Raw genomic sequence first — 115,343 nt, 5'->3', positions numbered from 1 at the left:
GCGGTCAACAGCGTTGCGGCGGCCAGCGACAACAACAGGCTCCACGTCATCGACTTGCTCATGTCACTGCCCTCCCTGATCGCTGGCTTTTTTAAACGCAATCGCCACATCGCCTTTGCCCGGTTTGAAGGTGAACTGCGTGTCCGGGATGGTCGGCTTGAGGTTCCACTGATACACCGCGCTGTACTCGGGGAAGCTCTTCTCGTCAGTGGTGGTGATCACCAGTTTGCACGGCAAGGGTTTGTCGGAACGGGTCAGCCACAATTGCCAGTCGATGCCTTCCTGGCGAAACGCCAAATGGTCGCAGAGCTGGCCCTTGATGACCGACGGCCCGACATACAGCGCGGCTTTCAAAGCATCGATCTGCGCTTGGTCACTGCCGAACAGAAACAGATCCTCCATCGGTACCTGCACCCCGTAGAAGTTCTCGACCTTGTGCAGGGTTTCCGCGACGGTGGCAGGGGCGTCGACGGTGGTGTAGTACTTCAGGTAGGGCGAATACTGGGTGAGTTTTTTGCCGTTGTAGAAGAACTCGCGGGTGCGCACGTCGCCCTCAGACTTGGCATACAGCCGGTCGTGACCGAGCACTTTCAGGGTATTGGCGGACTCGGTCTTGATCTTCTGCCCGGACTCCAGAACGGTGTCGCGCGAGACTTGGGCATCGACCTGAAATTTCGGCAGGCTGCGCAGGTAATTGCCCATGTCGATGAGCTTGTCGACCACTTGCGGGTTGATCAACGGCGCATCGTCCGTGGCCTCGGCCGTCGCCGTGGCGGGCGGGTCTTCGGCGCGGGCACCCGGCGCGAGCACCAACGTGAACATCAGGCAGACCATACTGGCTGGGGCTTTCATCGGTTGCGCTCCTGTCCCTGGGTGGGCGTTGCGCCCGAAGGGCGACTGATTGACCAGCCTAGACCTCAGTGTCGGGGTACGCCAATGCGTCAGCGAGAGCGGCGAGTGTCACGGCAGATGTTCTTTGCGCTGGCTCTCCAGTAGCTCGGTGACATCGGCCGGTTGATACACCCAACCGATAAACAACTCATAACCGACGGCGAGAATCACCGGCCCGGTGAACAAGCCAATGATGCCGCTGGTGACCATGCCCCCGAGTGCACCAATCAGCACCACCGGCATCGGCACCGCAACGCCGCGACCGAGCAACATCGGTTTGAGCACGTTGTCGGCAAGCCCGGCAATCGCCATCCACACCGCAAAGATAATCGTGCCGGCGCTGACCCCGTCCACGGCAAAGACATAAATCACGATGGGCAGCGTGATCAGCAACACTGGCAATTGGGTGATGCCCAGCAGCAGCACCATCAAGGCGAGAATGCCGGCCGCCGGTACGCCCATGACCACCAGCGCCACGCCGACCAGCAGCATCTGAATAAACGCGATGCCGACCACACCCTGCGCCACGGCGCGGATGGTTGCCGTGCACAGTTCGGCAATCTGCGGGCCGCGCACCGGCCCGGAAATGCGCGTGGTGACTGCCACCGCTGTGCGGTGACCGCGCTCGCCGTGGTGCATGATCAACCCGGCGACGATCAAGGCAATCACAAACACCACGATGCCCGCCCCGACGCCGGCGGCTTGATGCAACACCACTTTGCTCCAGTCCTTGAGGTGCGGCGCCAGTTCCTGGAACGCCCAGCTCAGGTCCTGTGACGCATGCATCCAGATGCCGTAGAGCGGCGCGCCAATCAGCGGCCAGCCTTCGACACTGGCCGGTGGCGGCGGTATCTCGAACTGCCCGGCTTCGAACGTGTGCATGCTGCCCTTGATCGACTCGGCGATCGACGCGCCCAGCAGGCTTAACGGCAGCATCAGAATCACCAGGCCCACCAGCACCAGAATGATTGCCGCCCAGCCGTAGCGATTGCCGAGTTTCGCGCCCAGCAGCTGATTCAGCGGATACAGCGTGACCGCCAGGATCAGCGCCCAGAGCATGACATTGAGAAACGGATGGAAAATGTCGTAGCAGAACAACACCAGAATGGTGATCAGCCCCGCTCGAATGAGCACATCGAGCAAGGCTCTGGAACTCTGAAACGCTATCAGCGGTTTGTCTTCCATTTCGGTCTCTCCTGATGGGGCCACCGTTGAACCGCTGTGAGCCTAGTTCACATCTGGCACATCGTCTCGACGGGTGCCCGCCACGCGTCGCGCGTGATGGCGGCGATCAGCGCTCCAGCATGCCGTGACACAGCAGGTTCAGAACCCCGCGCATGTGCAAGGCATGCGCGGCTCGGTCCGGGACTTCTTGCGTCGCCAGGCGGATAAACGCCATGTTTGCGTATTGGTTGAATAGCGTTGCCACGACATCGAGATCGATCGATTCACGCACTTTTCCCGCCTGCTGGAAATGCAAAAGCAGGGCCTTGGTTTCCTCAATCACCGCCGCATTCCATGGGTTCATCGCTTCAGCGAGGTCGCCCGTCAGCAGAAACGGCGCCAATTCCCGCCACAACGACGCCGGCATCGCGGCTAGCTGGTAATCGGTCATCAGCCCTTCGAACTCGCACAACGCCTCCAGCGGATCGCTGTCTGCGTCCAGATTCGCCCGTGCCTCGCGCATGGCCTGCTCGTCCGGTTGCTTGAGCAAGGCCAGCAGAATTTCCTGTTTGCCGCCGAAGTAATTGACCACCGTCGGCGCGGAAACGCCGGCCTGCACGGCGATCTGCTCCAGCGTGGTTGCCGCGAAGCCATTGCTTTTGAACAGCTCAAGCGCCGCTGCGGCGATGACCTCCCTGCGCTGTTCCTTCTGCCGTTCTCTGAGTCCGCTCATGTTGCCTCTGATGATCCTTGCGTGTCGGGCTCAGCCTACGGCGATATTTTTTCACAGACAAATATTTTCTTTACAAAAATATTTTTAAGTGACAAAACTTTACTCGCACAACGCAGGATTGAACGCACTCACTTATCCCGTTTATCTGGAGATCAGCCATGTCCGCCGAATTCGACCGCACCACCCGCGATTACCAAGCCGCCGACGCTGCGCACCACATCCACGCGTTCGTTGATCAGAAGGTCCTCAACGAGGAAGGCCCGCGAGTGATGGTCAGCGGCGACCGGCTGGCGTTGTGGGACAACGACGGCAATCGCTATCTGGATGGCATGTCGGGTCTGTGGTGCACCAACCTCGGTTACGGGCGCAAGGATCTCGCCGCCGCCGCGACCGCACAGCTGGAACAACTGCCCTACTACAACATGTTCTTCCACACCACCCACCCGGCGGTGATCGAGCTGTCCGAGCTGCTCTTCAGCCTGCTGCCCAAGCACTACAGCCATGCGATCTATACCAACTCCGGCTCCGAAGCCAACGAAGTGCTGATCCGCACCGTGCGCAAGTTCTGGCAGGTCATGGGCAAACCCGAGAAGAAAATCATGATCGGCCGCTGGAACGGCTACCACGGCTCGACCCTCGCTGCGACGGCGCTGGGCGGGATGAAGTTCATGCACGAGATGGGCGGCACCATTCCCGATGTGGCGCACATCGATGAGCCGTACTGGTTCGCCCACGAAGGCAACCTCAGCCCGGAAGAATTTGGCTTGCGCGCGGCGCGACAACTGGAAGACAAGATTCTCGAACTGGGTGCTGACAAGGTCGCGGCGTTCGTCGCCGAACCGTTTCAGGGCGCGGGCGGCATGATCATTCCGCCGGCGACCTACTGGCCGGAGATTCAGCGTATCTGCCGTCAATACGACGTGTTGCTGTGTGCGGACGAGGTGATTGGCGGTTTCGGCCGCACCGGTGAATGGTTTGCGCATCAGACGTTCGGCTTTGAGCCGGACACGCTGTCGATCGCCAAAGGCTTGACCTCCGGTTACATCCCCATGGGCGGCTTGATTCTGTCGCGACGCATGGCTGAAGCATTGGTCGAGAAAGGTGGCGTGTTTGCCCATGGCCTGACCTATTCCGGCCACCCGGTGGCGGCCGCTGTGGCGATTGCCAACCTCAAGGCCTTGCGCGATGAAGGCGTGGTCACCCGGGTGAAAAACGACACCGGCCCGTACCTGCAGAATTGCCTGCGCGAAGTGTTCGGCAATCACCCGCTGGTGGGTGAGATTCAGGGCGTCGGGCTGGTGGCGGCGTTGCAGTTTGCAGAGGACAAAGCGACGCGCAAGCGTTTTGCCAATGAAAACGACATCGCCTGGCGTTGCCGCACGATTGGTTTTGAGGAAGGTTTGATCATTCGTTCGACATTGGGGCGGATGATCATGGCGCCGGCGCTGGTGGCCACACGCACGGAGCTGGACGAGTTGATCGACAAGACGCGGATCGCAGTGGATCGGACGGCGCGGGAGTACGGCGTACTGTGATCGACTGAAGTGATGGGTTGGCCGGGCTGACGCCTTCGCGAGCAAGCTCGCTCCCACATTTGGAATGCATTCCACTTTGGCTGCCTGGTTCCAATTTGAAATGCAGTCCCTGTGGGAGCGAGCTTGCTCGCGAAGGGCTCGCCGAGGATTCATTGTCGAACAAACAGCATTCCCGCCGATTACTCCGCGCCCCGCTTGGTGTTAAATAGGCGCCAGTCTTAACCTTGTCGCGTAAAGCCGTGCAACGAGAACCGCTATGAACACCTCTTCCAAGAAAAACACCCAAATTCAAACGGCGGTGACCGCATGATCGAAGTCACCGAAGTTCCCATTGCCCAACTGCGCGCCGCGCTCGAGTCCGGCCAGACCACTGCGGTCGAACTGGTGCAGGCGTATCTGGCGCGTATCGATGCCTATGACGGTGCCGACACACCGACGGCGCTGAATGCCGTAGTCGTGCGCAACCCTGAAGCGTTGAACGAAGCCCGCGCATCGGATGCCCGCCGCGCGCAAGGCAAAACCCTCGGCCCGCTCGATGGCATCCCCTACACCGCCAAAGACAGCTATCTGGTCAAAGGTCTGACCGCTGCGTCCGGCAGCCCGGCCTTCGCCGATCTGGTCGCCCATCGCGATGCCTTCACCATCGAACGCCTGCGCGCGGCCGGGGCGATTTGCCTGGGCAAGACCAACATGCCACCGATGGCCAATGGCGGCATGCAACGCGGCGTCTATGGTCGCGCCGAAAGCCCTTACAACGCCGATTACCTGACCGCGCCGTTTGCCTCTGGCTCGTCGAACGGTGCCGGTACCGCCACGGCCGCCAGTTTCGCCGCGTTCGGTCTGGCTGAAGAAACCTGGTCGAGCGGGCGTGGCCCGGCGTCGAACAATGGTTTGTGCGCCTACACGCCATCGCGCGGTGTCATCTCGGTGCGCGGCAATTGGCCGTTGACCCCGACCATGGACGTCGTCGTGCCTTACGCGCGGACCATGGCTGACTTGCTCGAAGTCCTCGACATCGTCGTTGCCGAAGACCCGGACACCCGTGGCGACCTCTGGCGTCTGCAACCGTGGGTGCCGATCCCGAGCGTCAACGAGGTGCGCCCCGCCGCTTACGCCGAGCTGGCCGCCGACGCCAAAGCGCTGGCCGGCAAGCGTTTCGCTGTGCCGCGCATGTTCATCAATGCCGACCCTGAAGCCGGCACCAGCGAAGCACCCGGCATCGGTGGACCGACTGGCCAGCGCATCAACACCCGTGAATCGGTGATCGACCTGTGGAAGCAGGCGCGCCAGGCCCTCGAAGCCGCCGGTGCCGAAGTCGTCGAAACCGATTTCCCGCTGGTCTCTAACTGCGAAGGCGATCGTCCGGGAGCGCCAACCGTGTTCACCCGTGGTCTGGTCTCCAAAGAGTTCCTGCACCATGAACTGTGGGACCTGACCGCGTGGGCGTTCGACGACTTCCTGCAAGCCAACGGCGACCCGCAACTCAAGCGTCTGGTCGACGTCGACGGCGCGAAGATCTTCCCGCACGAACCAGGCACCCTGCCTAACCGTGAGGGCGATCTGGTGGCGGGCATGGATGAATACGTGCGCATGGCCGAGCGCGGCATCACGCCTTGGAATGAAATCAGCACCGTGCCCGATGGCCTGCGCGGTCTGGAGCAGACTCGGTGTATCGACCTTGAAGACTGGATGGACAAGCTGGGCCTCGACGCCGTGCTGTTCCCGACGGTCGCTGACGTCGGCCCGGCGGACGCCGATGTCAATCCTGAGTCGGCCGACATCGCCTGGAGCAACGGCATTTGGGTGGCCAATGGCAACCTCGCGATCCGCCACCTCGGCGTACCGACCGTGACCGTGCCGATGGGCGTGATGGCCGACATCGGCATGCCAGTCGGTCTGACCTTCGCCGGCCGCGCCTACGACGACTCGAACTTGCTGCGCTTCGCCGCCGCATTCGAATCCACCGGCAGCAAACGCCAGATCCCGCCGCGCACGCCGCCATTGTCGTAACGCGATCAAAACTGTAGGAGTGAGCCTGCTCGCGATGGCGGTCTGTCAGCCTGAATAAACTTGACTGACACGCCGCCATCGCTGGCAAGCCAGCTCCCACAGATTTCAGCTCCAGTCACAAAATCCTCATTCAACCCAAAACCCTGTGGGAGCGAGCTTGCTCGCGAAAGCGGTATATCAGCCGGCAAAAATGTTGACTGATGTACCGCCTTCGCGAGCAAGCTCGCTCCCACAGTGGTTATGTGATGCCGTTCATTGAGCACATCCGCTCAATCTCTCGCGCTGCAATCCCTCGATCATTCCAGCCACCTTAATTGCCGCTGGCCACCGACCATGATCGACCGCGCCCCTTCGCGTCTCACCCTCCTCGCGCTGCTCTGCGGTCTGAACCCAACCGCCCACGCCAGCGGTTTTTTCGACGACGCCAAAAGCGAAGTGCTCAGCCGCAACTTCTTCCTCAGCAACGACTACCGCTCGCCCTCACCGTCCGGCAAAAACTATAAACAGGAATGGGCTCAAGGCTTTATCGGTACCTTCTCATCTGGTTTCACACCCGGTACAGTCGGTTTCGGCATCGATGCCCACGCCTTCGCCGGGCTGAAACTGGACGGCGGCAAGGGCCATTCCGGGACCGGTCTGCTGCCGGTAACCAGCGACGGTCGCAGCGAAAATGACTATTCCAGCGCGGGCGGCGCGCTCAAGCTGAAAGCCTCGCGCACCACCCTCGCCTTCGGTGAAATGACCGTCGAAACACCGGTGTTCGATACCTCCGACAAACGCCTGCAACCGGAGTACGCCAGCGGGTTTCTGCTTAACAGTGCCGAGCTCGATCACGTCAATCTGGTGGCCGGGCATTTCACCGCGTTCAAGAATCAGGACAGCTCATCCGGCAAAGGCGATTTCTACGGCTATGGCGCCAATACCGAGGCCGGCGGGATCAGTTTCCTCGGCGCCGACCTGTTCGCTGACACCCCGATTGGCGGCGCGTTGTACGCGTCTGAACTCAGCGATACCTGGCACCAGTACTACGGCAATCTGCATTTCAAGCAATCCGGCGTGCTGCTCGACGCCAACCTCTACCACACCCGCGACACCGGCCGAGCGCTGGCCGGTGCCATCGACAACACCGCGTTCAGCCTGTCCGGCAAATACGCCTTCGGCCCGCACGCCGTGATGCTCGGCTGGCAACGGATCAATGGCAACACGCCGTTCGATTTCGTTGGCGGCGACTCGATCTACCTCGCCAACTCAATCAAATACGCCGACTTCAACGGCGCCAACGAGCGCTCGTGGCAAGCGCGCTACGACCTCGACCTCGGCGCCTTCGGCATTCCCGGGCTGAGCTTCATGACCCGCTACGTCAGCGGTAGCGACATCGACGGCACCCATGCGCCCAAGGGCGGCGCCTACAACGCGTTCGATCCTGACAGCGGCAGTTACCAGCCGCAGCAAGGCGATGGCGGTAAGCATTGGGAGCGCGATATCGATTTGAAATACGTCGTGCAATCGGGCGCGGCGAAGGATTTGTCGGTGCAGGTGTCGCATGTTTCGCACCGGGCCAATGAGGCGCAGGCAGGGGATGATATTGACCGGATCTACGTGGTGATCCAGTACCCGTTGGGTTTTTGATGCAACATGATCAACCCTGCCTGAAACGCAATCACCTTGGGATGCCGGTCTGCCAGCGGTTTGGCTGGCACAGGCACCGTTCATTCTCGTTTGCGGTCTGAACCCGCAATCGGTGACGAAGTAAGCCCCCACTTGCCATCGAAACCGCCTGAAACCGGCCATTCATGACGTGCCGTTCGTCGGATTTCAGCCCGCACCTGTCAGATCTGACAGGTGCGCAATCCGGGTTTTAGCCGTTCAATCACTTCGTCACTTTCCAGTTACGGAGTCAAGCCCATGTCCACCAACGCCCCGTCCGACAACGCCCCGCTTCTGCTCAAGGAACTCAAAATCCCCGGCCGTACCGGTCCAGTGTCGTCGACGCCTCCGAGGTGGGGCATCAATCTCGCTGCGGCGCAGCTCAACTTCCCTCGTCAGGGCCTGCTATGCCAGGCCGGGCCTTGGGGGACGATGGGGTTGCGCGACTCGTTGCGGATCTTGCGCGATTCCGATGTGCAGATAGGGTTGGAAACCGTTGGCAAGGATGAGGTCGACACCGAGCTGCAAATGTTCGTGGAGGCCAAACACCTTCCCGAAGGGATGCACACAATTTCCTACACCGTCACCCGTCTCGGCGGTACGGCCGAACTCTCGGAAGTGATGCAGGTGCTGGTCAAACTCACCCTGCCCGGTGGCCCTGACCACAGCGAGGGCCCGGGGCATCCGGGACTGGTGATGAGCATTCCCGAGGATGTTCTGAAGGGCGGTGTCCACCAGGATAACGTCGACGCTGGCGTATCGATCACCTTCGGCATAGGTGATGGCTCGCCGCCTTATCTATACGCCGCCGCTGGCGATACGCTTCAGATTAGCTGGGGCGGAAGGTTCTTTTCCGGCCCTGCGCTGACCCAGGAACAGGCTGAAGGCAAGACGCCGGTTATCGTGACCATTCCGAAGGAAACCATTGTGGCCGCCGGCGACTCTGGGGAGGCCGGGCTGGCCGTCGCCTTCGAAGTTTACGACCTGGTCGACAATCGCTCCGACGGCTGGAGTGTCGCGAAACGGGTCGTCGTGACGCTTGACAAAACCCGGCTGGGCGCGCCGTTGCTCAAGGAGGCACTGAACAACGTGCTGGACGTCGACGAACTGGGCGACGCCGACGGTACGGTACAAGTCGTGGCCGTAAACCCTTCCCCGCCTCCAATCCCTCCACAACCGATAGACTTCGAGGTAGGTGACACCCTTTTTGTCCGAATCAAAGGCACCCCGAAAGAAGGTCCGCCGATCGACATTGAATTACCGGGAAAGGTCTTGATCGGTGTGCCCAGCGTTCCCGAGATCACCGTGTCCAACGCCGTGCTGCGTCAACTGGCACAGGCTGAGATTGCCCTCTCCTTTCGCCTGGAAAAAGCCGACGGCAGCGCACAACGGGATTCCAAAACCCAGTTCATCAGCGCCATCGGCGAGATTCACCGGCTCGCCGCCCCCGTGGCACTGGAGGCCAAACAAGGCGCCATCGATCCGCTGGATCCGGACCTGAAACAGGTCACCATCGAAATCGCCTTCGACCCATCCTTCGCCGCCGGCCAGCCGATCAAGCTGTTCTGGCTCGGCACCCGCCCCGACCTGAGCCCCTACCTGCCGAACCTGAACCTGCGGCTAATTACCCAAGGCGATATGGACGCTAAACTGCCGCTGAAGATCATCGTCGACAAGCAGTACCTGACACCGATCATTGGCGGCAAGCTGGAGCTGTATTACCAGTTGCTGATCGAGGACTCGGTGCTCGCCACCATGAGCACACTCAACCAGACCCACGCCATCCGCGAATCGATCCACGCCGACATCCTGCAGATCGGCGAACCACGCCAGGAATTGCCCGAGCCGAAAGTCGACGGTGTGGTCGACGGCGCCCTGCCGGCCGATACCAACGGCACCACGCTGACCGTGGATTATCTCAAGACGTTCAAGGACGACATCGTCACCCGTTTCTGGGAAGGCTCAATCACCGGCGTAAACAGCGACTGGATCAAACTGAGTTCCTTTACCGCCGGTGAGCCTGTGCCGTTCCCGATCAAGGCCGAACTGATCAAGGGCAATGAAGGCGGGACAGTGAAGGCGTATTACCAGATCGAGCGCGCGGCGGGTGGGACGAGTTATTCGGATACGTTGGAGTTTAGTGTTGGGGTGGCGCTGGATCTGCAAGCGCCGAAGATCAAGGAAGCAGTCAATAATGTCCTTCAGCCCTTCGCCGCCAAAGACACACTGACCGCAATTGTCCGCGCGTTCCCGAACATGGTCGGTACACAAGTGAGCGTGACCTGGGCTGGCACGCCCGGTGAAGGCAGCACAACCGTAGGCCCGATAACCGTGACGGCGCAGCAGGATCTGGAGATTCCGCTACCGAATTCGGTGGTGGCGTTCAACTTGGGCAATAACGATGTGAAGGTCACCTACGTCGTAACTCGTAATGGCACGACCGAGGGTTCGAAAGAGTTGGCGCTGCAAGTGGCGGTGATTGCCGATGGAGATCCCGAGTTGGGTATCCCATTGATCACCGAAGCCGCCAACACCGGCGCTGGCCCTGAGTTAAACATCAACGCACTGACCGCCGACGCAACCCTGCGAGTCAATAACTGGCTGCTGATCTTTCCAGATCAGTATGTGTGGTCGCGATTGAAAGGCACCAAAAAAGATAACACCACATATTCCAAAACCTTTTGGCAACCGCCAGCTTCTAAAACAGATGAAGAGTGGATTAAGAGAGGTTTCAACACACATACCATTCCGCTTAGTGATCTCAGAGATTTGAAAAACGATAGCGAATTGGAACTAGAGGTCAAAACAGCATTTGGGGGAAGTTCCGATGAAAAATACGCGACGACTTTTAAGGAGCGTGTTTATAACGTCAAGACCGCACCCCCTCTCGTCTGGGATGATAATCCGGTAACACTGACAGTCCATACCGCTTCATTTGAAGGAGCCAGTCCAGACTGGGATATTATCGCAGATACTTTTTCACTTCCCTTATACCGAGGAGCCAAAGAAGGAGTTCCTCCTTACACATACAAATCAGAAAATGAAAGCGTCGCCACAGTTGATCAGCTTGGCAATATCAAGGCTGTGGGCAAAGGAAAAACCATTATTATGCTGGAAGACGACGCAGGCGAAACTAAAACTCTTGAAGCTACAGTAATACAAGAACACTACACTCTGTTATATTCCCCCAACCCTGGCACTCAAGAGGAATTTGTTGTGTGGGCAGGGAAAGTTGGCGGGAAATTGCCCCCTCCTTATTTTCTTGATCTTGTTCTCTCCCGCTTGTATCGCCCAAAAAATACCAGTTGGCATCACGTATCATATCGACGCAATACTAGTACTGAAGAGATGATGAATCCATCTCTTTATATCCAGTTCGTACCTTTTCCAAACATCGCACCATTTCTAGTCGTCAAAGAATAACTGATTACCAAACGGAGCCAGACTATGTCGTCTGTATTTTTATAGAAACTTCCCAGCCTATGGTAAATCCCACACTAACAGTGTGTGAGATTTACCATGGGTTTCGATCTTTTGTGTCGGAGACACTCAAAGGGGCCAGACTACGTTTCCTTCATTTTTTGATCAAAATATCGCAGCCATCGGTAACTCACTCTCGAACATTGTATGAACATCTACACGTAGCAATCTTTGGCGTTGTAGAAATCCAGCGGATTGGATTCGTTTGCGCGTCTGATAGCGGCAAGATCAAAAGATCGCAGCCTTCGGCAGCTCCTACACCGACCTCTGCAGGAGCTGCCGAAGGCTGCGATCTTTTGTTTTAGAGGCGTAGGGCAACCAATGCGTTAAAGGCTCCAATGATCGTTGGCGCACCAATCGTATGATCGGTTGCGCTCAGTCGACCATCCGCAGGAGGCCTGATCAATGGGAACCGTACGAAGAACCAACACCGTGACTGACCTGCAGGACCACTGGATCAAAGCCCAGATTGAAGCAGGTCGCTACCATCCGTCGGATTTCGGCCCTCACCTGTCAAATCTGACAGGTGCGCAATCCGGGTTTTAGCCGTTCAATCACTTCGTCACTTTCCAGGTACGGAGTCAACCCCATGTCCACGACCGCCCCGCAAGCGCTCAAACCGCTGTACATCCCCGCCATGACCACGCTCAAACCCACCGAACACTATGCGGGCGGTATCCCCATTCGTGCAGTGGAAAACGGTTTGCAAATCATTGTGCCGGCGTATCTTTCCATGGCCCTCGGCGACAAAATCGAGGTGTTCTGTTTCGGCACGGTGTTGAGCAAAACGCTCGAATTCGCGTCCGAACTCAATCGCGATGTGATCTTCACCCTCGCCAAAGGTTTTGTACTCGACGGTGACGCCGCCGACATCTACTACAAAATCACGATCAAGAACCAGGATCCCGAAGAATCGACACCGCGCTGGACATTGCTCGTCAAGCTCACACGTCCCGGCGACTACGATGACATCGGCGGCGATGACGGCCACTCCGACTTTAACTTCACCCTCGACCGTTACGTCATCGACGACACATTTACGGAAAAAGACGTGGTGAAGATGCGGATCGTGACCTACCGCAACCTGACCAAATACGACCGCATCCACTGTCGTTGGGGCAGCCAGGCGGTGTTTCATGACGTCACGCCAGAACAAGCGCTGGATCCGCTCAACCATCCGATCGACATTGTTTTCGATTACAAACTGATCGATGCCGCGGGTGACGGCCCCAAGGTGGCGGTTGCCTTTCAGGTCGTCGACCGGTGCGGTAACTACCCGGACGAACGCGCCCCGTGGTCAGCCATTACAAACGTGTTGGTGGACATGGCGGGTAATCGCCTGGACGAACCGTTGGTACTGGTCAACGGTCAGCCGACCCTGCGCGTGGACCTCGACCAACTGGGTGGCAACGACGTCAACGTTCGCGTGTACACAACAAGCAAAGACTTTGCCGTGGGCGATGACGTGCTCCTGACCTGGACCGGCACCCCCGCACAAGGACCGCAAATCATCGTTGGCCCGCTCCTGATGACTGTGGAGTTCGTGCCCTTTCAACTCGACTTCACCATCCCTAACGAGGCCGTGCGGGCCATCGCCAAGGGCAGTGCGTCGGTAGGGTTTATACGTCGACGCGGGGATGATGACCGACTCTCGAAAAACGCCAGCGTCAGCGTTGTGGGTGATATCCGCGAGCTTGAGGCTCCCTCCGTCAAGGAAGTCGTCGGTGGCACCTTGCCGCCCGACACCAACAATGCCACGGTCAATATTCCGTGGTATTTCGGCCGCAACAGCAGCGACCTGGTGAACCTGATCTGGGTCGCAGCGAAACCCGGCGGCGGTACTGAGTACTACGAAGACCCGCGCCCGGTCGGCAGCGTTCCGGAAAATGAACCCATCCTGCGCAGCGTCAGCAACGCCAACATCCGGCGTTTCGACGGGCTGAGCGTCAAGGTCTATTACGTGGTGACCAACAGCGAAGCCCAACTGTTGAGCGTGCGCGAGTCGCTGCCGTTCACGATGCTGGTGGGCGTGGCACTCCCGACCTTCGATGCTCCGGAAGTCGAAGAGGCCAGCGCGGATGGAACACTGAACCCGGATAACGTACCGGCAACCGGCGCAACGCCGGTACTGACGGAGCTCAATACCCGGGACAAGGACAGGTTTTACTTCGACTGGATCGGTCTGGCCAACGGCGGTAGCTACAGCGACCATATCGACCTGATTCCCGCCACCGCCGGCAAGCGCGTGCGAGTGACCGTGCCCAAACAGTACGTCACCAACAACCTCAACGGTACGGTGGTGGTGAAGTACCGTCTTCAGCGCAATGGCGAAACGCTGGGGCATTCGCGGGAGTTGACGTTGCGGATCGGGGTAGTGGAATTCAAATTGCCCGTTGCCACGTTCCACGAAGCGACCGGTGCACAAAAGGATCAACTGAACCCCGATGATATCTATCCGAACGGCGCTACAGTGGTCATCGCCGCCACTGCGCTGTTGAAGGAAGATGATGAAATTACCGTCATCGTGGAAGGCAAAACCACCACTACCCACCCGCACAAGGTTTCATCGACAGAAGCGGGTAAGGAGCTGACCTCGATCAAGATCCCGCATGCGCGGATCGAAACGGAGGACGGTGGGGAAATTGTGCTTAGTTACACGGTTGACCGGAAGGCTGGGGGCACTGACGGGCCGTCTGATCCGGCGGTTTATGATGTGCGTAAAGGAGTTGTGGAGGAAAAACTCAGGGTGTTGGGCGCTCGTTGTGACCACCCAAGAATTCGCCCATCAGGCAGCCCTAGACGTATATTAAGTGCCTTCCACGCAGAAACCGGTCAGCCTGTAGAAGCCCAATGGAAGTACGCTTCAGATCTCCAATGGACAATCGCAGAAACCTGGCGCGATGACTTCCCACACGAACCCTTACAAGTGCGCACAGCCGATGCCCAAGTGACAATCAACCCGATCAATATCAATGGCAATGTTGGCTCATTCATAGCTATCCGCGACGAGGGCGACATGGTGGGTTGGGGTGATTCGGAAGACGGCGGCAGCATTCCCGGCGACATTGCCCTCCTGAAAGATATTGTTGCAGTGAGCAGTGCCCTTCGAGCTTATGCGGTTACTCGCGTTCATGGCACAGTCCATGCGTGGGGCGGAGCTGGCGGCGACATGGGCAGTAATGACCCATCAGGTTTCGCTCAAGTTATTGGCAATACTCTCGCATTCGCCGGTATAAAAATCACTGGACGTGTTATCGCTTGGGGAACGGCGAGTAGTGGAGGGGCGCTTCCCGAAGAAATCAGTGACTTAACGGACATTATCCGACTGAGCGGTACTGCCGCGGCATTTGCCGCACAAAGAGCTAAAGGCGAAATAGTGACCTGGGGCTTATCAGAGTTTGGCGGCGAAATTCCTGTCGAGATCGGCAGGTTAACTGATATCAAAACATTGATTGGTAACCACGGAGCTTTCGCCGGGCTTCGAAGCAACGGCCAGATCGTCGCCTGGGGGCGGGCTGATTTCGGCGGTGTATTGCCTGCGAACATTGCCAACCTGACCGATGTGGACGACCTGAGCGCCGCCGCAACTTTTGCATTCGCTGCTAGACGCAGGACTGGCCACGTCGTCGCTTGGGGCATGGGACCTTTCGGAGGAGAAATTGACCCGGTGATTGGCGCGATGACAGATATCAGAGAAGTTATCGCAGGCTATCTCGCATTCGCGGCACGCCGAGCAACCGGCCATGTTGTGGCATGGGGCGATAGCCGTTGTGGAGGCCAAGTGCCATCTGATATCGCCAGGCTGAATGACATTGTTCAGGTCTGCAATACCTCCTATGCATTCGCAGCCTTGCGAAAAAACGGTACAGTCGTTGCTTGGGGTGACCCCGAGTATGGCGCTGATGTTTCCCCCGTCGCGGATCAGCTCACCCAGGTTCAGGCGCTCTATGGCAATTCGAGATGTTTCATCGCATTGACGAAAGACGGCCGCGTGATCACATGGGGTGACCCAGCGTTAGGCGGCGACAGCAGTGCCGTCCAGGACCGTTTGCGAGGTCAGGTGTCCTATCTGGCCAGTCCCGCCTCAAGAGGCTTGGCACTCAAAGCCCGACGTTTGAGAGCGGCGGATTTAAAAAAACCTTCGTTAACGTAAGTAAGCGCCGCCAAGCCCGCAAACAGTGGTGCTCGTTGTCTAGCGCACCGCTGATCAACTGAATAAATTCCAGATCTGGAAGCAAGCTTGCTCGTTTCCAGATCTGGACTTGTCAAGGCTTCGAACCATGCTTGACGTTTGGGATTGCTGCTGTACCACTCTTGAGATCAAAGATCTGTCGTAGCACCGATGCGCCGATTCGAAACGGGAACGGACTGCGATTTTTTGCATTGAAGGCAACGGATGGATTGCCAATGCGAGTAGCTTTTTGCCTACAAGGAATCTCGGCAAACTCCGGTTAAGTGCAGCGGTTGACTGCCCTGCCCTCACTCCCTATCCTCGCGCCTGTCACGACTCATTCGTGATCGGGTTTGACGGCCTGAACAATCCAAGACGCACATTGCTTTCCAACATGCGCGCGCACTCCTGTGCCCGACGCGTTGCTCAATGGTGACTGTGTGCGGGGCATCTTCGGGTGCGCCGGGTGTCTTGGACCGGTCCGTCAACCTGCACACAGTTGCCACCTATTCGTTTGACGGCGATGAAGTGGCAGTTCTCCGACTTCCAAGAGGCTGCACCATGACCGATCCAAACACAAAGTCCATCCCCCGCGACCAGGTCGCTCACCACCCTTTCAACGTCCGACCCGACATCTCGCTCCTCGACGCCCTCGAACACGCGGCCGTCTACCTCAACTGCGCCGAAACCCTCGCCCACCAAGCCCCTAGCGTCGCTCGCCCGGAACACAGCAGCTCGATGCGCTGGGCCAGCCAGCAAATGCTTGCCAATGCCCGAGCACTGATGCTTGCTGCCATCGCTCGTGTGCACGCCGCGCAGGCCCGGGGTGACGTATGAACTCGCATATTTCGATGACGCACAACGAGGACAGTATTCCAGTTCTACTCGTTTCCACTGAGGCGCCGCTGGATGTCTTGCACAGCAGCGCGGCGAGCCGTTTTCTGGCGGTGACGCAGATGATGGAAAGTCTGGCCAGCCTGGATATCTCGTCAGCGAAAGGCGCGGATGTCCAGCAACTGGCACATGCGGCGGCGATGTTGTTGCGCGATGGCTGTGATGTGATGGATGTGTTGGGGCGGCAGATTCGTTTGCGCGTCTGATAGCGGCAAGATCAAAAGATCGCAGCCTTCGGCAGCGCCTACACCGACCTCTGCAGGAGCTGCCGAAGGCTGCGATCTTTTGTTTTTGAAATATCCTCAAATAACAATATTTCTCGTTTGATACTAAATCCCGGCCCCACCTTTCGTCTTTGAACAAACGGATTTTTTCCCTCGAAGACAAGGAGTCGGCTGCGATGTTCGCGCCCATTACCCGTTCCATGAGCCTCACCCTCGGCCTGTGCAGTGCTGCGTTCAGCGCCGATCTGCTGGCTGAAACCGAAGCCGAAAAACCGCCGCAACCCGCTGACACGGCGCTTGAACTGGCCGCGACCAATGTCAGCGCACAAGGCCTGGGCACCACCACCGAGAACACCCAGTCCTACACCACCGGCGCCATGAACACGGCGACGCGGCTGAACCTGTCGATCAAGGAAACCCCGCAATCGGTGTCGGTCATCACCCGTCAGCAGATGGATGATTTCAAGCTTGGTACATTGTCTGAAGCGATGCGCCAGACCACCGGCGTGGTGGTCCAGCATCTGGATTCGGACCGGGTCAGTTACTCGTCGCGCGGCTATGCGATCAACAACTTCCAGATCGACGGGATGCTCAACACCTTCGATCGCATGAAGTCCGACTCCGACACGATCATTTACGACCGTATCGAGGTGGTGCGCGGCGCTACGGGTTTGACCACGGGGGCCGGTGATCCATCGGCGACCATCAACATGGTACGCAAGCGTCCGACCGCGCAATGGCAAGCGCTGGCCGGGGTCAGTGGCGGCAGCTACGACAATTACTACAGCTACGTCGATGTCGGCGGGCCGTTGGCGTTTGACGGTCGCCTGCGCGGACGCACGGTGTTGGCCTATCGCGACAATCAGTCGATCAAGGACAAATACGCGCTGCAACGGGAGGTCGGTTATGGCGTGCTGGAAGCCGATCTGACTGACTCCACCGTGCTGGCGGTCGGTTACGACTACCAGAACAAGCATGTGCAAGGTTCGTCCTGGGGCACCGTGCCCTACTGGAATGCCGATGGCAGCAAGGCCGGTCTGGGGCGTTCGACCAACATGGCGACGTCGTGGAGTTCCTGGCCGTTGCAAGACAAAACCGCGTTCGCCACCCTTGATCAGCAATTGGCCGGCGGCTGGCGTCTGAAAGCGGCGTACACCCACCGTGACAGCAATACCGACGGCAAGGTCTATTACGCGGGCACCGGATATCCCGAGCCCGACCGCAGCGGCATGAGCGCCTACACCTCGCACATGATCGGCACGCAGAAAATGCAGGCGTATGACTTCAACGTCTCCGGCCCCTATTCGCTGCTGGGCCGCGAGCACGAAATGATGTTCGGCTATGGCGAGGCCGAACGACGCTCGAACTCCCCGTACACCATTGCCGGTGCGCGCCCCAAGGGCTACGGGACCATTCGCGACTGGAAATACATGGGCGACATCGCCAAATTCAGCGACACCGTCACCGACCTCACCGGCTCCAGGGACAATACCCGGCAGAAAGCCGGCTACATCGCCACACGCCTGAGCCTGACCGATGAACTGCACGCCGTGTTGGGCAGTCGCTACGGCAGCTGGCAAGCCTCCAACACCACTAACAGCTACAACGCCAATCGACAGTTGACCAAGGTCGATTACACCCGCCAGAAACAGAACGACGTCTGGACGCCTTACGCCGGACTCCTCTATGACCTGACCCCGGAATACACGGCGTACGTGAGTTACACCGACATCTTCAAACCCCAGGGCAACCGCGACAAGAACCGCAAATACATCGACCCGGTGGTCGGCAAAAATTATGAAGTGGGCGTCAAAGGCAGTTTGCTCGAGGAACGCCTGAACCTGTCCACGGCGCTGTTCTGGAGCAAACAGGACAACGTCGCCGAACTCGACAACTCGGTCCCGGCGGACCCGGTTACCCGTGAGCAGTTCTACAAATCCGGCGGCAAGGGCAACAAGGTCAACGGCTTTGAAGCTGAAGTGTCCGGGGAAATTCTGCGTGGCTGGAACATGACTGCCGGTTACACCTATACCCACTCGGTCGACGGTAAAAGCGAGCGAACCAACACCAATCAGCCGATGAACCTGTTGCGCGTCTCTACCGCATATCGTCTGCCGGGCGAATGGCAGGCGCTGACCGTGGGTGGTGCGGTGAATTGGCAAAGCGATATGTATGGCACCGCGCCCCGACCGGTTGGCCTCGACACTGAAGAGACGCGCATCAATCAGAGCGGCTACACCGTGGTCAACCTGATGTCGCGGTATGAATTCGACAGGCACCTGTCAGCATCGCTTAACGTCAACAATCTGTTCGACAAGAAATATTACGACAACGTGGGCTTCTACGACGGTGTGTATTGGGGTGATCCGCGCACGCTAACGGTGAGTCTCGACTGGAAGCTCTGACGTTTGCTTTCTGACGCGGTGCTGTGCGCTGCGTCTGTCCGACATCGCCCCGCAACATACTGCAAAACCTAAACTCAACCGGCGTTAACCCCGTGTTAATTCATGCCTCCCAGACTCTCTTCCGAGATCTGCTTCATGGACGAACGGCTCCCACTTGTTCAGTAGGAGGCACCATGAAAATCACCACCGTAATGCTTGCCGGGCTGTTGGCCCTGGGTTCTGCCAGCGTGTTCGCCGAGGGCGGCGCTGAGCGTATGCGTTATTACTACGACAATTTCCCGGTTCACCAGAGCGCGCAGAAGAGCGACGCCAACGCGAAAGAAATTCGCGTTCCCGCCGATCAGACGGCGCAGGTGACCGAGTCCTACCGCGACTGAGATTGACCGAGCAACCGATGGACCTTCCGTGGCTCCGCTCTGGCCCGGAAGAAGACAGTTTGGCGCCCTGATTGGGGCGCCTTTTTTTATGGGCATTGAGTGGGGTGTTCGACCTTATGCTGTCGCGAGTTCGCAGATTGGGTCGGGTCAGCAAGATCCAACCCCCTCACCCCAGCCCTCTCCCCAAAGGGGCGAGGGGGAAAGGGAGCCGATTTTCATGCTTTTCAAAACCTACGTTCGGCTCGATGTTTCAGGTCGGCGTACCTTGCCCAAGCACCTCGGTCAGTCCCCTCTCCCTCTGGGAGAGGGTTAGGGTGAGGGGCTTTTCAGGCTTTCAGGCTTTCAGGCCTGCAGATCCTTGATCCAGAACAGCATGCGCCCGTGATCCGGGTCGAACATGCCCGGCGCGAAGCCGAACTTGCGGTAGGAACTCTGCGCCACAGCGTTACCTTCCAGCACTTCGAGGGTGATCTTGCAGCAGCCGCGCTGGCGGGAGATTTCCTCGACTTTCTGCAGCATTTTCTGGCTCAGACCGAGGCCACGAAACTTGCCCACCACCGCCACGTCGTGGACATTGACCAACGGTTTGCAGGCAAACGTGGAAAACCCTTCAAAGCAGTTCACCAGCCCCGCCGGTTCACCACCGACAAAGGCCAGCACGCTGAATGCATGCGGGCGTCGGGCCAGTTCTTCGGGCAGTCGACGCAACACGTCAGGGTCAAGCGAATGACCGCCGCCCATGGGGTCTTCTGCGTAATGATTGAGCACGATACCGATGGCCTCGGCGTGCGTTGGATTGCTGTAGCTGGCTTGAAGTACAAGAATCTCTGCGGAATCCATTTCCATCCCCGGACACACTAACGCCCCGGCGCGCAAAGTGCGCACTGAAAGGCTGCCTGACCTTAGCGTGAGTGTGGACCGGCCGACAATCTTTTGTCTCGTCAGTGCCCCCAGATCAATTCTTCAGTCCAGCCCAATTCGGCAAAATCCTCGGCGCGCAGGCCGCTCTCACCGACACAGAAAAACTCATCCAATTGCGGCGGTTTCACCGACGTGTCGCTGAGCATCGCATGCACCTGGCCACGGTGATGAAGCTGATGCTCGAACAGGTGCGACAGCATGCGCAAACGACTGTCGTGCTGCGGTGTATCGCGGGCAATGGTGACGATGCGGGCCAGATCGGCATCGCGCAATTGCTCGCAATAGGCAATCAGCCGTCGATCAACGTGAGCCTGCTCTTTACGCAGCTGCGGGCCGTCGGTAAACGGCTCGTCCACGTTGAAAAACACATAGCAGTCAGGATGCGGCTCGTCCCCGCGCAGCTCGCGCTCCAGTGCATCGACGTAGAACCAGTCGCAGGTGAGGAGGTGATTGAGGGTCAGGCGAATGCTCGGGAAGAAACTCACCCTTGGGGCGGCCAGATCTGCCGCTTCGAGCTGGCTCCAGACCTTGGCCAGACGGTGATTGGCCCAGGCGTTCTGGTAGGCCATGGTCAGCAAATGATGGGAAAGCGGTTGGCTCATGTCGGCACCCTCTTCACTCAAGCTTCGGCAAAGCGCTGCAGCTGCATCTCCTGCAAGCGACTGAGGGTGCGGCGGAACGGGAATTCCAGATAACCCTCGGTGTACAGCGCATCCATCGGCACCTGGGCCTCGATGTACAGCGGCACCTTGCGGTCGTAGCACTCGTCGACCAGCGCGATGAAACGCCGCACGCCGTCGTCATGAACCGACAATTGCGGCAACTCGCGATCACCGGCCACCACCCGTTCGGCGCCATCTTCGGTGCCGCGCGCGATGCGCCCTTCGCGTTTCCGGGCGCTGAGATTCGGCACTTCGCTCAACAGAATAGCTGTGTAGCGATCGCACAGCGCGATGAAATCCATGGCGGCGAACGGTTGCTCGCAGAGATCCGCATAGCGACACCACAATACCGTTTCGCTGGCCCGCACCACGTTTAACTGACGATGACCGACCGACACAACTTCGGCGCTGGCTGGCTGCCCGGCGTTCAACGCCTGAAACACTTCGTCCAGCGCACTGACCGCAGAGGTGGCCACAAAGTAGCGTTGCAACCCCGCCCCCGGATGCAAACGATGATCCTCGGCGCCGTTCACCGCCACCACCTGCATATGCGCCTTGATCGCGGCAATGGCCGGGACAAAACGGTCGCGGTTGAAGCCATCGGCGTACAAATCATCCGGCGGCAGGTTGGACGTGCACACGATCACCACGCCTTCGTCGAACATCACCTGAAACAGCCGACCGAGAATGATCGCGTCGCCGATGTCGTTGACGAACAGCTCATCGAAACACAGCACCCGCACCTCGGATGCCAGCTCCCTGGCCAGCGCGCGCAACGGATCGGCAATCCCGGTCAACTGGAACGAGCGCTGATGCACCCAGCCCATAAAGTGATGAAAGTGTTGGCGTCGCGCCGGCACTCGCAGGCTCTGATAGAACTGATCCATCAGCCAGGTCTTGCCACGCCCGACCGGCCCCCACAGATAAACGCCGGTGACCGAACGGGCACCGGCGTGCAAGGCTTCGTGGCATTTTTGCAGCGCCCAGACCGCGTGTTCCTGAGCTTCATCCTGGATGAAGCCCTTGTGTTGAACGGCGTGTTGCCAGGCGCTGAGCGGAGAGTCGAAAGTCATGCGCGGCAGTATGCCACGACTGCTACTACGAAAAAGATCAGCATCGTCATCCACCTATTCACCCTTGCGCCGGGCCGATCGAATGACCGTTGAGCAACAAGGCGCTTGACGATCAATATTACCGACATCATATTGGCGAAAATATGTTGGCCGTAATTTTTATTCTTGCCACGCTTTCTGTCTGGAGCATCGCCATGCATTACAAGGTTTTCGGCCGCAAAACCGGCCTGCGTGTTTCTGAACTGGCGCTGGGCGCCGGCAATTTCGGCACCGGTTGGGGGCACGGTGCCGAGCGTGATGAAGCCAAGCGCATATTTGATGGTTTTCTCGATGCCGGCGGCAACTTCATCGATACGGCCAATGGTTATCAGGGCGGGCAATCGGAAACGATGCTCAGCGAATTCATTGCCCCGGAGCGTGATCGCCTGGTGATCGCCACCAAATACAGCATGGGCACGACCCCGGCCGACGGCATTTCCCACACCGGCAACAGCCGGAAAAACATGGTTCGCGCGGTTGAGGAAAGCCTCAAACGCTTGAACACCGATCACATTGATCTGTTCTGGGCCCACGTGACCGATGGCGTGACGCCGATGGAAGAAATCCTGCGCGGTTTTGATGACCTGGTGCGGGCGGGCAAAATCCACTATGCCGGGTTGTCGAACTTCCCGGCGTGGCGCGTTTCCCGCGCTGACGTGTTGGCGGAACTGCGCGGCTTTGCGCCGATCGCCGCGATTCAGGTTGAATACAGCCTCGCCGAACGCACCGCCGAGCGCGAATTGCTGCCGATGGCCGAAGCGCTCGGACTCGCGGCGACATTGTGGTCACCACTGGCCGGTGGCTTCCTCACCGGCAAGTATCGCGGTGGCGATGACAACAACCGAGCCAGCAAACTCGGCATGTTGGTCCATGCGGAAAAAAGCGCTCGCGAAACCGCCCTGCTCGATACCTTGCTGGCCGTGGCCGCCGAAATCGACACCAGCCCAACCCACGTTGCCATCGCCTGGTTACGCGAGAAAGCCCGGCGCTCGACCACCGCGTTGATCCCGATCCTCGGCTCGCGCACCCGCGAACAACTCGACAAAACCCTGGGCGCACTTGAAGTGCAACTGAGCGAGCAACACATGGCGCGGCTCGAAGACAGCAGCGTGGTGCCGGCCGGTGTACCGCACGAGACGATTGCCAGTGCCACACCTCGCTTTACCGGCCCGCAAACGCTGGACCTGCCAATCATCCCGGTGGCCTGACCCGGCTGTGAGTGCTTGCTCGCGAAGGCGGCGGGTCAGTCAACAAAGAGGTTGGCTGAGCTGACGCCTTCGCGAGCAGGCTCGCTCCCACAGGGGTTAGGGTGTGCAGATTAATGATCGACTTTGTGGCGGGCGGCGTAGAGGCAAAGCATTTCCATGGCCAGGGTGGCAGCGGCCAATGAGGTGACTTCGGCGTGATCGTACGCCGGGGCAACTTCCACCACGTCCATGCCGACCAGATTGATCCCGCGCAAACCGCCAAGAATCTCCAGCGCTTGCACGGTGCTCAAGCCGCCGCACACCGGCGTTCCGGTGCCGGGAGCGAACGCCGGGTCGAGGCAGTCGATGTCGAACGTCAGGTACACCGGGTTATCGCCCACGCGCGCGCGGATCGCTTCGACAATCGCTTCGCAACCGCGCCGGTGCACCTGTCGGGCATCCAGTACCTGAAAGCCCATGTGATCGTCATTGGTGGTGCGCAAACCGATCTGCACCGAACGCGCCGGATCGACCAGACCTTCGCGCGCCGCGTGCCAGAACATGGTGCCGTGATCGACCCGCTTGCCCTCCTCGTCCGGCCAGGTGTCGCTGTGTGCATCGAAGTGGATCAGCGACAACGTGCCGTGCTTGCGCGCGTGGGCCTTGAGCAGCGGATAGCTGATGAAGTGATCACCGCCAAACGTCAGCATGGCGCTGCCGGCGTTGAGAATCTGTTCGGCGTGAGCTTCGATGCTTTCCGGGACGCTGTGCGGCGAGCCGTAATCGAAGTCGCAGTCGCCATAATCGATGACCGCCAGATGATCGAACGGGTCAAACGTCCACGGCCAGTGGCGTTCCCAGGCAATGCCGGTGGACGCGGCGCGAATCCCCCGGGGCCCGAAACGTGCGCCGGGGCGGTTGCTGGTGGCGGTGTCGAATGGCACGCCACTGACCGCAACATCCACGCCGCGCAGGTCTCGGCTGTAGCGGCGGCGCATGAAACTGGTGATGCCGGCGTAGGTGCTTTCGGCGGCGGTACCGTAGAGGCTGTCACGGGTCATCGCCTGATCGTTTTGCATGGGCACATCCATGGTGGTGCTCCTATTGTTATTGATGGCTACGGAAAGTGGTCCACAGACGCGTGCGTTGACGCATGTCCTTGAGGCTCATGCTGCGGTCGGCGTAGAGCCGCGCGCGCACATCGCTCGGCGGATAGATGTCGGGGTCGTTGCGCACCGCCTCATCCACCAGCGGCGTCGCGGCCTGGTTGGCGGTGGCAAAAAACAGCGTGTTGGTCAGTTCGGCCACCGAGTCGGGGCGCAGCATGAATTCGATAAACGCCCGCGCGGCTTCGGGGTGCGGCGCGTCTTTGGGGATGGCCAAGTTGTCTTGCCACACCAGCGTGCCTTCCGTGGGAATGCGGTAGGCCACTTCGTACGGTTTATTGGCCTTGTGCGCCTGATCAGCGGCCATGCTTGCGTCGCCGTTGTAGGTCAGCGCGAGGCACACGTTGCCACTGGCCAGGTCATTGATCTGCCGACCGGTGGCGACGTAGAGCACCGACGGCTGGAGTTTCTGCAACAACGCTTCGGCGGCGGCCAGATCGTTTTTGTCGGTGCTGTAGGGATCTTTACCCAAGTAATGCAGGGCCAGACCGATGACCTCCTGCGGCGAATCGAGGATGGCGATGCCGCAGTCTTTCAGCTTGCTGGCGTTCTCGGGTTTGAACAGCAGATCGAGGCTGTTCAGCGGCACATCGGGCAAGCGTTGTTTCACCGCCTCGACGTTCATGCCCAGGCCCAGCGTGCCCCAGGTGTACGGCACGCCGTAGCGATTGCCGGGGTCGACGGCGGCCATTTTTTCCAGCAAGTCCGGGTCAAGGTTGGCGTAGCCCTTGAGGCCCTCATGGGGGATTTCCTTCAACGCGCCGGCCGCGAGTCCCCGCGCCAGAACGCTGGACGACGGCACCACCACGTCATAACCGCTGCCTCCGGTGAGCAACTTGGTTTCCAGCACCTCGGAGGTGTCGAAGGTGTCGTAACGCACATGAATGCCGGTTTCCTGCTCGAACCGTTGCAGGGTTTGCGGCGGCACGTAATCGGCCCAGCTGTAGAGATTGAGGGTCTTGTCTTCGGCCTGAGCCTGAAGAGCCAAAGACAACAGCAGCGCGGGGAAACACAGCTTGAACACGGGAGCCATGACGAACACCTGACCGGAGGAAGTGGTTGCAGGATGCGCCGTCGGATACATTAGAAAAATTGCCAAATAATTATCCTGACTTTATCCCGGAGTAATGTGATGTTGGGTCAACTGCACGACGTGGATTTGCAGCTGTTGCGCCTGTTTGTGCGGGTGGTCGAGTGCGGTGGTTTCAGTGCAGCCCAAGGTGATCTGGGCCTGAGCCAGTCGAGCATCAGCCAGCAAATGGCCAAACTGGAAACCCGCCTCGGCTATCGTCTGTGCAGTCGCGGCAAGGGCGGTTTCAGTGTCACGCCCAAGGGCGAGCAATTGCTGATCGCTGCGCGCACGTTGTTTGAATCGATCGAAACCTTCCGCCATCAATCCAACGGCGTCGCCGGCCGCTTGATCGGTGAAGTGCGCCTGGGGATCTCCGAATCGGTCGATCAATCGGTGTTGCAGCGCGTGGCACTGGCGATCCGGCGCTTTCGTGAGCGTGATGAGTCGGTGCGCATCGAGCTGATCAGCGCCATGCCCGGCGAGATGGAACGGCTGCTGTTGCACCAGCGCCTGGATCTGGCGATCGGCTATTTCTCGCAAGTGCAAAGTGCCTTCGACTATCGCCAGTTGTTCAGCGAAACCCAGCATTTGTACTGCGCTGCCGGCCATCCCTTGTTTACCGATGTAGCGCCGAGTGATGCCGCCCTGCAGGCCTGTGACCGGGTCGATCACCCCTATCGTTTTTTACGCAGTGATGAGCCGTTTCAGGGCAAGGTCTGCTCGGCGCGGTCGGAGCAGGTTGAAGGCACGCTGACGTTTATTCTGTCGGGTAAACATGTGGGTTATCTGCCGGATCACTATGCGCGGAGCTGGCAGGAAAACGGCCTGCTGCGGCCAATTCGTGAGGGCGAGTTGAGTTTCGAGGTGGCGTTTCATCTGGCCCGGCATCGGGCGCAGGTGCCGGGGGATGCGCAAAAAGCTTTTGAAGAAGATCTGCTCAGCGCCTTTGCATGAATCGATTTAGCGGGCAACACCCGAAAAACCTGACCTTTCAGGCAGTTATTGCTCGTTGCCCTCGCCGCCCTCTTGCGGCATCCTGCGCCTCCATTTTCTGACCCGGCCCCGCCTCGCGGCGCGCAAAACACCATGACCGCCTCTGAAAAAGCCCCGCGCAACAACGACCTGATTTACGGCCTCAACGATCGTCCGCACCTGACTGCCACGGTGTTTGCCGCGCTGCAACACGTATTGGCGAGCTTCGTCGGCATCATCACCCCGACCCTGATCATGGGTGGCGCCCTCGGTCTGCACAGTGAAATCCCCTACCTGATCAGCATGGCGCTGTTCGTCTCCGGCCTCGGTACGTTCGTCCAGGCCAAGCGCTTCGGCCCGATCGGCTCGGGATTGTTGTGCCTGCAAGGCACCAGTTTTTCCTTTATCAGCGTGATTCTCAGCGCCGGTTTCATGGTCAAGGCGCGCGGTGGCGGCACCGATGAAATCCTCTCGACGATCTTCGGCGTGTGCTTTTTCGCCGCGTTCATCGAAGTGGTGCTGAGCCAATTCATCGGCAAACTGCGCATGCTGATCACCCCGGTGGTCACCGGCACCATCATCACGCTGATGGGCCTGTCGCTGATCAAAGTGGCAATGACCGACATCGCCGGCGGGTTCGGCGCGCCGGATCTGGGTGCGGCCAGCCATGTGTTTCTGGCGGCGCTGGTGATCGGCACCATCGTCGTGCTGAACCGCGTCGACGTGCCGTTCTTGCGCCTCGGCGCGATCGTCATCGGCCTGACGCTCGGCTATGTAGTGGCGTGGCTGATGGGCACGGTGGATTTCGCCTCGATGCCCGACGTGCCGCTGGTCAGCGTGCCGGTGCCGTTCAAGTACGGTTTCAATTTTGACTGGGTGGCGTTCGTGCCGGTGGCGGTGATTTTCCTCGTGTCGCCGCTGGAGGCTGCCGGTGATCTGACCGCCAACTCGATGATCTCGCGGCAACCGGTCAAAGGCCCGCTGTACATTCGCCGGATCAAGTCCGGCCTGCTCGCCGACGGCCTCAACTCGGCCATGGCGGCGGTGTTCAACAGCATGCCGATGGTGACCTTCGCGCAGAACAACGGCGTAATTCAGCTCACTGGCGTGGCCAGCCGTTACGTGGCTTTCTTCATTGCCGGTTTGCTGGTGTTGCTGGGGTTGTTCCCGATGATCGGCGCGGTGCTGCAACTGATGCCGAAACCGGTGCTCGGTGGTGCCGAACTGGTGATGTTCGGCACCGTCGCGGTGGCCGGGATCAAGATCCTCGCCGAAGCCGGCCTGCATCGGCGCAACATGTTGATCGTGGCGATTTCGCTGGGCATGGGCCTGGGCATCGCCGCTGTGCCGGAAGTGTTGCGCGAACTGCCGCAAGCGCTGCGCAACATCTTCGAATCGCCAATCACCGTCGGTGCGTTGTGCGCTATCGTGCTGAACATCTTCCTTCCGGAAGAATTCATTGAGCTGGAAGAAGACGATTTCGACCCGGAAGCTTCTATTCTTCAGGTCATGGAAAACCCGGACATGCCGGCCAAAGGTGAACCTGCCCCGGCGGCGGCTGTCGCACAGTTGAACCGCTAACGTCTGGCCTGACAGAAAGGGCTGAGCCGGTGACGGTTCAGCCCTTTTTTGTTGAGAGACCGTTTATGCGCCGTTTCCAAGCCGTCATGCTGTCACTGCTTCTGCTGTCGCTCAGCGCCTGTGCGCTATTCCCCAACCGTGATCCGGTGAACATCAATGTGGTCGGTCTCGAGCCGTTGCCGAGTCAGGATCTGGAAGTGCGTTTCGCCATCAAGATTCGCGTGCAGAATCCCAATGAGACGGCCATCGACTACAACGGCATCGCCCTGGACCTTGAGGTCAACGGCCATTCACTGGCCTCGGGTGTCAGCGATCAGAGCGGCTCGATCCCACGCTTTTCCGAGACCATTGTCAGCGTACCGGTGAGCATCTCGGCGTTCTCGGTACTGCGCCAGACGTTGGGCCTGAGTCAGACGCAAACCCTCGATAACCTGCCCTATGTGCTGCGCGGCAAGCTTGCCGGTGGTTTGTTTGGCACCATGCGTTTTGTCGACAGCGGCAAGCTCAGCCTGCCCAAGGCCACTGCCGCGACCTGGTAAAAATGCGCTAACCTGCCTCGTTCATTAAAGACATTCAGGGAGGCTGCAGGTTTATGGAAGACATGCCGACGCTGTACACCGAACGACTGATCCTGCGCCCATTGCAACTGGCCGACGCCGAAGCCGTGCAACGCGAATTTCCGCATTGGGACGTGGTGCGTTATCTGAACGCGGCCGTGCCATGGCCGTACCCGGAGGACGGTGCCCTCGCCTACCTGCGCGACATTGCCTTGCCGGCGGTGGCGGCGGGCAAGGAATGGCCGTGGACGATTCGCCTGAAATCGGCACCGGAACTGTTGATCGGCAAGATCAGCCTGATGGATCAGGCCGACAACCATCGCGGTTTCTGGCTGGCGCCGGCGTGGCAAGGTCAGGGCTTGATGACGGAAGCCTGCACGGTGGTGACCGATTACTGGTTCAACGTTCTTCAACGCCCAGTGATGCGCGTGCCGAAAGCGGCGCCGAACATTGGCTCGCGCAAGCTCTCGGAGCGCGCGGGGATGCGCTTGATCCGGACCGATGAAGGCGATTTCGTCGGTGGGCGTTTCCCTCGGGAGCTGTGGGAAATCACCCGGGAAGAATGGCAGCAACGCCACTGATTTCCAGACACACCACCGATCCATGTAGGAGTGAGCCTGCTCGCGATAGCAATCTGTCAGTTAACGATTATGGTGTCTGGCAGACCGCTATCGCGAGCAGGCTCACTCCTACAGGGTTCGGTGTCAGGCAGTACCCTATGTGTTGAAGCGCACGCCCGGTTTGGCCCGCTCATCCACACTTAACTCAAACACATCCGGCCGCGCATAGTGGCCGACCACATCGTAGTCATACCGCGCGCGCACCAGTTCATCGGTGTCGATTTCAGCCGTGAGCAACCCCGCCTCGCCGCGCAACGGCCCCGCCAGCACATCGCCCATTGGCCCGACAATCACGCTGCCACCGGCAATCAGCGGGCGATCCGCCGGCCAATTGGCGATTTCAACGCCTAACGCCTGAGGCGAGGCCTGCACCTGACACGCACTGACCACAAAGCAGCGACCTTCATGGGCGATGTGACGCATGCTGACCTGCCACATTTCACGCTCGTCCACGGTCGGTGCGCACCACACTTCAATGCCTTTGGCATACATCGCCGTGCGCAGCAGCGGCATCATGTTTTCCCAGCACACCACGGCGCCGAGCTTGCCAACCGGGGTGTCGAACACCGGCAAGGTCGAACCATCGCCCTTGCCCCAGATCAGCCGCTCGGTGCCGGTGGGCATCAGTTTGCGGTGTTTACCAACGAGTCCCGCCTGCGGATCGAAATACAGCGCCGTGCAATACAACGTGCTGCCAGCACGTTCAATCACACCGATGACCAGATTGGCCCCGGTTCGCGCCGACAGAGCCGCCAGCGCCTCAGTTTCGGCACCCGGCACGTCGATCGCATTGGCAAAATAACGGGCGTAGGCTTCACGCCCTTCCGGCAGGCGATACCCCAATTGCGTGCCGAATCCCTCACCTTTCGGATACCCGCCCAGCAGCGCTTCGGGCATCACCACCAGCGCCGCGCCGGATTCACTGATCGCGCCTTCCCAACTCAGAATCTGCTCCAGGGTCGCGTCTTTACCTTCGGGCAACGCGCCGATTTGCAGCGCTGCAACAATTGATTTGGCCATCGCGGTGACTCCTTAAAGGTCAGTGGTTGCCGATTCTGCGGCGCCACGCGATCATGAATAAAGCCCCGATCACTGCTGAATGATATGAGCCAAATGAATATCGCCAACGTCGATCTCAATCTGCTGAAAGTCTTTGAAGCCCTGCATGAAGAGTCCAGCGCCAGCCGCGCGGCGTTGCGTCTGGGCGTCACGCAATCGGCGGTCAGTGCGGCGCTGCGCCGATTGCGTGAGGTTTACGGCGATCAATTGTTCGTGCGCACCGGGCGTGGCCTGGCGCCTACTCTCAAAGCCAATCAATTGAAACCGGTGGTCAGCGAAGCGCTGAACAAATGCCGGCAGAGCCTGGCGATGGTCGACCCAACGGCCAATCAATACGATGGCCGCTCAGTCACGGTGGGGCTGTCGGATGACTTCGAGATTGCCTACGGCCGTCGCCTGATCGAGGAAATTGCCCGCAGCGCACCGAAGCTGCGCTTGATCTTCCGGCAGACTCATAGCCAGATCGTCGCCCGCGCGCTGATGGAGCGCAGCATCGACCTGGCAATCACGGCAGGTGGCTTTGCCGAACGCCTGCTCAGCCGTCAGGTGTTGGGCGAAGGTGGATATGCGTGTCTGGTCGATCCGGCAAGCCTTGCGCCCGGCCAGCAGCACATCGATCTTGAGGAATTCGTCGCTCGCGAGCACCTTCTGGTGTCGTCCGGCGGGTTTATCGGGATTACCGATGAGGGCTTGGCGACGCTGGGCCTGGGCCGACGGGTGTGCGCCTCGACCACGCATTTCGCCGCGCTGCCGTACCTGCTCAAGGGCAGTCGGGCGGTGGCGACGATTCCGACGCATGCCGCCGAGAGCATTGCAGCGCTCAGCGGTCTGGCGCTGCTGCCCTGCCCGCTGAGTTTGCCGCGTTATCCGATCGAACTGGGCTGGCGCACCAGCACGCAGATCGATCCGGTGGTGGTCAAAGTGCGTGAAGCGATTGCCGCGACGTTCGGTTGAGACGTTACTTGTTGGCGGCCATCAGGCGATTGACTTCACTGCGCACCATGTTGGCGAACTCCGGCGGCGACATGCCGTCCAGTTCCGCGCGGACCCACTCGGCCCACTTGCCTTTGCGCTTGGCGCGCTCGCCGAACAAACGCGCGGCTTCGCCTTTGGCTTTGCCCAGATTGTTCTGCCAGAGTTCGAACAGACGGGATTTCTCGTCTTCCAGCGCGGCGCGCTCTGCGAGTGATTTGTCGGCCAGATTGAAACTCATGGGGAATTATCCTGCTGCGTAAAATGGCGACATCTTACACGCTCGACGGCAATCTCCCGCGCAGGATTTTCTTTCTGACCTAAATTCAGTGCAACTTTTCAGCAAGCGCCACACTCCATTGATCACTGTCCATTCAACTGCAAGGAGTCACCCAATGGCCCGCAAATCCGCCGTGCAAGCCGCCGAAGATCAAATCAAGGATCAGGCCTTCAGCGAACTTCAGGCTCTGATCGAAGAGTCCGACAAACTGCTCAAGAGCAGCGCCTCACTGGTCGGCGAAGAAGCGGAAACGCTGCGCGGACAAATCGCCTTGAAACTGCAACAGGCGCTGGATTCGGTTTCGAGCGTACGTGATCGCACCAAACCGGCGGTCGATGCCACCGAAAGCTACATCGGCGGCCACCCGTGGCAGACCGTGGCGATCTCGGCCGGTTTCGGTCTGGTGGTCGGTTTGCTGCTCGGCCGTCGCTGAGTCGAACCCACGCAAAAAAGGCGAACCCAAAGGGTTCGCCTTTTTTATGCCTGCCGTTTTTTTGCTATTCAGATTGAATTCAGCTCGGTATCCCACGTCGGCGTACCTCCCCCATTCACCTCGGTCAGTCCCCTCTCCCTCCGGGAGAGGGTTAGGGTGAGGGGCCTTGGCTCTTCGCTCAAACCCCCGCCAACTCACGCAACTGCGCCAACGTCTGCCCATCCAGCACAATCCCCTCCGCCAGCGACTTACTACGCTGCCAATGCCGACGATCCCCCGGCAAACGCTTGAGCCCGACGCCGTGCATCTGCCGCACCAGTTCGCCACTGCGCTCGGCAAAACTCTGCCCGGCGGCCTTGCTCGGATCGATGACGATCAGCAGTTGCCCGGTCCACGGCGTTTTCGCCCCGGGATGATTGGACCAGTCGAACTCAAAGGAAAAATTCCCGCCCGTCAGCGCTGCCGCCAATAGCTCGACCATCATCGACAGCGCCGAACCTTTATGCCCACCGAACGGCAACAGCGCGCCGCCCTCAAGAATCGCCTTGGGGTCCTGAGTCGGCTGGCCAAGGCTGTCCACGCCCATCCCGGCCGCCAGCCGCTCACCCTTACGCGCGGCGATCTGCACGTCGCCATGGGCGATCGCGCTGGTGGCCAGGTCGAAGACGATCGGTGCGGCGCCGGCCCGTGGCGCGGCGAACGCAATCGGGTTGGTGCCGAACAGCGGCCGGTCGGCGCCATGGGGCACCACGCAGGTCATGCTGTTGACCACGCTGAGCGCCACCAGACCTTCATCGGCAAAAGGCTCGACATCCGGCCACAGTGCGGCGAAGTGGTGAGAGTTGCGAATCGCCAGCACGGCAATCCCGGCGTTTCGCGCCTTCTCCACCAACAACGGCCGGGCGGCGGCCAGTGCCGGTTGCGCGAAACCGTTGCCGGCGTCGACACGGACAAATCCCGAGGCGACATCTTCGACCTGCGGCACCGCGTGCCCGTTGACCCAGCCGCTGGCCAAGGTCGAGACATAGCCGGGAATGCGAAACACGCCGTGACTGTGAGCACCATCGCGCTCGGCCCCGGCGCAGTTGGCGGCGAGTACTTGCGCGACGGCAGCGGAGGTGCCGTGGCGCAGAAAAATCGTTTCAAGCAGTTGCGTCAGCGCTTCGAGAGACAACGAGGACGAGACAGCAGAAGACACATGATCGTGTGGCGCAGACATCTGAAGCTCCAGAATGATTATTGGAGGGAACAACAGCGTACGGACGACTTGCTCGTCGATTAACCATGCCCTGACAACCGCCTGTCAACCCTCGGCCGCGAGATCAGCAAATTTCGTTGCGAGTGCGATAACTATCTACCACCCACACATCGCCTGCCCTTCGTAGGATCGGCCTCACTTGCGTGTCGAACACACGCGCCCTACCGAGGCTCGATCATGGCTGAACCGGCGTCCCCCCTGTTTTTCTCCGACATCTTGAATTCACCTGGCTTGTGGCCGTCGCTGCGCAACACCCACGGCCTGGATGACGCCGATTTCAAATGGCTCGGCCACGTCAGACTGGCCAGCCATGCATTGCGCAGCAAGCAGTCCCCGCCGATGCATGCCCAGTGCATTCGCCTCAATGCCGGCAAACTGGCCCCTGTCACGCTGGCGGGCAGTTTCATCCTCAGTGAACAGGCTGAGGACAAACGGGCGATGCTCTACACGCCCTACGAGGGCATCAAACAATACGAAGACCTGAGAACCCTTAAAGCCCTGCTCGAAACACGCGTGAACAAAGCCGATGAAGAGGATGACCTCCTGGCGTTTCTGGCGCTGTCCGAACGCAGAAAAATCGTCGAACAGAGCGGTATTACCCTGAGCTATGAAACCATCGACGGCGATATCTTCGACAGTCAGGACGAGGTCGTTCGCACCGCCCAGCGCCTCAATGCCGAGGCGGTGCTTGGCGAATTGAAGCAATTGCCATCGCTCTCGTCCTTGCTGGAAACAATCCTCGATGATCTGTTGCGTGAGCACTTTCCCAAGGTACGCCAGGCACAGACCCGGGTGAATTTTTATACCGATGCGCCCGCCGAGGACACGAATTCCGCGGCGGCGGACAAGCATTGGCACGCCTCCGTGAGTTTGAGCGAAGCGTTGCTGATGTTCTATCGGCACCCGCAATGGCCAGCCGAGCAGTTACACGAATTCTCCAACCCCGGGCACGCACCGATCGCCGGGGATCAGGCCCTATGGGAGAACGCACTCAAGCAAGCCTCGGAAAAACTCCAGGCACTGCTGTTTGGCGAAATGCAAAAGTACTGGGACACGCCGGCCGTCGCAGGCTCTGCGCGCCGCAGCTTTTTCAGTCAGGTACTGGAGGAACAGGCCCGTGCCGAACTCTTGATCAAGCGTGAAAGCGGGATCATCGACGCCACGCAGTTCGCCATATTGCATCACATGATCAAACCCACCGCCGTGCCGGCACGCCGCCCGACCATCGAAAACGTGCGCCTCTGGGAATACCAGCCCAACTACGTCGAACTCGCGGGATCGTTGATGATCAGTCATACCGACGCGTGTCTCTACACACCGACCATGGGCCTGCAAGTCCTGCATGATTACCTTGATCTGAAAAACACCGTGTTGAGCAAATTCCGCGCCCCCGGTCATGAGGATGAGTTGTACGGGCTGCTGAACCTTGAAGAGCGCAAGCGCTTCGTCGGCTTCGACCACCCGCATGTCACCGGAGAAAGCATCGGCGGTGAGACCTTCAAGGTGTTGTTCGAGGCCATCATCACCAAGCAGCGGCAGAACATCGCCTACGCCATGCAAGTGTTCCGGCAAAGCGAGGGCTCCGTCGACATCCATGCCCTGTTCGACAAGGCCCTGGATATCCGCGCCATGGTTCATGAACGTTTGCTGGAACTGGATGCCGGCGAACGCTGGTCGACCCGGCCGGTGCTGGCCGGCGTCCAGCAGCCGTCCATGGTGCTCGCCCACAAGGCTGAAGAGGTGATTCGGTCCTTTTCGGGAATCGATGCCTTGCTCACCGGCATGTTCAAAGGCCAGCCGTTGGTGACGCCGACTCAACAACGGCGCTTTCTTGAGCACATGAAGGACAAACTCGCCCATTCGCTGTTTGTCGGTGTTACGGGCGAAGCCTCGTTGCGAGTGCTCAGTGGCTCGCTCGACACGGCTGAACAGGCCATCGTCGATACCGTGTTCCATCCTGATCAACCGCGCCGCGACAATCGGCGTTCACTCAATGGCTTTCGCCCTGACGCCTGGTCGCTTACGGTGCAACACCCCAAGACTCTCACCCCCTTGCCCCTGGCCCACTGCGTGTTGCTGACCGAACGCGGTGGCCTCGACGATGTGCATTCAGGCCGAGCGATTGTGTGGACACCCGCTCAGGGGCTGGAGGTTTTTCCAGGCGTTACCCGTGCGCGACGGGCACTGGAGCGGCGCTTGAAAGACAATGTCGGACGCCTGTCGTTGCTGGAAAACCTGGCTCCCGACGATCATCTGTTCCATCAGAACTATGCCTTGGGCGCGTTACGCCTGATCGAAGACAATGTGCTGCACAACCGCGTGCAATCAGGCATCGAACACTTTCTTGCGCGTTGCGATCGGGCGCGCGAACGATTCAAAGACCAGCCCGGACTGACTACGGCACTCAATGGTCTGAAAAAACAGCCGATCGACACCAACCTGCTGCGCGGCATTGACCTGGCCAAGGCGATCAATCAACAGCAGTCACTCCCCGCCTGGCTCGGCATGGCGCGGGTCGAAGAACAACAATTGCACCTCGAACTGCTGGAGCAATGGCGTCACAGCGTCGTCGATCACAAGGACTACCTCAGCGGCCTGACCACCCTGCCCGACTACGTCAACAGAACCCTCAAAACGCTCCTTGAGGCGCGATTTGCCGGGCAGCAGCTCGACCCGCAGGACATCGAGATCATTCCCAACCTGGCCCTGGCGGGGCCCGCCCGGATGCTCAGCGAGTTTGCCCTGAATCACATCAACATCGCCCAAGGCACGGGCTTCTCGGTCATCTCGAAAACCGCCAAAGCGTTGCCGCCCGATCTCGATCAAAACGCGGTACGGCAACTGTTGCTGTCGCTGCACATACCGACGACCTACGCCAACTCTGTGACGGCCGCGTTGTCCGTTGGCCACGCCGAGGCCAACGAACGCAGACAACGTTTCTTTCGCCAGTTGCCCTGGCAATTGCTGCAGCACGCCCATGAAATGAAGCTGCAACAACAGCTGTCGAGTGGTGCGTTCGATCAACTCTGCCAGGTGCTCGACATGCCGGACGGCCTTGCGCGTGCCACGGTTGACGGCGCCCATGCCATCGTCTCACCTCTGTCGCTGATCAAAACCGCCGGCGCCAGCGCGGTGCAAACGCTGGGTTTGTACGTGATCGGCCCCGGCAAGGGACATTCAGGTCCTCTGGTGCTGTACGCGCCGTATGCCGATCAGGTGCTGCGTGAATTCACTGACGAGGCCAGCCTTGTGGCCGCGGTGAACACCCCGGGGAGCTTTCAACATCTGCTGATTCGCCGACTGCCGGCCGCGCAGCAGTCGGTGTTCACCGGGCTGTTGCAATCGACTGTGGGCGAAACCAGTGAGATGACCCTGTCCAGCAACGCAATCACCGGCAATCTCTTGCATCGATTCTATGCTGACAACCTCAAGCTCCTGCCCCAGTTGCTCGCGTGTCAGTTGAAAAGCGACGCACAAGCCGATTGGGAGGCGGCGAAAAAACTCTTCGGCCGAGGCTTCCATCTGACGGCGGCACTGCTGCCGGGCAAAATCTCCTACATAACGTTTCTCTGGCAAGCTTACAAAGCGTTCAAGGATTCAGCGGAAAACCTGCAGGATCATCACTGGTCGCGCGCGCTGAAGTCGTTTATCGAAGGTGCCATCCAGATGATCAGCCTGGGGCGACTGAGCATCAAGTCCGCGGAAGCCGTCGCAGCTGCGTCGCCCGCAGCGAAGGCAGCTACCACGCCTTCGTCTGAGGCGACCGACATGGCCGCCAAACCACCCGCGCCAGTCGCCGCTGCCTGGTCACAACTGAGGATCACTTCGCCCTGGCGCACTGAACTGCAAACCTTTGAAACGCCCGCCGTGGCTCTGGAGGACCTCAAGCGTCACAGCAAAAAAGCCACGTTCGAAGACCCCATCACCAAACGCACGTATACGGCCGCTGATGGCAAGGTTGTGCGCATTGAACAACCCGGCGCCGATTGGCGGATCGTCAACGATACGATGAGCGGCCCGCTATTGACCCAGGCTGGCTCCCGACTGTTGTTGGCGCCCGACCGCCATGCAGTGCAATACGGCGCAGCACTGACGAAGCTAAAGCGCTACGGTGTCAATCAGGATCGCCGCGCGCTGATGAACATCGAAGCGATGGGCATGAATGAAATACGCCGCAACTATCCACACAAAGCCCACGTCATTCAGCACGCCATCGACCTCGCCCGTTTTTATGCCTTTAACTGCCTGCATAACCTCGCCCAATTGAAAGCCAACGTCCCCGGCACCCGACTCGATGGCTTTCTCAAGGTTTTTTTTGGTATTCCCCATGTCGATCTGAACCTGTTGAGCAAACTCAACAAAGCGATCGTGCCCATCTGCAAGGCACTGGTGGATCCTGACGACGATCTGATGAACACCGAACGCTTCGTGGTCGGCTCCAACACCTACTTTTCCTCAATCATTGCGTTCGTATTGAATAACGACGATCTGAAAAAAGTGCATTTCACCGAAAATTTCTTCCACCCGCAGCTTGACGGGTACAAACCGGTGGTGCCCGCCGACTTCAATATTGATGGTCATGCACAGGCCGCAACACTCATCCACGAGTTTGCCCACCAGTTTTCCAAGGCTGAAGATATTGCCACCCTGGAGGCGCGTCGACCGTTTCATGACCTGATCACCACCCTCACTTCGTATGGACGTGCCATTCAGGACGACCTGGTCCGGTTCCAGGCTGATGCCCTGTCCATCACAACGCCCCGCGACGAACTGTTTGCGCGATGGAGCAGGAGCGAGGGTTCGTTCGTCAATCTGGATCAGTTCGTGGGGAGTGAGAAGCTGGGCAAGGAAATCCTGGCATTGACCCAAAGCCCCACTATGGAGAAGGCGCGCGATGCGTTTCTGGATCAGGGGTCAGCCGATATCCGGATCGATGTGATCTTGCGCAATGCCGATTCGATTGCCCGCCTGGTCTGCGAAATGGGCCGGCAACTGGATCCGGTGCCGCTGCCCTGAAATACGTAGAAAAAAGGCGCAGGTCGAAACCTGCGCCTTTGCCGATCAGGGTTAATCAGTCCTTCTGATCCCGCAGCACATTGCCCGACGCACCGTCGATGCGGAACTCGTAGACAACGCCATCGGCCTTACGCCCTTCGCCTTTCCAGTAACCATTGTTGTCCGCTTCGATCTCATAAACCTCGACATAACCGGCCTTGGTCTTGACGATCTCGATGGCTTTTTCGATGGTGATCCAGCCAGCGCCCGGGCGGTCGGCCAACGCTGCGCCTGCGCTGAGCAAACCGGCAGTGGCAATCAACGCTGCGATAGTCTTTTTGATCATTTTTTCACTCCATTTGTGGATAGTCGTCATTGGCGTCCTGTTTTTTGGGTGCCGCCGCGAAAAATAAGTTCCACTTTGATGGGTAAATGCCATGACGAATGTTCTCGGCCACTTCCCGACAAGGTTAGAATGTGCGAAATCAGGACGAGTCAATGACCCAAGACACCCTCTCGGAAGCCGAATACGATGCCATCACCGATGCCGCTGCGCATTGGTGCATGCGTGTGCACGCCGCCGACTGCACGGACGCAGAGCGTCGCGCGTTCAAGCAATGGCACGACGCCCATCCACTGCATGCGTTCGAATATGAAGCCATGCTGGAAATCTGGGACGTGGCCGAACACTTGCCGCGCCCGGAACCGGTCGCCGCAGTCCCGTCGCACCGGCCAGCGCGTCAACCTTCGCGTTCATGGCGTCAATTCGCGGTAGCCGCCGGTGTTTGTGCGCTCGCGCTGCCATTGGCGGCGTACACCGGCTGGAACCTGGGCTGGTTGCCCGACAGCTATCAGCATTTCGCCGCCACCGACAACGTCCGTCAGGTCACCCTGAGTGATGGCAGCCAGCTCGAACTGAACCTCAACACCGACCTGACCTTCAGCAACTACAAGGACGAACGCCGCGTCACCCTGAAAAAAGGTGAGGCGTTTTTTACGGTCAGCCATGACGTCACCCATCCGTTTGTGGTCCGCGCAGGCGAAGGCAGGATTCGGGTCACAGGGACACGCTTCAACGTCTGGATGTATCAGGACCAGGTGCGCGTAAACCTGATCGAAGGTTCCGTGCTGGTCACCAGCAATCGTTCCTTGCCCGGCGATGGTCTGCGCCTTGGCCCGTCGATGCAGGCGCGTTACAAGCAAGGCGATTACATGCCGCAGATCAGCCAGACCTACGCCGGTGACACATCCCTGGCCTGGCGCAACGGCAAACTGGTGCTGGATAACCTGGCGTTGAGCGAAGCACTGCCACTGATCAACCGTTATCTGAGCAATCCACTGGAGCTGGCTGACAACAGCACGGGTTCGATTCGTGTGGGTGGCATCTACAACATCAAAGAGCTGAACAACCTGGCCAACAACCTGCCCAAGGTGCTGCCGGTCTACCTGAGCCGTAACAAGGAAGGTAACCCGGTGATCAACTCGATACCGCAACAACCGCCAAAAAGCTGAAGGCCGCCCCCTTGCAGGATGCGGCCTTCAGGCTCAACGCGATAAACGCCGGGGTTTATTGAGCGGCGACGTTCCCCGCCTTGTCCAGCGTCTCGCGAACAGTCTGCACCTGATACTGCGGATCAGCCTGGATCTGCTGTTCGGTAAACGGCAGCACACCCCACTGCTTCTTCGAGAACGCCTCGGTCTGGTCCCGCGAATACTTCGATGCCGGATCGCTCGACAGCGAGAACGCCAGCAGCCCTTGGGCATGCGGCCCCTTTTCATCGAAGGTCACAACTTGCAGGTAGCTGGTACCGCTGACCACTTCGAGTTTGCCGTCCTCACGAGGCACGCTCTGGATGGCGTTGTAGATCCCCAGAGTCGCCGGCCCGCCGTGAATCGGCGTCTGTTGCCCACCACTGCTGACCACCTGGATATCACCCCAGCGGGTTTGCGGCGTGAGGCCCATTTTTGTAGTCACTTCGACCGACGCCAGCATGGCTTCACGCAGCGCTTTGGCCACTGCCGGCTGCTCGAATGCAAGGCCACGTGGAGTGTGTTGCGCATCCTTGGGATCGAACGCCACGCGCCAGACATCCGGCGAAGCCTGCAACGCCTGCATGATGTTCTGGAAGTGCACCAGGCCCACACCCGAATCGAGATTGGCGCGGCCATCCCAGGCCTTGAGGCTGACGCAAACCGGTTTAAGGGCCTGAGCATCGGCGCCGAGGTCAGCGGCACAGAATTTCACCAGATCCGGCATCACTTGAGTCGCCAGATACACCTGGTCGTCCATCACCATTTGCTGCAGATCCTTCACCGCCAACGGCCCTTTCTTGCTCAGCGTGCTCAAGCGATCCAGCGCGAACCGGGCGCGCAAGCCCAGCGGCTGGCCATCCTGACTGATCAACGGCGAGAAACCGGTGAGCGGCTGCGCCGGGTTGGCCAGCCATGCCGAGTCGTTGGCGTGCTGGACGAAGTCTTTGCGCAGCAGTTGCGGCAATTGGCTGGCGGCATAAATACCCTGCTGCGCCGCTTGTGGATCGATGTCCCAGGCACACGCGCTGTTGGAGCCGTCCAGCACAATCATTTTTGTGCCGATACGTGGATCACTGCATTTGGCCAGTTTCTCGGCGTTGACGTTCGGCACCACCGACAGGTTCATGTACAGCGTCTGGCCCTTGTCATCGACGGCCAGGGTGTTGACCCACGGAATGCCCTGAATCTTGTGCACCGAATCCTGCAGTTGCTGAAGCGTGGACGCCTGATTCATCGCGTACCACTGCGTAAGTACCCGATCATTGTCGAGGTTGGCATCGCGCAGGCTATAGGCGAACTGATTGTCCCAGTCGAGCTTGCCCGGCCATTGCACGATCGGCCCGAACTGCGAGCTGTAGACATCACGCAAGACTGGCACTACCTGCCCATCGGCCTGTTTCACCTGCACGGTGACGGTCTGCTTGTTCAATGGCAGAGATTTGCCATCGAGCAGATAACGGGTGGAATCCTTCGGATCAAGTTGCAGACGATACAGGGTGAAGTGCTTCGAAGAATCGACCGTGTGCGTCCAGGCCAGATGCTGATTGAAACCGATATTGATCATCGGCAGGCCTGGCAGCGCAGCGCCCATGACGTCGAGTTTGCCGGGAATAGTCAGGTGCATTTGATAGAAACGCATGCCGCCGACCCACGGGAAATGCGGGTTGGCCAGCAACATGCCGCGGCCATTGAACGAGCGCTCGCTGCCCACGGCTACGGCGTTACTGCCACGGTCCAGCGCAAAACGCTGCTGACGCGCATCGGCCAGCTGATAGGCCGTGACGTCTTGCTCGATCCGCGCTGTTGCCTGCGGTGGTGTAGCGCCGGCCAAAGCCTCGGCGAACTGGCCGACACCGCCCTCGACCAACAGACGGCGGGTCAGCTTCACCAAATCTTGCGGCTCGATATCCCGTACCCACTCGCCCTGACATTGTTGCGGCAAGCCCTGCGGGCGACGCTCGGCCAGATAACGGTTGTAACCGGCCGCATAGCCCTCGACCAGATCACGCACTTGCACAGGCTGCGCCCGCCAGAACGCCGTGACCGCCTCTGGCGTGTTGAGCCAGGTAAAGAACACGTCACTGACACGGTTTTCGCGTTGCTCGACGGTGAACTGATCCGGGCCGAAATAACGGGAACGCTGGCCATTGACCGTCACGACCTCGTTGGCCAACAGACACAGATTGTCCTGCGCATACGCATAACCGATACCGAACCCAAGCCCACGCTCGTCCTGCGCACGAATATGCGGTACGCCAAAGGCAGTACGACGAATATCAGCGCTGACATCCGTGGCCGGGCTGAACGCATGGGCCGAACCACTCAGGCCCAAAACCACACCGGCCAACGTCAGTCCGGTTAACTGTCTGGAAATAATCACGCTCGCTCCTGATCGACATGCCAAAGAGCGGATCTGACGCTGACGCGACCCCGCCCTGGAAACACCCACGCGTCCACGCGCAATGAGCCTGTCGAAGAAACGAAGCCAGAAGAAAAAATTTAGGACTGAACAGATCAAAAGCCCCTCACCCTAGCCCTCTCCCAGAGGGAGAGGGAACTGACCGAGGTGATGGTGAGAGGTACGCCGTCGTGAAATACCGAGTCGAACTCAGGCATTGAAAAGCCCACAAATCGGCTCCCTCTCCTTGGGGAGAGGGCTGGGGTGAGGGGTAAATCCAGCACAAACCCAAAGCCGACCGCACGCTCTTCCACCACTCAACAGGATGAGCGTTAGCTCGGCTGCAGCTGTTGATCTTGATTCACCGGCCGCGTCGGCAGGCTGAGCGGAGGGATTGATCCGGGGGTGGGAGCGCAGCGACCGTTTGGCGAAGCCAAACACAGCGAGAGGAGGTGCAGCGAAGCAAACCGTAGGCGCTGCGCCCGGATCGATCCCGGAGCGAAGGAACCCCGAGCCCCAGCGAGCGGGCCGAACGCCGGGGCCCAGCCTTTTGGTTACTTTTTGCTGGGCCGGCACTCCGGCGTCTGAAAAAGTGACCCGCTGTAAGAGCGCAACCGCCAGCCGCAACCCCCAAAACAACGGATAAACCCCCAAAACCCCAAGCGCCTGGCCGGCCCAAAGGCCGCCAAGCCCAAAGCAACCTCACCCCAGAATCACAAGGAAAAGACAAAACCCCGACAAATTTTCTACATTTTTTCTTTCATGATTTGTCGTGCTGATACGTCTTGTTTAGAGAGAGCAAAAAAACCTACCCCGATCAGACTCTGAAAAGGAGTAATCGCATGTACAACTCGCAACTACCAACGGACGGTAGCCAGGCACCCAAAGGAGTTCCCATGAGCCCCCACGCGAGCGATTTCGGGCAACGCGTCGAGCGTCACGGAAACGAACGCATCCGCTTGCTGCTGAAAAGTTTCGGACTGCGCACCAGCCTGATCCGACTGAAAGTCATCGACGCCCTGCTGGTCGCGGCACAAAGCGAACGGCGTCTGGGGGTGCGCGGTGTCCATAGCCAGTTGCTCGACCTGGATATTCCGCTGTCCTTTCTCAGTGTGCGCGAGGTGCTCAAGCGCCTGTGCGCCGAAGGGGTGATCACCTTCAATGAAGACAAGAGCTACAGCCTGCATCCACAGGCTGCGGCAGTCCTCAACAACGATTGAAGCGTACGGCAAACGCCGTCAAGGCTTGACCTTGCGGCGCATCACGCCGTTGATCACCACCACGATCACCGCCACCCCGATGGCGACGAACTGGAACGTCTTCTCCGAAATCATTCCGGCGTTTTGCAGCCAGGACAGGCCGAGCATGATCGCCAGGACCGACACGGCGATCAGAATCGAATAAATCAAGCGTTGCTTGTGGGTCATTGCGGCTTCCTGAAGCGTTGAAATGTATCCGGTTTGTATCCGTTCGCATGCCATGCACATACCGTTCTACGGGGATGCGCCGCTGCAATCGGGGTCTCATGTTACAGCCGATGAAGAGTTTTGGCTTCATGACGGCGTAACCATGAGGAATTTTCAAAATGCTGCGTCGAATCACCTGGCTGATTCCCGTTCTTGCCCTGCTGACCCTGAGTGGCTGCATCATCTTCCCCCACGGCGGCTGGCATGACGATCACCACCGTTATTACCAGGGCGGCCCTGGCTATTACCAACATCGATAGAACAGGATTGTTCGCCCTGCCCGCTCGCCGATCAACAGATTGAGGCAGGTCATCACAAGTCCGATCAACTTCAAACAAAGCCCGCCCTGTTGCGGGCTTTTCTGTTTTTGCCGCCAGCGGCGGCGCAGTTGTAACTCGCCCTGTCCCTGAGCCGGGCGCGTTAAATAAGTAGTAAGCATTTGAAATCTAATGTCGCAGCAAAAAAATAGGTCGCGCAAGTCTCTGCCACTAGTCTCTCGAAACTTCCTTCATTCACTAACCGGGACGTTTATGCAGAGAACACTGATAAGAATCGGGCCGCGACAGGTGCTCGGATTTTGTTTTGCGCTCAGCGCTTTTGAACTTCTGACTTATATGGCCAGCGACTTGATCATGCCGGCCATGTTGGGCGTTACAACAGAGCTGCAGGCTGATGTGCGGCATGTGCCGAACGCTTTCAATCTTTATCTGATTGGCGGTGTCTGCCTGCAGTGGCTGATTGGGCCGCTGTCCGATCAATGGGGTCGACGGCCGGTATTGTTGATCGGCTGCGCATTATTTGCGCTGGCGTGCGCGGGGGCATTCGTCGCCCAGAGCATCGAAGCGTTCAATCTGCTGCGACTGCTGCAAGGCATGGGCCTGGGCTTTGTGGTCGCGGTCAGCTATCCCGCCCTTCAGGAAGTCTTTTGCGAAGCCGATGCGGTGCGTTTGATGGCGCTGCTCGGCAATATCGCCCTGCTCTCACCGCTGGTGGGGCCGTTACTGGGCATTCTGCTGTTGCAATGGCTGTCCTGGCGTGAGCTGTTTCTGGGGCTGGGCGTCGCCGCCTCGCTGGTCTGGGTGGGCCTGTTCGCGTGCATGCCAGAAACGGTCGGCGTTACTCGTGGCGATGGCCATCGGCTCGCCCCGGTTCCATTCTCATGGCGCCAGACCCGCCGACGCTACCGCGCCCTGTTGGGCAATGGCCGATTCGTCGCGGCCAGCCTCGCGTTGGGTTTCATGAGTCTGCCGCTGATCGCCTGGATCGGCCTGGCACCGTTGCTGCTGATCCAGTCGCTGGGGCTGACGCCGCTTGAATATGGCGTGTGGCAAATCCCGATTTTCGCTGCCGTGATTGCCGGCAATCTGATCCTTGACCGTTTACTGGCCACGCACGCCTTACCTCAACTGATTCAGTTGGCGCTCTGGCCTTTTTGTCTGGGACTTGTGGCGTTGATCGGTTGCGCGCTGAGTGGCGCAGGCCTGGCTCCGGTGGTCGCCAGTCTGGCGCTGTACGCGGTCGGGCTCGGCATGAGCAATGCCGTGCTGTATCGGCTGGCGTTGTTTGCCAGTGATGACAGCAAAGGCCTGGTTTCAGCCCTGGCCGGCATGATTTCGATTGCCGTGATGGGCCTCGGCGGCCTGCTCATTGCCGCCATCGGCGGTGGCGCTCGCCTCGAACTCTTCGCACTTTGCGCCGCCTTCAGCGGCCTGATGTGCCTGCCCCTGTTGCAGGGTTTGTTGCAAGGCACACAACCCGACTCCCCTTCTGCTCGATAACGGACTATTGAATGAACCCCTTCCACGCCAGCGATGCGCTTTGCGCGTTGCCACACCCCTATTGCCCGGATTCCGTGCCGGCAGGTCTGTTCGATCAGGCCATGACCGAGATCAGTCGATTTCATTGCCAGTACACCCCAGGCTACGAGCACTGGCTGAACGCCAACGGCCTCGACGCGCAGGATCTCGACAGGGTTGCTGACTGGTCCCGTCTGCCGCCGATTCTGGCCAACTTTTTCAAACAGCAGCTGTTGCTCAGTCCGACCGGGGAAAAGGCCCTGGAACTGACCTCATCCGGCACCAGCGGCCAGAAAAGCCGCATGCGCTACGACGCGCGCAGCCTGTCGAGCGCACAGTTCATGGTCGAGCGGATCTTCAGTCATTACGGCTGGAACACGCCGGATACGCCATGCAACTACCTGCTGCTGAGTTATGAACCGCAAGGTGCGATCACACTGGGAACGTCCTACACCGACCAATTCCTCTGCCGCTTTGCGCCCGCCAACCGAGTTGTCTACGCCTTGCGCAGCAATGGCGATGAGCATCAGTTCGATGTATTCGGGGTTATCACGGCCCTCCAATCGTTCGCCGAAGAAGGCCTGCCCGTGCGTATTTTCGGCTTCCCGGCGTTCCTTTGGCAGGCCTTGCAGCAGATGCAGGCCACCGGCGTGCCTGCGCTGAAACTGCCGGCTGATTCGCTGGTGTTTTTCGGCGGAGGCTGGAAAACCCGGGCCAGCGAGGAAATTCCCAAACAACAACTCTACGCACGCATCGCCCGCCAACTGGGTGTCGCAACCTCACGGTGTCGCGACGGTTACGGAGCGGTCGAGCACGCGGTCCCCTACATCGAATGTGCCCGGCATCATTTCCATGTTCCGGTTTACGCCAAGGCTTATGTGCGCAACCCGCAGGACTTTTCCATTCAGCCTTACGGCCTGCAAGGCTTGCTGGGGTTTGTCTCGCCTTACATTTCGTCCAGCCCGGCGCACGCAGTGGTGATGAGCGATCTGGCAACGCTGCACCCTGGTTCGACCTGCGGTTGCGGCCTCGCCAGTGACTGGTTCGAACTGCATGGCCGCGCGGGCACCACCGCCGGCAGAAGCTGTGCGCTGGCCGCGTCCGAATTGCTGGGGAGGCACTGACATGTACCTGATCGACGGACAATTGCACGCAGACTTCGACCTCGATAACGCCTTGGCGCGACTGCATCAAACCTTGCCGCAACACCTGAGTACGCCGCTGGACAGCGACACCGTGCTGACCGCCGCCGCACATTTTGCGCAGCAACTGCACAACGCCGATCTGCCGCTGGAGCACGAGCAGCGCCAGGCACTGATCGACTTCTGTCAGCCTCACGCGCTGCGAACCAGGCTTGAGCGCGAACTGGGCGAACACGCCGAATCCCTGCGGCGCATCGATTACCGACAATCGCGGTTTGAACGCTGGAGCCCCTTGGGGCTGGTGGTCCACGTCACGCCGGCCAACGCGCCGCTGCTGGCGTGTTGCGCGATGATTGAAAGCCTGTTGGCCGGCAACATCAACTGGCTACGTCCCAGCCGCAGCGACCAAGGCCTGACGGCGCGCCTGCTGCACACCCTGGTGCAATGCGACCCAAGCGGCCAGTTGCGCCATCACGTTGCCGTGTTGCCGGTGACGACGGAGCAGATCGGCCGCTTGTGCAAAATGGCCAACGGCGTTTCGGCGTGGGGCGGTGACACTGCGCTGCAAGCCATCCGACAGCAGTTGCCGCCCGGATGTCGCTGGATCGACTGGGGGCACCGCGTCAGTTTTGCCTACCTGACGCCGGACGCTGCCTCGCCGCCGGCGCTGGACGCGATCGCCGATGAAGTCTGCCGACTGGATCAGCAGGCGTGCTCCAGCCCGCAATGGTTGTTGGTCGACAGCGATGACCCCGCCACACTTCAGGCGATCGGTTCAGCCTTGGCCAAGGCGTTCGAGCGCCGCGCCGGGCAATGGCCGGCGCTGATCCCGACGGTTCAGGAGGCCTGCGAGATCACCACTCACACCCTGATGACGCGTCTGAGCGAGAGTTTTTCCGGGGTGACGGCGCAGGTCTGGAGTGCGCCGGGCTGGCGGGTGATCTGGACCCACGATCAATTGTTCACGCCCTCGCCGCTGTTTCGCACGGTGTTGCTCAAGCCCCTGCCACGAGCGCGACTGGCGCACACGCTGCTGCCCTGGCGCAACGTTTTACAGAGCTGTGCGCTGGTCTGCGCAGAAGCGCAGATCGCTGAATTGGCACGCATGCTGATTGCCGCCGGCGTCAGCCGAATTGCGCCGATCAATGCGATTCATGATGGCTACGATGGCGAACCCCACGACGGCGTGTACGCGCTGCAACGTCTGAGTCGGCGAGTGTCAGTCAGTGTCGCGCCGACGCAATTGCCTACCGGCATGACCCTCGACCGGCGACCTGGCGCGCCGACGCTGGCAGGCCTGCCGATCACCGACAAAGCCGCGTTTATCGCACGACCGACGACTGCCGCGGCACAGCTGTTTTTCCGCTCTGGGGGCAGCAGCGGCACACCGGCGCTGTCGGGCTTCAGTTACCGCGATTTTCAACGCCAAATGCAGGCGGCGGCCGATGGCTTGTTCGCCGCGGGACTCGATCCGTGCCGCGACAAAGTGATGAACCTGTTTTTCAGTGGCGGCTTGTACGGTGGCTTCTTCAGTTTTGCCAAAGTCCTGGAAATACTGGGTGCCAGCCACTTGCCAATGGGCGCTCCGGCCGACGATGACTACAGCGATATCGCACACGTCATCATCGAGCAGCGCGTGACCGTGCTGATTGGCATGCCCAGCACCGTGCATCGCTTGTTCCTCAACGAACAGCAGCGTCTGAGCCGTTATGGCGCCATTGAAAAAGTCTTTCTCGGCGGTGAACACATCAGTGACCAGTGCCGCGAGCTGTTGCAGCGCTGCGGCGTTTCCAGCATCCGCTCGGCGGTGTACGGCAGTGTCGACGCAGGGCCGTTCGGGCATGCCTGCGCCGCGACCGGCGATGGCGTGTTTCATCTGATGGACACTATCCAGCACCTTGAAATCGTTGCACTGGACGAAGACGTGCCAGTCGCTGGCGATGAAATCGGCCGATTACTGTTCACCGCCAAAGCCCGCGAGGGCCAGCAGGTACAGCGTTATGACGTCGGCGACACGGGGCGCTGGCTGTCCGGCGAATGCGCGTGCGGGCTGAGATCCCGGCGATTCGAGTTGCTGCAACGGCACGGCAGGCTCGTGCGTATTGGCACCGATTTCATTTGCCTGAACGAACTTGCCCGGCACCTGCAAACGCCGTTTCAGTTGCACCTCGATCACGCCCCTGACGGACTCGAACGTTTGCTGATTCGCAGCCCCGGGGTCCCCGCAGACATTCTCGCCCGACTGCAAGGCTATGCGACGCTCGCGACCCTCGTGCGAACCGGGCTGCTCACCGTGCAAGCGCACACCTGCGAGCCGCAGCAGTTCGACCGGAATAGACACAGCGGAAAGATTCCGCCCGTGGTCGACGCTCGCCGCTAAAAAGCCAACTTCGTCCATTACCAGAACAACTAAAGAGAACACTATGAACACAGCATTTGAACTGAATCAGTTACTTGCCTTCGCCCGCGAACACTCAACGTATTACGCCAGACATTGGCAAGACGTTGCGCCGCAGACAAGCACACTGGATGAACTTCCGCCGATTGATCCGCAACAGTATTGGGCCAACAGTAATAACTTCGATCAATGGCCAGTCCTGACATCAACGGTCGAACGCGCACTGGTGTTCAAGACCGGTGGAACAACCAGCGCGGGTAAACTTTCGGTATTTACCCGCGAAGAATGGCAGGCACTTGTGCGCGACTTCGGTCGCCATCTCGCGAGCCAACTCAATCCGGGAGACCGGGTGGCGAATCTGTTTTTTGTTGGCGACCTGTATGCCAGTTTCATCTTTATCCACGATGCACTGGCGCACGAAACGGCGGGTATTACCGAATACCCGTTCACCGGCGACGTCGACCCTGCGGTGCTGGCTGACTCGATCCGCGTGCACCGGATCAACGTGCTGGCCGGCGTGCCCGCGCAATTGCTCACGTTCGCCAGCGTGCTTGAGCGCCAGGGGCTAACCCTGGCCGAAGTCGAAACCGTGCTCTACGGCGGCGAAAGCCTGTTCGCCGGGCAATTGCAGATCTTGCACCGAGTGTTCCCCAACGCACGGATCGCCTCCATCGGCTACGCCAGTGTCGACGCGGGATTCATCGGCGCCACAAGCCGCGATTGTGCCTTGGGCGAGCACCGCATGCTGGCCAGCCACAGCGTGCTGGAAATTATCGATGAGCACACCGGTGAAGTGATTGAAGAGTGCAATCGTACCGGGCGCCTTCTGATCACCAACCTCACCCGCCGGCTGATGCCATTGATCCGTTATCCCGTGGGTGACCTCGCCTGCTGGCGAGAACCGGCCGAGGCGTCCATGCGCAAGTTTGCCTTGATGGGCCGCAGCATGAGCAGTCAGCGTATAAGGGTGAGCAGCCTGACCCTGTTGATCGAAGACATCGCCAAAGTGATTCAGCGCAGCACTGTCAGCGCCGACTGGCAACTGGTCATCAGCCAATCGGCAAACGTCGATATCTTGTGTCTGAAGTGGGTGCCCGAGGCGTTCAATTCCGAGACAGCGCAGACCGGCACAACCTTGCAAAACGGCTTGATCGAGCAATATCCGCTGATCGCGCAACTCTGCGCTGATGGCCAACTTGAACTGCAGGTCGCCCATTGCACAGCCGAGGCACTTGCTCGCCATCCGCGCTCCGGCAAACGCCAGCGAGTCGTCGACCTTCGCAACTACGACACCCCACATCCGGAGCAACGCCCATGGACAACGTGACGCTGCGCAGTTATCGCCGCTCCGATGCTGGAGCGATCAGCCGTCTGTTCCGGGAAATCTATGGCGACCATTACGTGCAGCCGCACGTGTATCTGCCTCTGATGATCAACCAGAATCATGGCGATGGCAGTTGGCATTCGTTGGTAGCGGAGTCCGGCAAAAAAATTCTTGGCCACGCCACGCTGTGCCGCAACACAGGATCAAACACGGCGGAACTGGCATTGAGCGTGGTGCATCCGTCCACGCGCGGGCAGAACATCGCCACGCATTTGGGCACGCGACTGTTGATCCATGCACAGGCACTGGGTTGCCATGGCGTAACCATCAAACAGGTCACGCAGCACGCCTATACGCAACGCATGGCTGACAAGCTCGGCTTCTGCAGCACGGGATTGATGCTCGACTACGTGCCCTCGCCGTTTGGCGAACCACTGCCAGAATCCATCGTCATCGGCTACACGCCGATCGATGGCTCCCGCCGCCCACTCCCGGCGCTGTCATGGCCAGAAAGCTACCGCGCTTTCATGGAACATCTGTGCCGCGTACACGGGACACAGGACAAGGAAGCGTCATGGGTGGGAGCGCCTATTCATGTCGAACAGTGTTCCGGGCGCTATGACGTGATTCTGCAAAAACTCGACAACGGTTTGCTCAAACAGCTGAAGCAACTGCCTGGACACTGGATGATCTCGATCAGGCTCAGACTGGCGACAGGGTTCGCCAGCGCCGTGGACAGCCTGTCAGCGATGGGCTTCGTCTTTACCGGGATTGCCCCGAATGAACGCTGTGCGGGATGGCTGGCGTTGTTTCATCGCGGTTATCGGCCGCGTACGCTGGAGTTGCGTTGCCCGCACATCCAACGGCTGCATGATCAGGCGCAACAACAAATAGCGTGCGCGAAAGCGTCGCTTTCTTGAAGCAGATCGAATCCATCGACACCGCCCGTTCAGAGTTTGAACGGGCTACAACGGTCAGGCTCAAGCCTTGGACCTGACGCCTTGGTCAACCGGCTTCGCGACGTTGCCATCACCATAGGTCTTCAGATTCTGCAGGACGTAGATCGCTTTCTTGAACTCGGGGATGAGGTTTTTCCCGTAGGCGTTGCCATTGAGACCGTTGGACTGAATAGCATCGAGCTGGGTGGCAAAGTATTCCAATGCGTTGAATTTGACATCGATATCCTTGGTCACGCCAAAACGGTCGAACTTGTCACCGGCGTTCTTCAACGTAAAGGAAGTGATCTCGGAGATCAGCCCGCGGCTGCGCAGCATCTCGCTCAGATTGCCCATTTGTTTAACCGAAACATTCGCCGGATCGAAGCCCTTGATCGCCTTGCGCAAACCCTGCTTGTCCATCTCGGCGGTATTCAGCGCGGTGGGATCATTACCGACCAGCGTCAGCATCTGCTGCACCTTGACGCTCTGGGACACTTGTTTCTTTGCGCCGGTGTCGCGCACCAGTAGTCCTGCCTTGGCCTGCCAGCCGCCGACAATACCGATCGTCATGAAAAGACTCCCTGTGAAATGACCTGAAATATCCGAGTGAACGGCATTAATGGCCGCGAGTATCGGCGGGCGAACTGATGGCACCAACCTCTTTCTGCACTTTTTTACAATTCTTGTACATTCTCGATACAAATGCGCAACGCCGCGCAAACCCTGACTCAGAGCCGTCATCACAATGAAATGAAAATCGCTTTTTCAGCCAGTCACAGGCGCTGCCCAGCGCTTGTGTATCGAACCCGATACCGACCAGTCATCGGCGCTCAGGTTTTTTAGGACGCAAGTACCTAAAGCTTCGCGATGTAACGACGATACTTTGTGGATACCCGCACTGTTTTGCCCCTGCCCCCTAATAAGAAACGCTGCTCAAGGACCGGTCTCCATGCCCGCATTCCGCACTATTCAGGCTCGCTACACGTTGTTTCTGGTTCTGTTCATCCTGCTGTTGTCGGTGTTGACCGTGGTCGGCATCAGCCAACTGGTCGCCCCGAAACTGCGGCATACCGAAGAACAAGTGGTGCTCAACCGCATCGCCGAAGTCGCCGAGCAGATTCAGGGCGAATTGAACAAAGTGCAGGCGCAACAGCGCAGCATCACCCAGACCATCCCGCTGCTCGACAGCGCCGCCATCGACACGGTACTGCCTGGCCTGGTCGATCAGTACGGCGAGTTGAAGGTCTTCGGCGGCGGGATCTGGCCGTTGCCGGGGCAGCGTGAAGCCGGGCGCAACAAATTCAGTACGTTCTGGCACCGCGATGCGTCGGGCAAACTGGCCGTGAACACGTTCTGGAACAGCGACGCAGCCCCCAACTATTACGACCAGAGCTGGTACAAGGGCGGCATGGCCACACCGCGCGGCCAATGCGCATGGGCAGCAGCCTATAAGGATGACGCCAGCGCCGAGCCGCGTACCAACTGAGCCATGGCCATCCAGAAAAACGGCAGTGCCTGGGGCGTGTCGACCATCGACGTCACCCTCGGCTTCTTCAACGATCTGGTGGCGCGCAAGGAAAAAGACCTCAACGCCGAGATGTTGATCATTGAGGCCGACGGCAAGATCATCAGCAACAGCTCGCGCATCAGTGGCCCGATCGTGCTGAAGAACATCAGCGAACTGGCCGCCACGTCGACCTTCGCCAGCCAGGTAAAAAACGGCCTGCAGAACCGTGATCAGGCGCAGCGCATCGAGTTCGACAACAACGGTGAAGCCAGCACCTTCTTCATGCGCCCGATTGAAGGCACGCCGTGGTTCCTCGCCACCGCCCTGCCGACGAAAATGCTCACGGCGCAGCGTGATGACGTCCTCAGCACTTTGAGCCTGTTGCAGATTCCGCTGGTGATCCTGCTGGTGCTGTTGCAGGTCTACGCGATTCGCCAGTTGGTGCAGCGCATGAAAGCGTTGAAAGCCAACATCGACTTGCTGTCCAGCGGCGATGCCGACCTGACCCGGCGCATCACTATTCGCGCCGAAGACGAACTCGGCGCCATCGGCCATTCGATCAACACCTTCATCGCCTATCTGCAAAACATGATCGGCGAGGTCACCCAGGCCACCGGGGCCATGGCGTCCAGCCTCGATAATCTGCAACGCACCTCGGCGCACACCAGCCAGATCCTGCTGCGCCACGCGTCGGAAACCGATCAGACCGTTACCGCCATCACCGAGATGAGTTCGACGGCAGAAAGCGTGGCGCAGAACGCCGCTGAAACCGCCGCGTTCACCCAGCGCGCCAATGAAAACGCCGACCGCTCGCGCGTGGTAGTGGGCGAAGCGACCAACAGTGTCGTGGCGCTGATCGATGAAGTGGCCAGCGCTACGCATAAAGTCGAAAACATGCAGCAGGACGCCCAGCGCATCACCGAAATCCTCGGGGTGATCGGTGCGATTGCCGGGCAGACCAACCTGCTGGCGCTCAACGCCGCCATTGAAGCCGCACGGGCCGGTGAGCAGGGCCGTGGTTTTGCCGTGGTGGCCGATGAAGTCCGCGCCCTCGCCGCTCGCACCCAGGCCAGCACCTCGGAAATCAACGAAATGTTGACGCGCCTGACGCAGGGTGTGAGCTCGTCGGTCAGCGCCATGGAAAACACTCAGGCCAGTTGCCAGTCCGCCGCCGACGCCACCGCCCGGGTCAACTCGGGTCTGGATGAAATGGCCGGTTCGGTCAGCCACATCAACAGCCTCAGCACACAGATCGCCACCGCCGCCGAGCAGCAAAGCGCCGTGACCGAAGAGATCAACCGCAGCATGGTGCAGATCCGCCACATGGTTGATGAGCTGGTGCAGAGCGGCAAAGCCAGCGAGCTCAACACCCACCAGTTGCTTGAGGCCAACAGCCGGGTGAGCGCGATCATGGGGCGTTTCAAAGTCCGCTGATCGCGGCTTCCCACAAGGGCTTTCTGCCCACCAGATAGTCCCTGTGGGAGCGAGCTTGCTCGCGAAAGCAATCTGCCAGTCGCTGCTTCAGTGTCTGAATGACCGCATTCGCGAGCAAGCTCGCTCCCACAGGTTGGTGCTGCGTTTTGCAACAACTGGAAACATTGCGTTGATGCCGAGCAGGAAAAACCGGTCAAAATGCGTTCTTTTTGATCGTCACCCGAGCCGAGAATCCGCTATGCGAACCCACCTGCGTCTGGTCGCCCTGAGCGCCCTGTTCATTTCTTCCCTGGCGCAAGCCGCCGACCTGATCCCGATTGAAGTCCATCGTGACGCCAATTGCGGTTGCTGCAAAAAATGGATCAGCCACCTCGAAGCCAACGGTTTCAAGGTCGAAGACCACGTCGAAAGCGACATGAGCAGCTTCAAGCAACAACATGGCGTGCCGCCGCGTCTGGCGTCGTGCCACACCGCAATCATCAACGGCAAATTCGTCGAGGGCCACGTGCCGGCGGAGCAGGTGTTGGCCTTGAGCAAGCGTGACGATCTGCTCGGCGTGGCCGCACCGGGTATGCCGATGGGCTCGCCGGGCATGGAAATGGACGGTATGAGCGATGCCTATCAGGTCATCGGCCTGAAGAAGGATGGCGCTGACGTCGTCGTGGCGGACTACCCGGCCCATTGATGTTCACGGCTTACGGCGGGCTGTTCCTCGCCGCATTCGGTGCGGCGACACTGTTGCCGCTGCAGTCCGAGGCATTGCTGGTCGGTTTGCTCGTCAGCGGGCATTACTGGCTGTGGGGTCTGCTCGCCGTGGCAACCCTGGGCAACGTACTCGGCTCGCTGGTCAACTGGTGGCTGGGCCGTGGCATCGAACGTTTTCAGGATCGGCGCTGGTTTCCCGTCAGCCCCGCGCACATGGCGCGGGCGCGCAAACACTATGAACGTTACGGCCATTGGTCGTTGCTACTGAGCTGGTTGCCGATCGTTGGCGATCCGCTGACACTGATTGCCGGCGTCATGCGTGAACCGCTCGGGCGTTTTTTATTGATCGTCACCCTGGCCAAAGCTGCACGCTATGGTGTGCTGGCCTTGCTGACGCTGGGCTGGCTGGGTTGAACGTTCGGGCGCAGGCATTGCCTGTGTTTAACGTCGGCATAATCCAGTCATTCCAGCATCGGCCGATTTCAAACGGAGTTTGACCTTATGTCTGTCATGTTTTCCCGTTGGCTACCCGGCCTGTTTCTTTGCGCCGCCCTGCCCCTGTCGGCACAGGCCGCAACGCCAAGCGAAGCCGCGCCGGAAGGCCCGGCCTACGGCCCGGAACTGCAAGGCTTCGAATATCCCTACACGCTAAAACACTTCACCTTTCAGTCTCAGGGCAAATCCCTGCAGATGGGTTACATGGACGTCGCCGCTCATGGCAAAGCCAACGGCCGCACCGTGGTGCTAATGCACGGCAAGAATTTTTGCGCAGCCACCTGGGACAGTTCGATCAAGGCACTGAGCGAGTCCGGTTACCGGGTCATCGCACCGGATCAGATCGGTTTCTGCACCTCGAGCAAACCCGACCATTATCAGTACAGCTTCCAGCAACTGGCGACCAACACCCAGCAATTGCTCAAAGCGCTGGGCATTCAGAAAGCCACCCTGCTCGGCCACTCCACCGGCGGCATGCTCGCCACCCGCTATGCCTTGCTGTTCCCCGAGCAGGTCGAGCAATTGGCACTGGTCAACCCGATCGGTCTGGAAGACTGGAAGGCCCTCGGCGTGCCTTACCGCACGGTAGATCAGTGGTATCAGCGCGAGCTGAACGTCAGCGCCCAAGGCATCCGCGATTACGAACGCAGCACTTACTACGACGGCCGTTGGAAACCAGAATTCGACCGCTGGGTGGACATGCTCGCCGGGTTGAGCAAAGGCCCGGGCAAGCCCCAGGTCGCGTGGAACTCGGCGCTGATCTACGACATGATTTTCACCCAGCCGGTGTACTACGAATTCAAGAACCTGAAGATGCCGACCCTGCTGCTGATCGGCACCTCCGACACCACGGCCATCGGCAAGGACCTCGCGCCACCTGAAGTAAAAGCGAAAATCGGCCACTATGACGTGCTCGGCAAACAAGTGGCCAAGCTGATCCCGCAGTCGACGCTGGTGGAATTTCCCGGCATGGGCCACGCGCCGCAGATGGAAGAACCGGCGCAGTTTCACAAGGCCTTGCTCGGCTGGTTGAATACATCCAATCCCGTTCATTGATGAGGTAAGGCTGATGGCGGTGCAGATTGCAGTGATCGATGACTGGCAGGACGTGGCCCGCGACGTGGTCGACTGGTCAGTGCTCGATAGCCTCGGGCAAGTGACATTCGAACACGATTATCCGGCGGACAACGCCACCCTCGCCGAACGCCTGGGCCGCTACCAGGTGATTTGCGTGATGCGCGAGCGCACGCGGTTCGACGAAGACCTGCTCAAGCGCCTGCCCAACCTTGAACTGCTGGTCACCGGCGGCATGCGCAATGCCGCGCTGGACATGCAGGCGGCGGCAAAACTCGGGATCAAGGTTTGCGGCACCGACAGTTACAAGCACGCCGCGCCGGAATTGACCTGGGCGCTGATCATGGCCGCAACGCGCAATCTGGTGAACGAAGCCAATGCCCTGCGCGACGGTCACTGGCAGCAAGGGCTGGGCGGCGATCTGCACGGTAAGACCCTCGGCATTCTCGGTCTGGGCAGCATCGGCCAGCGCGTCGCACAGTTCGGCCAGGTGTTCGGCATGAAGGTGATCGCCTGGAGCGAAAACCTCACCGCCGAACGGGCCGAACAGGCTGGCGTGACGTACGTGAGCAAACAGGCACTGTTCGAGCAGGCCGACGTGTTGTCGGTGCATCTGGTGCTCAGTGAGCGCAGTCGCGGGCTGGTCGATGCGCAGGCGTTGGGCTGGATGAAGCCGACCGCACTGCTGGTCAACACCGCGCGCGGGCCGATTGTCGATGAAGCGGCGCTGATCAAGGCCTTGCAGAAAAAGCACCTTGCCGGGGCAGCACTGGACGTATTCGAACAGGAGCCGCTGCCGGCCATGCACCCGTTTCGCACACTGGACAATGTACTGGCGACGCCGCATGTGGGGTATGTCAGTCGGCAGAATTATGAGCAGTTCTTTTCGCAGATGATCGAGAATATTCAGGGGTGGTCTGCTGGGGAGCCGGTTCGCCTGCTGAACTGAGAACTCCCAACATTGCGCTGGTGTAGCGACCACCGCCTTCGCGAGCAAGCTCGCTCCCACATTGGATCTGTGCCAGGAACAGATTTTCTGTCCACTGAAGATCTCCTGTGGGAGCGAGCTTGCTCGCGAAGGGGCACTCACTGTCCGCACACCAACAAACTGCCCGCACCACAACAGTGCAACCGCCCTCCCCGCTAGCACAATATCGTGACTACTCAGTCACCGTTTTAGCCCTTCCTTGTAAAAAAACCTGCACTTCGTCGGTGCGTTTACCCCGCCAAAGCACGGTTGCCGTTAACGGCAAACCGATTGTCGAACAATTTACCCATTTGCTCTGGCCCGCTCTAGGATCTGGCCTAGACTGGTTTTTTCGGGGTACGACCTGTCGGTCACATTGCGGAAAAAAACTCGAAACTTTTGCCCAAAGCGGCGGGTCATCTGAAAGGCAGGGCCAAAGCGACTGGTGCAATCCTTGCAACGGCCTCTACACCCATTCTGCTTGCGCGTGTTGGGTAGCGTTTGCTCACCGATGCGTGGCGCGTTTGCGCCCGGCCACAGGATGTGGCCATGGACATCACTTGTTCCAGACAAGAATCAGATCAACAAAACGGGAGTTACATATGATCAGTGCGGCATTGGATATTCAGGGAGAGCGTGCTCAGCAGTCAGTAGGCGAATCGAGCACCGTCAGTGTTCCCGGCAGCCGACAGATCTACGTCCCCGGCACCAAAACGCTGACTCCGGTAGCGAGCCAGAACCCGAACAAAAAGAAAGTGCTGTTCGTCACCTCGGAAATCGCCGATCTGGTGAAAACCGGTGGTCTGGGTGACGTCTCCGCTGCCCTGCCCCGCGCCATGGCCCATCTGCACGATGTGCGCGTGCTGATCCCCGGTTATCCGCAAGTGATGCACAGCGAGAACCCGATCCACATCATCGGCGAACTCGGTGGCCACGCAGCGCTGCCGCCGTGCAAGATCGGCCGCATGGACATGCCCGACGGTCTGGTCATCTACGTGCTGATCTGCCCGGAACTCTACGAGCGCGAAGGCTCGCCCTACGGCGCCAACAACGGTCGCGACTGGCCGGACAACCACATTCGTTTCGCCCGCCTCGGTCTGGCCGCTGCCGACATCGCCGCCAACCTCGCGCAAATTCACTGGTGCCCGGATCTGGTGCACGCCCATGACTGGCCGGCCGGTCTGGCCCCGGCGTATATGCACTGGCGCGGGCAGCGCACGCCGACCCTGTTCACCATTCACAACCTCGCTTATCAAGGCGTCACCAGCCTCGGTTCCTGCCCTGAGCTGGGGATCCCCAACCATGCCCTGCAACAGGAAGGCATGGAGTTCTACGGCAAGATGTCGTTCCTCAAGGCCGGCATGGCCTATTCGAGCCACATCACCACGGTCAGCGCGACTTATGCGCAGGAAATCACCACCCCGGATTTCGGCTGCGGCCTCGACGGTTTTCTCGCCGCCAAGACCCAGCAAGGCTTGCTCAGCGGTATCCCCAACGGTATCGACGAGAGCTGGGACGCCGCCACCGATCCGCACCTGTTCGCACCGTTTGCCATTGGTGACTGGGAAGGCAAAGCGGTCAACGCCGCGCACGTGCGTGAGCTATTTAAATTAAATGACTCCGAAGGCCCGCTGTTTGCCGTGGTGTCGCGACTGGTCTATCAAAAAGGTCTCGACCTGACGATCGCGGTGTCGGAGTACATCGTGCAGAACGGTGGCCAGATCGCCATCATCGGTCGCGGTGAGCCTGAAGAAGAACAAGCCATGCGCGAACTGGCGCTCCGCTTCCCCGGGCAGATCGGTGTGCGCATCGGCTTCAATGAAACCGACGCCCGCCGGATGTTCGCCGGCAGCGACTTCCTGTTGATGCCATCGCGTTACGAGCCTTGCGGTTTGAGCCAGATGTACGCCCAGCGCTTTGGTTCGCTGCCAGTGGCACGCAATACCGGCGGACTGGCCGACACCATTGAAAACGGCGTTACCGGTTTCCTCTTCGATGAGTCCACCGCTGAAAGCTATCAAGAGGCCCTCAGCCGCGCATTCAAGGTATTCGCCTTCCCCGAACTGCTCAACGCCATGCGTTGCCGGGCGATGGCGGCGCCGTTCAACTGGTGCAAAGCGGTTGAACCGTACGCCGAACTCTACGAACAACTGGTCGCCAAGGCGCTGGGTAAAGCTCACCACAAATAACCAGGGAGGTTCACCACGATGCCGTTACGGTCTACTGAAACCTGGCCCCACGGCGCGATCATGCTGGACGCCGAACACACGCAATTTGCGCTATGGGCGCCCGATGCGTTTTACGTCAGTGTCGAACTGGAAAACGGCCAGTCGTTGCCAATGCTGCCGCAGGCAGACGGCTGGTTTGTGATCAAGGCCCGCTGTCCGGCGGGTACCCGTTACCGCTATAACATCGACGGCGAACTGGAGGTGCCCGACCCGGCCTCCAGAGCACAGGATGGTGATCTCGACCGCCACAGCGTGGTGGTCGATCCGCTGAGCTATCAATGGCGCCACAGTGCCTGGCACGGTCGGCCGTGGAGCGAAGCGGTGATCTACGAGTTGCACGTCGGTGCGCTCGGGGGGTTCGCGGAAGTCGAACAACATCTGGCGCGCCTCGCGGGCCTGGGCATCACCGCCATCGAACTGATGCCGTTGGCGCAGTTCCCCGGCGAACGCAATTGGGGCTACGACGGTGTTTTGCCCTACGCACCGCAAGCCTCCTACGGCACCCCGGAACAACTCAAACACCTGATCGACAGTGCCCACGGCCATGGTCTGGCGGTGATTCTTGACGTGGTCTACAACCACTTCGGCCCCGACGGCAATTACCTGCACCGTTACGCCAAAGGCTTTTTCCGCGAGGACAAACACACACCGTGGGGCGCGGCGATCGATTTCCGCCGCGACGAAGTGCGTGAATTCTTTATCGAAAACGCCCTGATGTGGTTGCTCGAATACCGCTTCGACGGTTTGCGCCTGGATGCGGTGCATGCCATCGAAGACCCGGATTTCCTCACGCAGATGGCCCAGCGCATCCGCGCGCAGATCGACCCGAGCCGGCATGTCTGGCTGACCGTGGAAAACGAACTGAACCAGTCGAGCCTGCTCGAATACGACTACGACGCGCAGTGGAATGACGACGGTCATAACGCCCTGCACGTCTTGCTCACGGGTGAAACCGACGCCTATTACGCCGACTACGCCGCACAACCCACTGAACAACTGGTGCGCTGCCTGAGTCAGGGGTTTGTCTTCCAGGGCCACATCACCCGTCACGGCGAACCGCGCGGCGAGCCCAGCGAACACCTGCCCTCCACGGCGTTCGTGCTGTTCCTGCAAAACCACGATCAGATCGGCAACCGCGCCTTCGGCGAGCGCCTGCATGATCTGGCCGATCCGCGCGCCGTGCAGGCCGCGACCGTGTTGTTGCTGCTGTCACCGATGATTCCGCTGATGTTTATGGGCGACGAGTTTGCCGCCGAGCAGCCGTTCCTGTTTTTCACCAGTCATCACGGCGAATTGGCCGAGTTGGTGCGCGAGGGTCGACGCAATGAATTCGCGGCGTTCAGCGCCTTCACCGATCCGCACAAGCGCGAGCAGATTCCCGACCCGAATGGCGAAAAAACCTTCCATGCCTCACAGCCAAGGTTGATCGGCCATGGCAGCGCAAAACAGCAGGAAACCCTCGCGCTGTACCAGAAGCTCCTGCAATTTCGCCATCAATACATCATTCCCCATTTGTCCGGCACGCAGGCACTCGGCGCCCATATGCTCGGTTATGGCGCGGTCAGCGCACGCTGGCGTCTGGGCAATGGCAGCGAGCTGCGAATTGACCTGAACCTCAGCGACACGCCAGTGGTCAACCCTCCACAGACCGAGGCCGTGTGGTTGTTTCAACAGCCACCCACCGTCGATCTGTCGGAATCGGGCGTACTGCCCGCGTATTGCGCGCTTGTCAGCCTCACGGCCGCAACCCCTTTGCAACCTCTGAATGGAGAGCGCCTATGAGCGATGCGCAACTGGAAATTCTTGCAAGCCGCGCCGGCCTCGCCGTCGACTGGATCGACGCCAACGGCCGCCCGCAAAAAGTCGCCCCGGCGGTGCTGCGCAATGTCCTGATCGGGCTCGGCCACCCCGCCAGCACCGCGCAGGAAATCGACGCCAGCCTGTTGGAACTGCAAGCCGTTCAACAAGATCGCCACCTGCCGCCGCTGTTGACAGCCGATGTCGGTGTCGGCGTGGATCTGGCGCGATACTTCGCCCCGGAAACGCCGTGTGAAATCCACCTTGAAGACGGCTCGCGGCTGAACCTGAAACTCGATTCCGAAGCGATATTGCCCGGGCTGATCCCGGTCGGTTATCAACAGGTGCACATCAGCGATCAGTATTTCACCCTGGCCGTGGCCCCGGAGCGCTGCTTCAGTGTCGGCGATGCGGTGGATAATCCGATTCCCCGCGTCTGGGGTCTGAGTGCGCAACTGTATTCGCTGCGCCGCCCCGGCGACGGCGGTTTCGGCGATACCCTGGCGCTGGAAGACCTGGTCCGCGTGGCCGGTGAGCGCGGCGCCGATGCCTTGGCGATCAGCCCGCTGCATGCCATGTTCAGCGCCGATACCGGGCGCTACAGCCCTTATTCGCCATCCAGTCGATTGTTCCTCAATTCTCTGTACGCCGCACCGGGCGCGATTCTCGGTGAACGTGCTTTGCGCGATGCCATCGACGCGGCAGGTCTGGCCGAACAGTTCGCGCAACTCGAAGACTTGAAACTGATCGACTGGCCGAGCGCCGCCGACGCCAAGCAAAAGCTCCTGCAAGCTTTGTATGAAGGGTTCGTTGCCGGTGACCACCCGCTGCACCCGGACTTCGCCAGTTTCCGCCATGCCGGTGGCGAAGCACTGGAAAACCATTGCCGGTTCGAAGCGATTCAGGAAATGCGCGCCGCCCGTGGCGAAAACCTCGACTGGCGCCAGTGGCCGGAACACTGGCACGACCCGCGTGGTGCTGCGCTGGAAGCGTTTGCCGAGGAATACGCCGAGCGCATCGGTTACTTCGCTTTTTGTCAGTGGCTGATCCACCGCTGCCTGGAACGCGCGCAAACCGCTGCACGCAGTGCCGGCATGGGCATTGGCCTGATCGCCGATCTGGCAGTGGGTGCCGACGGCGCCGGCAGTCAGGCCTGGAGTTTTCAGGACGAATTGCTCGCCTCGCTGACCGTCGGCGCACCGCCGGATATTCTCAATCGCACGGGTCAGGGCTGGGGGATTTCTGCGTTCTCCCCGGAGGGCCTGATCCGCAATGGCTTTCGCGCCTTCATCGACATGCTGCGCGCCAACTTCGCCCATGCCGGCGGCCTGCGCATCGACCATGTCATGGGCCTGCAACGTTTGTGGGTGATCCCCAATGGCGCGGCGCCGGCCGATGGCGCCTACCTGTATTACCCGGTCGATGATTTGCTGCGCTTGCTGACGCTTGAATCCCATCGTCACCAGGCAATTGTCCTCGGCGAAGACCTCGGCACCGTGCCCGATGGCCTGCGCGAGAAACTCATCGCCCGCTCCATGCTCGGCATGCGCGTGTTGTTGTTCGAACAGGACAACACCCATTTCAAACCGATTCTCGACTGGCCGGACAACGCACTGGCGACCACCAGCACCCACGATTTGCCGACGCTCAACGGCTGGTGGCATGGCCGCGACATCGACTGGAACGCGCGGTTGGGTTTTGTCGATGCCAACGGTGAAATCGAATGGCGCCAGCACCGCCAGCGCGAACGCGAAGGCCTGCGCGGCGCGTTGAGCCAAGACCCGCAAAACTTTCGCGAGGAATCCCACGAGGCCGATCAAGTGGTCGATGCCGCCGTGCGTTTCCTCGGCCACACCCGCGCGCCGCTGGTGCTGTTACCACTGGAAGATGCGCTGGGCATCAACGAACAGGCCAATCTGCCCGGCACCATCGACACCCATCCGAACTGGTCTAGACGTTTGCCCGGTACCAGTGAGGCGCTCCTCGACGGTGCCGATGCGGCGCGACGTCTGGAACTACTCGCGTGCGCGCGTCTTCAGGCTGCCGAGCGTGACCAATGAATCAAACGCTCATCCAGCCCCTGCGCGCGACCTTGCGTCTGCAATTTCATAAAGGCTTCACCCTTGAACACGCGGTGCCCTTGGTGCCGTATTTCGCCCGCCTCGGCATCAGCCATATTTACGCCTCGCCGCTGCTCGCGGCGCGGGCTGGTTCGATGCATGGCTACGACGTGGTCGATCCGACCCAGGTCAATCCGGAACTCGGCGGTGAGCCAGCGCTTCGGCGCTTGGTCAGCACCCTGCGCGAACACAACATGGGGCTGATCCTCGACATTGTCTCCAACCACATGGCCGTCGGCGGCAACGACAACCCGTGGTGGCTCGACCTGCTGGAATGGGGACGACTCAGTCCGTACGGCGAGTTCTTCGATATTCAGTGGCACTCGCCGGACCCGTTGATGGAGGGCCAGTTGCTGCTGCCGTTCCTCGGCAGCGATTACGGCGTGGCGTTGCAGGAAGGCACGCTGAAGCTGCTGTTCAACCCACACACCGGCAGCTTTTACGTCGAGCACTACGACCACCACTTCCCGATCTGCCCGAGTGACTACGGTGAGATCCTCAAACACCAAGAGACGCTGAAATCCCTCGCTGATCGGTTCAGCACGCTCAGTTATCAAACCGATGCACATTCGCTGGCGATGCCACTGAAGGAAGAGCTGCGCGAACTGGCGAGCGATGCGCAGACGCTCGAAGCGATTCACAGCAACCTGCAGCATTTCGACTCAACGACAGAAGCAGGCTTCCAGGCGTTGCATCAGTTGCTCGAACGCCAAAGCTACCGCCTCGCCAGTTGGCGCACCGCAGCGGATGACATCAACTGGCGGCGCTTTTTCGACATCAACGAACTTGGCGGCTTGCGTGTCGAGCGTCCGGCGGTGTTCGAAGCGACCCACGGCAAAATCTTCCAGTTGATCGCCGAAGGGCTGGTCGACGGCTTGCGCATCGACCACATCGACGGCCTCGCCGACCCGCGTGGTTATTGCCGCAAACTGCGCCGCCGGGTTGATCTGCTGGCACCCGACAGGCACTTGCCGATCTACGTCGAGAAGATCCTCGGCGCCGGCGAAACCCTGCACCGTGACTGGGCGGTGGACGGCACCACCGGTTATGAATTCATGAATCAGCTGTCGCTGCTGCAACACGATCCGGACGGCGAATTCGTCCTCGGTGACCTCTGGCAACGACGCACCGAACGCCCCGCCGCGTTTATCGAAGAAGCACAACTGGCGCGGCAGCAGATCCTCAACGGTTCGCTGGCCAGTGACTGCGAAAGCGTCGCCCAGGCCCTGCTGCAAGTGGCTCGCGATGACCTGATGACCCGCGATTTGACCCTCGGCGCGATCCGCCGGGTGTTGCAGGCGTTGATCGTGCATTTCCCGGTGTATCGCACTTACATCAGCGCCATGGGCCGCTCGGCGCAGGACGAGGTGTTTTTCCAGCAGGCCATGGACGGTGCGCGGCAAACCCTCAGCGAAGCCGACTGGCCGGTGCTCGACTGCGTCGCGGCCTGGCTCGGTGGCACGCCGTGGCGACGCAAACCGCGTGGCCGCTCGCGGAAAATCCTCAAGCACGCTTGCGTACGTTTTCAACAACTGACCTCACCGGCAGCCGCCAAAGCCGTGGAGGACACCGCGCTGTATCGCTCGGCGGTGCTGTTGTCGCGTAACGATGTCGGCTACAACACAGAACAGTTCAGCGCCCCGGTCAGCGACTTTCATGCAGTCAACCAGCAACGACTGAACGAGTTCCCCGACAACTTGCTGGCCACCGCGACCCACGATCACAAACGCGGCGAAGACACCCGCGCGCGTCTGGCCGTGCTCAGTGAACGCAGCCATTGGTACGCCGAGCAGATCGAATTGTGGCGCGCCCTCGCCCGCCCGGTGCGGGTTGACGATCAGATGCCGTCGAGCGGCGATGAACTGATCCTCTATCAAGCGTTGCTCGGCAGTTGGCCGCTGCAACTGCGCGATGACGATCAGGCCGGGTTCGCCGACTACGCCAAGCGCATCTGGCAATGGCAACAGAAAGCCCTGCGCGAGGCCAAGCTGCAAAGCAGCTGGAGCGCGCCCAACGAAGCCTATGAAAACGCAGCGCAAGCGTTCACGGAAAAGCTGCTCACCGGTGAAGAAGGCGAACTGCTGCGCGCCGCGTTGAGCAAGACCGTCAACAGTATCGCCGCCGCCGGCGCCCTCAATGGTTTGGCGCAAACCTTGCTGCGCATGACCGTGCCGGGGGTGCCGGATCTGTATCAGGGCAATGAGTTCTGGGACTTCAGCCTGGTCGATCCGGACAATCGCCGGCCGGTGGATTACGCCGCGCGCGAGCAGGCCTTGCAGGCGCCATTGCCACCTGTGGAACTGCTGGCGAACTGGCGTGACGGACGCATCAAGCAAGCCTTGATCGCCGAAGTGCTGAACCTGCGCGTCGAGCATGCCGAACTGTTCCGCCGGGGCACTTACCAGGCCCTGGAAGTGCTCGGCAGTCAGGCGCACAACGTGCTTGCGTTTACCCGTGAGCACGAGGGGAAGCAGGCCATTGTGATCGTACCGATCCGTTGCGCCACCCTGCTGGAAAACGGTGCTGTACCTCAGGTCGATGCGCTGCGCTGGGGCGATACGCGGGTGGTTTTACCGTTCGCCGCCTCTGACACAAACCTGAAGGGACTTTTTTCAAGCAGCGCAGTCACAAAAAACAGGGAGCTGAATATCAGCCACGCGCTGGGGGATGTCCCGGTCAATCTCTTTATCCAACACTTAACGTAAGCACGAGTTCAGTTCAGGAGCATTGCGATGAGTACCGACGATAAACGCATTCGCGAATTCGCCTATCAAATCTGGGAATCGGAAGGGAAACCTGAAGGGCACGAGGAGCGCCACTGGGAGATGGCGCGCAAACTGGCCGAAGCCGAAGCTCTGGCACCAAAGAAACCACCTAAAGCCGCTGGCAGCAAAGCCGCGGGCAAGGCTACCGAGGCCAAGGCCCCAGCCGCCAAACCGAAACCTGCGGCCAAAGCCAAACCGGCCAGCGCCGCCAAAGTAATTCCACCGGGCGAAAAAGCCCCCGAGAAAAAGCCTAAAGCGCCGCGAAAGCCTTCGGCGATCTGACGCTTACCGGAAATATGAATTGAATGACCGTGTGGCGGGTTCGCTCGCCACCGAGGGCTAACTCGCCCTGAAGAAATACACAAATCCCTTGTGGGAGCGAGCTTGCTCGCGAATGCGATCTGCCATTCAACATTGAAGTCGACTGACACTCCGCCTTCGCGAGCAAGCTCGCTCCCACAGGGGATTGGTGTTAACCGAACCATCCCGATTTTTGCAGGAGCATTCATGACCCGTCCAAAGAAAGCCGAGCCCACCGCGCACGCCGAGCCGTCGAGAATCCGTGAAGGCCTGCCCTTCCCGCTGGGTGCGACCTGGGATGGGCTGGGGGTCAACTTCGCGCTGTTTTCCGCCAACGCCACCAAAGTCGAACTGTGCATCTTCGACGATGCCGGCGAAGTCGAACTCGAACGCATCGAACTGCCGGAATACACCGACGAGATCTACCACGGCTACTTGCCCGATGCGCATCCGGGACTGATCTACGGCTACCGCGTCTACGGCCCGTACGACCCGGCCAACGGTCACCGCTTCAACCACAACAAATTGCTCATTGACCCGTACGCCAAACAACTGGTGGGCCAATTGAAATGGTCGGAAGCGCTGTTCGGCTACACCATCGGCCACCCCGACGCCGACCTCAGTTTCGATGAACGTGACAGCGCGCCGTTCGTACCCAAATGCAAGGTCATCGACCCGGCGCACACCTGGGGCAACGACCATCGCGTCAGCGTGCCGTGGGACAAGACCATCATTTATGAAACCCACGTGCGCGGCATCAGCATGCGCCACCCCTCGGTGCCGGAGAACGTGCGCGGCACCTTTGCCGGTTTGATGGTCGACGATGTGCTCGAACACATCCGCAAGCTTGGCGTGTCCACCGTCGAGTTGCTGCCGATCCACGCCTTCGTCAACGACCAGCATCTGCTGCACAAAGGCATGACCAATTACTGGGGCTACAACAGCATCGCCTTCTTCGCCCCGGACCCGCGCTATCTGGCGAGTGGCAAGATTGCCGAATTCAAAGAGATGGTTGCGCACCTGCACGAAGCCAACCTCGAGGTAATCCTCGACGTGGTCTATAACCACACCGCCGAGGGCAACGAGCAAGGCCCGACCTTGTCGATGCGCGGCATCGACAACGCCTCGTACTACCGCTTGATGCCCGACGACAAGCGCTTCTACATCAACGATTCCGGCACCGGCAACACGCTGGACCTGAGCCACCCGTGCGTACTGCAAATGGTTACCGACTCGTTGCGTTACTGGGCCAGCGAGATGCACGTCGACGGTTTCCGCTTTGATTTGGCAACCATTCTCGGGCGTTATCACGACGGTTTCGACGAGCGTCACAGCTTCCTCGTCGCTTGCCGTCAGGACCCGGTGCTGCGTCAGGTAAAAATGATCGCCGAGCCGTGGGACTGTGGTCCCGGTGGCTATCAGGTGGGCAACTTCCCGCCGGGCTGGGTCGAGTGGAACGACAAGTTCCGCGACACCGTGCGCGCGTTCTGGAAAGGGGACGACGGCCAGGTTGCCGACTTTGCCAGCCGCATGACCGCTTCCGGCGAGATGTTCAACCAGCGCGGGCGACGTCCGTATTCGTCGGTGAACTTCATCACCGCCCACGACGGTTTCACCCTCAACGATCTGGTCTCGTACAACGACAAGCACAACGAAGCCAACGACGAAAACAATCAGGATGGCAGCAACAACAACCTGTCATGGAACCACGGCGTCGAAGGCCCGACTGACGATCCGGAAATCAACGCCTTGCGCCATCGGCAGATGCGCAATTTCTTCGCCACCCTGCTGCTCGCCCAAGGCACGCCAATGATCGTTGCTGGCGACGAGTTCGCCCGCACCCAGGACGGCAACAACAACGCCTATTGCCAGGACAGCGAGATCGGTTGGGTCAACTGGGACCTGAGCGAAGACGGCAAGGCGCTGCTGAAATTCGTCAAACGCCTGATCAAGTTGCGTCTGACCTACCCGATCCTGCGCCGTGGCCGGTTTCTGGTTGGCGAGTACAACGAAGACATCGGCGTCAAGGACGTCACCTGGCTGGCGCCGGACGCCACCGAGATGACCACCGAGCATTGGCACGATGCGCACAACCGTTGCCTGGGCATGTTGCTCGACGGTCGCGCGCAGGAAACCGGGATTCGCCGCAAAGGTGCGGATGCGACGCTGCTATTGGTAGTCAACGCCCATCACGACATCGTCAACTTCACTTTGCCGGAAGTGCCGGACGGCGGTTTCTGGACCTGCATGATCGACACCAATCAGCCGTCGATCCGTGGTCAGGAACGCTTCGAGTTTGGTCACCAATACTCGGTCACCGGGCGCTCGTTGCTGCTGTTCGAACTGCAACGTGATGAAGAAGATTGATATGGACCTGCACAGCTATCTCGCCCGGCGCCCGACGGATTATCCGCACACCGTGGCGCTCGGCGATTGCCTGCGGGCACTGGTAGAGGCCGGACTGGATCGATTGCCGTTGCCGGGCAGTGGCCACACGCTGGAACGCTTTCAGCGTCTGGCCGAGGTTGGCGGACATGATCTGGGTTTGTGCAAACTGTTCGAAGGCCACACCGACGCACTGGCGATCATTCAGCAACTGGGCGGTTCGCCGACACCCGGCAGCACGTGGGGCATGTGGGCGGCGGAACCACCGCAGGCGCGGGTCAAGGTCAGTCCGTCCGGGCACATGGTCGCGCTGCACGGACGCAAGGCCTGGTGTTCCGGTGCCGGCGTGCTCAGCCATGCCTTGCTCACCGCGTGGGACGTCGAGGATCAGCAACAACTGGTCGCCGTCGCCCTCGACCAACCGGGCGTGACCGTCACCGAGCAAGGCTGGCAAGCGGTCGGCATGGGCGCTACTGGCAGCGTTGAGGTGCTGTTCGACGGCGCCGAAGCGCAGGCCATCGGCAACCCCGGCGACTATCTGCAACGCCCGGGTTTCTGGCAAGGCGGAATCGGTATTGCCGCGTGCTGGTACGGCGCCGCGCGGCAAATCGCTGAAGCGTTGCGCACGCAGTGTGGGCAACGCCCGGAACCTCACGCCCTCGCCCATCTCGGCGCCGTCGACAGTGCCCTGCAGGCGGCCGCCGATGTGCTGCGTTTCAGCGCGTTGCACATCGATGCCCATCCCGAGGACAACGCCGAACTGCTCGCCCGTCGCGCCCGCGCGGTGGTCGAGCAATCTGCCGAACAGGTGATGCGTGAGGTCGGCCGCGCCCTCGGCGCCGGGCCGTTTTGCAAGGATCGGCACTTTGCCCGGCTCAGCGCCGATCTGCCGGTGTTCTTGCGCCAGAGTCATGCCGAACGTGATCTGGCTGCACTGGGTCAGTTGATGGCCGAACAAAGCGGTGAGGCATGGACGTTATGAAAACCAACCCGATTGTCGGCCAGGGCACGAGCCTGCATCAATGGCAGGCTTCGCGGCATCTGGCGGAACTCGACAGCATCAACATTCTCAGCCTGGTGCCACCGGGCGCGCGGGCGGTGATCGTCGCGCCGCACCCGGACGACGAAGTGCTCGGTTGCGGTGGCCTGCTGCAATTGCTCGCTGAGGCTGGCCGGCCTCTGCAACTGATTTCGGTCACCGACGGCAGCGCCAGTCACCCCGGCTCCAGTCGCTGGCCGGTCGAACGTCTGAGCGTGGTACGCCCGCAGGAGTCTGCCGAAGCGCTGCGCCGACTCGGTCTGCCGATGCATCGCGTGAAGTGGCTTCGCGGCGGCTTCACTGACACTCAGGTCGCGGCGCAGGAAGCGCAGTTGGTCGAGTTCATCGAGCGTCATCTGCGCCCTGACGACGTGCTCTTCACCACCTGGAGCGAGGACGGTCATTGCGACCACGAAGCCGTTGGCCGCGCGAGTGCCGAAGCGGCGCGTCGGGTTGGCGCAACCTGCCATGAACTGCCGGTGTGGACGTGGCACTGGGCAACCCCGGAGGACGCCTTCGTACCGTGGCAACGCGCGCGCAAGATTCTCCTGACGCCGGCGCAAGTCGCACGCAAGCGCCACGCGGTGCACGCGTTTGCCAGTCAACTGGAAGGCGATGCTGACGCCGGACTCGGCCCGGTGCTCGCCCCCTATGTGCTTGATCGCCTGCTGCAACCCTTTGAAGTGGTGTTTCTATGAGTGTCGAGGATCGCTATTTCGACGGCCTGTTTGCCGGCAACGACGACCCGTGGGCCTTCCGCGATCGCTGGTACGAGCAGCGCAAACGCGCGATCACCCTCGCCGCCCTGCCGCGTCCGCATTATCGGGCGATCTTCGAACCGGGCTGCGCCAACGGCGAGTTGAGCGCCGAACTGGCTGCCCGCTGCGATCGCTTGCTGTGCTGCGACACCGCCAGTGCCGCAGTAGCGTTGGCGCGCACGCGTTTGAGTCTGTTCGATCACGCCGAAGTGCGACAAAACCGTCTTCCCGGCGACTGGCCGGAGGAAAAATTCGACCTCATTGTATTTAGCGAGATCGGCTACTACCTCGATAGTGAAGATCTGACAGACGTGATCCGTCGGGCCAGTGATTGCCTGACTGCCGACGGCCAGTTCCTCGCCTGTCACTGGCGTCCACCCATCGACGGATGCCCGCTGAACGCGCGGCAGGTTCATGACCTGATCCACGAAAAATTGCATCTGCCACGACTGGTTCTGCATCAGGAAGCAGACTTCATTCTTGAAGTGTGGAGCCGTGAACCGCGCTCGGTGGCAGCACTGGAGGGATTGCGATGATCGGCATTTTGATCCCGGCACACAACGAGGAAGATCTGCTCGACGACTGCCTGAGCGCGGCCATGCGCGCCAGCCGGCATGGCTTGCTGGCCGGCGAGCGGGTTGAAGTATTGGTGGTGCTCGACAGTTGCACTGACCGCTCAGCGCAAATTGTCAGCGGTTATCCGGTGCTGAGCCTGCACATCGACGCGCGAAATGTCGGCCAGGCGCGTGCGGCCGGCGCACAGTTGTTACTGGAGCGTGGTGCGCGCTGGATCTCCTGTTCGGACGCCGACAGCCGCGTGGCCGATGACTGGCTGGTGGCACAGCTGGGCTTGGGCGCGGACGCCGTCTGCGGTACCGTCACCGTCGAGCGCTGGCACGAGTCGTTCGATGAAGCGGCGCAAATCCGCTATCACCGGCATTACCACGCCGGCGATGGCCATCGGCATATTCATGGGGCCAATCTGGGCATCAGTGCCGACGCTTATCGCTGGGCCGGCGGCTTTAAACCGCTGGCGTGCGACGAAGATGTGCAACTGGTGCGGGAGCTGGAACGGGACGGTGCCAACATCGCCTGGAGCCATCGCCCGCAGGTTCTCACCAGTGCACGCTTCGACAGCCGTGCGCGCGGTGGCTTTGGTGACTATCTGCGAAATCTGGCACAGATAGAACAATAAAAAGCGGATCAGATTGATCTGTTACGCGACGAACTTCACTTCATGAGCAATACTCTGCTGCGCGGCAATCCAGGGTTCGGAGCGTCGCAGGGCATTCAACCAGCCTTCACGGGTCGGCGGCGTCTGACAATCACTGCCGCGCGCACGACTGAGGGCGCGACTACACAAGGACGTCATACCATGAAACCGTTATCCCTCAGCGACAACAGTGTGCCGGCGCAAATCTGGAACAGCGCTGCGCAACTGGACAACATTCCCGTGATCAATACCCGCAGCCTGGTGCCCGACGGTGCCCGCGCCGTGGTCATCGCGCCGCATCCCGGCGATGAAGTGGTCACCTGCGGCGGTCTGCTGCAATTGCTTTCAAGCCTCGGCCATCCGCTGCAACTGCTGTCGATCACTGACGGCAGTGCCAGCCACCCGGGTTCGCGGCAATGGTCGGAAAAACGCCTGAGCGTGTTCCGCCCGCAGGAAAGCGTCGAGGCCCTGCGCCGCCTCGGCCTGCCGATGCACAGCCTGAAATGGGTGCGCGGCGGCTTCACCGACAACGCCCTGTGCGACCAGCAAGCGCAAGTGACCGAATTCATCAGCCGCTACCTGCGCCCCGGCGACGTGGTGTTCAGCACCTGGCGCGGCGATGGCAACGACGACCACGAAGCGGTGGGCCGAGCCAGTGCGCAAGCAGCGGAACAGGCCGGCGCGACCTTTCATGACGTACCGGTCTGGGCCTGGCACTGGCCCGAGCGCGACCAGCAACTGATCCCCTGGGAACGCGCGCGCAAACTGCGCCTCGACACCTGGACCGTGGCGCGCAAGAGCCACGCCACCCACGCGTATGCCAGCCAGCTCAAGGGCGAGCCGGCCATCGGTATTGCGCCGATGCTGCCGCCGGTGATTCTCGAGCGGATGCGCCTGCCCTACGAAATTGTCTTTGTCTGATATCTGATTCCCTGTGGGAGCGAGCTTGCTCGCGAAGAGGCCGTCACATTCAATACTCGTATCGACTGGACCGACGCCTTCGCGAGCAAGCTCGCTCCCACAGGGTTTGATGTGCAATCGAAATTATCCAGAAGGAACTGCCGCGCCTCCCCATCAGTCGCATGAATAAGCGGCCCGCCATTCAGAGGAGTAACCGTGTCCAGCGATCCCAAGCGTCATGTTGTCGACGCGCCCGTCATCCATCGTCTCCGGGTGCTGACGGTCAACACCCACAAAGGCTTCACCGCGCTCAATCGGCGCTTCATCCTGCCGGAACTGCGTGAAGCGGTGCGCAGCACCTCCGCCGATCTGGTGTTTCTGCAGGAAGTGGTGGGTGAACATGAGCGGCATTCGAACCGTTACAACGACTGGCCGCAAACCTCGCAATACGAATTTCTCGCCGACAGCATGTGGAGCGATTTCGCCTATGGGCGCAACGCCGTTTACCCCGACGGCCACCACGGCAATGCGCTGCTGTCGAAATACCCGATCCGTGAGTACCGCAACCTCGATGTCTCGATCACCGGGCCTGAACGTCGCGGCCTGCTGCACTGCGTGCTCGATGTGCCGGGGCACGCCGAGGTCCACGCGATCTGCGTGCATCTGAGCCTGCTGGAAAGTCATCGGCAATTGCAGTTGCAGCTGCTGTGTCAGTTGCTCGAATCCCTGCCTGATGACGCGCCGGTGATCATTGCTGGCGACTTCAACGACTGGCAGCTTCAGGGCAATGTCGCCCTCGCCCGTCGCGACTATCTGCACGAAGCCTTCGAGCGTCATCACGGGCGCCCGGCCAAGACTTACCCGGCGCGTTTTCCGCTGCTGCGGCTGGACCGGATCTACCTGCGCAATGCCAGCAGCCATGACCCACAGATCCTCGGCAACAAGCCGTGGACGCACCTGTCGGATCATTTGCCGCTGGCGGTGGAAGTGCATCTGTAAGCGCAATTCTGACAAGACCGTCCGTCAGCCCTGCTTGAACCGTGAGGAAATTCATCTACACCTAAAAAAGCTCAAGGAGTAGCGCATTCAATCCATTAGGCCATGGATTTGATGTAGGGCATCAACTTTAGATGATGCCCAATTCATGGCACACCCAAGGATGAATTCCCCGAATTTGCCGTAGGGAATGACCATGCCGCGCTACTCCACACCTCTGCGGTCACTGCCGCACGTCTTGCTCCTGCCTGCTTCGCTGCTGATGTTGACAAGCCACCCCGCTTCTGCGGCATGCAACCTGGTGCCCGGACCAGGCAATGACAACTACACCTGTGACAGCGGCACCAGCGCTTCACTGACGGATCTCGCCGGCAACAACAGCCTGACCTTCCCCGTCAACGGCACTGGCCAGATCAATGGCAGCGTGACTTTCGGCGCAGGTGCCGACCGGGTCGAGATCAACTCCGGTGTCATCACCGGTGCGGTCAGTCAGGGCAACGGCGTCGATGATTTCGTCATGAATGGCGGTTCAATCGATTCGCTGGCCCAAGGCGACAGCCGCGATACGTTCCTGATGACCGGTGGCACCATCGTCGGCGCCTTCGAGGACGGCGATGTCGCGCGCATGACCGGTGGCACGATCGGCCGGGTCGACATGAAACTCGATAACAACATTTTCGACATGTCCGGCGGGCAGATTCTCGGCAATCTGGTAACCGGGTTCGGCACCGATACGATCATCGTTTCCGGCGGCCGCATCGGCGGCAACATCAGTGTCAGCGGCGGTAACGACAGCATCACCGTCAGTGGTGGGGAAATCGTCGGCGAGATTCGCGCCAGCGTCGGTGATGACCGTTTCCTGTGGGACGGCGGCGGCATTATCCGCTCGGCGATCCTGATGGACGTCGGCAATGACACGGCTACCCTGCGCAATCTTGGCGACAGCATTCTTACGCTGACGCCCAGCGTGGACGGCGGCGTCGGCACCGATACGTTGACACTGGACAACACGCGCACCGCCCTGCCTGCGCGCTTGATCAATTGGGAAACTGTCAACCTGAGCAATGCCTCGCAGCTTGATCTGGGTTCGTCCAGCCTGGTGCTGGGTGACGCGGGAACCGGCACGGGCGCGTTGAACATCGACGCCAGCAGCACACTGCTTTCCACTCAGGGCAGCGTTGCGCCAGCGCTGACGGGGCAAAGCGTGACGCTCAACAATGCCGGGGTCATCGACCTGACACAAGGCAACAGCCGCACCAACGACACACTGACCGTGCAAGGCAACTATGTCGGCAACCGTGGTCAGTTACTGCTGCAAAGTACCGTCGCTGGTGATGATTCGGCAAGCGACAGACTGATCGTCAACAACGGCAGCCTGGAGGGTTCGACGGTTATCAGTGTCAGCAATGTCGGCGGTCTGGGCGCACTGACTCAGGTCAATGGCATTGAACTGGTGCAGGCACAAGGCAGCGCTGTCAGCAGCAATACGGCGTTTACTCTCAGCGGCCCGGTGTCTGCCGGCGCTTACGATTACTACCTGTTCAAGGGTGGCGTCACCGCCGGCACCGAGAACAACTGGTATTTGCGCTCGGCCGTTGTCGCACCGCAATTGATGAGCGTGCCCAATCCCGATCCGGCATTACCACCGCTTCTGGTTCTGGTCGTGGCCACGCCCATTGCAGCGGCCATCACCCCGCTCGATGGCGCGTCCGGCGAAGCGCTGTCCATCGCCTCGCTGCCGGTGTTACCTGCCGCCGTGGCCGGTGCCGCGCCAATTCCTCTGTATCGCCCGGAAGTACCGACCTGGTCGGTGTTGCCGCCCGCTGCCGCGCAGCTAACGTTGAATGCACTGGGCACGTTTCATGATCGTCAGGGCGATCAGCGCTTGCTCAGCGAAACCGGCGCATTTGGCGCCGGTTGGGGCCGGGTCTACGGCAAGAATCTCGAGCAGACCTGGGCCGGTACGGTGACTCCGCGTCTGGACGGCTCACTCAATGGCTTTCAGGTCGGCAATGATCTGTACAGCTCGCAGACTTCCGGCGGCCAGAACCAGCGCGTAGGGTTCTTTGTCGGCCACAGCCGTTTGCAGGGTGATGTCGACGGTTTCAACGAGGGCTTCCAGCACAACAGCGCCGGCAAGATCAAACTCGAAGGCGACAGCTATGGCCTGTACTGGACGCTGACCGACCCTTACGGCTGGTACGTCGACACCGTGGTGATGGGCACCCGTTTTGACGGCGACAACCATTCCGATCGTGGCGTCAAACTGGACAATCGTGGGCACGCGCTGACCTTGTCGGCCGAAGCCGGTTATCCATTGCCGATCAGTGACACGTGGGTGATCGAGCCGCAGGCGCAGGTCATCCACCAGAAAATCTCCCTCGACAGCCAGGACGATGGCATTTCACGCGTCTCGTTCGATTCCGACGGTGCCTGGACCGGCCGCCTCGGTGCCCGCCTCAAGGGCCGTTATCAAGTCAGCGGGCTGCCGGTGGAACCTTACTTGCGCGCCAATCTATGGCATACGTTTTCCGCTACTGACTCGGTGACATTCGGCGCCAGCGATGTCATCAGCACCGAACAGAAATCCTCGACAGCAGATATTGGCCTGGGCGTCTTGTTGACCCTCGACCGCGCCGTCAGTGTGTACGCCAGTACCGATTACAGCAGCAATATTGACAGTACTGACGTGCGCGGCGTGGTCGGCAATCTGGGTGTGCGCATTAGCTGGTAGACCTTCCGTCGGCAATCAAACCTCTCTACCTCGGAGCTTTTCCTGCGTTTTTCCATGCAAACAACCACTTAGTTATGTGCAGAAAAACAAACGCTTGCAAAGCCCGCTTTGCCACTACCGCTCATCGTTCAATTTCTTGACGGGCACGCTCGACTCTTCTTATCTCAACCTTAACTACCCCCGGAATCACAACCCGGGACGAGCCTTCGGACACTCGCGAAATCGAGCGGTAAGGGTTCGTCCCGCTCCATTCGGTCGCCCCTCGTTCGGGGTAGGAGAGACGCCACACAGAGAGAATGCATGCGCCTGCAAGGTAGACCTCCATGAAAATTTCGATAACCCCACACGAGATCAAAATCACTTTTTGCACAGTGTCGAGTTCCATCTTGCTGTGCTCATCCATGGAGGCGCAGGCCGGTCCTGCGGCGGATGAAACCACCCCGTGGTATCGCTCGGACGTGCCGGTCATGACACTGCCCGTCACCGTCATTACCCCCGGCCCGCAACGTTTGAGCCCACGCCCGGACTTGCAGGGGGCGAACCTGATCACCGAGGACCTAGCCCCGTCAGCCTGGGATGAGTTGTACGGCAGAAGTGCGCGTCAGGCACAAACCGATGTGCTGTCGTCGGGTTACGCAACACCCGGCAGCGGCGACTTCAAAGGACCAGCCGTGCTGACTCTGCAAAGTGGCAGCCATACCCAGACCATCGGCCTGATCGGCGGCCTCAACCAGATTCAAGCCAATGCCAATGGCCTGCTCACCAGCCGCGCCCTGGCAGACCCGAACAGCGACACCCTCAATCTGCAAGGCCAAAGCCTTGGCGCCTACTACAGCCTGAGCGGAGCCCAGGGCTGGCACGTGGATTTATCCGCCAGTGGCGGCCGGGTCAGCGGTTTCAGTCGCAACGAACAGGGCGCACGGCAAGCCACGGAGGGCAGCGCACTGACGCTGTCAGTAGAAGGCGGTTATCCGATTGGCCTGAGCGAAAACTGGGTGGTCGAACCGCAGGCGCAACTGATCAATCAACGCATCACCCTCGACACGCCCTACGCCGGTTCGGGCAATGCTTCGTCCACTGATCTGACAGCCTGGAGCGGCCGCGTCGGTGCGCGCTTGAAAGGCAGTTACGATTTGAATGGTCTGCCGGTAGAGCCCTATGTGCGCACCAACCTCTGGCACACGGTGTACACCGGCAATACCGTGACACTGGATCAGGTCGACAAGATCAGCAGCAGCCGCAAGTCCTCCACCGTCGAACTGGGCTTGGGCCTGGTGGCGCGGGTGACGCCGGCGGTGAGTCTGTATGTCAGTGCCGATTACAGCAGTGATGTCGATGACAATGATTTGAACGGGATCATTGGCAGCCTTGGGGTGAGGATGCGTTGGTGAGCGTCGGGTCACCGAAGCCCCCTGTGGGAGCGAGCTTGCTCGCGAAAGCGGTTGAGCATTCAACATCATCGTTGACTGACAAACCGCCTTCGCGAGCAAGCTCGCTCCCACAGGTTTTACTGTGCCTTGGATCAGTCCTCAGGTTTAAGGATCAACACCGCCAGCGGCGGCAGATTCAGCTCCAGCGACAACGACTGGCCATGGCTTGGCATTTCATCGGTAAACGCCCCGCCGCCATTGCCGTAATTGGAACCGGCATAGGTGTCGGCATCGCTGTTGAGCAGTTCAGTCCAGCGCCCGGCAAACGGCACACCGACGCGATACGCCTGACGCGGCACCGGTGTGAAGTTGGCCACCACCAGCACCGGTTTGCCTTCCTTGCTCCAGCGCAGCCAGGCATAAACGCTGTTGATCGCATCGTCGCCGATCAACCATTGAAAGCCCTGCGGCGCGTCGTCCTGATCGTGCAGCGCTGGCTCGTCGCGATACAGCCGATTGAGGTCGCCGACCAGCTTCTGCACGCCTTTGTGTTCGGAGTATTGCAGCAGATACCAGTCCAGTTGCTGATCGTGATTCCACTCGCGCCACTGGCCAAACTCGCAGCCCATGAACAACAGCTTCTTGCCCGGGTGGGTCCACATGAAGCTCAGATAGGCACGCAGATTGGCGAATTTCTGCCAGCGATCCCCCGGCATCTTGTCGATCAGCGAATGCTTGCCGTGTACCACTTCGTCGTGGGAGATCGGCAGGATAAACCGCTCGGACCAGGCGTAGACCAGACCAAAACTCAACTCATTGTGGTGATGGGCGCGGTACACCGGATCCTGCTGGATGTAATGCAACGAATCGTGCATCCAGCCCATGTTCCATTTGTAGGCGAAACCGAGGCCGCCCTGCTGCGTGCTCTGGCTGACGCCCGGCCACGCGGTGGATTCTTCGGCGATCACCAGTGCGCCCGGCGCTTCCAGCTCAACCACGTCATTCAAATGCCGGAGGAAGTCGATGGCTTCCAGATTCTCCCGGCCACCGTGGCGGTTCGGCACCCATTCGCCGGCCTTGCGCGAATAGTCGCGATAAAGCATCGAGGCCACCGCATCGACGCGCAAACCGTCGACATGGAAATGCTTCAACCAGTGCAGCCCCGACGCCAGCATGTAGCCGTGCACTTCGGTGCGGCCGAGGTTATAGATCAGCGTGTCCCAATCCTGATGGAAACCTTCCAGCGGGTTGCCGTACTCGTACAGTGCGGTGCCGTCGAACTGCGCCAGACCGTGAGTATCGGTGGGGAAATGCGCCGGCACCCAGTCGAGAATCACGCCGATCTCGGCCCGGTGGCAGGCGTCGACGAATTCGGCGAACTGCGCTGGCGTGCCATAGCGCGCGCTCGGCGCGAACTGCGACAGCAACTGGTAACCCCATGAGCCGCCGAACGGGTGTTCCATGATCGGCATCAGTTCGATGTGGGTGAAACCCAGTTCCTTGACGTAAGGAATCAACCTTTCAGCCAGTTCCGGCCAGGTGTACTGACGGGCGACTTCACCGAGATCATCCAGTTCGCACTGCCAGGAACCGGCGTGCAGTTCGTAGATCGACAGCGGCGCCGAATGCTTATGACGGTCGCGGCGGCTGCTCATCCAGTCCTGATCCTGCCAGTCGATCTGCAGCGGCTCAGCGACTTTCGACGCGGTGTCCGGTGGCAGGCTGGTGGCCAGCGCCATCGGGTCAGCCTTGAGCGGCAGAATCCCGTGAGCGCCGAGAATTTCGTATTTGTACAACTCCCCCGCCTGCAGACGTGGGATGAACAACTCCCAGACCCCGGACGGATGACGCAGACGCATTGGATGGCGGCGTCCGTCCCAGACGTTGAAATCACCGACCACCGACACGCGGCGGGCATTCGGCGCCCATACGGCAAAGCGCACGCCGTCGACACCATCCACGGTTTTCAGTTGGGCGCCGAGGCAGGCACTGAGGTCACGGTGATTGCCCTCGGCGAACAGATACAGATCCATTTCACCGAGCAGTTGACCGAAGCTATACGGATCCTCGGCAACTTGCTCGCCACCGGCCCAGCGCGTGCGCAACTGATACGGTCGCGCCTGATCGAAATGGCCGACAAACAGCCCCGGCGTTTCAGTCTGCGCCAAGGGACCGCGTTCTTCGCCGCTGTCCTTGTCCAGCACCACCACGCTCAGCGCACCGGGCAGGTAGGCGCGAATGAACTGCCCGCCGGCGCCATCGCCGTGCGGGCCAAGAATGGAAAAAGGGTCCTGATGTTCAGCGCGCACCAAGGCGTCGATATCTTTCGCCGAGGGCAACAATGCTTCTTTGACCGCACCCTGTTCCTTGTTCGAGAAACTCATGACTACTCTCCACCAAGATCGGAAAAGGGTTTAAGCCCCGTCAATAACCCGTACAAACCGTGCAACGGCACGGGCAGCCACGTGGGGCGATTTTCGGCTTCATAGGCCACTTCATAGGCCGCCTTCTCCAGGCCGAACAACGCCAAAGCGGCGTCGGCACCTTCAGGATCTTGCCAGGCATGATCAAGACTAGCTGCCGCCCGGCGATATGCCTGCACAAATGCCTCGCGCGCTTCGCGCAGGTAACGTTCGGCCACCCGATGACGCGCCGCTTCGGACTCGGCACTGTGATCGACGTTGTGCACATTGATCGTCATCGCCGCCGCGTAATCGAATGATCGCAGCACACCGCTGACGTCCTTGTACGGGCTGTGTTTGCCACGACGCTCGCTCAATGGCCGCGCCGGCTCGCCCTCGAAGTCGATCAGATAAGCATCGCCCTTGATCACCAGCACCTGGCCCAGATGCAAATCGCCGTGGACACGAATACGCAAACCGCCGACGGCTTTTTTCGCCAGATCCTGCACATGCGCAAGAATGGTTTTCTTCTCGTCGACCAGACGTTTGACCAGTTTCTGATCCGCTGCGCTGAGTTCGCCCTGATGCTGCTTGAGCAGTTTCAAGGCGTGCTCGACCTGGGCCACAACATCCTTGCCCGTCGCCTGCATGTCCTTGGCCGTCGACACCTGCGGGGCGAAGTCGGCATTGTCGGTAGACGCGGCCAGCACCTGATGCATTTCGCCCAGGCGCTGACCGAGCATGCCGGCAAAATCCTTCAATTCACCCAGCGCGTTGTAATGTTGCTCCTGTTCGGACATGGCATCGGCCAGTTCATCGCGCAGCGCCCGTTCGAGGTTGTTCTGCGTCCATTCCCACGCATCGCCCTGATTGCTCAGGTAGCCTTGGGCGATCATCAGCAAATTGTCTTCACCCTTGGCATCGCGGCGGATCACCGAGCCGAGCAGCGGAGAGATATTGGCAAATCCGGCCTCGGTCAGGTAAGCGCTCATCTCCAGTTCCGGGTGTACGCCAGAAGCGACTTTACGTATCAGCTTGAGCACCAGGCTGTTGCCGATCACCACCGAGCTGTTCGATTGCTCGGCGGACAGATAACGCACTTCCGATTCGGCACCGAGGCCGAGTGTTTCCAGCTGTGGCGTCGGCGCAAAGCGGATTTCGCCCTCGGCCGACTCCAGCACGGTGTTGTTCTGCATGCCTTGCAGCACTGCACGAACAAATGCTTCAAGACTGAACGCGTCGGTGATCAGACCAACCTGTCGTACACGGCGTACACGGGACAAGGCCAATTGCTGCGGCAACGCCGGGCCGACCTGATCCTCGGAAATGAAACCGAACGGCAGTTGATAACGACTGGTCTGCCCACCGCTGGTGACTTCGATTTCGCTGAGCAGCACCGGATGCTGCGCATCGCCAAAGCGCACGCCATAGGCCAGATGCACCTTATCGATGGCCGCATCTTTGCCGGCGAACCAGCGGCGATTTTGCAGCCAGCTCGGCAGAATGCTTTGCTCCAGCGTCGTGCGGGACGGTGCTTCGAGCAGTTCTTCCATGCGTTTTTTCAGCACTAGCGTGGTGAAGTCCGGCAGGCTTTGCGCCGGCTCGACGTGCCAGCTCGGCATCTGGTTTTCCGCCGCCAGCGCGAACCAATAGAAACCGTATGGCGCCAGGGTCAGGAGGAAATTCAGCTGGCCAATCGGCGGGAAGGCATTACCGCCGAGCATCTCCACCGGCACCATGCCGACGTAGGCCGACAGATCCAGCTCGGCCGCTTGCGCACTGCGCGAAACGTTGGCCACGCAGAGGATGATTTCGTGTTTGCCATCGGCGTCGGTAAATTCGCGGGTGTACGCGAGAATCCGTCGGTTGCTTGGCGAGAGCATCTTCAGCGTGCCGCGACCGAACGCCTTGGACTGCTTGCGTACAGCAAGCATGCGTCGCGTCCAGTTGAGCAACGAATGCGGGTCACCGGCCTGCGTCTCGACGTTGACCGACAGGTAACCGTATTGCGGGTCCATGATCGGCGGCAGCACCAGGCTGGCCGGGTCGGCGCGGGAGAAGCCGCCGTTGCGGTCGATCGACCATTGCATCGGCGTGCGCACACCGTCGCGGTCGCCGAGGTAGATGTTGTCGCCCATGCCGATCTCGTCGCCGTAATACAAGGTCGGCGTGCCGGGCATCGACAGCAGCAGACTGTTGAGCAATTCGATGCGGCGGCGATCGCGCTCCATCAACGGCGCCAGACGCCGACGAATACCGAGGTTGATCCGCGCGCGACGGTCAGCGGCGTAGTAATTCCACAGATAGTCACGTTCTTTGTCGGTGACCATCTCCAGCGTCAGCTCATCGTGGTTGCGCAGGAAAATCGCCCACTGACAGTTGGCAGGAATTTCCGGAGTCTGGCGCAGAATATCGGTGATCGGGAAGCGATCTTCCTGGGCCAGCGCCATGTACATGCGCGGCATCAACGGAAAGTGAAACGCCATGTGGCATTCATCACCGTTAAGGCCAGCCGCGTCGGTGTCGCCGAAATACAGCTGAGTGTCTTCCGGCCACTGGTTGGCCTCGGCGAGCAGCATGCGGTCAGGATAGTTGGCGTCGATTTCCGCACGGATCTGTTTGAGGACGTCGTGGGTCTCGGGCAGGTTTTCGTTGTTGGTGCCGTCGCGCTCGATCAGGTAAGGAATGGCGTCGAGGCGCAAGCCGTCGATGCCCATGTCCAGCCAGTAGCGCATCACCGACAGCACGGCTTTCATCACTTGCGGGTTGTCGAAATTCAGGTCCGGCTGGTGCGAATAGAAACGGTGCCAGAAGTACTGACCGGCGACCGGGTCCCAGGTCCAGTTGGATTTCTCCGTGTCGAGAAAAATGATCCGCGTGCCGTCGTATTTCTGATCGTCATCCGACCACACATAGAAGTCGCGCGCCGCCGAGCCGGGTTTGGCCTTGCGCGCACGCTGGAACCACGGGTGCTGGTCGGAGGTGTGGTTGATGACCAGCTCGGTGATCACCCGCAAGCCGCGTTTGTGCGCCTCGGCGATAAAGCGCTTGGCATCGGCCATAGTCCCGTAATCGCTGTGCACGCCACGGTATTCGGCGATGTCGTAGCCGTCGTCGCGACGTGGCGAGGGATAGAACGGCAATAGCCAGATGGTGTTGACGCCGAGGTCGGCGATGTAATCGAGTTTGGCGATCAGGCCGGGAAAGTCGCCGATCCCGTCGTTGTTGGAGTCGAAAAACGATTTGACGTGAACTTGATAGATCACCGCATCCTTGTACCAGAGCGGGTCTTTGATGAAGGTGGCTGCCTTGGGTTTCTTCGCCATGTGAAACTCCTGCTGAATGCTTTAAAAGCGCCCCACGATGATCGTTCCCCCGCTCTGCGTGGGAATGCCGCCATGGACGCTCTGCGTCCGTTTCTGGGACGCGGAGCGTCCCGGGATGCATTCCCACGCAGACGGTTCGACGCCTCGACGTGGGAACGATCATTACGTAGCGGTGATTCGCCAGATGCCGAACGGTTGATACGCCGGGTCCAAACGCATGAACTGATATTTGCCATGCCAGTCCCAGCGATGCCCGTTCATCAAGTCTTCGCCGTGTGTCGTTGCGTCATCGGGCAGGCCCATTTCCCACAGCGGCAGTTCGAAATTCGCTTCCTGCACGTTGTGCGGATCAAGGCTGACCGCGACCAGAATGAAGTTGCTGCCGTCGAAGCTGCGCTTGCCGAAATACAGAATGTTGTCGTTCCAGGCGTTGTAGACCTTCAGGCCCAAGTGCGTGTGCAGCGCCGGGTTCTGCCGGCGGATGCGGTTGAGCTGGGCGATCTCGGCAATGATGTTGCCCGGCGCTGTGAAGTCGCGGACGCGGATTTCGTACTTCTCCGAGTCGAGGTATTCCTCCTTGCCCGGCACTGGGGCCGATTCGCACAGCTCGAACCCCGAATACATGCCCCACAGGCCCGAGCCCATGGTTGCCAGCGCGGCGCGGATCAAAAAGCCCGGACGCCCGGATTCGTGCAGGAACGCCGGGTTGATGTCCGGCGTATTGACGAAGAAGTTCGGCCGGTAGCATTCGCGCCACGGCGATTCATTCAATTCGGTGAAATACGTCGCCAGTTCGGCCTTGGTATTGCGCCAGGTGAAATAGGTGTAGCTCTGGGTGTAACCGACCTTGCCCAGCCGGGCCATCATCGCTGGCGTAGTAAAGGCCTCGGCGAGGAAGATCACTTCCGGGTACAGCGCCCGCACATCGGCGATCAGCCATTGCCAGAACGGCAGCGGTTTGGTGTGTGGATTGTCGACGCGGAAGATCTTCACGCCCTCTTCGACCCAGCCAATGACGATGTCACGCAGCTCGATCCAAAGGCTCGGAATCGCGTCCGGCGCATAGAAGTCGACGTTGACGATGTCCTGATATTTCTTCGGCGGGTTCTCTGCGTATTTGATCGTGCCGTCGGGGCGCCAGTTGAACCAGCCCGGGTGCTGTTTGAGCCACGGGTGATCCTGGGAACACTGAATGGCGAAGTCGAGAGCGATTTCCAGCCCATGATCGGCGGCAGCGGCCACCAGTCGGCGGAAGTCCTCGCGGGTGCCAAGTTGCGAGTGAATCGCCTCGTGACCGCCCTCCTCGCTGCCGATGGCGTAAGGGCTGCCGGGATCATCGGCGCCGGCGGTCAATGAATTGTTGCGGCCCTTGCGATGGGCGCGACCGATCGGGTGGATCGGCGTGAAGTACAGCACGTCGAAGCCCATATCCTGAATCATCGGCAGGCGCGCGTGCACGTCATTGAAGGTGCCGTGACGGTGCGGATCATCGGTGATTGAGCGCGGAAACAGTTCGTACCAACTGGCAAATTCGGCCAGTTCGCGTTCGACGTCCATCGGGAACTCAGGACTGACACTCAGGTAGGCGCGGTGATCGGCTTCAGCCATCAGTTGCGCACTGCGCGAGTGCAGAAACAGCGCGACCTGCTCGGTTTCGAGCAGCCCGGACAATTCGTGGTGCAACGCGGCGAGCTGTTCGCTGAGCTGCCCTTCGCTGCGTTCGGCGGCCTGTTGCACCATGCTCCGGCCTTCCTGCAACTCCAGCGACACCGGAACAGCAGCGGTGTGTTTCTTCTCCAGTTCATACTGAAAACTGGCGAAGTGGTCGATCCACGCTTCGATGCAATACAGGTAGCGGCCCTGATGTTCAGGGCGGAACTGGCCTTGCCAGCCATTGTTGCCCTGATCGGCCATGACCTCGCTTTGCCAGGTCTCTTCGCCTTCCTCGCGCCAGCGGATGCGCACGGCGAGTTTGTCGTGACCGTCGGCAAACACCTTGCTGGTGACTACCACTTCGCGGCCGGCAATCGACTTCACGGCGAACTGCCCGCCTTCAAGGGTCGGCATGGTGTTTTCGATGGCAATGCGCGGCAACAGCAACGCCTGCGACAGCGGCATGTGCGGGTTGTAGCTCAGTTCAGAGGGTCTTTCAGCAGTCATTGAGCATCTCTCCTTAACGCCCCAAGGACGCTCTTGTGCCGGTTCAGGGTTCGCAACGTAGCGCCTGCCCCGGAATGAACTCACTTAGGTTCCGAGCGACCGGCGCCGGGAAAAGTTCAGATGAAATTGCCGTGTCAGAAAAGCGGATCGAATTGCGCGCAGGGTGGTCAATCCACTTAAGCACTTCTCACGCCATGTGCCACACGGAGGTCATCAGATGAACATCCCGATCCCGGCCGAAACGCCCGATCCGAACATCGACAAACCCACGCTGCCCGAGACCGAGCCGCAACCGATCCCCGAGCAGGAACCGCCCGGCACCACGCCACCGCCTAAAGAAGAACCGCCGAGCACGATGCCCCCGGTCATCGTCTAACTGATCGTTCCCACGCGCAGCAAAGGAACGCAGCCCGGGACGCTCCGCGTCCCAAAGCGGACGCGGAGCGTCCATTGAGGCATTCCCACGCAGAGCGTGGGAACGATCATCCGGCGCAGGAATGATCAGTGGTCGTCAGTCTTCTCCTCTTCCTTTTCGAAAAGCTTCACGATCCGCGGCATCACGCTAAAAATGGCCAGCGCGAGAAAGGTGCTGAGCAACGCCGTAGCCTCTTTGCCCAACCCGGCGGCCACACCAATGGCCGCCGTCATCCACAGCCCGGCAGCGGTGGTCAGGCCTTTGACATGTCCCTCATCGCCTTCCTTGTTTTTCAGGATAGTGCCGGCACCAAGAAAGCCGATCCCGGCTATCACCCCTTGCACCACCCGGCTCATCGCATCCGACTCGGCCCCGGACGTCTGCGGCACCAGCACAAACAGCGCGGCGCCAAGCGCTACCAGCATGTGCGTGCGCACCCCGGCCGCCTTGCCCTTGTGCTCGCGCTCAAAACCGAGAATCCCGCCCAGTACTGCCGCCATCAGCAGGCGCACGGTGATGCGCGTCAATTGCGAAGCATCGCCAACGTCGGCGAACTCCGCTTGCAGGGTTTCCCACACTTCATGCCACCACGCGTTCATCGTGCAGTCCTTGTTATTGGCTCGGTAAACGATGGACAGCGGCGACCATTAATCAGTTGCGCAGAACGATCAGCGCAGCGTGCGCCCTAACGTTGCAGACCTCCCTGAAAAAAAGGACCGCCCCTATGCCTCTTCGAGTCGATGAATCCAATCCCGAGCAAAAAGTGTGTTTTTTCACCGTTGAACATGGCGAGGAAATTCGCATTTGCGACACCCTGGAAGTCATGACGGATAGCGAAAAATCCATGTCATTCGTGGAAATAGAAGGCCGGCGCGTTTACATCACCGAGGCAGAAGCCGACGAATTGACCGTCGCAGGCGCCAAGGACGGCCGCAAGCATTTGAAGGCCGACGAGAGTGGTTCGGTGATTTGACTGACCTTGATCAACACCCCGCGCAAACGCCTGCGATAGGCGTTTGCGCCTTTGCCTGCGGGCTGCTTCAAGTTGTCGCAGGCATTGCGCGAAATCTCATCTGATCCGCTTTTTATTGAAATACCTGAGCCTGTTATGCAAACAGATCGACGCTCATAGTGCTCTGGCCTGATGGAGGCTGATGAGCGAATAACCATGAGCGAACAAATCCCCGTCCGAACCGTAGAAGCATCCCCGACTATTGCTCCTCATATAAAGAAGGTGCCCGCACGCCCAATGAAGGCGACGGCCAAGTCCAGCGACAACCAGATCCACACCCGCAGCTTCACCGGCCTGTTCCGCACCCTGCGCATGAGCGGCGCGGGATTTCTGTTCGTGCTGTTTTTCGGCACCGTGTGGCTGAATTGGGGCGGTCGTCAGGCGGTGCTCTGGGATCTGTCCGAAAGCAAGTTCCACATCTTCGGCGCGACGTTCTGGCCGCAGGATTTCATTCTGCTTTCGGCGCTGCTGATCATCGCCGCGTTCGGCCTGTTCGCCATCACCGTGTTTGCCGGTCGGGTCTGGTGCGGCTACACCTGCCCGCAGAGTTCGTGGACGTGGATCTTCATGTGGTGCGAGAAGCTCACCGAAGGCGAGCGCAACCAGCGCATCAAACTGCAAGCCGCGCCGTGGAGCCTGAACAAACTGGCCCGGCGTGCGGCCAAGCACACGTTGTGGCTGGCGATCAGCGTAATGACAGGCCTGACTTTCGTCGGTTACTTCACACCGATCCGGCCACTGGCCGAAGAATTGCTGACCCTGCAAATCGGCGGCGTCAGCCTGTTCTGGGTGCTGTTCTTCACTGCCGCCACTTACATCAACGCCGGTTGGCTGCGTGAAGCGGTGTGCATGCACATGTGCCCGTATGCGCGGTTCCAGAGCGTGATGTTCGACAAGGACACCCTGGCGATTTCCTACGACGTGGCCCGTGGCGAAAACCGTGGCCCGCGTAAACGCGACGTGAAACCGCTGGAAGCAGGCCTGGGCGATTGCATCGACTGCCAGTTATGCGTGCAGGTTTGCCCGACCGGCATCGATATTCGTGACGGTTTGCAGATGGAATGCATCGGTTGCGCCGCGTGTATCGACGCCTGCGACTCGATCATGGACAAAATGAATTATCCGCGTGGTTTGATCCGCTACAGTTCCGAGCGCGAATTGCAGGGCGGCAAGACCCATCTGCTGCGCCCCCGACTGATTGGCTACACCGTGGTGCTGGTGGCGATGATCGGCGCACTGGCGTTGGCGCTGATCGAGCGGCCGATGGTCTCGCTGGACGTGACCAAGGATCGCGGGCTGTTCCGTGAAAATGCTCAGGGCCAGATCGAAAATATCTACACCCTTAAAGTCATCAACAAGACCCAGCAACGCCAGGATTACAACCTGACGCTGGTGGATGGCGGTGGCTTCCAGCTGCAAGGCAAGACCGAGCTGAGCCTGGCCCCGGGGGAAATTGTCGATGTGCCGGTGTCGGTGGCGATGACCACGGAACGCCCGGCCAGCAGCTCGCAGACCTTGAGTTTCAAGATTGCCGACAGCGATGAGCCTGAGGTTTATAGCGTGGCGAAGAGCAGGTTTGTGGCGCCGATGAATCGTTGAGCCGTTAGAATCGTCCCCCCTCACCCCAGCCCTCTCCCCCGAGGGGGCGAGGGGGAAAGGGAGCCGATCTCCAAGCTCTTCAGATCCGGAGTTCGACACTGAAATTTCAAGTCGGCGTACTACACATATTCAACGCGGTCAGTCCCCTCTCCCCCAGGGAGAGGGCTAGGGTGAGGGCTTCCTCCCTGACACACCTCAATAACAGCAGCACCAAGGTACTCGATGAAACGCTACGAAAAATTCGCCGACGACATCGCTGAACTGATCCGCTCCGGCGTCCTTGGCCCCGGCCAGCGCGTGCCTTCGGTGCGCTACGCCAGCCAGACCTACGGCGTCAGCCCGTCCACCGTGTTTCAAGCCTATTACCTGCTCGAACGCCGCGGCCTGATCCGCGCCCGGCCGCGCTCCGGCTACTTCGTCAATACCCACGCACCGAGCCCGTTTTCCGAGCCAGTGATCAGTAGCCACGTCAACGATTCCACCGAAGTCGACGTCAGCGAACTGGTGTTCTCGGTACTCGATTCGATCAAAGACCCGAGCACCATCCCCTTCGGCTCGGCATTCCCCAGCCCGACCCTGTTCCCGCTGCAACGCCTGTCGCGCTCGCTGGCCAGCGCCGCCCGCGAGATGGATCCGCGCATGGTCGTCACCGACATGTCGCCGGGCAACCCGCAACTGCGCCGGCAGATCGCCCTGCGCTATATGGTCGGTGGCCTGATGCTGCCGATGGAAGAGCTGTTGATCACCAACGGCGCCCTCGAAGCGCTGAACCTGTGCCTGCAAGCGGTCACCGAACCGGGCGATCTGGTCGCCATCGAAGCCCCGGCGTTCTACGCCAGCCTGCAAGTCCTCGAGCGGTTGAAACTCAAAGCCGTGGAAATCCCCGTGCACCCGCGCGATGGCATCGACCTCGGCGTGCTCGCGCAAACCCTGGAACGCCACCCGATCAAGGCCTGCTGGTGCATGACCAGTTTCCAGAACCCGATGGGCGCAACCATGCCCGAGGCGAAGAAACAGGAACTGGTGGAATTGCTGCGCCGCCATCAGGTGCCGCTGATCGAAGACGATGTATACGCCGAACTCTATTACGGCCAGCAAGCGCCGAAACCGGCCAAGGCTTTCGACACTGAAGGCCTGGTGATGCATTGCGGCTCGTTCGCCAAGAGCCTCGCGCCCGGGTATCGCATCGGTTGGGTCGCCGCCGGCCGCTACGCGCAGAAAATCGAACGACTGAAACTGATGACCTCGCTGTGCGCGTCGATGCCGGCGCAAGCAGCGATTGCCGACTACCTGCAACACGGCGGCTACGACCGGCATCTGCGCAAACTGCGCTACGCACTGGAAGAACAGCAGAGCGCGATGCTTGCGGCGATCGCCCGGTATTTCCCGGCGCAGACGCGGGTCAGCCAACCGGCGGGCGGTTACTTTTTGTGGCTGGGATTACCGCCGCCGATGGATTCGTTGAAGTTGTTCCAGATGGCACTGGCGCAAGGCATCAGCATCGCGCCGGGGCCGATTTTCTCGCCGACGCAGCGGTTCAGGAATTGTATTCGTCTGAACTATGGCAGCCCGTGGACGGAGGATTCGGAGAAGGCGATGGAGACGTTGGGGCGGATTGTGCGGTCGTTCTGACAGATAGATGGTGTTTATGTTGGCCTCTTCGCGAGCAAGCTCGCTCCCACATGGGTTCTGTGTCATTCACACATCCAATGTGGGAGCGAGCTTGCTCGCGAAGGGGGCGGTGCTATCGAAGCAAATCCAAGCGATTAGCGCCCGCCCCCCAAATCAACAAACGTACCCGTCGCATACGAAGCCTTATCCGACAACAACCAGACAATCGCCTCCGCCACCTCATCCGGCCGCCCCCCACGGGCCATCGGAATCGCCGACTCCAGCTTGCTGACCCGATCCGGATCACCGCTCAAGGCATGGAAATCGGTGTAGATGTAACCCGGGCGCACCGCGTTGACCCGAATCCCTTCGCCGGCCACTTCCTTGGACAAACCGATGGTGAAGGTATCGAGTGCGCCTTTGGAGGCCGCGTAATCAACGTATTCGTTCGGCGAGCCAAGACGCGAGGCCACCGACGACACATTGACGATACTGCCGCCCTGCCCGCCGTGCTTGGGCGACATGCGCAGGATCGCGTGCTTGGCGCAGAGGATCGGCGCCAGGACATTGGTTTTCATGATTTTGAGGATACGGAATTCGGACATTTCGTCGACTCGCGACTTTTGTCCGACGGTGCCAGCGTTGTTCACCAGTGCGGTGACCCGGCCCAACTCGGTGTCGACCCGATGGAACAGCGCAATGACTTCGTCTTCGATGCTGACGTCGGCGCGCACGGCGATGGCTTGTGCGCCCAATGCGCGGACTTGCTCCAGCACGCTTTGTGCGGCCTGTTCATCCGACTGATAGTTGATGCAGATCCGATAGCCTTGCCCGGCAGCCAACAGCGCCGTCGCGGCGCCAATTCCGCGTCCGCCACCGGTGATCACAATGACTTTATCCATGCTGGCCTTTCCCCCCAATGCACACGTAACAGTCGGGGGGAAGAATAACCGCCATTGGCGGGTTTTGCATGAGGTCTGTTGTGTCGGGCCGGACGCCTTCGCGAGCAGGCTCGCGCCCACAGGGGTATGCATGCCAAATGTGGGAGCGAGCCTGCTCGCGAAGAACGATAACCCAGTCGATCAGACCGCCGCTAACTGCTCACCGCGCGCAATATCCTGCATGAATTTTTCCGCCGGCATCGGATGCCCCAGCAGAAAACCCTGTAAAGAATCACATCCCAGCTCAGTCAGAAACGCCTGCTGCACGCCAGTCTCGACACCCTCGGCGACAATCCGTAATCCCAGCGCCTGCCCCAGCGCAACGATCGCCGAGACAATCGCCGCATCGTCACTGTCATGCTCCAGATCGCGGACAAACCCACGGTCGATCTTCAGCTCATTGGCCGGCAACCGCTTAAGGTACATCAGGCTGGAATAACCGGTGCCGAAGTCATCGATCGACAGATCGACGCCCATGTCCGACAACTCTTGCAACACCGTCATGCTCGCATCGGCATCGCTCATGGCCGTGGTCTCGGTGATTTCCAGGGTCAGGCTGTTCGCCGGCAAATGGTGAGTGGCCAGCGCCTTGGCCACGCTGCGCACCAGTCCGGCGTGGCAGAACTGCAACGCCGACAGGTTCACCGCGATCCGCCAATCGGTGTAACCAAGTACGTACCACTCGCGCATCTGCCGACAGGCTTCGTTAAGCACCCATTCACCGATCGGAATGATCAGCCCGGATTTCTCCGCCAGTTCGATGAACTTGTCCGGCATCAGCATGCCGTGGATCGGGTGTTGCCAACGCAGCAACGCTTCAGCGCCGACCGGACGGCCATTGGCGGCATCGAACTTCGGCTGGTAATACAGACTGAACTGGCTGTGCTCCAGCGCCGCGCGCAGGTCCTGCAACAACTGCAACTGCTTGCGCGCGTTGTTGTTCATCGACGCGTCGAAGAAGCTGTAACCGTTTTTGCCGCCGCCCTTGGCGTGATACATCGCGGCGTCGGCGTTCATCAGCAGTTCCTGGGCGTTCTGGCCATTACCCGGGTACAGGGCGATGCCAACGCTGGCGGAAATTTGCAAGTCGTGTTCGGCCACGCGGAACGATTGCGCGATCAGGCCGACCTGACGCGCCGCCAGCCCCAAAGCGTCATTGGGTTCGGTGAGGCGCACCAACAACACGAATTCATCGCCACCGATCCGCGCCAGCGTGTCCGGGCCGCGCAAGTCTTCACGCAGACGCAACCCCACTTCGCGCAACAACTGATCGCCCATGTGATGACCGAACGCATCGTTGACCGGTTTGAAGCCGTCCAGATCGATGAACATCAAGGCAAAACAGCCACCCTGCTCGTGGACCTTTTTCATTGCCTGATTAATCCGGTCGTCCAGCAACATGCGGTTCGGTAGACCAGTCAGGGTGTCGTGCAGGGCCAGTTGCGTGAGTTCGCGGTTGGCCACGGTCAGCGAGTGCGCCAGATCCGCCGTGCGCGCTTCGAGGCGTGCGTCGAGAATCGAAGTCAGCAAAGCAATCGACAACACCGCCAACGTGGTGATCAACACCAGGCTGTCGAGACCATTGCCTTTCAGGCCATTGACGGTGGCGCCACAGAAGCTGCCGTCCGGGAACTGCGCGGCGGCCATGCCGGTGTAATGCATGCCGACAATGGCGATGCCCATGATGACCGCCGCCCCGCCACGAATCAGTCGCACATAAGGCGAATGCTGACGCAGGCGGAAAGCGATCCACAGCGCCGCCGCCGAGGCGCCGACGGCAATCAGCAACGAAGCGCCAAACAGCGTCGGGTCGTAGTCGATGCCCGGCGTCATGCGCATCGCCGCCATGCCGGTGTAGTGCATCGCGCTGATCCCGGTGCCCATGATCAGCGCTCCGAACGCCAGTTGCAGAATCGGCAGTTTCGGCTGACTCACCAACCATAAGGCGAATCCACAGGACAACACGGCGATGAGCAGCGACAGCGCGGTCAGGGTGATGTCGTAACCCAGATCGATCGGCAGCTTGAAGGCGAGCATGCCAATGAAGTGCATCGACCACACGCCGATGCCCATGGCGAACGCCCCACCCGCCGTCCAGAAATGCACCGCACGGCCCTTGGCCGTGGCAATGCGACCGGTGAGGTCGAGCGCGGTGTACGAGGCGAGAATCGCCACACACAACGAAATGAAAACCAGCGTGGAGGAATAACTACCGATGAGCATGGGAATTCTCGTGGCCACCCAACGCAGATTGCGTCCGTTCCCGGTCGGGCAAATGCGGCGATTGTACTGATTGCACAGAAGAACGCACTGACAAAGTAAGCAATTGGCCATCAAGCCGATGAAACGCTCGTTTGATCGGTCGACAAGGCTCTGGCGCGGCGCTCACGGCTTTACCCGATCGTTCCCACGCTCTGCGTGGGAATGCCTCAGCGGACGCTCTGCGTTCGGCTCTGGATGGGACGCGGAGCGTCCCGGGCTGCATTCCCACGCGGAGCGTGGGAATGATCAGTGAAGCCAACCTTCAGCGGGTGTTATCGCTGACATCCAGTTGCCCGTCCCAGCCACCGCCCAGCGCCGCGATCAGTTGCACGCTGGCAATCAAGCGGCTTTGCAGAATGTTCAGCACGCTGCGCTCGTTGCTCAGTGCCGTGGCCTGCACCACCACCACATCGATGTAGGCAATCAATCCAGCCTTGTACTGATTTTCCGTCAGGCGCAGGGAATCCCGGGCGGCATCAAGGGCTTCCTGACGCACCGCCGCTTCATCCTCGTATACCTTGAGCTGCACCAGGTAGTTTTCCACCTCGCGGAAACCGTCGAGCACCGTCTGGCGGTACTTGGCCACGGTCTGGTCATACACCGCTTCGGTGCGGTCGACCTCAGCCGAGCGAATGCCGCCGTCGAACAGCGGCAACGACAGTTTTGGCCCCACCGACCAGAAGCGGTTCGGCAGGCTGATCAGGTTCTGCGAGGTACTGCTGCTGTAGCCGCCGCTCAAGCTCAAGGTCATATCCGGGTAATACGCCGCTTTGGCCACGCCGATGTTGGCGTTGGCGGCGATCACCGAACGCTCCGCCGAGGCGATGTCCGGGCGCCGTTCCAGCAGCTGCGAGGGCAAGCTCAATGGCACCTGCGGCAACTTCGGAATGGTCTGCACTTCAGCAATGTTGAAATCCGCCGGGGCTTGCCCGGTGAGCACGGCGATCGCGTTTTCGAATTGCGCGCGCTGCCAGATCAGGTCGACCAGATCGGCCTGGGTGCTTTTCAGTTGCGTCTGCGCCTGTGCTACAGCGTCGCGCCCGGAAACGCCCGCGCGGTACTGGTTCTGGGTCATTTTCAGCGAGCGTTCGTAAGCAGCAACCGTGGCTTCAAGCAAGCGTTTCTGCTGGTCGATCACGCGCAGTTGCAGGTAGTTCTGCACCAGCTCCGACTGTTGGCTCAGGCGCATGGCGGCCAAATCGGCAAAACTGGCTTGGGCGCTGGCCTCATCGGCTTCCAGTCCGCGGCGCAATTTGCCCCACACGTCCGCTTCCCAACTGACGCCCAGCTCGGCGTTGTAGGTGTCGCGGATGCCGCTGGAGGAACTGCTCAGACTCGAACTGCTGCTACCGGTGCCTTGGCTGGAGCGGGTCTTGCCAAGGCTCAAGTCAACGCTGGGATAAAACGCCCCGCGCGCACTGCGCACCAACGCCTGGGCCTGACGGTACTGGGCTTCCGACTGCGCGACCGTCTGGTTGGCGTTGTTGAGTTTTTCGATCAGTCCGTTGAGCTGCTGATCGCCGTATAACTCCCACCACGCGCCACGGGCCAGCGAATCGCTCGGGTTGGCCTGGGTCCAGCCCTCGGCTTCCTTGTACTGGGCAATTTCAGCGGTCTGCGGACGCTGGTAGTCCGGGCCGACGGCGCAGGCACTGAGCATCGCCACGCACAGCGACAGGCTCAGCAGACGCGAGCCGCGAACAGTGGCCAGATTGATAAGCGAACGGTCAGTCATAGCGGAGTTTCCAGAGCGGCGTCAGTACGCACGCCACGCCATTTGTTGAAACGATGGCGCAGCTTGTCGAGATAGAGGTAAACCACAGGCGTGGTGTAAAGCGTCAGCACCTGGCTGAAAATCAGCCCGCCGATGATGGTAAGGCCCAGCGGCTGGCGCATTTCCGCGCCTTCGGCCCGGCTGAGCAGCAACGGCAAGGCACCGAGAATCGCCGCCAGCGTGGTCATCAGAATCGGTCGCAGACGTTGCAGGCAAGCACTGCGAATCGACTCCAGCGGCGACAGGCCCTGATGGCGTTCCAATTGCAACGCGAGGTCGATCATCAGAATGGCGTTTTTCTTCACCACGCCAATCAGCAGGAACAACCCGAGCAACGAGATCAGGCTGAACTCGCCGCCCAGCGCATAGATCGACAGCAACGCGCCGACACCGGCCGACGGCAAGGTCGACAGAATCGTCAGCGGATGAATGTAGCTTTCGTACAGCACACCCAACACCAGATACACCGCCAGCAGCGCCCCGAGAATCATGAACGGCTGGCTCTTCTGCGTAGCGGCAAAGGCGTCGGCGGTGCCGGCCATTTTCGCGATGACGTCTTCCGGCAGGCCGAGCTTGGCAATCGCCCGCTCGATGGCAGCACTGCCCTGCTCCACCGTCACGCCTTCGGCCATGTCGAAGGAAATGTCTTCGGAGGCAAACTGGCCTTCGTGGCTGACGCGGTCATCTTCCAGGCTGCTTTCATAATGAGCGATCGTCGACAGCGGAATCCGCGCACCGTCAGCGGTGATCACCTGCACTTGCTTGAGCGTCACCGGGTCCTGGGCGTATTTCGGATTGACCTCCATGACCACCTGATACTGGTTGAGGCTGTCATAGATCGTCGAAATCTGCCGCTGGCTGTAGGCGTTGTTGAGCACGGCGGTGACCATGTTCATGTCGACCCCCAGGCGCTTGGCCTGATCGCGGTCGACAATCAACGTCACTTGCTGGGCCCCCTTGCCTTCACGCGCGTCGATCGCGGTCAGTTCGGGCAACGCACGCAGCGCCGCAACCACTTTCGGGTACCACTCGCGCAGTGAACCGAGATCACCACTTTGCAGAATGTAGCTGTACTGCGACGTGGTCTGCTCGCGGCCACCGCCAAACTGCAGGTCCTGATCCGCCATCAGCATCAGTTGCGCACCGGGCACCTTGGGCATTTCCTTGCGCAGACGCTCGATGACTTTCTGTGCATTGAGCTGGCGTTCCTTGATCGGCTTCAAACGCACCAGCATGAAGGCATTATTGGTGCCGTTGGTGCCGCCGATGAACCCGGCGACACTCTCCACCGCTTCGTCCTTGAGCACGGCGCGGCGGAAGATTTCCATTTTCGGCTGCATCACACTGAACGACAGGCCGTCGTCACCGCGCACGAAACCGATCAACTGGCCGGTATCCTGCTGCGGCATGAAGGTTTTCGGCACCACCACGTACAGCGCGACGTTCACGCCGACGGTAATCAGCAGACTGAGCAGCGTCAGACGGCGATGGCGCAGCACCCAGTCGAGGCTGGTGGCGTATTTGCCAACCATCCAGTCGTTGGTGCGGCGACTCCAGCGTTGCAGGCGGTTTTCCTGCCCCGGTGTATGCGGTTTCAGCCAACGGGCGCAAAGCATCGGTGTCAGCGTCAGCGAGACCACCAGCGACACCACAATAGCCGCCGCCAAGGTAATGGAAAACTCACGGAACAGGCTTTCGACAATCCCGCCCATGAACAGGATCGACAGGAACACCGCCACCAGCGAAACGTTCATCGACAGCAAGGTGAAACCGACTTCCTTGGCTCCGAGGTACGCGGCCTGCATCGGTTTGACGCCGTCGTCGATGTGCCGGGATATGTTCTCCAGCACCACAATGGCATCGTCCACCACCAGCCCGGTGGCCAGAATCAGCGCCATCAGCGACAGATTGTTCAACGAGAAGCCGTAGAGGTACATCACCGCAAACGTGCCGACCAGCGACACCGGCACGGCCAGGGTCGGAATCAGCGAGGCGCGGAAATTACCGAGAAACAGGAACACCACCAGAATCACCAGCGCCACGGCAATCAGCAAAGTCATCTCGGCTTCGTGCAACGTGGCCTTGATCACCGGCGAGCGGTCCATGGCCAGATTCAGCTTCACGCTGGCCGGCAAAACCGCTTGCAAGGCTGGCAGTTGCGCCTTGATCTCGTTGACCGTCTCGATGATGTTGGCGCCGGCCTGGCGGTTGATCACCAGCAGCACCGCCGCATCATCGTTGAAGAAACCGCTGTTGTAGCGGTCTTCGACGCCGTCGCTGACCTTGGCCACGTCCTTGAGGCGCAGTGCGGCGCCGTCGGCGTAGTGGATGATCAGTGATTCGTAATCCTTGGCTTTTTCCAGTTGGTCATTGGCCTGGATCTGCCACAACCGCTGGCCGTCTTCAACCGAGCCCTTTGGCCGGCGCACGTTGGCGTCGGCGATGGTCTTGCGCACATCGTCGAGCGCCACGCCGTACTGGTTCAGCGCCTGCGGTTCGAGTTCGATGCGCACGGCCGGCAGCGAACTGCCGCCGATCTGCACTTCACCGACGCCCTGCACCTGCGACAGGCTCTGGGACAGAATGGTCGAGGCCAAATCGTACAGCTGGCCTTTTTCCAGCACGTCCGAGGTCAGCGACAGCACCATGATCGGCGCCTGCGACGGGTTGACCTTCTTGTAGGTCGGCATGCTGCGCATACCGCTCGGCAGCAGGTTGCGCGAAGCGTTGATCGCTGCCTGCACTTCCCGCGCGGCACCGTTGATGTCGCGGTCGAGGTCAAACTGCAGAATGACCCGGGTCGAACCCTGACTGGAACGGCTGCTCATGGTGTTGACGCCGGCGATCGCGCCGAACGAGCGCTCCAGCGGCGTCGCCACGGTGGACGCCATAACCTCCGGACTGGCACCGGGCAGGCTCGCCTGCACGACGATCACCGGGAAATCCATTTGCGGCAGCGGCGCCACCGGCAGCAGGCCGAAGCTCACACCGCCGAGCAGCATGATCGCCAGGCTCAGGAGCATTGTGGCGACCGGACGCTTGATGAAAGGACCGGAGAGGTTCATCGAACACCGTTCCCTGCATCACCACACAACCCTGTGGGAGCGAGCTTGCTCGCGAAGAGGCCGGCACATCCAACATTGTCAGTGACTGACTGATCGCTTTCGCGAGCAAGCTCGCTCCCACAGGTTATGTTGTGATGCAAAGTCATACCGACACCTCTTCAGTGTCAGCATTGGTCTTGCCAAAGCGCCGCCCGAGGCGGTCGAAATACAGGTAGATCACTGGCGTGGTAAACAACGTCAGCACCTGACTCACCAACAACCCGCCAACCATCACCAGACCCAGCGGTTGACGCAATTCCGCCCCGGAACCGGTGGCGAGCATCAACGGCACCGCACCAAACAGCGCTGCCAGCGTGGTCATCAGAATCGGTCGGAAACGCAGCAGCGCCGCTTGATAGATCGCCTGCTCCGGCGCCATGCCCTGGGTGCGCTCAGCATCGAGGGCGAAGTCGATCATCATGATCGCGTTCTTTTTCACGATACCGATCAACAGGATGATGCCGATGATCGCGATCATGCCCAGGTCATTGCCACTGAGCAGCAACGCCAGCAAAGCGCCGACCGCCGCCGACGGCAAGGTCGAGAGAATGGTGATCGGGTGAATGTAGCTCTCGTACAGCACGCCGAGCACGATGTACATGGTCACCACGGCCGCCAGAATCAGCAGCAAGGTACTCGACAGCGATGCCTGGAACGCTTCGGCTGCACCCTGGAACTGAGTCTGCACGCCGACCGGCATGCCGATGTCCTTCTGCACCTGTTCAATGATGTCGACCGCATGCCCCAGCGCCACACCGGGCGCCAGGTTGAACGACATCATCACCGCCGGGAACTGGCCGATATGGGTAATCGCCAGTTGCGCCTGACGTTCTTCGACGTGGGCCAGACTCGACAGGCGAACCTGTGCGCCATCAGTGGTCTTGACGTGAATCTGGTCCAGCGCCTGCGGGCCGATCTTCTCTCCGGCCTGGGCTTGCAGCACTACGCGGTACTGGCTGGCCTGGGTGTAAATGGTCGAGATCTGCCGCTGGCCAAAGGCGTCGTAAAGTGCATCGGTGATGTTCGCCACCGAGACACCGAGGCGTGACGCCGCATCGCGGTCGATCACCAGATAGACCTGCAAACCCTTGTCCTGCAAATCACTGGCAACGTCGGTCAATTCCGGACGCTGGGCCAGCGCTTCGACCAGACGGCCGCTCCACTGGCTGAGCAGTTCGGAGTCCGGCGAAGACATGCTGAACTGGTACTGAGTGCGACTGACGCGGTCTTCGATGGTCAGGTCCTGCACCGGCTGCATGAACAGACGAATGCCGACCAGTTTGTCCAGTTGTGGTTGCAGGCGCGCAATCACCTCAGTAGCGGTCAGATCACGATCGCCGTGGGGCTTGAGGTTGATCAGCAAGCGCCCGCTGTTGAGCGTGGCGTTGTCGCCGTCGACACCGATGTAGGACGACAGGCTCTGCACCGCCGGATCTTCCAGAATGATCTTCGCCAACTCTTGTTGGCGCTCGCCCATGGCCGCGAAGGAAATCGACTGCGGCGCCTCGGAAATGCCCTGAATCACCCCGGTGTCCTGCACCGGGAAGAAGCCTTTCGGCACCACCATGTACAGAAACACGGTGAGTGCCAGGGTGCCGATGGCCACCAGCAAGGTCAGCGGCTGATGCTTGAGCACCCACTGCAACTTGCGCCCGTAAGCGGCGATCATCCAGTCGATGACAGCACCGCTGGCCCGGTAGAAACGGCCCTGCTCATGTTCTTCCGGCTCACGCTTGAGCAGACGCGCGCACATCATCGGCGTCAACGTCAGTGAGACCACCAGCGAAATCAGGATCGCCACGGCCAGGGTGATGGCGAATTCGCGGAACAACCGCCCGACCACGTCGGCCATGAACAGCAGCGGGATCAATACTGCGATCAGCGACAGGGTCAGGGAAATCAGGGTGAAGCCGATCTGTTTGGCGCCTTTGAGCGCCGCTTGCATCGGGCTGTCGCCCTCTTCGATCAAACGCGCGATGTTCTCGAGCATGACGATCGCGTCGTCGACCACAAAACCGGTGGCAATGGTCAGGGCCATCAGGGTCAGGTTGTTGACCGAGAAGCCGGCGAGGTACATCACGCCGAAGGTGCCGATCAGCGACAGCGGCACCGCCACTGAGGGAATGATCGTGGCACTGGCGCGGCGCAGGAACAGGAAGGTCACCATCACCACCAGGGCGATGGCGATGAGCAATTCGTGTTGCACGTCGGTGACCGAGGCGCGGATGGTTTGCGTGCGATCCGTCAGCACGGTGACATCGAGGCCGGCCGGCAGGTTGTCGGTGATGCTCGGCAGCAACGCCTTGATGCGGTCAACCACCTCGATCACATTGGCACCCGGCTGACGCTGGATGTTCAGTAATACCGCCTGATTCTGGTTGGCCCACGCGGCGAGGCGCTCGTTCTCGGCGCCATCGACAATTTCCGCCACGTCCTTGAGCCGCAGCGGCGCGCCATTCTTGTAGGCGAGGATCAGGTTGGCGTAATCCTTGGGCGAGGTCAGCTGATCGTTGGCGTCAAGCATCGACACCCGCGTCGGGCCGTCGAAATTACCTTTTGGCTGGTTGACGTTGGAGGCGCTGATCAAAGTGCGCACGTCCGACAGGTTCAGACTGTTGGCCGCCAGCGCTTCCGGGTTGACCTTGATGCGCACGGCCTGGCGCTGACCGCCGGCAATGCTGACCATGCCGACGCCGCTGATCTGGGCGATTTTCTGCGCCATGCGCGTATCGACCAGATCATTGAGTTTGGGCAGCAGCATGGTTTTCGAGGTGATCGCCAGGGTCAGCACCGGGGTGTCCGCCGGGTTGACCTTGTTGTACACCGGCGGTGCCGGCAAATCCGTCGGCAACAGGTTGGTCGCAGCGTTGATCGCGGCCTGCACCTGCTGCTCGGCGACGTCCATGTTGATGTCGAGGCTGAAACGCAGGGTCAGCACCGACGCGCCGCCGGAACTGGTCGAGGCCATTTGTGTGAGGCCCGGCATCTGTCCGAACTGGCGCTCAAGCGGCGCCGTTACGGCACTGGTCATCACATCCGGGCTGGCGCCCGGATACAGGGTCATGACGCGGATGGTCGGGTAATCGACTTGTGGCAGCGCAGAAACCGGCAGCAAGCGGTACGCGATCAGGCCGGCCAGGACGATGGCCAGCATGCTCAGGGTAGTGGCTACCGGTCGGAGGATGAACAGCCGCGAAATGTTCATGCGCCCTTCTTGGCCTTGTCGGTGACAGCAGCGTCAGTCGGGGTGGCGGCAGATTTGCCTTGCAGGTGTTCGGTCGGGGTAGTCGGCACTTGGTTGCTGTCGTTGACCACCTCCACTTCGCTGCCTTCCTTCAAACGGTCGGTGCCTTCCAGTACCACACGATCGCCGGCAGTCAGACCTTCGGTGATGACGGTGTTTGCGCCGTCGCTGGCACCGATCTTCAACTGGCGAATGGTGACTTTCTTGTCGCCGTCCAGTGCGTAGACGAAGGTGCCGTTGGTGCCGAACTGGATGGCCGCCGACGGTGCCAGCACTACGCCTTTCAGCGTGTCAGCCAGCAAGTGAACGTTGACGAACTGGTTGGGGAACAGCGCCTGATCGCGGTTTTCGTAGCGGGCCTTGAACTTCAGGGTGCCGGTGGCAACGTCGATCTGGTTGTCGAGACTTTGCAATACACCGGTGGCTTGCAGCTTGGCGTCGCCGCGATCCCACGCTTCGGCCGGCAGCTTGGCGCCGCTGCGATAGCGGGTGAGCACGGTTTCCAGACTGTTTTCCGGCAGGGTGAAAGCCACGCTGATTGGTTGGGTCTGGGTGATTACCGCAAGGAACGTGGTGTCGTTGGCAGTGACGAGGTTACCGACGTCAACCTGACGCAGACCGACACGGCCGGCAATCGGCGCGCGGATCTTGGTGAATTCGAGATTGAGCTTGGCGTCGTTGACCGCGGCCTGGTTGGTCTTGACCGTGCCCAGATACTGGCCGACCAGTGCTTCGGCGGTGTCCAGCGTCTGTTTGGCGATGCTGTCCTCTTTGTACAGACCGCGATAACGCTCGACGTCGACCTGAGCGTTTTTCAGTTGTGCCTGATTCTGCAGCAAGGTGCCTTCAGCCTGCAGCAAGGCGTTCTGGTACGGGCGCGGGTCGATCTCGGCCAGCACGTCACCGGCCTTGACCATTTGCCCTTCTTCGAAATTGATCTTCATCAGTTCGCCGCCCACCCGGCTGCGCACATTGATGGTGTTGAGCGCGGTCACCGTGCCCAGCGCCTTGTAATACAGCGGGAAGTCACCGGTAACCGCTGGCGCCACGCGCACCGGAATAGGTCCGGTACCGCCACCGAAGCCCGGCCGCATCATCCCCGAACGCCCGGTGTGCCCGGCCGCAGCCTTGTCAGCGCCCTCTTTGTGGGCTGAACCGGCGGGCCAGAATTTCCAGCACAGGACGGCGATCACCAACAAGACAAGCAGGCTGATCAGCCAGCGACGGGAGTTACGGGGGGACGATTGCATGGAGTGATTAACCATTGGGCGCGTGGGCTTCTTTTACGGGAGGCTGAACGATAAGCACTGGTGGTGAAATAGCAAAGCAGCTTTACCGGCAATTTACCTTCAACTTACGTTTCAAGGTGTGAGGCAAAACACTGATACACAAATGAAAACGGCCTGGACAGGGCCAGGCCGTTAACAATTGTAAAAGCTTTGTGGCAGAGCTTACTTCAATACGGCCAGAGCGGCGTCGTAGTTAGGCTCTTCAGCGATTTCCTTGACCAGTTCGCTGTGCAGGACGTTGTCGTTTTCGTCCAGAACCACCACCGCACGGGCGGTCAGGCCTTTCAGCGGGCCGTCAGCGATGGCCACGCCGTAGTTCTCGATGAACTCGGCACCGCGCAGGGTCGACAGGTTCTGCACGTTTTCCAGACCTTCGGCGCCGCAGAAACGTGCCTGGGCGAACGGCAGGTCAGCCGAAATGCACAGCACCACGGTGTTTGCTACTTCGTTGGCCTGAGCGTTGAACTTGCGCACGGAAGTGGCGCAGGTCGGGGTGTCGACGCTTGGGAAAATGTTCAGCACTTTGCGCTTGCCGGCAAAGTCTTTCAGGGTGACGTCGGACAGATTGCCGGCAACCAGAGAAAAGGCTGGCGCCTTGGAACCGGCTTGTGGCAACTGGCCGTTGACTTGAACCGGATTGCCTTTAAGGGTGACTTGAGCCATGACTTGAGTCCTTCTGATGTTTTGATTGGAAAGCATGCAAGAGGCCGAAGTTAACCACGAAATTGTCCGACGACCTATGCCCTGTTTTGAAATTGTTGGGTGCCTGCCTGAAAAATTGTATACAAAACCATCGCCGTTCCCTTGTAGGAGTGAGCCTGCTCGCGATAGCGGTGTGTCATACACGCAGATGTTGACTGACACACCGCTATCGCGAGCAGGCTCACTCCTACAATTAGATCTGCGGTGTGAAAATTCTCCGCATCTTTTACCAGAGACCCTGTCGATTCAATCCCGGCCCGTTCGACTAAGCAATGAATCCCCACAATCCACGGAGTAACCGCCATGCGATTCATGATCCTAGTAAAAGCCAGCGCCGACTCGGAAGCCGGCATCATGCCCAGCGAAGAGCTGATCACCGCCATGGGCAACTTCAACGAAGAACTGGTCAAGGCCGGTATCCTGATCGATTGCGATGGCCTGCACCCGAGCAGCAAAGGTGCCCGCGTACGCTTCTCCGGTGACAAACGCACGGTGATCGACGGGCCGTTCATCGAGACCAAAGAATTGGTGGCGGGTTACTGGATCTGGGAAGTGAAGTCGAAAGAAGAAGCCATCGAATGGGTCAAGCGCTGCCCCAATCCAATGTCAGGCGATTCTGATATTGAAATCCGCCAGATATTTTCTGCCGAAGACTTCGGCGCCGAGTTCACCCCCGAAGCGCGAGAACAGGAAGAGCGTATCCGCGAACAAGCCAAGAAAAACAGCTGAACCGGATACCCCGTGTAGGAGCTGCCGAAGGCTGCGATCTTTTGATTCTGTTCTTAAAACACAAGATCAAAAGATCGCAGCGTCGTTTCACTCGACAGCTAAAGAGTCGATCAGTCGGGCATCGATCGGATGATGTCTGCCAGATCATCCTTGGTTATTTCATTGGCCTTGATGGCAGCGGTGACATCTGTTTTGGAAAGCGGAAAACGTTTGAAAATTTCTTTCAAGGTTTCCTCATTAACATTGGCCAGCCAGAGGGGATCGATCAATGAGCCGCCATATTCAGGCCTCATGGGTACTTCTTCGTGTGCAATTGCGCCTTTATGGTTGAGATACACCACATAACGGTCATGCCCTTCAGGAAAGCTTTTATCGTGATAAAGCGTAGTGCCCAAAGGCAGAACATAGTAGTTCTCGTCGCCATTTGGCCCTTCAATCAGCAACGGCTCTTTGGTTTTGATCATTTTCCTGTCGTGCCCTTTCCCGATATCACCAAAAATCAGAAAAGCCAAAAAAACCGCGTTGACGGATAAAACTGCTACCAGCCATAGGCTAATCCGCCTGTTTGTAACCATCTTCCTTATCAAACCTTTGCTCCTGCAATTGTCACGGTTATGCCCAATCGTCTTTCAATGGACGCTCTGAGTTCAACTTGCGAATTTGACGCAGAGCGTCAAGGGCCGCATTCCCACGCAGAGCGTGGGAACGATCATTCAAGAGCAATCAGTTCTTGAGTTCGACGTGATCCAAGGCTTGATTCACCGCGAGTTCTCCCAGCATGACGACCTGTGCGATACCCAGTGCAGTCTTGCGCTGCGAGGTTTCCAGCGAGGCGGCGAAGTTGATGAGCATCTCGCTGGCCGAACCGAGGGTTTCGCTGGCGTTGGCGAGCAGAGATTCAGTGTTGTACCTGGGATTGGCGAGGTACATGGGTTCCGGCTCGTTGGCGCTGGACATGATGCAGGCGGCGGGATTGAGGTAGTAGTCGAGGGCGCGGTCGGCGGCTTCGTGGAGTTTTTTACTGTCGACCGAGGCGTAGGGGGATGTGGTGTCGGCGTCTGATTCTGGGGGATTGGGTGTTGGCTTTTTCATGGTGGAACTCCACTGGAAAGTTGGAGCTGCCCCATTCGGTTTCCGGACGAAGAGGTGGCAGCTGTACGCAGGTTGGAAACCCGGGCAGCGGCGACCCGGTCGACCCGAAGGTCTCCCGCGCACAGCCGCCATAACGGAGTGCACACATTCGAAGTGCGCAAGGATACGTTATGAAAGGCGTGTACGCGCCACTAATACCCGTCGGGGTTTCCAGTCCCGGTCGCTGATTTGGCAGCGACGAACACAGGCTAGAGACCCGACGTCCGACGGACAACCTGAAAACCTTGTGGGAACGTTCCGCAAATTCCAAACAACGGTTAAACATCCCGAATTGAAATACACATATGTAGGAGCCGCCGAAGACTCGGGCCGCGATCGGACGATCTTTTGATCTTGAAAAGCAAAGTCAAAAGATCGCAGCCTCGTTTCACTCGACAGCTCCTACACGGTGAGAAATGGAATATTCAGTACACAACAATCCGTGAACCCGTACACAAAACCAAAGAATTAATCCATTCGACTGGCTAACTGCCGATTAGCTGCTAGCGTCATTCAGACGCGTCCTACAGGCTTGATAAGAAAGGGATTACGCCGTAACGGCCGACAAGTGCCGAGTTGTCCATAGGCCACCAGGGAATCGGGGATGATGTTCAATCGAGTGGGGAAGACTCTATTTTTTGCGAGTTCGCTGGCGGCTGCGTGTTGCGCGCAAGCGGATAACACCGAGGATTCGAACAAGAGCAACAACCCGTTGAACGTCGCGCCCGGCGCGAATCTGCAGGACTACTACACCCCCAGACTCTACGACAGCAACGCGCACACCAATGACGTGTTGCTGCGTGGCACCCTGCCGATCGCACCGAACGATTTCATCGGCGTGCCGCAACTGATCCGCGCGACGCTGCCGATCAGTACCCGCCCCGATCCGCATAACGGTTACAGCACCGGCATTGGCGATCTGAACCTGTTCGACATCTTCATTGTGAAAACCGAAGGCGTGCAGTTGGGCGTGGGTCCGTTGATCACCGCACCGACCGCCGAACAGGACGAGCTCGGCACTGGTAAGTGGCAAGGGGGGCTGGCGGCAGTGGCCATCGACGCTTCGCCGCGCGGCTTGCTCGGCGCACTGGTGCAGTACCAGAGCTCGTTTGCCGGCGACAACGATCGCCCCCATGTCGAGAGCGCAACCTTGCAGCCCTTCATCATCCATAACCTGGAAAAAGGCTGGTATCTGCGCTCCACCGGCACCTGGACCTTCGACCTGAAAAACGACACTCACTACATCCCGATCGGCCTGGGTGTCGGCAAAGCCTGGAAGTCCGGCAGCAACATTCTCAACGCCTTCGTCGAGCCGCAGTGGACGGTCGAGCGCAAGGGCGACGGTCTGCCGCAATTCACCCTCTATGCCGGTCTCAACGTGACGTTTGGCAAGTAAGGAAATCGCTATGCATGCAGCCCTCAAAGCCGCCGGTTACAGTCTGATGACGATGTTTGTCAGCTGCGGCGTCGGCGCCCAGAATTTCACCGCCAGCCCCGAAGAGGCCCGAGGGATTGCCAAAGAGGCCTACCTCTACGGTTTCCCGGTGGTGGAGATGTACAAGGTGCTGTACTCACAGACCCTGAACAGCAAAGACCCGAATTACAAAAAGCCCTTCAACCAGATCGGCAACACCGCCGAGACTTTCACACCCAAAGACACGGCCGTCATCACGCCAAACGCCGACACGCCTTATTCGTTCATCTGGATGGACTTGCGCGCCGAACCGTTGGTGCTGACCTTGCCGCCGATTGAGGAGCATCGTTATTACTCGGTGCAACTGATCGATCTGTACACCCAGAACTTTGCCTATCTGGGCACCCGCAGCACCGGCAACAATGGCGGCCACTTCATGATTGCCGGCCCGGACTGGCAAGGTCAGCAACCGGTCAACATCGACCGCATGGTGCGCAGCGAAAGCAATATCGCCTACGCGCTTTACCGTACGCAGTTGTTCGACGACAAGGATCTGGGCAAGGTCAAAACGATTCAGCAAGGCTACAAAGTCGAACCGCTGAGCCATTACGTCAAACAGAAAGCCCCGGCACCCGCGCCAAAGGTCAGTTGGCCGAAACCAACGGCGAGCATGAGCGAGAGCCCGGAGCTGTTCCGTTACCTGAATTTCATGCTTGCCTTCGCCCCGCCGCAGGATGTTGAAAAGGATCTGTTGGCGCGCTTCGCCAAAATCGGCATTGGTGCCGGCCAGCCGTTTGACCTGAAAAATCTCAGCGCCGAGCAGCGTAAGGCCCTCGAGGACGGTATCCGCGACGGTCAGGCCGAGTTCGCCGAATTCAAGAAAAGCAAAGTCGATACGCACCAGGTCGAAAGCGGTGATTTCTTTGGCACCCGTGACCGCCTCAAAGGCAATTACCTGTACCGCTACGCCGGCGCCAATATGGGCATCTTCGGTAACAGTGCTGAAGAGGCCAGCTACTTCAGCTATTTCGTCGACAAGGACGGGCAGCCCGCCGATGCCTCGAAACGCGATTACACCGTGCATTTCGACAAAGGCGCCCTGCCCCCGGCCGACGCGTTCTGGTCACTGACGATGTATGACGCCAAGACCAAACTGCTGGTGAGTAATCCGCTCAATCGCTACCTGATCAACTCGCCGATGTTGCCGGGCATGAAGCTCGATGCCGATGGCGGGTTGACGCTGTATGTGCAGCACAACAATCCCGGCAAGGACAAACAGGCCAACTGGCTGCCAGCGCCCAACGGGCCGTTCTACGGGATCCTGCGTCTTTATCTGCCAAAACCGGAAGTGGCCAGCGGCGCATGGAAAATGCCTCCACTGACCCCAGTCAACTCAAAACAATAAGCGGAGTCATTGATTGATGATCAAGCCCAACGTAGTGCGCCCGTTGCTGGCGCTGTGCATGATCGGCAGTCCTCTGCTTTACGCAGCAGAGGGTGGCGTTGGCCGACCAATCACCGGCCAGCAGGTGTTTTCCAATGCCGGGATCGTCCCGCCCGAGCCGGGCTGGGTGGTCTCGGTGACCAGCATCTGGTACGACGGCTCGCTGAAAGGCAGCCGTGGTGCTCCGGTTTCCGGTGAAGTCAGCACCGGGCTCGACCTGAAGGTGTCCTACACCATGACCAACCTGACGCATGTGTGGGACACCGGCAAGGGGCCATGGAATTTCGCCTCTGCCATCGGCGTCCCGCTGCAGTACACCGACATCGACGCGGCCATCACCGGCCCTCGCGGACGGACCCTCGGCACCAGTGATTCCGGCACGCAGTTCGCCGACCCGCTGATCACGCCGATTGCCGCCGGTTATCACTTCGACGAACTCAACCACATCGCGTTTTCGCTGCCGATTTATGTGCCCACCGGGGCTTACAACAAAGACCGGCTGGCCAACCCCGGGCAGAACAATTACACGTTCATGCCGACCGTGGCCTTCACTCATCTCGACGGCAAGGGGGGCGAATTTACCCTCTCCAGCGGGCTGGAGTTCTATACCGAGAACCACGCCACGGATTATCGCAACGGCAACATTTTCACCCTCGATGCGCTGTGGACCCACGGATTGGGCAGCGGCTGGAGTGCCGGGCTGGCGGCCGGCTACATCCAGCAGATCACCGACGACAAAGGCGACACTGCCGATTTCCTGCACGGTTATCGCGGCCGTTCGGTGGGTGCCGGCCCGGTGATCGGCTGGGCCGGCAAATTCGCCGATGCGCAGGCCAATATCAGTGCGCGCTGGGTGCCGGAGTTCGACACCAAGAACCGCCCCGAAGGCAACGGCATCAGCGTCAACCTGACCCTGGCCTTTTTCTAGATCGGCTACAAAGGACTGTCCCATGACTGCGCTTACTGACCTCAACGCCCTGCAAGCCAGCATCGCCGAAGCGGTGCTCGGCCAGGATCAGGTGATCCGCCAGATCCTCCTCGGCCTGTTGGCCAACGGCCATTTGCTCTTGGAGAGTCTGCCGGGGCTGGCCAAGACCCGCACGGTCAAAGCGCTGGCCAAACACCTCGACGCGAAGATGAGCCGCATCCAGTTCACCCCGGATCTGCTGCCCTCGGACATCACCGGTGCCGAGGTGCTGCATCAGGTCGAAGGCAAAAACGAAATCCGTTTTCAGCCGGGGCCGCTGTTCGGCAATCTGATCCTCGCCGACGAGATCAACCGCGCACCGGCCAAGGTGCAAGCGGCGTTGCTTGAGGCCATGGAAGAACGCCAAATCACCGTGGCCGGCAACAGTCATGCCTTGCCTGATCTGTTCATCGTCGTGGCAACGCAAAACCCCATTGAACAGGAAGGTACGTACCCGCTGCCGGAAGCGCAGATGGACCGTTTCCTGATGAAGGTGCTGCTCGATTATCCGAGTGCCGAAAACGAAAGCCAGGTGCTGCGCCTGCTCCGCAATGAAGAGTTTGCCCAGGGTGCGAGCACCACGCCAGCCAAGGGTTTCAGCCTGCCGCAGGACGTGATCTTCGCCGCGCGCAAGGAAGTCAGCGCCGTGCACGTATCGCCGGCCATCGACCACTATCTGATCGACCTGATCAACGCCACTCGCCACCCCGCCGATTACGACGAAGATCTCGCGCGCTGGATTGCTATCGGCGCGAGCCCGCGCGGTGGCATCGGCCTTGACCGTTGCGCACGCGCCGATGCCTGGTTGCAAGGTCAGGACTTTGTTTCGCCGGACAACGTGCGCGCGGTGGTACATCCAGTGCTGCGCCATCGCCTGCAATTGAGCTACGACGCCGTCGCTGACGGCGTCAGTGCCGATCAGGTGCTCGATCGGATTCTCGACAAAGTGGCGATTCCGGCGTGAACGACGAAGGGCTGGTCTACGTCTCTCTCGCGCAATTGATGGCGCTGGAGTTCAAGGCCCGTGATCTGAGTTTTCTGGCGCGACAGCCTCGGGGCAGCATCCTTGCCGGCAACCATGCCTCGCGCCTGCGCGGACGCGGCCTGAATTTCGATGAATTGCGCCGCTACCAGCCGGGCGACGACTTGCGTCACCTCGACTGGCGCGCCTCACTACGCACCGGCAAACCGGTGGTGCGCACCTTCACCGAAGAGCGCGACCGCCCGGCGTTGATCGTCGTCGATCAGCGCATGTCGATGTTCTTCGGCTCGAAACGCAGCTTCAAATCCGCCCTCGCCGCCGAACTCGCGGCACTGGCGGCGTGGATGGTGTTCAACGCCGGCGACCGGGTTGGCGGGCTGGTGTTCAACGATCAGCGCATCGACAGCATTGCGCCGCTGCGCAGCCGTAAACGCGTCGAAGCCCTACTGAGTCGCATCGCCGAACAGAATCAGGCATTGAACGCTGCCAACCCCGATGCCGAAGACGAAGATCAACTGGACAAGGTTTTGCAGCGCTGCCTCGCCCTGGCCGGGCATGACCATTTGATCTGCATCGTAAGCGACTTTGCCGGGGCCGGCGAACGGACCCTGCAACTGATGCGGCAATTGTCGGCGCACAACGATGTGATTGCGCTGCAGGTCTACGACCCGCTGGCGATGAAGCTGCCGAGCAATGGTCGGCTGCTGGTTACCCAAGGCGAGTTGCAAGTGGAATTGGCGGTGGAAAAACGCAATGTGCACCAACCGCTGGGGGACTTTCTCAGCGGTCGGCTGCAGGACGTTGCGACCCTGCTGCGCCGCAGTCAGGTGCCGCTGATGATGTTCAGCACCGCCGAAGAGGCCCATGCGCAACTGCGTGCCGAGCTGGGTAAAAGTGCCGGGGCACGGCGGTGAACCCGAATGTTCCGAGCATTGAACAGTTGCAAGAGCTGGGCCTGCCGGCACCGGTCAGTTATGCGCCGCAGACGTGGGGATGGTGGGTGTTGCTCGCTGTTTTGGTTCTGGCCGCGTTGCTGATCGGCATTCGGCGTTATTGGCAATGGCGCAGGGACGCTTATCGGCGTGAAGGCCTGGCGCGTCTGGCGCAATTGCGGGGTCGCAGCGATGATCTCAATGCCTTGCGCGAATTGCCGGAACTGCTCAAACGCGTCGCCCTCTCAATGCCAACACACAAACCTTTCTTGTGGAATGCAACCCCTGTGGGAGCGAGCTTGCTCGCGAAGAGGCCGGCACATTCAACATCTGTGGTGTCTGACATACCGCTTTCGCGAGCAAGCTCGCTCCCACAGGGGGGTGCGGTGCTTGGGCGGGAGGATTGGCAAATGTTCCTGCAACGGCACTGTAAAAAACCGCTGCCAGCCGACTTCAGCGCACAACTCGCACAACTCGCCTACGCCCCCGACGACACCCTGCGCGCCCTCCCCGCGCAGCAACGCCTGGCCCTGTTCGACACCTGCCAATCGTGGATGGAGCGTCACCATGTGGCAGCTTGATTACCCCTGGCTGCTGCTCCTGCTGCCGCTGCCTTGGCTGGCTTACCGCTATCTGCCCGCCTACAACGAGGCCCGCAGCGCCGTGCGCGTGCCGTTTTTCGCAGCCATGAGCCGTGCGGTCGGTGAAGCCCCGGGCATCGTCGGCAACCGCCGCAATCATTGGCAACTGCTGCTGAACATTCTGGTCTGGGCCCTGATTCTGCTGGCCGCCGCACGCCCGGTATTCGTGGAAAAACCCATTGAACGGCAACAACCGGTACGCGACCTGATGCTCGCCATCGACCTTTCGCAGTCGATGGAGACCGAAGATTTCACCGACGCCAACGGCGAAAAAATCAATCGCCTCGCCGCGGTCAAACAAGTGGTGCAAGGCTTCATCGACAAGCGCAAAGACGACCGTCTCGGCCTGATTGTGTTCGGCAGCGGCGCCTATCCGCAGGCACCACTGACCCTCGATCACGCCAGTCTCTCGCTGTTGTTGGCTGACACCGGCATCGGCATGGCCGGCCCGAACACCGCGATCGGCGATGCCATCGGCCTGAGCCTGAAGCTGCTGGATCAGGCCCACGAGCAGGAAAAAGTGCTGATCCTGCTCACCGACGGCAACGACACCAGCAGTGCGATCACTCCCGATCACGCCGCCGAAATGGCCGCCAATAAAGGCGTGATCATTCACACCATCGGGATCGGTGATCCGCGCGCGTACGGTGAGGCCAAAGTCAATCTGTCGGCGCTGGAACAGATCGCCAAAACCACTGGCGGTCAGTTCTTCCGTGCTGAAGATCGCAACGCACTGGATCAGGTCTACGCCACCCTCGATCGCCTCACCCCGCACCAGGTGAAAACCCTCAGCCATCAACCACAACGCGAGTTGTTCTACTGGCCGCTGGGCGCGGCGGTTGGGCTGTTGGGGCTGTATCACCTCGGCGCGCTGCTGCGTGTGCGTCTGGCGGTTGCCCGTCAGCGGCAGGAGGCCTGAGATGGAGATCAACCTCAGCGACTTGCATTTCCTTCGCCCGCTGTGGCTGCTGCTGGCGCTGTTCGGCGCCGTGCTGCCGCTGCTCTGGCGGCGCGGTCGCGACCTGCAACGACGGCTGCGCGGCAATATCGCCGAGCACCTGTTGCCGCATTTACTCATCACCCCTCAAGACCATCAGCGCCTGCGCCCGGTGCACCTGCTGTGCGCACTGTTGATCCTCGGCGCCGTCGCCGCCGCCGGGCCGACCTGGGAACAGGATCGGCCGGACTTTCTTGAGAACCGTGCGCCGCTGATCGTCGCCGTGGATCTGTCGCCATCGATGGACGCCAGCGATGTGCAGCCGAGCCGACTGGAAGCGGCGAAACACAAACTGCACGACCTGATCCAGCGCCGCGCCGGCGCCCGCACCGCACTGATCGCCTACGCCGGCAGCGCGCATCTGGTGTTGCCGCCGACCGATGATCCGGCGTTGCTCGACACCTTCATTCAAGCCTTGGGCAGCGGATTGATCGACAAACCGGGCAAAGACGTCGGCGCGGTGATCGATCAGGCGAAACGCTTGCTCAACGCCGAAAAAACACCCGGCAGCCTGCTGCTGATCACTGACGGCGCTGACACCTCGCAACTCGACGCTCTGGACAAACGTCTGGGCGACACCCCGTTGCAAATACTGGTGTTGGCGGTTGGCAGTGAGGACGGCGGCATCATTCACGACGCCAACGGCCAGCCGCGCACCGATGTCAGCGGGCGCCCGGCGCTTGGCAGTTTCGATCAGGCGGCGCTCAAGCAACTGGCCTCGACGCTGGATGCGCCGCTCGGCAGCCTGACGCTCAATGACGACGATCTGGACTGGATCGAACTGCACGCCCAGCAGCATTTTCAGAGTGCCAGCGCCGAGCAGCGTGAATTGCACTGGAAAGACGCGGGTTATTGGTTGTGCTGGCCGCTGTTGCTGTTGGCGCTGATCAATGTGCGCAAGGGCTGGAGCGTCAACTGGATGCCCGTGCTGGCATTAGCGATTGGCCTCGGTTGGCCGGCGGCCCCGGCGCAGGCCAACGCGTTGACTGACGCCTTCTTCACTCGCGACCAACAAGGCCGCTGGGCCTTTGAACACGATCACTTGCCGCAAGCCGCTGCGCTGTTTGTCGACCCGTACTGGAAAGGTGTCGCGGCCTATCACGCGGCCGATTACGACCTGGCGCTGGCGACATTCGCCCGGCTCGACACGCCGCAGGCCTATTTCTATCTGGGCAATATCTACGTGCGCCGCTTCAAGTTCGATGAAGCCATCGCCGCGTATACCCAAGCCTTGAAGCTGCAGCCGCAGTTCCCCGAAGCGACGGCCAATCTGGCGCTGGCGCAAGCGTTGCTCAAGGACACCGAAAGTGCCGAGAAAAACGCCCCGCAGACCAAACCCGATGAGGTGAAATTCGACAAGGCGCCGGGCAAGGGCCAGAGCAAACAGGTCGAGACTGAGCAGGCTGCGTCCGATGCCTTGTGGCTGCAGAACCTGACCACCTCGCCAGCCAAGTTTCTCAAGCAGAAGTTCAGTTTGCAGGATCAGCAGGAGGCCAGGCCATGAATTCGCTAAACCCTCCTGCCGCCTTCGCGAGCAAGCTCGCTCCCACAGGGGACTTGTGTACACCGCAGCCCCCCTGTGGGAGCGAGCTTGCTCGCGAAGGGGCCCACCGGATCACCACAGTTCTGCTGATAGGTCTAGCCAGTGGCCTGTTCACACTCCAGGCCTTCGCCGCCGAACCCCAACTCAAAGTCCAGGCCCACCTGCAACCCGCCGAAGGCGCCATGGTCGGCGGCCTCGTCGAGCTGCAAATCGACGTCCTCACCGACACCTGGTTCACCAGCGCCGCCACCCTGCCCGAGCTGAAACTCGACGGCGCCCTGGTCATGCCGCCGGACGGTCAGGCCCAGCACCTCAATCAGACCATCGACGGCCAGGCCTTCAGCGGTTTGCGCTACAGCTATCTGATCACTCCGAACGTCGCCCGCACATTCGATATCCCGGCGCTGACCGTGCGCGCCACACCCGGCCAAGCCACGACAGAAATCACTGCGCAAAGCCAACCGGTGCAGTTCAGCGCCGCACAACCGCCCGGTTTCAAACCCGGGGAAACACCGTTAGTGGCTACCGGTTTGCGCTTCACTCAAACCATCATCAACTCAGC

The 115,343-nt window shown here is 60.1% G+C and carries 89 protein-coding genes and 1 pseudogene (2 of these 90 cut by a window edge); 60 read left to right on the top strand and 30 right to left on the bottom strand.

The features are described from left to right. From ACWR1S_RS00965 to ACWR1S_RS00950, 4 genes are all read right to left on the bottom strand, one after another. Window positions 1–62, bottom strand: partial view of a hypothetical protein gene (locus tag ACWR1S_RS00965; RefSeq protein ID WP_454562099.1) — the beginning only. Its footprint begins 505 nt before the window's first position; only the first 62 of its 567 coding nucleotides appear in the window; it begins with the start codon at window positions 60–62; its stop codon lies off the left edge, out of view. A 1-nt stretch (window position 63) separates the two neighbouring features. Next, window positions 64–852 (bottom strand): DUF2092 domain-containing protein, encoded by a 789-nt coding sequence (locus ACWR1S_RS00960; protein ID WP_454562098.1) that lies wholly within the window; start codon window positions 850–852, stop codon window positions 64–66. A gap of 108 nt (window positions 853–960) precedes the next feature. Beyond that, the gene (locus ACWR1S_RS00955) at window positions 961–2,076 is read right to left on the bottom strand and encodes an AI-2E family transporter (protein WP_454562097.1); all 1,116 of its coding nucleotides are present in this window, start codon (window positions 2,074–2,076) and stop codon (window positions 961–963) included. A gap of 106 nt (window positions 2,077–2,182) precedes the next feature. Next, window positions 2,183–2,788 (bottom strand): TetR/AcrR family transcriptional regulator, encoded by a 606-nt coding sequence (locus ACWR1S_RS00950; protein WP_454562096.1) that lies wholly within the window; start codon window positions 2,786–2,788, stop codon window positions 2,183–2,185. Window positions 2,789–2,946: 158 nt separating this feature from the next. Here ACWR1S_RS00950 and ACWR1S_RS00945 point away from each other — a divergent pair, with 158 nt between their 5' ends. From ACWR1S_RS00945 to ACWR1S_RS00900, 10 genes and pseudogenes are all read left to right on the top strand, one after another. Then, the gene (locus ACWR1S_RS00945; RefSeq protein ID WP_454562095.1) at window positions 2,947–4,323 is read left to right on the top strand and encodes an aspartate aminotransferase family protein; all 1,377 of its coding nucleotides are present in this window, start codon (window positions 2,947–2,949) and stop codon (window positions 4,321–4,323) included. Between the two features lie 306 nt (window positions 4,324–4,629). Further along, a complete protein-coding gene (locus tag ACWR1S_RS00940) occupies window positions 4,630–6,333 on the top strand; it encodes an amidase (protein WP_454562094.1) in 1,704 nt (567 codons plus the stop codon). Between the two features lie 333 nt (window positions 6,334–6,666). Continuing rightward, a complete protein-coding gene (locus ACWR1S_RS00935; RefSeq protein ID WP_454562093.1) occupies window positions 6,667–7,962 on the top strand; it encodes an OprD family porin in 1,296 nt (431 codons plus the stop codon). A 276-nt stretch (window positions 7,963–8,238) separates the two neighbouring features. Further along, window positions 8,239–11,403 carry an Ig-like domain-containing protein gene (locus tag ACWR1S_RS00930; protein WP_454562092.1) on the top strand — a complete coding sequence of 1,055 codons (3,165 nt, stop codon included), beginning with the start codon at window positions 8,239–8,241 and terminating at the stop codon, window positions 11,401–11,403. 462 nt (window positions 11,404–11,865) lie between these two features. After that, window positions 11,866–11,946 (top strand): annotated as a pseudogene (locus ACWR1S_RS00925) (type II toxin-antitoxin system ParD family antitoxin); the annotation flags it as partial. Between the two features lie 103 nt (window positions 11,947–12,049). Beyond that, on the top strand, window positions 12,050–15,613 hold the full coding sequence (locus ACWR1S_RS00920) for a hypothetical protein (protein ID WP_454562091.1): 3,564 nt from the start codon (window positions 12,050–12,052) through the stop codon (window positions 15,611–15,613). A gap of 579 nt (window positions 15,614–16,192) precedes the next feature. Then, window positions 16,193–16,468: a DUF3077 domain-containing protein gene (locus tag ACWR1S_RS00915; protein WP_454562090.1), complete on the top strand. Its 276-nt coding sequence runs from the start codon at window positions 16,193–16,195 to the stop codon at window positions 16,466–16,468. Then, window positions 16,465–16,731, top strand: coding sequence for a short-chain dehydrogenase (locus tag ACWR1S_RS00910; protein ID WP_150751474.1), 267 nt, complete (start codon window positions 16,465–16,467; stop codon window positions 16,729–16,731). The genes ACWR1S_RS00915 and ACWR1S_RS00910 overlap by 4 nt, the downstream gene beginning before the upstream one ends. Before the next feature lie 194 nt (window positions 16,732–16,925). Further along, window positions 16,926–19,154: a TonB-dependent siderophore receptor gene (locus ACWR1S_RS00905; RefSeq protein ID WP_454562089.1), complete on the top strand. Its 2,229-nt coding sequence runs from the start codon at window positions 16,926–16,928 to the stop codon at window positions 19,152–19,154. Window positions 19,155–19,327: 173 nt separating this feature from the next. Further along, window positions 19,328–19,531: a hypothetical protein gene (locus tag ACWR1S_RS00900; RefSeq protein ID WP_454562088.1), complete on the top strand. Its 204-nt coding sequence runs from the start codon at window positions 19,328–19,330 to the stop codon at window positions 19,529–19,531. 342 nt (window positions 19,532–19,873) lie between these two features. On the opposite strand, the gene ACWR1S_RS00895 is transcribed toward ACWR1S_RS00900, so the two are convergent. The 3 genes from ACWR1S_RS00895 to zapE all read right to left on the bottom strand — a co-directional run bounded on the left by ACWR1S_RS00895 (window position 19,874) and on the right by zapE (window position 22,187). Next, window positions 19,874–20,371: a GNAT family N-acetyltransferase gene (locus ACWR1S_RS00895; RefSeq protein WP_454562190.1), complete on the bottom strand. Its 498-nt coding sequence runs from the start codon at window positions 20,369–20,371 to the stop codon at window positions 19,874–19,876. A gap of 101 nt (window positions 20,372–20,472) precedes the next feature. Next, complete coding sequence (locus tag ACWR1S_RS00890) at window positions 20,473–21,054, bottom strand: DinB family protein (RefSeq protein ID WP_454562087.1); 582 nt, start codon at window positions 21,052–21,054, stop codon at window positions 20,473–20,475. Between the two features lie 17 nt (window positions 21,055–21,071). After that, complete coding sequence (gene zapE / locus ACWR1S_RS00885) at window positions 21,072–22,187, bottom strand: cell division protein ZapE (RefSeq protein WP_454562086.1); 1,116 nt, start codon at window positions 22,185–22,187, stop codon at window positions 21,072–21,074. A 194-nt stretch (window positions 22,188–22,381) separates the two neighbouring features. Here zapE and ACWR1S_RS00880 point away from each other — a divergent pair, with 194 nt between their 5' ends. Then, window positions 22,382–23,434 (top strand): aldo/keto reductase, encoded by a 1,053-nt coding sequence (locus ACWR1S_RS00880; RefSeq protein ID WP_454562085.1) that lies wholly within the window; start codon window positions 22,382–22,384, stop codon window positions 23,432–23,434. Window positions 23,435–23,544: 110 nt separating this feature from the next. Here ACWR1S_RS00880 and speB read toward each other — a convergent pair whose 3' ends face one another. Together speB and ACWR1S_RS00870 are read right to left on the bottom strand one after the other, a co-directional pair. Further along, window positions 23,545–24,504, bottom strand: coding sequence for an agmatinase (gene speB, locus ACWR1S_RS00875; RefSeq protein WP_454562084.1), 960 nt, complete (start codon window positions 24,502–24,504; stop codon window positions 23,545–23,547). A gap of 16 nt (window positions 24,505–24,520) precedes the next feature. Then, a complete protein-coding gene (locus ACWR1S_RS00870) occupies window positions 24,521–25,612 on the bottom strand; it encodes a polyamine ABC transporter substrate-binding protein (protein WP_454562189.1) in 1,092 nt (363 codons plus the stop codon). 99 nt (window positions 25,613–25,711) lie between these two features. On the opposite strand from ACWR1S_RS00870, the gene ACWR1S_RS00865 reads away from it, so the two are divergent. From ACWR1S_RS00865 to ACWR1S_RS00850, 4 genes are all read left to right on the top strand, one after another. After that, the gene (locus ACWR1S_RS00865; RefSeq protein WP_454562083.1) at window positions 25,712–26,605 is read left to right on the top strand and encodes a LysR family transcriptional regulator; all 894 of its coding nucleotides are present in this window, start codon (window positions 25,712–25,714) and stop codon (window positions 26,603–26,605) included. Between the two features lie 132 nt (window positions 26,606–26,737). After that, on the top strand, window positions 26,738–28,204 hold the full coding sequence (locus ACWR1S_RS00860; protein ID WP_454562082.1) for a nucleobase:cation symporter-2 family protein: 1,467 nt from the start codon (window positions 26,738–26,740) through the stop codon (window positions 28,202–28,204). Window positions 28,205–28,269: 65 nt separating this feature from the next. Next, window positions 28,270–28,743, top strand: coding sequence for an LEA type 2 family protein (locus ACWR1S_RS00855; RefSeq protein WP_397480458.1), 474 nt, complete (start codon window positions 28,270–28,272; stop codon window positions 28,741–28,743). A gap of 53 nt (window positions 28,744–28,796) precedes the next feature. After that, window positions 28,797–29,342 carry a GNAT family N-acetyltransferase gene (locus ACWR1S_RS00850; RefSeq protein ID WP_454562081.1) on the top strand — a complete coding sequence of 182 codons (546 nt, stop codon included), beginning with the start codon at window positions 28,797–28,799 and terminating at the stop codon, window positions 29,340–29,342. Window positions 29,343–29,477: 135 nt separating this feature from the next. Here the strand turns inward: ACWR1S_RS00850 and ACWR1S_RS00845 are convergent, their stop codons facing one another. Continuing rightward, complete coding sequence (locus ACWR1S_RS00845) at window positions 29,478–30,401, bottom strand: carbon-nitrogen hydrolase family protein (RefSeq protein WP_454562080.1); 924 nt, start codon at window positions 30,399–30,401, stop codon at window positions 29,478–29,480. Between the two features lie 84 nt (window positions 30,402–30,485). On the opposite strand from ACWR1S_RS00845, the gene ACWR1S_RS00840 reads away from it, so the two are divergent. Beyond that, window positions 30,486–31,394: a LysR family transcriptional regulator gene (locus tag ACWR1S_RS00840; RefSeq protein ID WP_454562079.1), complete on the top strand. Its 909-nt coding sequence runs from the start codon at window positions 30,486–30,488 to the stop codon at window positions 31,392–31,394. A 4-nt stretch (window positions 31,395–31,398) separates the two neighbouring features. Here ACWR1S_RS00840 and ACWR1S_RS00835 read toward each other — a convergent pair whose 3' ends face one another. Next, a complete protein-coding gene (locus ACWR1S_RS00835; RefSeq protein WP_038363082.1) occupies window positions 31,399–31,653 on the bottom strand; it encodes a hypothetical protein in 255 nt (84 codons plus the stop codon). A 154-nt stretch (window positions 31,654–31,807) separates the two neighbouring features. Here ACWR1S_RS00835 and ACWR1S_RS00830 point away from each other — a divergent pair, with 154 nt between their 5' ends. Next, window positions 31,808–32,125: a DUF883 family protein gene (locus ACWR1S_RS00830; RefSeq protein WP_016982860.1), complete on the top strand. Its 318-nt coding sequence runs from the start codon at window positions 31,808–31,810 to the stop codon at window positions 32,123–32,125. Window positions 32,126–32,303: 178 nt separating this feature from the next. Here ACWR1S_RS00830 and ACWR1S_RS00825 read toward each other — a convergent pair whose 3' ends face one another. Beyond that, a complete protein-coding gene (locus tag ACWR1S_RS00825) occupies window positions 32,304–33,344 on the bottom strand; it encodes an Ldh family oxidoreductase (RefSeq protein ID WP_454562078.1) in 1,041 nt (346 codons plus the stop codon). A 216-nt stretch (window positions 33,345–33,560) separates the two neighbouring features. On the opposite strand from ACWR1S_RS00825, the gene ACWR1S_RS00820 reads away from it, so the two are divergent. Then, on the top strand, window positions 33,561–38,399 hold the full coding sequence (locus tag ACWR1S_RS00820) for a dermonecrotic toxin domain-containing protein (RefSeq protein WP_454562077.1): 4,839 nt from the start codon (window positions 33,561–33,563) through the stop codon (window positions 38,397–38,399). Window positions 38,400–38,454: 55 nt separating this feature from the next. On the opposite strand, the gene ACWR1S_RS00815 is transcribed toward ACWR1S_RS00820, so the two are convergent. Then, a complete protein-coding gene (locus ACWR1S_RS00815) occupies window positions 38,455–38,724 on the bottom strand; it encodes a PepSY domain-containing protein (protein ID WP_127927934.1) in 270 nt (89 codons plus the stop codon). A gap of 152 nt (window positions 38,725–38,876) precedes the next feature. On the opposite strand from ACWR1S_RS00815, the gene ACWR1S_RS00810 reads away from it, so the two are divergent. Then, on the top strand, window positions 38,877–39,890 hold the full coding sequence (locus ACWR1S_RS00810) for a FecR family protein (RefSeq protein WP_454562076.1): 1,014 nt from the start codon (window positions 38,877–38,879) through the stop codon (window positions 39,888–39,890). A 55-nt stretch (window positions 39,891–39,945) separates the two neighbouring features. On the opposite strand, the gene pvdQ is transcribed toward ACWR1S_RS00810, so the two are convergent. Beyond that, window positions 39,946–42,291, bottom strand: a complete 2,346-nt coding sequence (gene pvdQ / locus ACWR1S_RS00805; RefSeq protein WP_454562075.1) for a bifunctional acylase PvdQ — start codon at window positions 42,289–42,291, stop codon at window positions 39,946–39,948. 860 nt (window positions 42,292–43,151) lie between these two features. Here pvdQ and ACWR1S_RS00800 point away from each other — a divergent pair. Next, complete coding sequence (locus ACWR1S_RS00800) at window positions 43,152–43,529, top strand: fe2+ zn2+ uptake regulation protein (RefSeq protein WP_454562074.1); 378 nt, start codon at window positions 43,152–43,154, stop codon at window positions 43,527–43,529. An 18-nt stretch (window positions 43,530–43,547) separates the two neighbouring features. On the opposite strand, the gene ACWR1S_RS00795 is transcribed toward ACWR1S_RS00800, so the two are convergent. Continuing rightward, window positions 43,548–43,736, bottom strand: coding sequence for a hypothetical protein (locus ACWR1S_RS00795; protein WP_038363103.1), 189 nt, complete (start codon window positions 43,734–43,736; stop codon window positions 43,548–43,550). Between the two features lie 158 nt (window positions 43,737–43,894). On the opposite strand from ACWR1S_RS00795, the gene ACWR1S_RS00790 reads away from it, so the two are divergent. The 6 genes from ACWR1S_RS00790 (at window position 43,895) to ACWR1S_RS00765 (ending at window position 51,355) form a co-directional block, all read left to right on the top strand. Further along, on the top strand, window positions 43,895–44,035 hold the full coding sequence (locus ACWR1S_RS00790) for a hypothetical protein (RefSeq protein ID WP_007918111.1): 141 nt from the start codon (window positions 43,895–43,897) through the stop codon (window positions 44,033–44,035). A gap of 270 nt (window positions 44,036–44,305) precedes the next feature. Further along, the gene (locus ACWR1S_RS00785) at window positions 44,306–45,553 is read left to right on the top strand and encodes an MFS transporter (protein WP_454562073.1); all 1,248 of its coding nucleotides are present in this window, start codon (window positions 44,306–44,308) and stop codon (window positions 45,551–45,553) included. Between the two features lie 11 nt (window positions 45,554–45,564). Next, a complete protein-coding gene (locus tag ACWR1S_RS00780; RefSeq protein ID WP_454562072.1) occupies window positions 45,565–46,695 on the top strand; it encodes a LuxE/PaaK family acyltransferase in 1,131 nt (376 codons plus the stop codon). Window position 46,696: 1 nt separating this feature from the next. Then, a complete protein-coding gene (locus ACWR1S_RS00775) occupies window positions 46,697–49,093 on the top strand; it encodes an acyl-CoA reductase (RefSeq protein WP_454562071.1) in 2,397 nt (798 codons plus the stop codon). A gap of 43 nt (window positions 49,094–49,136) precedes the next feature. Continuing rightward, window positions 49,137–50,438, top strand: a complete 1,302-nt coding sequence (locus tag ACWR1S_RS00770; protein ID WP_454562070.1) for a phenylacetate--CoA ligase family protein — start codon at window positions 49,137–49,139, stop codon at window positions 50,436–50,438. Beyond that, window positions 50,426–51,355, top strand: a complete 930-nt coding sequence (locus tag ACWR1S_RS00765; protein ID WP_454562069.1) for a GNAT family N-acetyltransferase — start codon at window positions 50,426–50,428, stop codon at window positions 51,353–51,355. The genes ACWR1S_RS00770 and ACWR1S_RS00765 overlap by 13 nt, the downstream gene beginning before the upstream one ends. A 60-nt stretch (window positions 51,356–51,415) precedes the next feature. On the opposite strand, the gene ACWR1S_RS00760 is transcribed toward ACWR1S_RS00765, so the two are convergent. Further along, the gene (locus ACWR1S_RS00760) at window positions 51,416–51,943 is read right to left on the bottom strand and encodes a hypothetical protein (RefSeq protein WP_397480703.1); all 528 of its coding nucleotides are present in this window, start codon (window positions 51,941–51,943) and stop codon (window positions 51,416–51,418) included. A 379-nt stretch (window positions 51,944–52,322) separates the two neighbouring features. Between ACWR1S_RS00760 and ACWR1S_RS00755 the strand changes: the two genes are divergently transcribed. The 16 genes from ACWR1S_RS00755 (at window position 52,323) to ACWR1S_RS00680 (ending at window position 72,142) form a co-directional block, all read left to right on the top strand. Further along, on the top strand, window positions 52,323–52,859 hold the full coding sequence (locus ACWR1S_RS00755) for a hypothetical protein (RefSeq protein ID WP_454562068.1): 537 nt from the start codon (window positions 52,323–52,325) through the stop codon (window positions 52,857–52,859). Window positions 52,860–52,862: 3 nt separating this feature from the next. Continuing rightward, window positions 52,863–54,314 carry a methyl-accepting chemotaxis protein gene (locus ACWR1S_RS00750; protein ID WP_454562067.1) on the top strand — a complete coding sequence of 484 codons (1,452 nt, stop codon included), beginning with the start codon at window positions 52,863–52,865 and terminating at the stop codon, window positions 54,312–54,314. Window positions 54,315–54,552: 238 nt separating this feature from the next. Then, on the top strand, window positions 54,553–54,999 hold the full coding sequence (locus tag ACWR1S_RS00745; protein ID WP_077572718.1) for a DUF411 domain-containing protein: 447 nt from the start codon (window positions 54,553–54,555) through the stop codon (window positions 54,997–54,999). Next, on the top strand, window positions 54,999–55,433 hold the full coding sequence (locus tag ACWR1S_RS00740) for a YqaA family protein (protein ID WP_454562066.1): 435 nt from the start codon (window positions 54,999–55,001) through the stop codon (window positions 55,431–55,433). The genes ACWR1S_RS00745 and ACWR1S_RS00740 overlap by 1 nt, the downstream gene beginning before the upstream one ends. A gap of 87 nt (window positions 55,434–55,520) precedes the next feature. Then, window positions 55,521–56,570, top strand: coding sequence for an alpha/beta fold hydrolase (locus ACWR1S_RS00735; RefSeq protein ID WP_454562065.1), 1,050 nt, complete (start codon window positions 55,521–55,523; stop codon window positions 56,568–56,570). 13 nt (window positions 56,571–56,583) lie between these two features. Then, window positions 56,584–57,537: a D-2-hydroxyacid dehydrogenase family protein gene (locus ACWR1S_RS00730; RefSeq protein WP_454562064.1), complete on the top strand. Its 954-nt coding sequence runs from the start codon at window positions 56,584–56,586 to the stop codon at window positions 57,535–57,537. A gap of 620 nt (window positions 57,538–58,157) precedes the next feature. Further along, window positions 58,158–59,744, top strand: a complete 1,587-nt coding sequence (gene glgA / locus ACWR1S_RS00725) for a glycogen synthase GlgA (RefSeq protein WP_454562063.1) — start codon at window positions 58,158–58,160, stop codon at window positions 59,742–59,744. Between the two features lie 18 nt (window positions 59,745–59,762). Further along, on the top strand, window positions 59,763–61,565 hold the full coding sequence (treZ, locus tag ACWR1S_RS00720; protein WP_454562062.1) for a malto-oligosyltrehalose trehalohydrolase: 1,803 nt from the start codon (window positions 59,763–59,765) through the stop codon (window positions 61,563–61,565). Continuing rightward, window positions 61,562–63,640 carry a 4-alpha-glucanotransferase gene (malQ, locus tag ACWR1S_RS00715; RefSeq protein WP_454562061.1) on the top strand — a complete coding sequence of 693 codons (2,079 nt, stop codon included), beginning with the start codon at window positions 61,562–61,564 and terminating at the stop codon, window positions 63,638–63,640. Before treZ ends, malQ begins: the two co-directional genes overlap by 4 nt. Next, entirely contained in the window at window positions 63,637–66,405 is a 2,769-nt protein-coding gene (locus tag ACWR1S_RS00710) for a malto-oligosyltrehalose synthase (protein ID WP_454562060.1), read from the top strand. Before malQ ends, ACWR1S_RS00710 begins: the two co-directional genes overlap by 4 nt. Window positions 66,406–66,432: 27 nt before the next feature. Next, window positions 66,433–66,747 carry a DUF2934 domain-containing protein gene (locus ACWR1S_RS00705; RefSeq protein ID WP_454562059.1) on the top strand — a complete coding sequence of 105 codons (315 nt, stop codon included), beginning with the start codon at window positions 66,433–66,435 and terminating at the stop codon, window positions 66,745–66,747. Window positions 66,748–66,972: 225 nt separating this feature from the next. Beyond that, window positions 66,973–69,132, top strand: coding sequence for a glycogen debranching protein GlgX (gene glgX, locus ACWR1S_RS00700; protein ID WP_322843587.1), 2,160 nt, complete (start codon window positions 66,973–66,975; stop codon window positions 69,130–69,132). 1 nt (window position 69,133) lies between these two features. Further along, window positions 69,134–70,132 (top strand): acyl-CoA dehydrogenase, encoded by a 999-nt coding sequence (locus tag ACWR1S_RS00695; protein ID WP_454562188.1) that lies wholly within the window; start codon window positions 69,134–69,136, stop codon window positions 70,130–70,132. After that, complete coding sequence (locus ACWR1S_RS00690; protein WP_454562187.1) at window positions 70,129–70,887, top strand: PIG-L deacetylase family protein; 759 nt, start codon at window positions 70,129–70,131, stop codon at window positions 70,885–70,887. Before ACWR1S_RS00695 ends, ACWR1S_RS00690 begins: the two co-directional genes overlap by 4 nt. Further along, window positions 70,884–71,483: an SAM-dependent methyltransferase gene (locus tag ACWR1S_RS00685; RefSeq protein ID WP_454562058.1), complete on the top strand. Its 600-nt coding sequence runs from the start codon at window positions 70,884–70,886 to the stop codon at window positions 71,481–71,483. Before ACWR1S_RS00690 ends, ACWR1S_RS00685 begins: the two co-directional genes overlap by 4 nt. Beyond that, complete coding sequence (locus ACWR1S_RS00680) at window positions 71,480–72,142, top strand: glycosyltransferase (RefSeq protein WP_454562057.1); 663 nt, start codon at window positions 71,480–71,482, stop codon at window positions 72,140–72,142. The genes ACWR1S_RS00685 and ACWR1S_RS00680 overlap by 4 nt, the downstream gene beginning before the upstream one ends. Window positions 72,143–72,163: 21 nt before the next feature. On the opposite strand, the gene ACWR1S_RS00675 is transcribed toward ACWR1S_RS00680, so the two are convergent. Further along, window positions 72,164–72,319, bottom strand: a complete 156-nt coding sequence (locus ACWR1S_RS00675; protein WP_454562056.1) for a hypothetical protein — start codon at window positions 72,317–72,319, stop codon at window positions 72,164–72,166. A 3-nt stretch (window positions 72,320–72,322) separates the two neighbouring features. Here ACWR1S_RS00675 and ACWR1S_RS00670 point away from each other — a divergent pair, with 3 nt between their 5' ends. The 4 genes from ACWR1S_RS00670 to ACWR1S_RS00655 all read left to right on the top strand — a co-directional run bounded on the left by ACWR1S_RS00670 (window position 72,323) and on the right by ACWR1S_RS00655 (window position 78,181). Then, on the top strand, window positions 72,323–73,081 hold the full coding sequence (locus ACWR1S_RS00670; protein WP_454562055.1) for a PIG-L deacetylase family protein: 759 nt from the start codon (window positions 72,323–72,325) through the stop codon (window positions 73,079–73,081). Between the two features lie 195 nt (window positions 73,082–73,276). Next, the gene (locus ACWR1S_RS00665; protein WP_368967807.1) at window positions 73,277–74,059 is read left to right on the top strand and encodes an endonuclease/exonuclease/phosphatase family protein; all 783 of its coding nucleotides are present in this window, start codon (window positions 73,277–73,279) and stop codon (window positions 74,057–74,059) included. Between the two features lie 193 nt (window positions 74,060–74,252). Next, window positions 74,253–76,790 (top strand): autotransporter family protein, encoded by a 2,538-nt coding sequence (locus tag ACWR1S_RS00660; RefSeq protein WP_454562054.1) that lies wholly within the window; start codon window positions 74,253–74,255, stop codon window positions 76,788–76,790. 323 nt (window positions 76,791–77,113) lie between these two features. Further along, window positions 77,114–78,181 (top strand): autotransporter domain-containing protein, encoded by a 1,068-nt coding sequence (locus ACWR1S_RS00655; RefSeq protein ID WP_454562053.1) that lies wholly within the window; start codon window positions 77,114–77,116, stop codon window positions 78,179–78,181. A gap of 131 nt (window positions 78,182–78,312) precedes the next feature. Here the strand turns inward: ACWR1S_RS00655 and glgB are convergent, their stop codons facing one another. The 3 genes from glgB to ACWR1S_RS00640 form a co-directional block, all read right to left on the bottom strand. Then, entirely contained in the window at window positions 78,313–80,544 is a 2,232-nt protein-coding gene (gene glgB, locus ACWR1S_RS00650; RefSeq protein ID WP_454562052.1) for a 1,4-alpha-glucan branching protein GlgB, read from the bottom strand. Window positions 80,545–80,546: 2 nt separating this feature from the next. Then, on the bottom strand, window positions 80,547–83,888 hold the full coding sequence (treS, locus tag ACWR1S_RS00645; protein ID WP_454562051.1) for a maltose alpha-D-glucosyltransferase: 3,342 nt from the start codon (window positions 83,886–83,888) through the stop codon (window positions 80,547–80,549). Window positions 83,889–84,050: 162 nt separating this feature from the next. Next, window positions 84,051–86,048 carry an alpha-1,4-glucan--maltose-1-phosphate maltosyltransferase gene (locus ACWR1S_RS00640; protein WP_454562050.1) on the bottom strand — a complete coding sequence of 666 codons (1,998 nt, stop codon included), beginning with the start codon at window positions 86,046–86,048 and terminating at the stop codon, window positions 84,051–84,053. A gap of 217 nt (window positions 86,049–86,265) precedes the next feature. On the opposite strand from ACWR1S_RS00640, the gene ACWR1S_RS00635 reads away from it, so the two are divergent. Further along, window positions 86,266–86,424: a hypothetical protein gene (locus ACWR1S_RS00635; protein WP_016985118.1), complete on the top strand. Its 159-nt coding sequence runs from the start codon at window positions 86,266–86,268 to the stop codon at window positions 86,422–86,424. 125 nt (window positions 86,425–86,549) lie between these two features. Here the strand turns inward: ACWR1S_RS00635 and ACWR1S_RS00630 are convergent, their stop codons facing one another. Continuing rightward, complete coding sequence (locus ACWR1S_RS00630) at window positions 86,550–87,062, bottom strand: MgtC/SapB family protein (protein ID WP_454562049.1); 513 nt, start codon at window positions 87,060–87,062, stop codon at window positions 86,550–86,552. A 125-nt stretch (window positions 87,063–87,187) separates the two neighbouring features. Here ACWR1S_RS00630 and ACWR1S_RS00625 point away from each other — a divergent pair, with 125 nt between their 5' ends. The 3 genes from ACWR1S_RS00625 to mapR all read left to right on the top strand — a co-directional run bounded on the left by ACWR1S_RS00625 (window position 87,188) and on the right by mapR (window position 90,706). Continuing rightward, window positions 87,188–87,436 carry a DUF3203 family protein gene (locus ACWR1S_RS00625; protein WP_077572698.1) on the top strand — a complete coding sequence of 83 codons (249 nt, stop codon included), beginning with the start codon at window positions 87,188–87,190 and terminating at the stop codon, window positions 87,434–87,436. Window positions 87,437–87,631: 195 nt separating this feature from the next. Beyond that, window positions 87,632–89,074: a cytochrome c oxidase accessory protein CcoG gene (gene ccoG, locus ACWR1S_RS00620; protein ID WP_454562048.1), complete on the top strand. Its 1,443-nt coding sequence runs from the start codon at window positions 87,632–87,634 to the stop codon at window positions 89,072–89,074. A 222-nt stretch (window positions 89,075–89,296) separates the two neighbouring features. Continuing rightward, window positions 89,297–90,706, top strand: a complete 1,410-nt coding sequence (gene mapR / locus ACWR1S_RS00615) for a GntR family transcriptional regulator MpaR (RefSeq protein WP_454562047.1) — start codon at window positions 89,297–89,299, stop codon at window positions 90,704–90,706. 134 nt (window positions 90,707–90,840) lie between these two features. On the opposite strand, the gene ACWR1S_RS00610 is transcribed toward mapR, so the two are convergent. The 7 genes from ACWR1S_RS00610 to tpx form a co-directional block, all read right to left on the bottom strand. Next, the gene (locus ACWR1S_RS00610) at window positions 90,841–91,587 is read right to left on the bottom strand and encodes an SDR family oxidoreductase (protein WP_454562046.1); all 747 of its coding nucleotides are present in this window, start codon (window positions 91,585–91,587) and stop codon (window positions 90,841–90,843) included. 180 nt (window positions 91,588–91,767) lie between these two features. Further along, window positions 91,768–93,849: a putative bifunctional diguanylate cyclase/phosphodiesterase gene (locus ACWR1S_RS00605; protein WP_454562045.1), complete on the bottom strand. Its 2,082-nt coding sequence runs from the start codon at window positions 93,847–93,849 to the stop codon at window positions 91,768–91,770. 301 nt (window positions 93,850–94,150) lie between these two features. After that, on the bottom strand, window positions 94,151–95,623 hold the full coding sequence (locus ACWR1S_RS00600) for an efflux transporter outer membrane subunit (RefSeq protein WP_454562044.1): 1,473 nt from the start codon (window positions 95,621–95,623) through the stop codon (window positions 94,151–94,153). Continuing rightward, window positions 95,620–98,727: an efflux RND transporter permease subunit gene (locus ACWR1S_RS00595; RefSeq protein ID WP_454562043.1), complete on the bottom strand. Its 3,108-nt coding sequence runs from the start codon at window positions 98,725–98,727 to the stop codon at window positions 95,620–95,622. Before ACWR1S_RS00595 ends, ACWR1S_RS00600 begins: the two co-directional genes overlap by 4 nt. A 142-nt stretch (window positions 98,728–98,869) precedes the next feature. Further along, window positions 98,870–101,971, bottom strand: a complete 3,102-nt coding sequence (locus ACWR1S_RS00590) for an MdtB/MuxB family multidrug efflux RND transporter permease subunit (RefSeq protein WP_454562042.1) — start codon at window positions 101,969–101,971, stop codon at window positions 98,870–98,872. Then, on the bottom strand, window positions 101,968–103,275 hold the full coding sequence (locus ACWR1S_RS00585; protein WP_454562041.1) for an MdtA/MuxA family multidrug efflux RND transporter periplasmic adaptor subunit: 1,308 nt from the start codon (window positions 103,273–103,275) through the stop codon (window positions 101,968–101,970). The genes ACWR1S_RS00590 and ACWR1S_RS00585 overlap by 4 nt, the downstream gene beginning before the upstream one ends. A gap of 186 nt (window positions 103,276–103,461) precedes the next feature. Continuing rightward, window positions 103,462–103,962, bottom strand: coding sequence for a thiol peroxidase (gene tpx, locus ACWR1S_RS00580; RefSeq protein WP_008086450.1), 501 nt, complete (start codon window positions 103,960–103,962; stop codon window positions 103,462–103,464). A gap of 342 nt (window positions 103,963–104,304) precedes the next feature. Here tpx and ACWR1S_RS00575 point away from each other — a divergent pair, with 342 nt between their 5' ends. Next, window positions 104,305–104,730, top strand: coding sequence for a YciI family protein (locus ACWR1S_RS00575; protein ID WP_422609495.1), 426 nt, complete (start codon window positions 104,305–104,307; stop codon window positions 104,728–104,730). Between the two features lie 110 nt (window positions 104,731–104,840). Here the strand turns inward: ACWR1S_RS00575 and ACWR1S_RS00570 are convergent, their stop codons facing one another. Continuing rightward, window positions 104,841–105,242 carry a hypothetical protein gene (locus ACWR1S_RS00570; protein WP_454562040.1) on the bottom strand — a complete coding sequence of 134 codons (402 nt, stop codon included), beginning with the start codon at window positions 105,240–105,242 and terminating at the stop codon, window positions 104,841–104,843. A 211-nt stretch (window positions 105,243–105,453) separates the two neighbouring features. Next, on the bottom strand, window positions 105,454–105,822 hold the full coding sequence (locus ACWR1S_RS00565) for a DUF6124 family protein (RefSeq protein ID WP_454562039.1): 369 nt from the start codon (window positions 105,820–105,822) through the stop codon (window positions 105,454–105,456). Window positions 105,823–106,468: 646 nt separating this feature from the next. On the opposite strand from ACWR1S_RS00565, the gene ACWR1S_RS00560 reads away from it, so the two are divergent. The 9 genes in view from ACWR1S_RS00560 to ACWR1S_RS00520 are tightly spaced (at most 22 nt apart) and all read left to right on the top strand, a layout consistent with a single transcriptional unit that may run on beyond the window. Then, window positions 106,469–107,257 (top strand): hypothetical protein, encoded by a 789-nt coding sequence (locus ACWR1S_RS00560; protein ID WP_454562186.1) that lies wholly within the window; start codon window positions 106,469–106,471, stop codon window positions 107,255–107,257. Between the two features lie 10 nt (window positions 107,258–107,267). Then, complete coding sequence (locus ACWR1S_RS00555; RefSeq protein ID WP_454562038.1) at window positions 107,268–108,680, top strand: DUF1254 domain-containing protein; 1,413 nt, start codon at window positions 107,268–107,270, stop codon at window positions 108,678–108,680. 16 nt (window positions 108,681–108,696) lie between these two features. Beyond that, window positions 108,697–109,647, top strand: a complete 951-nt coding sequence (locus tag ACWR1S_RS00550) for a SphA family protein (RefSeq protein WP_454562037.1) — start codon at window positions 108,697–108,699, stop codon at window positions 109,645–109,647. A 22-nt stretch (window positions 109,648–109,669) separates the two neighbouring features. Further along, window positions 109,670–110,650: an AAA family ATPase gene (locus tag ACWR1S_RS00545; protein WP_454562036.1), complete on the top strand. Its 981-nt coding sequence runs from the start codon at window positions 109,670–109,672 to the stop codon at window positions 110,648–110,650. Beyond that, entirely contained in the window at window positions 110,647–111,582 is a 936-nt protein-coding gene (locus ACWR1S_RS00540) for a DUF58 domain-containing protein (RefSeq protein WP_454562035.1), read from the top strand. Before ACWR1S_RS00545 ends, ACWR1S_RS00540 begins: the two co-directional genes overlap by 4 nt. Beyond that, window positions 111,579–112,181 carry a DUF4381 domain-containing protein gene (locus tag ACWR1S_RS00535; RefSeq protein WP_454562034.1) on the top strand — a complete coding sequence of 201 codons (603 nt, stop codon included), beginning with the start codon at window positions 111,579–111,581 and terminating at the stop codon, window positions 112,179–112,181. Before ACWR1S_RS00540 ends, ACWR1S_RS00535 begins: the two co-directional genes overlap by 4 nt. Further along, window positions 112,168–113,160, top strand: coding sequence for a vWA domain-containing protein (locus ACWR1S_RS00530; RefSeq protein WP_454562033.1), 993 nt, complete (start codon window positions 112,168–112,170; stop codon window positions 113,158–113,160). Before ACWR1S_RS00535 ends, ACWR1S_RS00530 begins: the two co-directional genes overlap by 14 nt. A 1-nt stretch (window position 113,161) precedes the next feature. After that, window positions 113,162–114,742: a VWA domain-containing protein gene (locus ACWR1S_RS00525; RefSeq protein WP_454562032.1), complete on the top strand. Its 1,581-nt coding sequence runs from the start codon at window positions 113,162–113,164 to the stop codon at window positions 114,740–114,742. Next, a protein-coding gene (locus ACWR1S_RS00520; RefSeq protein WP_454562031.1) for a hypothetical protein crosses the window boundary here: on the top strand, window positions 114,739–115,343 show its 5' end (the start). It continues 820 nt past the right edge of the window; 605 of the gene's 1,425 nt are visible here — the first part of the coding sequence; its start codon is at window positions 114,739–114,741; the stop codon falls past the right edge of the window. Before ACWR1S_RS00525 ends, ACWR1S_RS00520 begins: the two co-directional genes overlap by 4 nt.

Source organism: Pseudomonas sp. AIG (genome assembly GCF_977020205.1).
Note: the sequence above shows the minus strand (reverse complement) of the source record. Positions and strands in the feature narration are given on the sequence as shown.

Coding starts and splice junctions, on each gene's coding strand:
- ACWR1S_RS00865 (WP_454562083.1), top strand. CDS start 25,712: ATGTTGGGTCAACTGCACGACGTGGATTTGCAGCTGTTGCGCCTGTTT.
- ACWR1S_RS00530 (WP_454562033.1), top strand. CDS start 112,168: ATGTGGCAGCTTGATTACCCCTGGCTGCTGCTCCTGCTGCCGCTGCCT.
- ACWR1S_RS00915 (WP_454562090.1), top strand. CDS start 16,193: ATGACCGATCCAAACACAAAGTCCATCCCCCGCGACCAGGTCGCTCAC.
- ACWR1S_RS00940 (WP_454562094.1), top strand. CDS start 4,630: ATGATCGAAGTCACCGAAGTTCCCATTGCCCAACTGCGCGCCGCGCTC.
- ACWR1S_RS00630 (WP_454562049.1), bottom strand. CDS start 87,062: ATGAACGCGTGGTGGCATGAAGTGTGGGAAACCCTGCAAGCGGAGTTC.
- ACWR1S_RS00730 (WP_454562064.1), top strand. CDS start 56,584: ATGGCGGTGCAGATTGCAGTGATCGATGACTGGCAGGACGTGGCCCGC.
- ACWR1S_RS00765 (WP_454562069.1), top strand. CDS start 50,426: ATGGACAACGTGACGCTGCGCAGTTATCGCCGCTCCGATGCTGGAGCG.
- ACWR1S_RS00670 (WP_454562055.1), top strand. CDS start 72,323: ATGAAACCGTTATCCCTCAGCGACAACAGTGTGCCGGCGCAAATCTGG.
- ccoG (WP_454562048.1), top strand. CDS start 87,632: ATGAGCGAACAAATCCCCGTCCGAACCGTAGAAGCATCCCCGACTATT.
- ACWR1S_RS00945 (WP_454562095.1), top strand. CDS start 2,947: ATGTCCGCCGAATTCGACCGCACCACCCGCGATTACCAAGCCGCCGAC.
- ACWR1S_RS00595 (WP_454562043.1), bottom strand. CDS start 98,727: ATGAACCTCTCCGGTCCTTTCATCAAGCGTCCGGTCGCCACAATGCTC.
- ACWR1S_RS00930 (WP_454562092.1), top strand. CDS start 8,239: ATGTCCACCAACGCCCCGTCCGACAACGCCCCGCTTCTGCTCAAGGAA.
- ACWR1S_RS00575 (WP_422609495.1), top strand. CDS start 104,305: ATGCGATTCATGATCCTAGTAAAAGCCAGCGCCGACTCGGAAGCCGGC.
- ACWR1S_RS00565 (WP_454562039.1), bottom strand. CDS start 105,822: ATGAAAAAGCCAACACCCAATCCCCCAGAATCAGACGCCGACACCACA.
- ACWR1S_RS00760 (WP_397480703.1), bottom strand. CDS start 51,943: ATGACGATCGGTATTGTCGGCGGCTGGCAGGCCAAGGCAGGACTACTG.
- ACWR1S_RS00555 (WP_454562038.1), top strand. CDS start 107,268: ATGCATGCAGCCCTCAAAGCCGCCGGTTACAGTCTGATGACGATGTTT.
- ACWR1S_RS00655 (WP_454562053.1), top strand. CDS start 77,114: ATGAAAATTTCGATAACCCCACACGAGATCAAAATCACTTTTTGCACA.
- mapR (WP_454562047.1), top strand. CDS start 89,297: ATGAAACGCTACGAAAAATTCGCCGACGACATCGCTGAACTGATCCGC.
- ACWR1S_RS00525 (WP_454562032.1), top strand. CDS start 113,162: ATGGAGATCAACCTCAGCGACTTGCATTTCCTTCGCCCGCTGTGGCTG.
- ACWR1S_RS00735 (WP_454562065.1), top strand. CDS start 55,521: ATGTCTGTCATGTTTTCCCGTTGGCTACCCGGCCTGTTTCTTTGCGCC.
- glgB (WP_454562052.1), bottom strand. CDS start 80,544: ATGAGTTTCTCGAACAAGGAACAGGGTGCGGTCAAAGAAGCATTGTTG.
- ACWR1S_RS00755 (WP_454562068.1), top strand. CDS start 52,323: ATGCCCGCATTCCGCACTATTCAGGCTCGCTACACGTTGTTTCTGGTT.
- ACWR1S_RS00855 (WP_397480458.1), top strand. CDS start 28,270: ATGCGCCGTTTCCAAGCCGTCATGCTGTCACTGCTTCTGCTGTCGCTC.
- ACWR1S_RS00935 (WP_454562093.1), top strand. CDS start 6,667: ATGATCGACCGCGCCCCTTCGCGTCTCACCCTCCTCGCGCTGCTCTGC.
- ACWR1S_RS00775 (WP_454562071.1), top strand. CDS start 46,697: ATGTACCTGATCGACGGACAATTGCACGCAGACTTCGACCTCGATAAC.
- tpx (WP_008086450.1), bottom strand. CDS start 103,962: ATGGCTCAAGTCACCCTTAAAGGCAATCCGGTTCAAGTCAACGGCCAG.
- ACWR1S_RS00660 (WP_454562054.1), top strand. CDS start 74,253: ATGCCGCGCTACTCCACACCTCTGCGGTCACTGCCGCACGTCTTGCTC.
- ACWR1S_RS00690 (WP_454562187.1), top strand. CDS start 70,129: ATGAAAACCAACCCGATTGTCGGCCAGGGCACGAGCCTGCATCAATGG.
- ACWR1S_RS00905 (WP_454562089.1), top strand. CDS start 16,926: ATGTTCGCGCCCATTACCCGTTCCATGAGCCTCACCCTCGGCCTGTGC.
- treZ (WP_454562062.1), top strand. CDS start 59,763: ATGCCGTTACGGTCTACTGAAACCTGGCCCCACGGCGCGATCATGCTG.
- ACWR1S_RS00695 (WP_454562188.1), top strand. CDS start 69,134: ATGGACCTGCACAGCTATCTCGCCCGGCGCCCGACGGATTATCCGCAC.
- ACWR1S_RS00550 (WP_454562037.1), top strand. CDS start 108,697: ATGATCAAGCCCAACGTAGTGCGCCCGTTGCTGGCGCTGTGCATGATC.
- ACWR1S_RS00830 (WP_016982860.1), top strand. CDS start 31,808: ATGGCCCGCAAATCCGCCGTGCAAGCCGCCGAAGATCAAATCAAGGAT.
- ACWR1S_RS00745 (WP_077572718.1), top strand. CDS start 54,553: ATGCGAACCCACCTGCGTCTGGTCGCCCTGAGCGCCCTGTTCATTTCT.
- ACWR1S_RS00610 (WP_454562046.1), bottom strand. CDS start 91,587: ATGGATAAAGTCATTGTGATCACCGGTGGCGGACGCGGAATTGGCGCC.
- ACWR1S_RS00840 (WP_454562079.1), top strand. CDS start 30,486: ATGAGCCAAATGAATATCGCCAACGTCGATCTCAATCTGCTGAAAGTC.
- ACWR1S_RS00960 (WP_454562098.1), bottom strand. CDS start 852: ATGAAAGCCCCAGCCAGTATGGTCTGCCTGATGTTCACGTTGGTGCTC.
- speB (WP_454562084.1), bottom strand. CDS start 24,504: ATGGATGTGCCCATGCAAAACGATCAGGCGATGACCCGTGACAGCCTC.
- ACWR1S_RS00680 (WP_454562057.1), top strand. CDS start 71,480: ATGATCGGCATTTTGATCCCGGCACACAACGAGGAAGATCTGCTCGAC.
- ACWR1S_RS00705 (WP_454562059.1), top strand. CDS start 66,433: ATGAGTACCGACGATAAACGCATTCGCGAATTCGCCTATCAAATCTGG.
- ACWR1S_RS00870 (WP_454562189.1), bottom strand. CDS start 25,612: ATGGCTCCCGTGTTCAAGCTGTGTTTCCCCGCGCTGCTGTTGTCTTTG.
- ACWR1S_RS00625 (WP_077572698.1), top strand. CDS start 87,188: ATGCCTCTTCGAGTCGATGAATCCAATCCCGAGCAAAAAGTGTGTTTT.
- ACWR1S_RS00800 (WP_454562074.1), top strand. CDS start 43,152: ATGTACAACTCGCAACTACCAACGGACGGTAGCCAGGCACCCAAAGGA.
- ACWR1S_RS00740 (WP_454562066.1), top strand. CDS start 54,999: ATGTTCACGGCTTACGGCGGGCTGTTCCTCGCCGCATTCGGTGCGGCG.
- ACWR1S_RS00900 (WP_454562088.1), top strand. CDS start 19,328: ATGAAAATCACCACCGTAATGCTTGCCGGGCTGTTGGCCCTGGGTTCT.
- ACWR1S_RS00605 (WP_454562045.1), bottom strand. CDS start 93,849: ATGCTCATCGGTAGTTATTCCTCCACGCTGGTTTTCATTTCGTTGTGT.
- ACWR1S_RS00770 (WP_454562070.1), top strand. CDS start 49,137: ATGAACACAGCATTTGAACTGAATCAGTTACTTGCCTTCGCCCGCGAA.
- ACWR1S_RS00880 (WP_454562085.1), top strand. CDS start 22,382: ATGCATTACAAGGTTTTCGGCCGCAAAACCGGCCTGCGTGTTTCTGAA.
- ACWR1S_RS00545 (WP_454562036.1), top strand. CDS start 109,670: ATGACTGCGCTTACTGACCTCAACGCCCTGCAAGCCAGCATCGCCGAA.
- glgX (WP_322843587.1), top strand. CDS start 66,973: ATGACCCGTCCAAAGAAAGCCGAGCCCACCGCGCACGCCGAGCCGTCG.
- ACWR1S_RS00635 (WP_016985118.1), top strand. CDS start 86,266: ATGAACATCCCGATCCCGGCCGAAACGCCCGATCCGAACATCGACAAA.
- ACWR1S_RS00820 (WP_454562077.1), top strand. CDS start 33,561: ATGGCTGAACCGGCGTCCCCCCTGTTTTTCTCCGACATCTTGAATTCA.
- ACWR1S_RS00785 (WP_454562073.1), top strand. CDS start 44,306: ATGCAGAGAACACTGATAAGAATCGGGCCGCGACAGGTGCTCGGATTT.
- ACWR1S_RS00640 (WP_454562050.1), bottom strand. CDS start 86,048: ATGACTGCTGAAAGACCCTCTGAACTGAGCTACAACCCGCACATGCCG.
- ACWR1S_RS00780 (WP_454562072.1), top strand. CDS start 45,565: ATGAACCCCTTCCACGCCAGCGATGCGCTTTGCGCGTTGCCACACCCC.
- ACWR1S_RS00815 (WP_127927934.1), bottom strand. CDS start 38,724: ATGATCAAAAAGACTATCGCAGCGTTGATTGCCACTGCCGGTTTGCTC.
- ACWR1S_RS00710 (WP_454562060.1), top strand. CDS start 63,637: ATGAATCAAACGCTCATCCAGCCCCTGCGCGCGACCTTGCGTCTGCAA.
- ACWR1S_RS00585 (WP_454562041.1), bottom strand. CDS start 103,275: ATGGTTAATCACTCCATGCAATCGTCCCCCCGTAACTCCCGTCGCTGG.
- ACWR1S_RS00895 (WP_454562190.1), bottom strand. CDS start 20,371: ATGGATTCCGCAGAGATTCTTGTACTTCAAGCCAGCTACAGCAATCCA.
- ACWR1S_RS00795 (WP_038363103.1), bottom strand. CDS start 43,736: ATGACCCACAAGCAACGCTTGATTTATTCGATTCTGATCGCCGTGTCG.
- ACWR1S_RS00910 (WP_150751474.1), top strand. CDS start 16,465: ATGAACTCGCATATTTCGATGACGCACAACGAGGACAGTATTCCAGTT.
- ACWR1S_RS00845 (WP_454562080.1), bottom strand. CDS start 30,401: ATGGCCAAATCAATTGTTGCAGCGCTGCAAATCGGCGCGTTGCCCGAA.
- ACWR1S_RS00685 (WP_454562058.1), top strand. CDS start 70,884: ATGAGTGTCGAGGATCGCTATTTCGACGGCCTGTTTGCCGGCAACGAC.
- ACWR1S_RS00750 (WP_454562067.1), top strand. CDS start 52,863: ATGGCCATCCAGAAAAACGGCAGTGCCTGGGGCGTGTCGACCATCGAC.
- ACWR1S_RS00790 (WP_007918111.1), top strand. CDS start 43,895: ATGCTGCGTCGAATCACCTGGCTGATTCCCGTTCTTGCCCTGCTGACC.
- ACWR1S_RS00600 (WP_454562044.1), bottom strand. CDS start 95,623: ATGACTGACCGTTCGCTTATCAATCTGGCCACTGTTCGCGGCTCGCGT.
- ACWR1S_RS00950 (WP_454562096.1), bottom strand. CDS start 2,788: ATGAGCGGACTCAGAGAACGGCAGAAGGAACAGCGCAGGGAGGTCATC.
- ACWR1S_RS00675 (WP_454562056.1), bottom strand. CDS start 72,319: ATGACGTCCTTGTGTAGTCGCGCCCTCAGTCGTGCGCGCGGCAGTGAT.
- ACWR1S_RS00955 (WP_454562097.1), bottom strand. CDS start 2,076: ATGGAAGACAAACCGCTGATAGCGTTTCAGAGTTCCAGAGCCTTGCTC.
- ACWR1S_RS00560 (WP_454562186.1), top strand. CDS start 106,469: ATGTTCAATCGAGTGGGGAAGACTCTATTTTTTGCGAGTTCGCTGGCG.
- ACWR1S_RS00850 (WP_454562081.1), top strand. CDS start 28,797: ATGGAAGACATGCCGACGCTGTACACCGAACGACTGATCCTGCGCCCA.
- ACWR1S_RS00860 (WP_454562082.1), top strand. CDS start 26,738: ATGACCGCCTCTGAAAAAGCCCCGCGCAACAACGACCTGATTTACGGC.
- ACWR1S_RS00825 (WP_454562078.1), bottom strand. CDS start 33,344: ATGTCTGCGCCACACGATCATGTGTCTTCTGCTGTCTCGTCCTCGTTG.
- ACWR1S_RS00890 (WP_454562087.1), bottom strand. CDS start 21,054: ATGAGCCAACCGCTTTCCCATCATTTGCTGACCATGGCCTACCAGAAC.
- malQ (WP_454562061.1), top strand. CDS start 61,562: ATGAGCGATGCGCAACTGGAAATTCTTGCAAGCCGCGCCGGCCTCGCC.
- ACWR1S_RS00590 (WP_454562042.1), bottom strand. CDS start 101,971: ATGAACATTTCGCGGCTGTTCATCCTCCGACCGGTAGCCACTACCCTG.
- treS (WP_454562051.1), bottom strand. CDS start 83,888: ATGGCGAAGAAACCCAAGGCAGCCACCTTCATCAAAGACCCGCTCTGG.
- ACWR1S_RS00920 (WP_454562091.1), top strand. CDS start 12,050: ATGTCCACGACCGCCCCGCAAGCGCTCAAACCGCTGTACATCCCCGCC.
- ACWR1S_RS00835 (WP_038363082.1), bottom strand. CDS start 31,653: ATGAGTTTCAATCTGGCCGACAAATCACTCGCAGAGCGCGCCGCGCTG.
- zapE (WP_454562086.1), bottom strand. CDS start 22,187: ATGACTTTCGACTCTCCGCTCAGCGCCTGGCAACACGCCGTTCAACAC.
- glgA (WP_454562063.1), top strand. CDS start 58,158: ATGATCAGTGCGGCATTGGATATTCAGGGAGAGCGTGCTCAGCAGTCA.
- ACWR1S_RS00810 (WP_454562076.1), top strand. CDS start 38,877: ATGACCCAAGACACCCTCTCGGAAGCCGAATACGATGCCATCACCGAT.